Origin of the sequence: Acidovorax sp. Root217, assembly GCF_001428645.1 — a bacterium.
Lineage (GTDB): Bacteria > Pseudomonadota > Gammaproteobacteria > Burkholderiales > Burkholderiaceae_C > Acidovorax.
In genome coordinates this window covers 91,672-189,516 of record NZ_LMIH01000034.1, presented here as the reverse complement: position 1 = coordinate 189,516, position 97,845 = coordinate 91,672, and the positions used below count along the sequence as shown (strand labels likewise).

At 65.4% G+C, this 97,845-nt stretch carries 97 protein-coding genes and 1 tRNA gene (1 of these 98 only partly in view); 71 read left to right on the top strand and 27 right to left on the bottom strand.

Going from position 1 to position 97,845, the window contains the following annotated elements:
• The coding region (locus ASE31_RS26035) for a hypothetical protein (RefSeq protein WP_235514770.1) at positions 1-537 on the top strand (537 nt) is incomplete at its 5' end.
• Between the two features lie 136 nt (positions 538-673).
• On the opposite strand, the gene ASE31_RS26030 is transcribed toward ASE31_RS26035, so the two are convergent.
• From ASE31_RS26030 to ASE31_RS26000, 7 genes are all read right to left on the bottom strand, one after another.
• Positions 674-1,150, bottom strand: a complete 477-nt coding sequence (locus ASE31_RS26030) for a copper chaperone PCu(A)C (RefSeq protein ID WP_057205199.1) — start codon at positions 1,148-1,150, stop codon at positions 674-676.
• A gap of 28 nt (positions 1,151-1,178) precedes the next feature.
• On the bottom strand, positions 1,179-1,826 hold the full coding sequence (locus ASE31_RS26025) for an SCO family protein (protein WP_057205197.1): 648 nt from the start codon (positions 1,824-1,826) through the stop codon (positions 1,179-1,181).
• A 123-nt stretch (positions 1,827-1,949) separates the two neighbouring features.
• A complete protein-coding gene (locus ASE31_RS26020; RefSeq protein ID WP_057205194.1) occupies positions 1,950-2,312 on the bottom strand; it encodes a hypothetical protein in 363 nt (120 codons plus the stop codon).
• A 76-nt stretch (positions 2,313-2,388) separates the two neighbouring features.
• Positions 2,389-3,726, bottom strand: coding sequence for an MFS transporter (locus tag ASE31_RS26015; protein ID WP_057205193.1), 1,338 nt, complete (start codon positions 3,724-3,726; stop codon positions 2,389-2,391).
• A gap of 47 nt (positions 3,727-3,773) precedes the next feature.
• Positions 3,774-4,862 carry a hypothetical protein gene (locus tag ASE31_RS26010; RefSeq protein ID WP_057205191.1) on the bottom strand — a complete coding sequence of 363 codons (1,089 nt, stop codon included), beginning with the start codon at positions 4,860-4,862 and terminating at the stop codon, positions 3,774-3,776.
• A 9-nt stretch (positions 4,863-4,871) separates the two neighbouring features.
• The gene (locus ASE31_RS26005) at positions 4,872-5,657 is read right to left on the bottom strand and encodes an SDR family NAD(P)-dependent oxidoreductase (RefSeq protein ID WP_057205189.1); all 786 of its coding nucleotides are present in this window, start codon (positions 5,655-5,657) and stop codon (positions 4,872-4,874) included.
• Positions 5,654-6,178, bottom strand: coding sequence for an ester cyclase (locus ASE31_RS26000; protein ID WP_057205188.1), 525 nt, complete (start codon positions 6,176-6,178; stop codon positions 5,654-5,656). The genes ASE31_RS26005 and ASE31_RS26000 overlap by 4 nt, the downstream gene beginning before the upstream one ends.
• A 218-nt stretch (positions 6,179-6,396) precedes the next feature.
• On the opposite strand from ASE31_RS26000, the gene ASE31_RS25995 reads away from it, so the two are divergent.
• Positions 6,397-7,113, top strand: a complete 717-nt coding sequence (locus ASE31_RS25995) for a Crp/Fnr family transcriptional regulator (protein WP_057205186.1) — start codon at positions 6,397-6,399, stop codon at positions 7,111-7,113.
• A gap of 9 nt (positions 7,114-7,122) precedes the next feature.
• On the opposite strand, the gene ASE31_RS25990 is transcribed toward ASE31_RS25995, so the two are convergent.
• Entirely contained in the window at positions 7,123-7,860 is a 738-nt protein-coding gene (locus ASE31_RS25990) for a TetR/AcrR family transcriptional regulator (protein WP_057205185.1), read from the bottom strand.
• Between the two features lie 310 nt (positions 7,861-8,170).
• Between ASE31_RS25990 and ASE31_RS25985 the strand changes: the two genes are divergently transcribed.
• From ASE31_RS25985 to ASE31_RS25960, 6 genes are all read left to right on the top strand, one after another.
• A complete protein-coding gene (locus ASE31_RS25985; RefSeq protein WP_057205182.1) occupies positions 8,171-9,520 on the top strand; it encodes an NAD(P)-dependent oxidoreductase in 1,350 nt (449 codons plus the stop codon).
• A 45-nt stretch (positions 9,521-9,565) separates the two neighbouring features.
• The gene (gene preA, locus ASE31_RS25980) at positions 9,566-10,873 is read left to right on the top strand and encodes an NAD-dependent dihydropyrimidine dehydrogenase subunit PreA (RefSeq protein ID WP_057205180.1); all 1,308 of its coding nucleotides are present in this window, start codon (positions 9,566-9,568) and stop codon (positions 10,871-10,873) included.
• A 195-nt stretch (positions 10,874-11,068) separates the two neighbouring features.
• Complete coding sequence (locus ASE31_RS25975; RefSeq protein ID WP_057205178.1) at positions 11,069-12,526, top strand: NCS1 family nucleobase:cation symporter-1; 1,458 nt, start codon at positions 11,069-11,071, stop codon at positions 12,524-12,526.
• Positions 12,527-12,608: 82 nt separating this feature from the next.
• Positions 12,609-14,060 (top strand): dihydropyrimidinase, encoded by a 1,452-nt coding sequence (gene hydA, locus ASE31_RS25970; RefSeq protein ID WP_057205176.1) that lies wholly within the window; start codon positions 12,609-12,611, stop codon positions 14,058-14,060.
• A gap of 22 nt (positions 14,061-14,082) precedes the next feature.
• On the top strand, positions 14,083-15,339 hold the full coding sequence (locus ASE31_RS25965; RefSeq protein WP_057205173.1) for a Zn-dependent hydrolase: 1,257 nt from the start codon (positions 14,083-14,085) through the stop codon (positions 15,337-15,339).
• A 250-nt stretch (positions 15,340-15,589) separates the two neighbouring features.
• The gene (locus ASE31_RS25960; RefSeq protein ID WP_057205170.1) at positions 15,590-17,113 is read left to right on the top strand and encodes a methyl-accepting chemotaxis protein; all 1,524 of its coding nucleotides are present in this window, start codon (positions 15,590-15,592) and stop codon (positions 17,111-17,113) included.
• Between the two features lie 57 nt (positions 17,114-17,170).
• Here ASE31_RS25960 and ASE31_RS25955 read toward each other — a convergent pair whose 3' ends face one another.
• The 4 genes from ASE31_RS25955 to ASE31_RS25940 are packed head-to-tail and all read right to left on the bottom strand — an operon-like array spanning position 17,171 to position 22,005.
• Positions 17,171-18,217 (bottom strand): bifunctional nicotinamide-nucleotide adenylyltransferase/Nudix hydroxylase, encoded by a 1,047-nt coding sequence (locus ASE31_RS25955; RefSeq protein ID WP_057205167.1) that lies wholly within the window; start codon positions 18,215-18,217, stop codon positions 17,171-17,173.
• 13 nt (positions 18,218-18,230) lie between these two features.
• Positions 18,231-19,931 (bottom strand): NAD+ synthase, encoded by a 1,701-nt coding sequence (locus tag ASE31_RS25950; RefSeq protein WP_057205166.1) that lies wholly within the window; start codon positions 19,929-19,931, stop codon positions 18,231-18,233.
• Positions 19,932-19,949: 18 nt separating this feature from the next.
• Positions 19,950-21,140, bottom strand: coding sequence for a nicotinate phosphoribosyltransferase (pncB, locus tag ASE31_RS25945; protein ID WP_057205163.1), 1,191 nt, complete (start codon positions 21,138-21,140; stop codon positions 19,950-19,952).
• A gap of 10 nt (positions 21,141-21,150) precedes the next feature.
• Positions 21,151-22,005, bottom strand: a complete 855-nt coding sequence (locus tag ASE31_RS25940) for a hypothetical protein (protein ID WP_057205160.1) — start codon at positions 22,003-22,005, stop codon at positions 21,151-21,153.
• Positions 22,006-22,336: 331 nt separating this feature from the next.
• Between ASE31_RS25940 and ASE31_RS25935 the strand changes: the two genes are divergently transcribed.
• The gene (locus ASE31_RS25935; RefSeq protein ID WP_057205158.1) at positions 22,337-23,578 is read left to right on the top strand and encodes a diguanylate cyclase; all 1,242 of its coding nucleotides are present in this window, start codon (positions 22,337-22,339) and stop codon (positions 23,576-23,578) included.
• 28 nt (positions 23,579-23,606) lie between these two features.
• Here the strand turns inward: ASE31_RS25935 and ASE31_RS25930 are convergent, their stop codons facing one another.
• The 3 genes from ASE31_RS25930 to metK all read right to left on the bottom strand — a co-directional run bounded on the left by ASE31_RS25930 (position 23,607) and on the right by metK (position 25,923).
• Positions 23,607-24,062 carry a hemerythrin domain-containing protein gene (locus tag ASE31_RS25930; RefSeq protein ID WP_057205155.1) on the bottom strand — a complete coding sequence of 152 codons (456 nt, stop codon included), beginning with the start codon at positions 24,060-24,062 and terminating at the stop codon, positions 23,607-23,609.
• A gap of 37 nt (positions 24,063-24,099) precedes the next feature.
• Entirely contained in the window at positions 24,100-24,285 is a 186-nt protein-coding gene (locus ASE31_RS25925; RefSeq protein ID WP_057205152.1) for a DUF1328 domain-containing protein, read from the bottom strand.
• Between the two features lie 456 nt (positions 24,286-24,741).
• Positions 24,742-25,923 carry a methionine adenosyltransferase gene (gene metK / locus ASE31_RS25920; RefSeq protein ID WP_057205150.1) on the bottom strand — a complete coding sequence of 394 codons (1,182 nt, stop codon included), beginning with the start codon at positions 25,921-25,923 and terminating at the stop codon, positions 24,742-24,744.
• Positions 25,924-26,055: 132 nt separating this feature from the next.
• Here metK and ASE31_RS25915 point away from each other — a divergent pair, with 132 nt between their 5' ends.
• The gene (locus tag ASE31_RS25915) at positions 26,056-26,925 is read left to right on the top strand and encodes a lysophospholipid acyltransferase family protein (protein WP_057205147.1); all 870 of its coding nucleotides are present in this window, start codon (positions 26,056-26,058) and stop codon (positions 26,923-26,925) included.
• Positions 26,922-27,788 (top strand): lysophospholipid acyltransferase family protein, encoded by an 867-nt coding sequence (locus tag ASE31_RS25910; protein ID WP_057205145.1) that lies wholly within the window; start codon positions 26,922-26,924, stop codon positions 27,786-27,788. Before ASE31_RS25915 ends, ASE31_RS25910 begins: the two co-directional genes overlap by 4 nt.
• Positions 27,789-27,802: 14 nt before the next feature.
• On the opposite strand, the gene ASE31_RS25905 is transcribed toward ASE31_RS25910, so the two are convergent.
• Positions 27,803-28,708 carry an alpha/beta fold hydrolase gene (locus ASE31_RS25905; protein WP_057205143.1) on the bottom strand — a complete coding sequence of 302 codons (906 nt, stop codon included), beginning with the start codon at positions 28,706-28,708 and terminating at the stop codon, positions 27,803-27,805.
• A gap of 56 nt (positions 28,709-28,764) precedes the next feature.
• On the bottom strand, positions 28,765-29,514 hold the full coding sequence (gene yihA, locus ASE31_RS25900) for a ribosome biogenesis GTP-binding protein YihA/YsxC (protein WP_057205140.1): 750 nt from the start codon (positions 29,512-29,514) through the stop codon (positions 28,765-28,767).
• 73 nt (positions 29,515-29,587) lie between these two features.
• On the opposite strand from yihA, the gene ASE31_RS25895 reads away from it, so the two are divergent.
• From ASE31_RS25895 to ASE31_RS25875, 5 genes are all read left to right on the top strand, one after another.
• Complete coding sequence (locus ASE31_RS25895; RefSeq protein WP_057205138.1) at positions 29,588-30,229, top strand: cytochrome c; 642 nt, start codon at positions 29,588-29,590, stop codon at positions 30,227-30,229.
• A 162-nt stretch (positions 30,230-30,391) separates the two neighbouring features.
• Positions 30,392-32,545 carry a cytochrome c biogenesis protein ResB gene (locus ASE31_RS25890; RefSeq protein ID WP_057205136.1) on the top strand — a complete coding sequence of 718 codons (2,154 nt, stop codon included), beginning with the start codon at positions 30,392-30,394 and terminating at the stop codon, positions 32,543-32,545.
• Complete coding sequence (ccsB, locus tag ASE31_RS25885) at positions 32,542-33,882, top strand: c-type cytochrome biogenesis protein CcsB (protein WP_057205133.1); 1,341 nt, start codon at positions 32,542-32,544, stop codon at positions 33,880-33,882. Before ASE31_RS25890 ends, ccsB begins: the two co-directional genes overlap by 4 nt.
• Before the next feature lie 144 nt (positions 33,883-34,026).
• The gene (gene msrP / locus ASE31_RS25880) at positions 34,027-35,025 is read left to right on the top strand and encodes a protein-methionine-sulfoxide reductase catalytic subunit MsrP (RefSeq protein ID WP_057205132.1); all 999 of its coding nucleotides are present in this window, start codon (positions 34,027-34,029) and stop codon (positions 35,023-35,025) included.
• A gap of 29 nt (positions 35,026-35,054) precedes the next feature.
• Positions 35,055-35,711 (top strand): sulfite oxidase heme-binding subunit YedZ, encoded by a 657-nt coding sequence (locus tag ASE31_RS25875; protein WP_057205261.1) that lies wholly within the window; start codon positions 35,055-35,057, stop codon positions 35,709-35,711.
• Positions 35,712-35,718: 7 nt separating this feature from the next.
• Here the strand turns inward: ASE31_RS25875 and ASE31_RS25870 are convergent, their stop codons facing one another.
• Complete coding sequence (locus tag ASE31_RS25870; protein ID WP_057205129.1) at positions 35,719-36,543, bottom strand: MBL fold metallo-hydrolase; 825 nt, start codon at positions 36,541-36,543, stop codon at positions 35,719-35,721.
• Positions 36,544-36,665: 122 nt separating this feature from the next.
• Positions 36,666-36,875: a lipoprotein gene (locus tag ASE31_RS31265; RefSeq protein WP_082604374.1), complete on the bottom strand. Its 210-nt coding sequence runs from the start codon at positions 36,873-36,875 to the stop codon at positions 36,666-36,668.
• A gap of 12 nt (positions 36,876-36,887) precedes the next feature.
• Here ASE31_RS31265 and cyaY point away from each other — a divergent pair, with 12 nt between their 5' ends.
• Positions 36,888-37,217 carry an iron donor protein CyaY gene (gene cyaY, locus ASE31_RS25865; protein ID WP_057205126.1) on the top strand — a complete coding sequence of 110 codons (330 nt, stop codon included), beginning with the start codon at positions 36,888-36,890 and terminating at the stop codon, positions 37,215-37,217.
• A gap of 70 nt (positions 37,218-37,287) precedes the next feature.
• Here the strand turns inward: cyaY and ASE31_RS25860 are convergent, their stop codons facing one another.
• A complete protein-coding gene (locus tag ASE31_RS25860) occupies positions 37,288-39,699 on the bottom strand; it encodes a penicillin-binding protein 1A (protein WP_057205124.1) in 2,412 nt (803 codons plus the stop codon).
• A gap of 266 nt (positions 39,700-39,965) precedes the next feature.
• Here ASE31_RS25860 and ASE31_RS25855 point away from each other — a divergent pair, with 266 nt between their 5' ends.
• From ASE31_RS25855 to mlaD, 16 genes are all read left to right on the top strand, one after another.
• Complete coding sequence (locus tag ASE31_RS25855; protein WP_057205121.1) at positions 39,966-41,045, top strand: pilus assembly protein PilM; 1,080 nt, start codon at positions 39,966-39,968, stop codon at positions 41,043-41,045.
• Positions 41,042-41,650 carry a PilN domain-containing protein gene (locus tag ASE31_RS25850; protein ID WP_057205118.1) on the top strand — a complete coding sequence of 203 codons (609 nt, stop codon included), beginning with the start codon at positions 41,042-41,044 and terminating at the stop codon, positions 41,648-41,650. Before ASE31_RS25855 ends, ASE31_RS25850 begins: the two co-directional genes overlap by 4 nt.
• A 3-nt stretch (positions 41,651-41,653) precedes the next feature.
• A complete protein-coding gene (locus tag ASE31_RS25845; RefSeq protein ID WP_057205116.1) occupies positions 41,654-42,352 on the top strand; it encodes a type 4a pilus biogenesis protein PilO in 699 nt (232 codons plus the stop codon).
• Positions 42,349-42,894 (top strand): pilus assembly protein PilP, encoded by a 546-nt coding sequence (locus ASE31_RS25840; RefSeq protein ID WP_057205113.1) that lies wholly within the window; start codon positions 42,349-42,351, stop codon positions 42,892-42,894. Before ASE31_RS25845 ends, ASE31_RS25840 begins: the two co-directional genes overlap by 4 nt.
• Positions 42,891-45,029, top strand: coding sequence for a type IV pilus secretin PilQ (gene pilQ, locus ASE31_RS25835; RefSeq protein WP_157412664.1), 2,139 nt, complete (start codon positions 42,891-42,893; stop codon positions 45,027-45,029). Before ASE31_RS25840 ends, pilQ begins: the two co-directional genes overlap by 4 nt.
• A gap of 12 nt (positions 45,030-45,041) precedes the next feature.
• Complete coding sequence (locus tag ASE31_RS25830; RefSeq protein WP_235514769.1) at positions 45,042-46,553, top strand: Ig domain-containing protein; 1,512 nt, start codon at positions 45,042-45,044, stop codon at positions 46,551-46,553.
• A gap of 173 nt (positions 46,554-46,726) precedes the next feature.
• Positions 46,727-47,878 carry a 3-dehydroquinate synthase gene (gene aroB, locus ASE31_RS25825; protein WP_369819500.1) on the top strand — a complete coding sequence of 384 codons (1,152 nt, stop codon included), beginning with the start codon at positions 46,727-46,729 and terminating at the stop codon, positions 47,876-47,878.
• Positions 47,879-47,944: 66 nt separating this feature from the next.
• Positions 47,945-49,117 carry a deoxyguanosinetriphosphate triphosphohydrolase gene (locus ASE31_RS25820; RefSeq protein WP_157412663.1) on the top strand — a complete coding sequence of 391 codons (1,173 nt, stop codon included), beginning with the start codon at positions 47,945-47,947 and terminating at the stop codon, positions 49,115-49,117.
• 103 nt (positions 49,118-49,220) lie between these two features.
• Complete coding sequence (locus tag ASE31_RS25815; protein WP_057205101.1) at positions 49,221-49,853, top strand: DUF1415 domain-containing protein; 633 nt, start codon at positions 49,221-49,223, stop codon at positions 49,851-49,853.
• Positions 49,850-50,785, top strand: coding sequence for an SAM-dependent methyltransferase (locus ASE31_RS25810; protein WP_057205098.1), 936 nt, complete (start codon positions 49,850-49,852; stop codon positions 50,783-50,785). The genes ASE31_RS25815 and ASE31_RS25810 overlap by 4 nt, the downstream gene beginning before the upstream one ends.
• Before the next feature lie 127 nt (positions 50,786-50,912).
• Positions 50,913-51,614 carry a transposase gene (locus ASE31_RS25805; RefSeq protein ID WP_057205095.1) on the top strand — a complete coding sequence of 234 codons (702 nt, stop codon included), beginning with the start codon at positions 50,913-50,915 and terminating at the stop codon, positions 51,612-51,614.
• Between the two features lie 179 nt (positions 51,615-51,793).
• A complete protein-coding gene (locus tag ASE31_RS25800) occupies positions 51,794-56,530 on the top strand; it encodes a glutamate synthase-related protein (protein WP_057205092.1) in 4,737 nt (1,578 codons plus the stop codon).
• 53 nt (positions 56,531-56,583) lie between these two features.
• Positions 56,584-58,062 (top strand): glutamate synthase subunit beta, encoded by a 1,479-nt coding sequence (locus ASE31_RS25795; RefSeq protein WP_057205089.1) that lies wholly within the window; start codon positions 56,584-56,586, stop codon positions 58,060-58,062.
• Positions 58,063-58,369: 307 nt separating this feature from the next.
• Complete coding sequence (locus tag ASE31_RS25790; protein WP_057205258.1) at positions 58,370-59,188, top strand: ABC transporter ATP-binding protein; 819 nt, start codon at positions 58,370-58,372, stop codon at positions 59,186-59,188.
• Positions 59,185-59,967, top strand: a complete 783-nt coding sequence (mlaE, locus tag ASE31_RS25785) for a lipid asymmetry maintenance ABC transporter permease subunit MlaE (RefSeq protein ID WP_057205087.1) — start codon at positions 59,185-59,187, stop codon at positions 59,965-59,967. Before ASE31_RS25790 ends, mlaE begins: the two co-directional genes overlap by 4 nt.
• Before the next feature lie 39 nt (positions 59,968-60,006).
• The gene (gene mlaD / locus ASE31_RS25780; protein WP_057205084.1) at positions 60,007-60,495 is read left to right on the top strand and encodes an outer membrane lipid asymmetry maintenance protein MlaD; all 489 of its coding nucleotides are present in this window, start codon (positions 60,007-60,009) and stop codon (positions 60,493-60,495) included.
• Here mlaD and ASE31_RS33190 read toward each other — a convergent pair.
• Entirely contained in the window at positions 60,425-60,571 is a 147-nt protein-coding gene (locus tag ASE31_RS33190; protein ID WP_369819499.1) for an F-box protein, read from the bottom strand. The two genes, mlaD and ASE31_RS33190, sit on opposite strands and share 71 nt — an antisense overlap.
• On the opposite strand from ASE31_RS33190, the gene ASE31_RS25775 reads away from it, so the two are divergent.
• From ASE31_RS25775 to hisD, 9 genes are all read left to right on the top strand, one after another.
• Positions 60,558-61,325 carry a VacJ family lipoprotein gene (locus tag ASE31_RS25775; protein WP_057205255.1) on the top strand — a complete coding sequence of 256 codons (768 nt, stop codon included), beginning with the start codon at positions 60,558-60,560 and terminating at the stop codon, positions 61,323-61,325. The two genes, ASE31_RS33190 and ASE31_RS25775, sit on opposite strands and share 14 nt — an antisense overlap.
• 123 nt (positions 61,326-61,448) lie before the next feature.
• Entirely contained in the window at positions 61,449-62,096 is a 648-nt protein-coding gene (locus tag ASE31_RS25770) for a phospholipid-binding protein MlaC (protein ID WP_057205253.1), read from the top strand.
• A complete protein-coding gene (locus tag ASE31_RS25765) occupies positions 62,077-62,388 on the top strand; it encodes a lipid asymmetry maintenance protein MlaB (RefSeq protein WP_057205081.1) in 312 nt (103 codons plus the stop codon). Before ASE31_RS25770 ends, ASE31_RS25765 begins: the two co-directional genes overlap by 20 nt.
• Before the next feature lie 68 nt (positions 62,389-62,456).
• A complete protein-coding gene (locus tag ASE31_RS25760; protein WP_057205078.1) occupies positions 62,457-63,419 on the top strand; it encodes an ABC transporter ATP-binding protein in 963 nt (320 codons plus the stop codon).
• Positions 63,416-64,171 (top strand): ABC transporter permease, encoded by a 756-nt coding sequence (locus ASE31_RS25755; protein WP_057205075.1) that lies wholly within the window; start codon positions 63,416-63,418, stop codon positions 64,169-64,171. Before ASE31_RS25760 ends, ASE31_RS25755 begins: the two co-directional genes overlap by 4 nt.
• A gap of 76 nt (positions 64,172-64,247) precedes the next feature.
• A complete protein-coding gene (locus ASE31_RS25750) occupies positions 64,248-64,490 on the top strand; it encodes a BolA family protein (protein ID WP_057205251.1) in 243 nt (80 codons plus the stop codon).
• A gap of 47 nt (positions 64,491-64,537) precedes the next feature.
• Positions 64,538-65,830: a UDP-N-acetylglucosamine 1-carboxyvinyltransferase gene (gene murA / locus ASE31_RS25745; protein WP_057205250.1), complete on the top strand. Its 1,293-nt coding sequence runs from the start codon at positions 64,538-64,540 to the stop codon at positions 65,828-65,830.
• Between the two features lie 43 nt (positions 65,831-65,873).
• Entirely contained in the window at positions 65,874-66,518 is a 645-nt protein-coding gene (hisG, locus tag ASE31_RS25740; RefSeq protein ID WP_369819501.1) for an ATP phosphoribosyltransferase, read from the top strand.
• 41 nt (positions 66,519-66,559) lie between these two features.
• Positions 66,560-67,942, top strand: coding sequence for a histidinol dehydrogenase (hisD, locus tag ASE31_RS25735; protein ID WP_057205069.1), 1,383 nt, complete (start codon positions 66,560-66,562; stop codon positions 67,940-67,942).
• 10 nt (positions 67,943-67,952) lie between these two features.
• On the opposite strand, the gene ASE31_RS25730 is transcribed toward hisD, so the two are convergent.
• The gene (locus tag ASE31_RS25730; protein ID WP_235514768.1) at positions 67,953-68,306 is read right to left on the bottom strand and encodes a DUF2917 domain-containing protein; all 354 of its coding nucleotides are present in this window, start codon (positions 68,304-68,306) and stop codon (positions 67,953-67,955) included.
• A 183-nt stretch (positions 68,307-68,489) separates the two neighbouring features.
• Between ASE31_RS25730 and ASE31_RS25725 the strand changes: the two genes are divergently transcribed.
• The 9 genes from ASE31_RS25725 (at position 68,490) to ASE31_RS25685 (ending at position 75,354) form a co-directional block, all read left to right on the top strand.
• Entirely contained in the window at positions 68,490-69,941 is a 1,452-nt protein-coding gene (locus tag ASE31_RS25725) for a PLP-dependent aminotransferase family protein (RefSeq protein ID WP_057205063.1), read from the top strand.
• A 50-nt stretch (positions 69,942-69,991) separates the two neighbouring features.
• Positions 69,992-70,216: a hypothetical protein gene (locus ASE31_RS25720; protein ID WP_057205247.1), complete on the top strand. Its 225-nt coding sequence runs from the start codon at positions 69,992-69,994 to the stop codon at positions 70,214-70,216.
• Positions 70,213-70,668 (top strand): PIN domain-containing protein, encoded by a 456-nt coding sequence (locus ASE31_RS25715; RefSeq protein ID WP_057205060.1) that lies wholly within the window; start codon positions 70,213-70,215, stop codon positions 70,666-70,668. The genes ASE31_RS25720 and ASE31_RS25715 overlap by 4 nt, the downstream gene beginning before the upstream one ends.
• Positions 70,665-71,777 carry a histidinol-phosphate transaminase gene (gene hisC, locus ASE31_RS25710; protein ID WP_057205057.1) on the top strand — a complete coding sequence of 371 codons (1,113 nt, stop codon included), beginning with the start codon at positions 70,665-70,667 and terminating at the stop codon, positions 71,775-71,777. Before ASE31_RS25715 ends, hisC begins: the two co-directional genes overlap by 4 nt.
• Positions 71,774-72,409 (top strand): imidazoleglycerol-phosphate dehydratase HisB, encoded by a 636-nt coding sequence (gene hisB / locus ASE31_RS25705; protein ID WP_057205054.1) that lies wholly within the window; start codon positions 71,774-71,776, stop codon positions 72,407-72,409. Before hisC ends, hisB begins: the two co-directional genes overlap by 4 nt.
• Before the next feature lie 54 nt (positions 72,410-72,463).
• Positions 72,464-73,132: an imidazole glycerol phosphate synthase subunit HisH gene (hisH, locus tag ASE31_RS25700; protein ID WP_057205052.1), complete on the top strand. Its 669-nt coding sequence runs from the start codon at positions 72,464-72,466 to the stop codon at positions 73,130-73,132.
• 62 nt (positions 73,133-73,194) lie between these two features.
• Positions 73,195-73,935, top strand: coding sequence for a 1-(5-phosphoribosyl)-5-[(5-phosphoribosylamino)methylideneamino]imidazole-4-carboxamide isomerase (gene hisA, locus ASE31_RS25695; RefSeq protein WP_057205049.1), 741 nt, complete (start codon positions 73,195-73,197; stop codon positions 73,933-73,935).
• 37 nt (positions 73,936-73,972) lie between these two features.
• Positions 73,973-74,776, top strand: a complete 804-nt coding sequence (gene hisF / locus ASE31_RS25690) for an imidazole glycerol phosphate synthase subunit HisF (protein WP_057205046.1) — start codon at positions 73,973-73,975, stop codon at positions 74,774-74,776.
• Positions 74,773-75,354 carry a hypothetical protein gene (locus ASE31_RS25685; RefSeq protein WP_235514767.1) on the top strand — a complete coding sequence of 194 codons (582 nt, stop codon included), beginning with the start codon at positions 74,773-74,775 and terminating at the stop codon, positions 75,352-75,354. The genes hisF and ASE31_RS25685 overlap by 4 nt, the downstream gene beginning before the upstream one ends.
• 12 nt (positions 75,355-75,366) lie before the next feature.
• On the opposite strand, the gene ASE31_RS25680 is transcribed toward ASE31_RS25685, so the two are convergent.
• Together ASE31_RS25680 and ASE31_RS25675 are read right to left on the bottom strand one after the other, a co-directional pair.
• Positions 75,367-77,373 carry a sensor histidine kinase gene (locus tag ASE31_RS25680; RefSeq protein ID WP_157412661.1) on the bottom strand — a complete coding sequence of 669 codons (2,007 nt, stop codon included), beginning with the start codon at positions 77,371-77,373 and terminating at the stop codon, positions 75,367-75,369.
• A gap of 37 nt (positions 77,374-77,410) precedes the next feature.
• Positions 77,411-78,100 carry a response regulator transcription factor gene (locus tag ASE31_RS25675; protein WP_057205040.1) on the bottom strand — a complete coding sequence of 230 codons (690 nt, stop codon included), beginning with the start codon at positions 78,098-78,100 and terminating at the stop codon, positions 77,411-77,413.
• A gap of 162 nt (positions 78,101-78,262) precedes the next feature.
• Between ASE31_RS25675 and ASE31_RS25670 the strand changes: the two genes are divergently transcribed.
• The 9 genes from ASE31_RS25670 (at position 78,263) to tatC (ending at position 84,368) form a co-directional block, all read left to right on the top strand.
• A complete protein-coding gene (locus tag ASE31_RS25670; RefSeq protein ID WP_082604373.1) occupies positions 78,263-79,954 on the top strand; it encodes an RCC1 repeat-containing protein in 1,692 nt (563 codons plus the stop codon).
• Between the two features lie 120 nt (positions 79,955-80,074).
• Positions 80,075-80,473: a phosphoribosyl-AMP cyclohydrolase gene (hisI, locus tag ASE31_RS25665; protein ID WP_186457775.1), complete on the top strand. Its 399-nt coding sequence runs from the start codon at positions 80,075-80,077 to the stop codon at positions 80,471-80,473.
• 7 nt (positions 80,474-80,480) lie between these two features.
• A complete protein-coding gene (locus ASE31_RS25660; protein ID WP_057205036.1) occupies positions 80,481-80,858 on the top strand; it encodes a phosphoribosyl-ATP diphosphatase in 378 nt (125 codons plus the stop codon).
• Positions 80,855-81,241 carry a hypothetical protein gene (locus ASE31_RS25655; RefSeq protein WP_057205033.1) on the top strand — a complete coding sequence of 129 codons (387 nt, stop codon included), beginning with the start codon at positions 80,855-80,857 and terminating at the stop codon, positions 81,239-81,241. The genes ASE31_RS25660 and ASE31_RS25655 overlap by 4 nt, the downstream gene beginning before the upstream one ends.
• On the top strand, positions 81,234-82,274 hold the full coding sequence (locus tag ASE31_RS25650) for a patatin-like phospholipase family protein (protein WP_057205030.1): 1,041 nt from the start codon (positions 81,234-81,236) through the stop codon (positions 82,272-82,274). The genes ASE31_RS25655 and ASE31_RS25650 overlap by 8 nt, the downstream gene beginning before the upstream one ends.
• A 41-nt stretch (positions 82,275-82,315) precedes the next feature.
• Positions 82,316-82,672, top strand: coding sequence for a histidine triad nucleotide-binding protein (locus ASE31_RS25645; protein WP_057205242.1), 357 nt, complete (start codon positions 82,316-82,318; stop codon positions 82,670-82,672).
• Between the two features lie 106 nt (positions 82,673-82,778).
• Positions 82,779-83,021 (top strand): Sec-independent protein translocase subunit TatA, encoded by a 243-nt coding sequence (gene tatA / locus ASE31_RS25640; protein ID WP_057205028.1) that lies wholly within the window; start codon positions 82,779-82,781, stop codon positions 83,019-83,021.
• A gap of 22 nt (positions 83,022-83,043) precedes the next feature.
• On the top strand, positions 83,044-83,505 hold the full coding sequence (tatB, locus tag ASE31_RS25635) for a Sec-independent protein translocase protein TatB (protein ID WP_057205025.1): 462 nt from the start codon (positions 83,044-83,046) through the stop codon (positions 83,503-83,505).
• A gap of 62 nt (positions 83,506-83,567) precedes the next feature.
• On the top strand, positions 83,568-84,368 hold the full coding sequence (gene tatC / locus ASE31_RS25630; protein WP_057205022.1) for a twin-arginine translocase subunit TatC: 801 nt from the start codon (positions 83,568-83,570) through the stop codon (positions 84,366-84,368).
• Between the two features lie 167 nt (positions 84,369-84,535).
• On the opposite strand, the gene ASE31_RS25625 is transcribed toward tatC, so the two are convergent.
• Entirely contained in the window at positions 84,536-85,699 is a 1,164-nt protein-coding gene (locus tag ASE31_RS25625) for a Do family serine endopeptidase (protein WP_057205020.1), read from the bottom strand.
• A 314-nt stretch (positions 85,700-86,013) separates the two neighbouring features.
• Between ASE31_RS25625 and ASE31_RS25620 the strand changes: the two genes are divergently transcribed.
• Genes ASE31_RS25620 through pdxA form a run of 3 tightly spaced genes read left to right on the top strand, consistent with a single transcriptional unit; the run spans position 86,014 to position 89,169 of the window.
• Positions 86,014-87,342 (top strand): MFS transporter, encoded by a 1,329-nt coding sequence (locus ASE31_RS25620; protein ID WP_057205018.1) that lies wholly within the window; start codon positions 86,014-86,016, stop codon positions 87,340-87,342.
• Between the two features lie 40 nt (positions 87,343-87,382).
• Positions 87,383-88,141 carry a Nif3-like dinuclear metal center hexameric protein gene (locus ASE31_RS25615; protein WP_082604372.1) on the top strand — a complete coding sequence of 253 codons (759 nt, stop codon included), beginning with the start codon at positions 87,383-87,385 and terminating at the stop codon, positions 88,139-88,141.
• On the top strand, positions 88,138-89,169 hold the full coding sequence (pdxA, locus tag ASE31_RS25610; RefSeq protein WP_057205015.1) for a 4-hydroxythreonine-4-phosphate dehydrogenase PdxA: 1,032 nt from the start codon (positions 88,138-88,140) through the stop codon (positions 89,167-89,169). The genes ASE31_RS25615 and pdxA overlap by 4 nt, the downstream gene beginning before the upstream one ends.
• A gap of 12 nt (positions 89,170-89,181) precedes the next feature.
• Here the strand turns inward: pdxA and mscL are convergent, their stop codons facing one another.
• Positions 89,182-89,619: a large conductance mechanosensitive channel protein MscL gene (gene mscL, locus ASE31_RS25605; protein WP_057205012.1), complete on the bottom strand. Its 438-nt coding sequence runs from the start codon at positions 89,617-89,619 to the stop codon at positions 89,182-89,184.
• 145 nt (positions 89,620-89,764) lie between these two features.
• On the opposite strand from mscL, the gene petA reads away from it, so the two are divergent.
• The 6 genes from petA (at position 89,765) to ASE31_RS25575 (ending at position 93,995) form a co-directional block, all read left to right on the top strand.
• Positions 89,765-90,361 (top strand): ubiquinol-cytochrome c reductase iron-sulfur subunit, encoded by a 597-nt coding sequence (gene petA, locus ASE31_RS25600; protein WP_057205009.1) that lies wholly within the window; start codon positions 89,765-89,767, stop codon positions 90,359-90,361.
• Positions 90,362-90,373: 12 nt separating this feature from the next.
• Positions 90,374-91,789 carry a cytochrome bc complex cytochrome b subunit gene (locus tag ASE31_RS25595; protein ID WP_057205007.1) on the top strand — a complete coding sequence of 472 codons (1,416 nt, stop codon included), beginning with the start codon at positions 90,374-90,376 and terminating at the stop codon, positions 91,787-91,789.
• 16 nt (positions 91,790-91,805) lie between these two features.
• On the top strand, positions 91,806-92,561 hold the full coding sequence (locus ASE31_RS25590) for a cytochrome c1 (RefSeq protein WP_057205004.1): 756 nt from the start codon (positions 91,806-91,808) through the stop codon (positions 92,559-92,561).
• A 104-nt stretch (positions 92,562-92,665) separates the two neighbouring features.
• Positions 92,666-93,277, top strand: coding sequence for a glutathione S-transferase N-terminal domain-containing protein (locus tag ASE31_RS25585; protein WP_007854512.1), 612 nt, complete (start codon positions 92,666-92,668; stop codon positions 93,275-93,277).
• A gap of 41 nt (positions 93,278-93,318) precedes the next feature.
• Positions 93,319-93,858 (top strand): ClpXP protease specificity-enhancing factor, encoded by a 540-nt coding sequence (locus ASE31_RS25580; RefSeq protein WP_057205238.1) that lies wholly within the window; start codon positions 93,319-93,321, stop codon positions 93,856-93,858.
• 61 nt (positions 93,859-93,919) lie between these two features.
• A tRNA-Thr gene (locus tag ASE31_RS25575) sits at positions 93,920-93,995 on the top strand.
• A 56-nt stretch (positions 93,996-94,051) separates the two neighbouring features.
• Here ASE31_RS25575 and ASE31_RS25570 read toward each other — a convergent pair.
• Complete coding sequence (locus tag ASE31_RS25570; protein ID WP_057205002.1) at positions 94,052-94,351, bottom strand: hypothetical protein; 300 nt, start codon at positions 94,349-94,351, stop codon at positions 94,052-94,054.
• Between the two features lie 32 nt (positions 94,352-94,383).
• Between ASE31_RS25570 and ASE31_RS25565 the strand changes: the two genes are divergently transcribed.
• A complete protein-coding gene (locus ASE31_RS25565; RefSeq protein WP_057205000.1) occupies positions 94,384-95,364 on the top strand; it encodes a M23 family metallopeptidase in 981 nt (326 codons plus the stop codon).
• Positions 95,365-95,503: 139 nt separating this feature from the next.
• Positions 95,504-97,845, top strand: partial view of a preprotein translocase subunit SecA gene (gene secA / locus ASE31_RS25560; protein WP_057204998.1) — the 5' portion only. The gene runs 424 nt beyond the window's last position; only the first 2,342 of its 2,766 coding nucleotides appear in the window; the start codon lies at positions 95,504-95,506; its stop codon lies off the right edge, out of view.

The window sequence follows — 97,845 nt, the reverse complement described above, 5'->3', positions numbered from 1 at the left end:
GTGGTTGCAGCAGCGGCGGGGTCTGCGATCTCTGGCGTGATTGGAACGGACGGCAGCGTCTGGGTGTGGGGCAAGACCACCCACCTGGCCACAGGCGCCCCGGACAAATCCACGACTCCCGTGCGGGTGACGCTGGCGAATGGGGCACCATTCGATGCTGGCCGGGTGGGTGAAGCCCCCGGCACCTTTGCCGGAGGGCAGGATGGCCCCCTGAGCAACGTCACGGTGGACGTGGGCGCCCTGATATCGCCATTGCACCGCGGCAAGACGGGGCGGGTCTATGTGGCCGCACTCGCCGGATCGACGGCCCTCTTCCTGGGCCCGAACGGATGGGCGCCCTACACCGGAGGCGTCTTCCCGGCGGACGGACGTGGCCCGCTGCCCCGCACGGTGCCCGTGAACATTGCGTCCGGCCTGAACTTCAGCGGGCTGGAGGGTGTGCAGTTGGTGGTGGGGTACGGTGTGGGTGACGATGCCACGGCCGCAGCGGAGATGGTCCGTGCCGGCCGCTACAAGGTCGTCCACACGCTGAACTGAGCGGCACACCGTCGCTCGTTGGGTCGCCCTGCGGCGCTGTAGCAAGCGCCGTCAGCGGCTTTCCGTCGGATTGTTCGATTGGATGCAAATCCGTACCAGAGCGGCGGCGGACCCACTGTCCGCTTTGCCATGGCGTTCAGTGCTTGTGCGCACCCTGGGCCGCAGCTGGCGCTGCGGCGTTGAGCGGTCGCACGGGGGCCTTGACCTCCACCGATTCGCGCTTGCCGTCCTTGCCCTCGAAGACCAGGGTGATCGGCACCGTGTCGCCCTCTTTCACCTGCTGCTGGAGGTTCATCAGCATCACGTGGTAACCGCCGGGTTGGAGGTTCACTGCCTTGCCGGCGGGCAGCTCGACGGCGGGCACCTGGCGCATGCGCATGACGTTGTCCTGCATGGCCATCTCATGGACCTCGACGGCGCTCGTGAGCGGGGAACTGGCAGACACCAGTCTGCTGTCCTTGGCGGCCTGGATCTGCATGAAGGCGCCCGTGGCCTGCTGCTGGGGCACGGTGGCGCGCACCCACGCGTCCTTGACGGTGACCTGGGCGAAGGCCGGGATGGCGAGCGCGGCGAAGCAAGCGGCAGCCAGAATGGATCGTTGGATGGAATGCATGGGAATGGTCTCTGTGGATGGAAGGGGTTTAGGCGGAGTGCAGCAACTGGCGCAGGTCGTCGGCGCAGTCCTTGGCGCTTTGTTCGTGGCGCAGCACCAGGCGCGGCTTGCCTTGCGGGTCGAAGACATAGCTGAACGCGGAGTGGTCCATGGTGTAGGACGCGCCCGTGGGCACCTTCTTGTAATAGACCTTGAACTCCTTGGCTGCCGCGGCCGTCTGCTCCAGGTCGCCATACAGGCCGATGAAGCTCGGATCGAACACCTGCGTGTAGGCGCCCAGCACGGTCGGGTTGTCGCGCTCGGGGTCGATGGTGATGAAGACCACCTGCAGCCGATGGCCGTCGTCGCCGAGCAGGCGGCGGATCTCTGCCGCACGGGTGAGGGCCGTGGGGCACACGTCGGGGCACTGCGTGAAGCCGAAGAACAGAATCACCGCCTTGCCCCGGTAGTCGGCCAGTGTGCGCACCTGGCCCTGGGCATCCTTGAGCTGGAAATCCCGGGCGTACTCGGCGCCGGTGATGTCCATGCCCTTGTAGGCCACTGGCGCCTTCTTGCAGCCGGCGAGCGATGCCGCCAGCAGGGGCGCGAGCGCCAGGGCCAGCAGGCCGCGGCGGTGGTGGGAGGGGCCCGGCGCTGCGGCAGCGGCCAGGCGTGGTGGTGTCGATGGGGTGTTCATGGGGGTACGTATCGAGGATCGGACGGCGGGCTACCGCCGAGGCGCGCACCGGCGCCGCCAAGGCGCGGTGGTTACCGCTCAAAGCGCGCGCATGCCCTGGGTGGGCACGCAGCAGCGCAGGTGTCAGGCGAGGGAGGTCGGTGGCCCGCGGGCGGGCAGGGGGGCGCCAACGATGGCAGCGATGGTGGCAGCCACAGTGGGCGCGAGCATGTGCGCCAGGGGCCCATGGTGCTGTGCATGCTGCTGCACGGGTGGCGGCGGTGCGCTGGCGCCCAGGCACATGGCGCAATCGAGGGTGTGCTGCCCGAGCGCGGTGGCGCCGCCGTCATCGCCCACCACCACCAGCTTGACGGTGCTGCCCGTGGTGCAGACCATCTGCAGGGCCTGGGGGTGGACGATGGGCGACGCGATCGCCGCGCCCACGGTCAACACGAACCACGCCAGGATCAGGCGGGCCAGCAGTGACGAGGTGCGCAGCGCGTGCATGGCCGCATTATCGTCCCGGGCCCCTGCGCGCGGGTGGGGGTGGGGCAATTTGTCCCAGGCCCCGGGGTAGATGGGTTCAGCGCGCTGCCTGCCTGCCGCGCCCCACGGCCAGCACCATCAGCACCGCTGCCAGTACCAGGGCGCCACTCAGCAGGTACAGGCTGAGCGTGAAGCCGCCGGTCGCTGTCTTGATGGCGCCCACCATCACCGGCGCCACCACGCCGGCCGTGCCGCCAATGGTCGTGATGAGGGCGATGCCCATCGCCGCAGCGTTGCGGCTCAGCAGGCTGCCGGGCACGGCCCAGAGGATGGCGAAGGCGCTGGAGATGCCGACCGAGGCCAGCGACAGGCAGGCCACTGCGGCCACCGGGCTCTGCATGAACAGGGTGGTGAGCGACAGCCCGGCCGCGCCGATGCAGGCCGTCACCGCGAAATGCCAGCGCCGCTCCTGCCGTCGGTCGGAATGCCCGGCGATGAGCAGCGTGGCCACGATGCCCGTGACTGCCGGAACCACCGAGTACAGACCTATCTGCATCACCGACAGGCCCATGGACTGCAGCATGGTGGGCTGCCAGAACGACATGGCGTAGATGCCCAGGATCACCAGGAACGAAATGAAGCCCAAGAGCCACACTTGGCCGTTGCGCAAGGCGCTGCCAAAGCTGCTGCGCGCATCTGCGCCGTTGGCGGCCTGGTCGCGTGCCAGATCGTCCTGCACCTGGCGCTTTTGCGCGGGCGTGAGCCAGCGGGCGGCCTGTGGCCCGTCGTCGAGCAGCTTGTAGGCCAGCACCGCGAGCAGCACACTGGGAACGCCTTCCACGAGGAACAGCCATTGCCAGCCATGCAGCGACAGCACGCCGTCCAGGTAGGTCATGCTCGCGCCCGCCAGCGGCCCGGCGACGATGGGCGCCGCGCCATAGGCCATGAAGAACAGCGCCGTCACCTTGGCGCGCCGCTGCGAGGGGAACCACAGCGTGAGGTAGAACAGCACGCCCGGCGCGAAGCCCGCCTCAAACACCCCCACCAGGAAGCGCAGCACGTAGAACTGGGCCGGCGTGGTCACCCACAGCGTGGCGGCCGAGGCCAGGCCCCACAACCCCATGATGCGCAGCAGCGTCAGCCGAAAGCCTACGCGCGCCAGCAGCATGTTGCTCGGTATCTCGAACAGCGCATAGCCGATGAAGAAGATGCCCGCGCCCAGGCCGAACACCGCGTCGCTGAAGCCCAGGTCGCTCTTCATCTGCAGCTGGGCATAGCCGATGTTGGTGCGGTCCAGGTAATTGAACACATAGCAGGCGAACAGCACCGGAATCAGCCGCCAGGCGATCTGGCGGTAGGTGGCGTCGTCAGCCGCAGTGGCGGGCGCTTGCGAGGCACCCGCATCGGTGGGAAAGATGGCAGCGGGGGAGTTCATGGCGTTTGTCTCTTGTTGTCTGTTTTGTGGGGAGAAATCGAACCGGTTCAGGTGGGCCGCTGCAGCACGCCCGAGGCGGTGGCGCCCCACAGGTGGCTGGTAGGTGCCCCCGGAAACAGCCAGTGCGGCGAGCATTCGCTGGACGGCACCACGTTGCTGAAGCCATGCGTGGCCGAGGTGCCCGCGATGGTCTTCTCCAGCACCATCGACAGGTACTGGTCGACGCTGCCCTCCTGGGTGTTGCCGTTCAGGACCACCTCGGAGCCGGTGGCCTTCGCATAGCGGCGTATGCCGTTGTGGCGTGAGGCCTCGGGCGCCCAGCTGTCGGCGCTCACGCCGTTCTCGCTGCTCACGCGGATACCGTCGCCCGTGCGGTACACCAGCGAGTGGTTGCCCTCGGTATGGCCCGGCGTGTGCACCAGCGCGATGCCGCGCCCCAGTTGCACGCTGCCGTCGAAGGCCACGATGCGTTCGGGCGCCACGCCTTGCAACCCCTCGGGGCAGTACCAGTCGGCCTGCGTGGGCAGCAGGCCGGCCACGCTGGCCAGCTCCTGGCGGTGCACCAACAGGCGGGCGTTGGGCAGCAGGCCGCGCTCGCTGCCCGTGCCCAGCCAGCGGCGCAGGTTCTGGGTGTGCAGGTGGTCGTAGGTGATGAAATCGATCTGCTCCGGCGCCACGCCCACCGAGGCCAGGGCCTGCAGCACCGTGCCGTAGACCGGCGCGATCACGCCGTGCAAAAACTTCGGGGTCTGCTCGCTCAGGCGCTTGAAATAGGGTGTCTCTCTGCCCGTCTCGAAATCGGCGGGGGTGAACAGCAGGTTCCTCAGTTGGCCCTCGAAATCCTCGAACTGCACCAGCACCGTGCGTGCCAGCAGGTGCACCATGTGAGGCTTGAGCAACTGCTGCGAGTACACGCCGTTGAAGGCATACCAGGCCGGGTAGGGGATGCGCAGCAGGTCGAAGCTGCGCGCATAGCGCACGGCAGGTTCGCCGAGAAAGCGCTCGCGGAACTGCTCGCCCGCGCGGCGCAGCGCGCGCAGCCGGTCCTGCGGCGTGGGAGCGCTGCGTGCGCCGTCGAAGTCGGCCACGGGCTGCAGCAGGCTGGCCGGCGAGAGGGGTTCGGTCATCATGTTCATAAGGTCTCCTCAGTACAAAGAGCGGCCGCCCGAAATGTCGAAGACGGCGCCGGTGCTGAACGAGCAATCGGCAGACGCCAGCCAGGCCGCCATGGCGGCCACCTCGGCCGGTTCGACGAAGCGGGCCATGGGCACGCGCGACAGCAGGGCCTGGTGCAGCTGGGCGCGGTGTTCTTCGGGAACGCCGTCGAACACGCCGGTCTCGGCCGCCGACGGGGTGATGCAGTTCACCAGCACCCCGGTGGTGGCCAGCTCCTTGCCCAGCGACTTGGTCAGCGCGATCAGCCCGGCCTTGGAGGCCGAGTACGCAGCGTTCAGGCCATTGCCTTCCTTGCCCGCGACCGAGGCGATGTTGACCACGCGCCGCCCGACCGCGGGCGCGCGCTGACCGGCGATATCTGCCAGCATCTGCGGCACCAGCGCGCGGCAGCACAGGAAGGCGCCGGTGAGGTTGGTGTCCAGCACCGCACGCCACTGGGCCGCGCTGTGCTCCCAGGTGGGCACCAGCGGGCCGAGCACGCCGGCGTTGTTCACGAGCACGGTGGCCGGGCCCAGGGCTGTGGCGCTGGCCTGGGCGGCAGCCGTTACGGCGGCCTCGTCGCGCACGTCGGCGGCTGCGGTGAACATCCGACCCGGGGCGTCCAGCGCCTGCGCTGCGCCCTGCAACTGGCGGTCGCTGATGTCCCACAGCGAGACGCTGGCGCCCTCGTGCAGGAAGCGGCGTGCAATCGCCAGGCCAATGCCCTGGGCCCCGCCGGTCACCACCGCGTGGTGGCCCTGCAGGCGCCCGCTCATGCCGTGGCCTGCTCGGGTACCGATGTCTTGCCGGAGGTGGCTGCCTGGCCGCCGAGCAGCGAGCCGATGATGCCGGGCAGCGCGGCCGGTGGCACGCCCACCAGCAACTGGCGCAGCATGGTCAGCGTGTCGAAGTACACCCGCTCGCAGACCAGGTTCTCGGCCTCGTCGAAGATGAACAGCGCGATCATGCGGCAGCGGAAGGTGTTGCCTGTGGGGGGCAAGGCAGCGAGCGGGCCCTTGTGCGTGCCCAGCAGCCAGAACTCCACGATGACCGAGTCGCCGGCATGGCGCAGTTCGATGATTTCGTGCCGCTGGTCCGGGAAGGCCTGGCGCGTGGCGGTGTAGTAGCGGCGCACGTCCTCGTTGCCGTCGTGCACTTCGCCGGTGGGGATCAGTTCGTAGTGCGGGTGCGGAAAGGTGCCGAGCACGGCATCGAAATCCTGGCGGGTTTCGTCGGCGAAGTGGTCGAGCACGGTCTTCTCGCGGCGGGCATTGCGTTCGGTGGTGGGGGTGGTCATGGGGGCGTCCTTCAGGTCGATGGCGGTTCAAGGAGTGCGGCGACCCGAGGGGCCTGCCGCGCGCCGGTCCACTATCCGCAGGCCGCACTGGCGAGACTGTCCGGTGTTGGCAATTGGGGGGTGGTACAAACCCGGGGATGTCCGCTGCGCGTCGCCATGGCGACCTCCCTTGCCCACACAATGGCTGCCGCCAGCCATCTCGCCCCCAGGTGCACTCCATGCCTTCCCAGCCCGAACCGGCACCCGATACCGACCTTCCGGCCCACCTCGGGCACCGCGCCGACGAGCGATTGCGCTTGCCGCAGGAGGTGCAGGACGCCCTGCTGCAGGTGGCGCACCGCCGGCAACTGCAGCGTGGGGATTCGCTGTTCCTCAAGGGGTCGGCTCCCGACGCGCTGTTCGGCATGGTGCAGGGCGCGCTGCGCGTGAGCGTGGCCGCGCCGGACGGGCGCGAGGCCGTCATCGCCGTGCTGGAGCCGGGCCACTGGTTCGGCGAGGTCTCGCTGTTCGTGGGCCAGCAGCGCGTGTACGACACCTGCGCGGTGGAGCCGTCGGAGGTGGCCGTGGTCCAGGCGGCGGATTTCCACCACCTGATCGCCACGCAGCCGGCGCTGCACATGGCCTTCACGCGGCTGGTGTGCCTGCGGCTGCGCCAGGCCCTGGCCTGGATCGACGACGCCATCCTGCAGCCGCTGTCCGTGCGGCTGGCGCACCGGCTCGTGATGCTGGACAGCCGGCCCGCCAGCGCGGAATCCACCACGGTGGTGTTGGCCGTGTCGCAGGAGGATCTGGCCTTCATGCTCGGCGTCTCGCGCCAAAGCATCAACCGCCAGCTCAAGCAATGGGAAGAAGAGGGGATGCTGCGTGTGGGCTACCGCGTGGTCGAACTGCTCGACCGCGAACGCCTGGCCTGCTATGCCGCACAGCCCGCGTGATGCCGTCCGTCAGTCTGCCCCGGGCGGGTTGTCCCGCGCCGCGTCAGGTTCCAGTGCCTTGATCACCATGCGGCAGATCAGCTCCTCGGCCTTGCCGTAGTCGCGCTCGGTCAGCGCCGGCTTGCCCAGCAGCAAGGCGAACTGGGCTTCCTGCTCGGCATAGGCCTGGGTCACCGACCAGATGATGAACATCAGGTGCGTGAAGTTGACGCGCGCGATGCGGCCCTCGCGTGCCCAGCGCTCGAAGGTACGCACCTCGGCCTTTAGCAGCGGCCCCACCCGCGCGGCGATGGCCTTGCCATAGCGTGGTGCACCGGCAATCACCTCTTTGGTGAATACCTTTGCACCATTGGGGCGCTCGCGCGAGTAGCGCAGCTTGGCGCGGATGTAGCGGCGCAGTGCCTGCTGGGGGTCGTCGCTGTGCGACAGGTCTTCCATCCCCGCGAGCCATTGGGTCAGCACGTCGTCCAGCACGCGCTGGTACAGCGCTTCCTTGTTCGGGAAGTAGTACAGCAGGTTGTGCCGGCTGATGCCGATGGCCGCCGCGATGTTCTCCAGAGAGGCGCCCTCGAAGCCGAACTGCGCGAAATGGTTCTCCGCCTCGGTCAGGATGCCCTGCTCCTTGAGCAGGCGCGACGCGGTGGGCGCCTTGGCGGCGGTTTCCGCAGCGGGGGCGGTCGCCGGGGGGCTGGGGGCTTCCGGGCGCCGCCGGGCGGAGGCGGAGGGGGGCTGTCGGGCGTCGGTCATTGCACCATTGTGTGTCAATGTGGCTGGCAAAAGCCTGGCATGCGGCTTGCTGTAGGGATTTTACTAATTGGTAAATTTTTACTGGTTGGTAAATTCAACAGCCAGCAGGGCACCGGTGCAGCCAAAGCACCGGGCACCTGCAACCCCTAGCGAGGCCCACGATGAAACCTCCGGAATTTGCGGCTGCATGCCCTTGTGCATGCACTGTTTGCGCAGCCCCCTGCCGCCGTCCGTGCGGATCGGGCCACGCCGCTGCGTTGCCGGCGTGCAGCGCCCCTGCCCCCACCCTGACCCTGCCGGAGGAAATCTGATGGACACACCCGCAAGCCACGCCTGCGGCATTCATGCCGCACGCCTGAACCTGGCCGACTACGCCACCCGCTTCGGCGACGCCCACCCGCCGCTGACGCGCCCGCAGGCGCTGATCGAGGCCGAACGCTGCTACTACTGCCACGATGCGCCTTGCGCCACGGCCTGCCCCACGGGCATCGACATCCCCTCCTTCATCCACCGCATCGCGCAGGACAACAACCGGGGCGCCGCCCGCGCCATCCTGGAGGCCAACCCCCTGGGTGGCATGTGCGCCCGCGTCTGCCCCACCGAGGTGCTGTGCGAGCAGGCCTGCGTGCGCAACACCAATGAGGACAAGCCGGTCGAGATCGGCTCGCTGCAGCGCTACGCCACCGATGCCTTCTTCGCCAAGCCCGGTGCCCCGTTGTTCCAGCGTGCCGCATCCACCGGCAAGCGCATCGCCGTGGTCGGGGCCGGCCCCGCAGGCTTGGCCTGCGCCCACGGCCTGGCGGTGCGCGGCCACGACGTCGTGCTGTTCGACGCCCGCACCAAGCTCGGCGGCCTCAACGAATACGGGCTGGCCAGCTACAAGACCACCGGCAACTTCGCCCAGAAGGAAGTCGAGTGGCTGCTGTCGATTGGCGGCATCGAGGTGCGCACGCACCAGTTGCTGGGCCGCGACATGACCCTCGACAGCCTGCTGGCCAGCCACGACGCAGTGTTCCTCGGCCTGGGCCTGTCGGGCGTGAACGCCCTGGGCATCGCCGAGCCCACGGCCACCGGTGTGCGCAATGCCGTGGACTTCATTGCCGAGCTGCGCCAGACGGCTGACCTGTCAACCCTGCCCGTGGGGCGCAGCGTGGTCGTGATCGGCGGCGGCATGACGGCGGTGGATGCCGCCGTGCAGGCGCGCAAGCTCGGTGCCGAGGAGGTGACGATTGCCTACCGCCGCGGGGCCGAGAGCATGTCCGCCTCGCACGTCGAGCAGGAATGGGCGCAGACCAACGGCGTCACCATCCGCCACTTCGCTGCGCCCAAGGAGGTGCTCAGTGCCGATGGCGCTGTGACCGGGGTGCGCTTTGCCGCCACGGCACTGGAAGGCGGCCGGCTCATTGAAACCGGTGAGAACTTCGTGATCCCGGCCGACATGGTGCTCAAGGCCATTGGCCAGACCTATGTGCCCGAGCCCGTGGGCCAGGCCATCGCGCTCACCGGCGGGCGCATCGCTACCGACGCGGACGGCCGCACCAGCCTGGCCCGGGTGTGGGCCGGCGGCGACTGCCGGGCCGGGGGGCGCGACCTCACCGTGGAAGCCGTGGAGCACGGCAAGGTGGCCGCCATCTCGATCCACGCCGCACTGGCCGCCTGAGCGCCGTTCAGCCGCCATCACCGCACATCACCGGAGCACCACACCATGGCCGACATCCGCAGCAATTTTCTGGGCATCAGCAGCCCCAACCCCTTCTGGCTGGCCTCGGCGCCCCCCACCGACAAGGAAGTCAACGTCACCCGTGCCTTCGAGGCGGGCTGGGGCGGCGTGGTCTGGAAGACCCTGGGCGAGGACCCCTCGGTGGTCAACGTCAACGGCCCGCGCTACGCCACGCTGATGTCGCAGGACCGGCACGTGATCGGGCTGAACAACATCGAGCTGATCACCGACCGGCCGCTGCACACCAACCTCGAAGAGATCAAGCGCGTCAAGCGCAACTGGCCCGACCGGGCCATGATCGTCTCTCTCATGGTGCCCTGCGAGGAGCAGAGCTGGAAGAGCATCCTGCCCCTGGTCGAGGACACCGGGGCCGATGGCATCGAACTGAACTTCGGCTGCCCGCACGGCATGAGCGAGCGCGGCATGGGCGCCGCCGTGGGCCAGGTGCCCGAGTACATCCAGATGGTCACGGCCTGGTGCAAGCACTACAGCCGCCTGCCGGTGATCGTCAAGCTCACGCCCAACATCACCGACGTGCGCCACCCCGCGCGCGCGGCCAAGGCCGGTGGGGCCGATGCGGTGTCGCTGATCAACACCATCAACTCCATCATGGGCGTGGACCTGGACCGCATGACCATGAGCCCCAGCACCGACGGCTGGGGTTCGCACGGCGGCTACTGTGGCCCGGCCGTCAAGCCCATCGCCCTGAACATGGTGGCCGAGATCGCACGCGACGCGCAGACCGCCGGCCTGCCCATCAGCGGCATCGGCGGCATCACCACCTGGCGCGATGCGGCCGAGTACATCGCGCTGGGCTGCGGCACGGTGCAGGTGTGCACCGCGGCCATGGTGTACGGCTTCAAGATCGTGCAGGACATGTGCGACGGGCTGTCCAACTTCATGGACGAGCGCGGCTACAAGACCATTGAAGACTTTAAGGGCCAGGCCGTGCCCACCGTCAAGGACTGGAAGAACCTCAACCTCAACCACATCGACAAGGCCGTCATCAACCAGGACGCCTGCATCCAATGCGGCCGCTGCCACGTGGTCTGCGAGGACACCTCGCACCAGGCCATCACCTTCACCAAGGAGGGCGGCGTGCGCAAATTCGAGGTCAACGATGCCGAGTGCGTGGGCTGCAACCTGTGCGTCTCCATCTGCCCCGTGCCCGAGTGCATCACGCTGCGCAGCCTCGCGCCCGGCGAGGTGGATGCGCGCACGGGCAAGGTGGTCACAGGCGAGTACGCGAACTGGACGACCCACCCCAACAACCCCCAGCGGGTTGCTGCGTGATGCAGTGCCTGGCGGACAGCGCACCCCGGTGCTGCGCTGCATCTGGCGCAGTGCGCTGTGCGCCGGTAGCATCGCTCGCTTCCCCTGGAGCGTGAACTTGCTCCGTCCCGCCATCTGCCTCCCACCGGAACGCCGGATCCGGCAGCGGCTTGTGTGCAACCCCAAGAAGTAAATATTTCACAGAGGAGTAAAGGCATGAACCACAGTACCGGCAGCGCCGCCCATGGGGCGGGGCATCTGCCCGGCGCAGCGTCCAATCCGCTGGCCAACGAAGATCTGCTCCCCACCACGCAGGCGCAGCGCCACTGGGCGTGGAAGGACTATGCCGCCCTGTGGGTGGGCATGGTGGTCTGCGTGCCCACTTACACCATGGCCAGTTCCATGCTGGACCAGGGCTTCACCTGGCAGATGGCGGTGTGGCTGGTGTTTTTGGCCAATTGCATCGTGCTGATTCCCATGGTGCTCATCGGCCGCGTGGGGCCGCGCTACGGCGTGCCGTTCCCGGTGCTGGCGCGCGCCTCTTTCGGCGTCAAAGGCGCCAACCTGCCGGCCGTGCTGCGCGGGCTGGTGGCCTGCGGCTGGTTCTCCATCAACTGCTACTTCGGCGCGCTGGCGCTGCACGGCTTCCTGAACATCCTGGGCATGGGGCTCGCGGGGCCGGCCGACGGGCAGACCATCAGCACCTCGCAGTTCACGTGCTTCCTGGCGTTCTGGGCGGTGCACCTCTGGTTCATCTGGAAGGGGCCGGAATCCATCCGCTTGCTGGAGGTGATCGCCGCGCCGCTGATGGTGGGCGCCTCGTTGCTGCTGGTCGTGGTGCTGATGATGAAGGTGCCCGCTGGCCAACTGTTCAACCTGCCCGCCAAGGTGGTGGAGGGCGGGCCCAAGACCTGGGCGGCGCTGACCGGGCTGGTGGGCTTCTGGGCTACGCTGGCCCTGAACATCCCCGACTTCACGCGCTTTGCGCGTTCGCAGAAGGACCAGGTCATCGGCCAGGCCATCGGCCTGCCCATTCCCATGGCCCTCTTCTCCATGGTGGGCGTCATCGGCTTCTCGGCCTCGGCCATCCTCTACGGCAAGGCGCAGCTGTTCCCTGACGGCCTGCTCACGCAGATGGGCAGCGTGGCCGCCGGCATCGGCCTGCTGGTCATCCTGCTGGCCAACCTGACCACCAACGTGGCGGCCAACCTGGTCTCGCCCTCGTACGACTTCAGCCAGATCGCGCCATCGAAGATCAGCTTTCGCATGGGAGGCATGATCGCCGCGCTCATCGGCCTCTTGTTCATGCCCTGGAAGCTGCTGGCCACCTCGGGCGGCTACCTGTTCACCTGGCTCGGCGGCTACGGCACGCTGCTGGGTGCCATCGCCGGCATCCTGCTGGTGGACTACTACCTGGTGCGCAAGGGCGAGCTCAAGGTGGACGACCTGTACCGCCGTGGTGGCGAATACGAGTACAGCAATGGCTGGAACATCCATGCGCTGGTCGCGTTCTTCCTGGGCGTGCTGCCCTGCCTGCCCGGTTACCTGGCGGTGTCGGGCGTGCTCGACAAGGGCTCCGTCCCGGGCCTGCTGCAGTCGCTGTTCGACTTTGGCTGGTTCTTCAGCCTGGCTGTCGCCGGCACCTACTACTACCTGACCGCGAAGAAGAAATGACGTCCTGCCCTGCAGCGGCCTCACCCGGCCTGCTGCGGGCCTGCGGCCTCGGCCACCCCAGCAACCCCTGAAGGAGAACCCCATGAGCCAAGCCCTTGTGATCCGCGGTGGCACCGTGGTCAATGCAGACCGCGAGCAGCGCGCAGACGTGCTGTGTGTGGATGGCCGCATCGTGGCCGTCGGGGAGGGGGCGGCCGCGCAGGCGCCTGCGGGCGCGCAGGTGCTCGACGCCAGCGGCCAGTACGTGCTGCCCGGCGGCATCGATCCGCACACCCACATGCAGCTGCCGTTCATGGGCACCGTCACCATGGACGACTTCTTCACCGGCACGGCCGCGGCCCTGGCGGGTGGCACCACGAGCATCATCGACTTCGTGATCCCCGACCCGCAGGAGTCGATCATGGACGCCTACCGCAAGTGGCGCGGCTGGGCCGAAAAGTCGGCGGCCGACTACAGCTTCCACGTCGCCATCACCTGGTGGAGCGAGCAGGTGCGCGCCGACATGGGCACGCTGGTGCAGGAGGAGGGCGTGAACAGCTTCAAGCACTTCATGGCCTACAAGAACGCCATCATGTGCGACGACGAAACCCTGGTGAACAGCTTCAAGCGCGCGCTGGAGCTGGGCGCCATGCCCACGGTGCATGCCGAGAACGGCGAGCTCGTGTACCTGCTGCAGCAGGAGGTGGCCAAGATGGGCATCACCGGCCCTGAGGGCCATCCGCTGTCGCGCCCACCCATGGTCGAGGCCGAGGCCGCCAACCGCGCGATTGCGATTGCCGACGTGCTGGGGGTGCCCATTTACGTGGTGCATGTGAGCTGCATGGAATCGGCTGACGCCATTGCCCGTGCCCGCGCGCGCGGCCAGCGGGTGTATGGCGAAGTGCTGGCCGGCCATCTGTTGATCGACGACAGCGTGTACCGCGACCCCGACTTTGCCAAGGCCGCCGCCTATGTGATGAGCCCGCCGTTTCGCCCCAAAGGGCACCAGGAGGCGCTCTGGCGCGGTCTGCAGTCGGGCCAACTGCACACCACGGCGACGGACCACTGTACCTTTTGCGCCGCTCAGAAGGCCATGGGCAAGGAAAGCTTTGCCAAGATCCCCAACGGTACGGGCGGTGTGGAAGAGCGCATGGCCGCCATCTGGGATGGCGGCGTCAACACCGGGCGCTTGACGCCCAGCGAGTTCGTGGCCATCACCTCGGCCAACGCGGCCAAGCTGTTCAACATCTACCCGCGCAAGGGCTTCATCGGCGAGGGCGCCGACGCCGACCTGGTGCTGTGGGACCCCGAGGGCACCAAGACCTTCTCGGCCAAGACCCAGCACAGCAAGGGCGACTTCAACATCTTCGAGGGTCGCACCGTGCGCGGCATTCCGAGCCACACCGTGAGCCAGGGCCGCGTGGTGTACGCCAACGGCGACCTGCGCGCCGAGCAGGGCCAGGGCCGTTACCTCAAGCGCCCGGCCTTCGGCGCCAACTTCCAGGCCGTGCAAAAGCGCGCCCAGGACCTGGCACCCACTGCGGTGGCCCGCTGACAGAACCGATCCGGAGAACACCATGGACACCAAAGTCAAGACTGACATCGACAGCCTGCGCATCAACGGCGAGCGCCTGTGGGCCTCGCTCATGGAGCTGGCGCAGATCGGCGCCACGCCCAAGGGCGGCGTGTGCCGCCTGACGCTGACCGACTTGGACAAGCAGGGCCGCGACCTCGTCACGCGCTGGGCGCGCGAGGCCGGCATGGCGGTCACCATCGACCAGATCGGCAACGGCTTCATGCGCCGCCCGGGGCGCAACAACAGCCTGCCGCCCATCATGACCGGCAGCCACATCGACACCCAGCCCACGGGCGGCAAGTTCGATGGCAACTACGGCGTGCTGGCCGGCATCGAAGTGGTGCGTACTTTGAACGACCACGGCATCGAGACCGAGGCGCCGATCGAGGTGGCCTTCTGGACCAACGAAGAAGGCTCGCGCTTCGTGCCGGTGATGATGGGCTCGGGCGTGTTCGCCAAGGCCTTCACGCTGGAGCATGCCTACGCCGCCACCGATACCGAGGGCAAGACCGTCAAGGGCGAGCTCGAACGCATCGGCTACATCGGCGAGCAGGTACCAGGCGACCACCCCATCGGCGCCTACTTCGAGACCCATATCGAGCAGGGCCCGGTGCTGGAGGACCACGACAAGACCATCGGCGTGGTCACCGGCGTGCTCGGCATCCGCTGGTACGACTGCACCGTGACCGGCATGGAGGCCCATGCCGGCCCCACGCCCATGGCCCTGCGCAAGGATGCGCTGCAGGTCGCCACGCACCTGATGCAGGAGGTGGTGGCCTGCGCCCACCGCCACCCGCCGCACGGGCGCGGCACGGTGGGCATGGTGCATGTGCACCCCAACAGCCGCAACGTCATCCCGGGCCAGGTCAAGTTCAGCATCGACCTGCGCAATGCCACCGACGCGCTGTGCGAGAGCATGGACCAGGACATCCGCGCCGTGGCCGCCAAGCTCAGCGCCGACACCGGCCTGCCGATCGTGATCGAGCAGGTCTCGGCCTACCCGGCGCAGGTGTTCCACGCCGACTGCGTGGACGCCGTGGCGCGCGCTGCCGCCAAGCTGGGCTACTCCAACATGCCTGCCGTTTCGGGCGCGGGGCACGACGCCGTCTACATGGCGCGCCTGGCGCCCGCCGGCATGGTGTTCATTCCGTGCAAGGACGGCATCAGCCACAACGAGATCGAGGATGCCAAGCCGGAACACATCACGGCAGGGTGCAACGTGCTGCTGCATGCCATGCTCGAGCGCGCAGGCACCTGAGCATGCCCACCCTCGCCCGCGTTGTGGCTGCGCGACACGCCGGGCGGGTTTTACATTTGTCGTTGGAGCGGGCCCCGGTGGGAGGCTGCCTGGCCTCCTGCCCCGGTGCCAGCGGCTTGCGCAGGCAGAGGCGCCTGCCGTGCAAATGTGACAAAACCGTGACAAATCGAGGTTTTGATTAAAAATCGGGCAGCGCGGGTGTATCTTCTGGTTACGTCTTGTTCCGTATCCTGAGAGAGAAAGCCTGCCCATGAAATTGCGAACCCGAATCCTATGGCTGTGCGCGGCCACCCTGCTGGGCCTGGTCGTGCTCTCCGCCGTGGCCTTGACCACGCTGTACCAGTCGATGATGAAGGAGCGCACGGCGCAGCTGTCCAACCTGGTGGTGCTGGCCCATGCGGCGGCGCAAAATGCCCATGACCAGGAAAAGAGCGGGGCCCTTTCCAAGGAGGACGCGCAGAAGGAAGCCAAGCGCAACATCGGCAGCTTCGTCGACAAGGACAAGTACTTCTTCGTGCGGGGCTTCACCGACGACGTGAATTACGTGCACCCCAACCCCAAGCGCATCGGCATCGTCGATGAAAAGGGCGGCAAGGAAGCCGGCGTGCGCTACCGCGCCGCGTTGCAGGGCAAGACCATCGGTACGGTGATCGCCAAGGGCACGCGCCCCGGTGCCAAGGACGAGGTGGAAAAGCTCTACGCCATCATCAAGTTCGAGCCCTGGGACTGGACCATCGGCTTTGGCGACTACATCGACGACATCGACGAGGCCTTCTGGCGCAACACGGCCATCCTGCTGTCCATCGGCGCTGTGCTGATGCTCATCGTCGCGCTCATGGCCTGGCAGATGCTGCGCACGCTGGTGCACCAGCTCGGCGGCGAGCCGCAGTATGCGGCCGACGTGGTCACGCAGATCGCCGAGGGCAACCTGGCCGTGGAGGTCATCACCCAGCCAGGCGACCAGACCAGCATCCTGCACGCCATCCGCGCCATGCGCGACAACCTGGCCCACCTGGTGCGCCAGGTGCGCGACAGCACCGATTCGATCAACACCGCCTCGGCCGAGATCGCTGCCGGCAACGGCGACCTCTCGGGCCGCACCGAATCACAGGCGAGTGCCTTGCAGGAGACGGCGGCATCGATGGAGCAGCTGACCTCCACCGTGCAGCAGAACGCGGCCAACGCACGCCGCGCCGATGAGCTGGCGCGTGCTGCCTCCGACATGGCTGTGCGTGGTGGCGACGTGGTGCAGCAGGTGGTGGGCACCATGGGCTCCATCGACCAGTCCTCGCGCAAGATCGTGGACATCATCAGCGTCATTGACGGCATCGCCTTCCAGACCAACATCCTGGCGCTGAATGCCGCCGTGGAAGCGGCGCGCGCGGGTGAGCAGGGCCGTGGCTTTGCCGTGGTGGCCAGCGAAGTGCGCAGCCTGGCGCAGCGCAGTGCCGCCGCCGCCAAGGAGATCAAGGGCCTGATCGACGACTCCGTGGCCAAGGTCGGTGTGGGCACCCAGCTCGTGGAGCAGGCCGGCTCCACCATGCGCGAGGTGGTCGACGGTGTGAAGAACGTGACCACCATGGTGGCCGAGATCAGCGCTGCCAGCGCCGAGCAGAGCGCCGGCATCGCCCAGGTGAACCAGGCCATTTCGCAGATGGACCAGGGCACGCAGCAGAATGCCGCGCTGGTCGAGGAGGCCCTGGCGGCGGCCCAGTCGCTGAGCCAGCAGGCCGTGGCGTTGGCGCAGACCGTGGGGCAGTTCCGCGTGGCCTGATCCGGGGCAGGCCCTCACAAAGGCAGGGTTCGCCCTGCCTTTTTTCGTTTCCAGGTGCTATGCGGGCCGGGCGGAGCCGGTCAGCCCCAGAAAATGGTCCAGCATGTGGAAATGGTCCTCGAAGAACTCCTCTTCCATGCCCGCCAGTTCGGCAATCGGCGTCCACTGCACCTGCTGGGCGTCGTCATCGGCCTGCACGGTGGGGAACGGGGCCTGGCCCAGGTCGAAGTAGTGCGCATGCGTGAGCGTGCGCCCGCGCTGGCTGCGGTCGGGGTGGTCGAACACGGCCACGGATTGCAGCGCGGCGCGCATGGTGCCTTCGGGCAGCTTGCAGTGGGTCTCTTCCACCAGCTCGCGCAGGCACGACTGCCACACCGTCTCGCGCTGCTCGATGAAGCCGCCGGGCACGGCCAGTTGCCCCTTGCCTGGTGCATGGGCGCGGCGGATCAGCAGCACATGGTCCTGGCAGCGCAGCACGGCGTCCACGGTCACGAACACGGGCGGGTAGGGCGCTGCAGACCAGGCCTCGCGGTAGCGGCGCAGCATGCGCCATTCTTCCTGCAGCGCCTCGAAGTGTGGCGTCAGTGCAAAGCTTTCAAGAAAGTCCAGCGTGCTTGCAGGCATCTCACCCGCCAGATCGTCGAGCTCTGTGCGCACGGTGGTCGGCGTGGCGCCGAAGTAGGCGTCGCGGATGGCGGTGGCGTCGATGCGGCCCTGGCGCTCCATGTTGATCAATTCCCAACCTGGGAAGGCGCCCAGGTAGCTGCTGGTGGCGTCCTTGAAGTGGCCCACCAGGCCGATGCGGCCGGCCGCAGGCGCAATGCGGGCGACGCCCTCGCGCACAGCCTGCACCCACACGGCTTCGTTGTAGTAGTCGCGCACCGGCAGCACCTGCACACGGGCACGGTCGGCCTCGGGCAGGGCCTCGCGCAGCATCTGCTCGCGCTCGCCGGCAGTGAAGGGGTTCTTGGGCGAGCGGGCCTGCCAGGCCGAGCCCATGACCACGATGACCTGGCGCGCGCTGTCCAGCGCGTGCTGCAAAAGGGCCATGTGGCCCTGGTGGACGGGCTCGAAGCGGCCGATATAGAGGGCGGTGTCGTACATGGGGTGCATTGGATCAGACGTAGCGGGCAGCGATCGGCATCTGCCGCCCGCTGCCGAAGGCGCGCGCACGCACGCGCACGATGGGGGGCGCCTGGCGGCGCTTGTATTCGTTGCGGGCGACCATCATGCGCACGCGCTGCACTAGCGTGCGGCCGTCGTCACCCTGTTCGAGTTGCTGTACGAAGGCCAGGGCGGCATCGTACTCGGCAGGTGCCAGGCGGTCGCCCTCGATCAGCATCTTCAGGACCTCGTCGAGCACCGGGTAGGGCGGCAAGCTGTCCACGTCGCGCTGGTTGGGGGCCAGCTCGGCCGAGGGCTCCTTGTCGATGATGGCCTCGGGTATCAGCTCACGGCCCGCATGCGCGTTGATGTGGCGCGACAGGGCGAAGACCTCCGTCTTGTACAGGTCGCCAATCAGCCCCAGGCCACCGTTGGTGTCGCCGTACAGCGTGCAGTAGCCCACCGAGATCTCCGACTTGTTGCCCGTGGTGAGCAGCAGGTGGCCGAAGGCGTTGGAATACTCCATCAGCACCGTGCCGCGGATGCGCGCCTGCAGGTTCTCGAGCGGCAGGCCTTGCAGCACCTGACCAAAGCTGGCTTCGAACTGCTGCGCATAGACGGCCACCAGGTCGGCGATGGGGTGGGTAAGCAACTGCACGCCCAGGTTCTGGCACAGGGCCACCGAGTCGTCCACCGAGCCGCTGGATGAAAAGCGCGAGGGCATGGTGATGCCCACCACGTTCTCGGGGCCCAGCGCCTGGGCAGCGAGCGCCAGGGTGAGCGCGCTGTCGATGCCGCCCGAACTGCCCACCACCACCTGCTTGAAGCCGCAGCGCCGCGCATAGTCCGACAGGCCCAGCATGATCTGCTGGCGGTAGAACTCCATGGTGGGGAGGCCCTGCGCGGGCACGGGCTCGGGCGTCTCCCCTTCGGCGGTGAGGAAGCGCCCGTTGTCGAACTGCAGGGTGCGCACGTCCTCCACGAAACGCCGGGCCTCGAAGACGATGCCGGCCTCGGGCTCCACCGCGAACGATGCGCCGTCGAACACGATCTGGTCGTGCCCACCGATCTGGTTCACGTACAGGATGGGCAGGCCGTTGCGGCGCGAGGCGTCGCCAAAGATCTGGTGGCGCTGCTCGCGCTTGGCGATGTGGCTGGGGCTGGCGTTGATGCTCACCACCAGATCGGGCGCGGCATCGCGCATGCGGTCGAAGGGGTTGGTCGCGTAGTCGGCGCCACTGTCGTTCCAGCCGTCCTCGCAGATCAGCAGGCCCACCTGGGCATTGCCGATGCGCAGCACCTTGGCCACGTCGGGGCCCGGCTCGAAGTGGCGGCGTTCGTCGAAGATGTTGTAGGTGGGCAGCAGCTGCTTGGCATAGCGCAGGCGCACCTCGCCGGCTTGCAGCACCAGCAGGCTGTTGTGCAGGCGCTTGCCGGGCCCTTGCGCGGGCGTGGGCGCGCCCACCACCCAGTGCAGGCCGGGCAGCTCGGCCGATGCCTGCTGCAGCGCGGCCAGCCCGGCGGCCACGCGCTGCTGGAGGGCGCTTTCGTCGAGCATGTCGCCTGGGTAGTAGCCGCACAGCGCGAGTTCGGTGAAGACCACCAGATCGGCCCGCTCGCTGGCGGCCTGGCGCGCGGCGGCGACCATGCGCGTGACGTTGCCTTCGATGTCGCCGACGGTGAAGTTGAGTTGGGCAAGGGTGATGCGGAGCATGGAAATCCTCGGGATTGCTTACGCCTTCACATTGAAGACCTGGCGGAGATAGGCAAGGAAGGTGTCATCGTCGCACAGCGTCTTGCCGGGCGTGTCGGAGAGCTTGGCCACGGGCTGGCCGTTGGCGCGGGTGAGCTTCATCACGATGTTCAGCGGCGTCTGCCCCATGTCGTTGGTGAGGTTGGTGCCGATGCCGAAGCCCAGTTGCGTGCGGTCGCCGAAGTGCTGGTACAGCGCCAGGGCGCGCGGCAGGTCCAGCCCGTCGGAGAACACCAGGCGCTTGGTGTGTGCGTCGATGCGCAGGCGCGCATAGTGGGCCAGGGCCTTCTCGCCCCAGGCCACCGGGTCGCCTGAGTCGTGGCGCAGGCCATCGAACAGCTTGGCGAAGTACAGGTCGAAGTCGGCCAGGAAGGCGTCCATGCCCACGGTGTCGGTCAGCGCGATACCGAGGTCGCCCCGGTATTCCTGCACCCACTCTTCGAGGGCCGTGTTCTGGAAGTCGCGCAGCCGAACGCCCAGGGCCTGGTAGGTCTGCAGGTACTCGTGGGCCATGGTTCCGATGGGCACCAGGTTCAGGTCGCGCGCCAGCAGCACGTTGGATGTGCCCTTGAACCACTGCGGTGTTTCCTGGGCGAAGGTCTGCACCACCTCGCGCTGCCAGGCGCCGCTGTAGCGCCGGCGCAGGCCGAAGTCGAACAGCTCGAACGGGTGCTGCCGCGTGGCCTGCTGTGCCAGGTCCTTGAGTGTCTGCACCTTGGCGGCCAGGCGGCGGCGGCCTTCGGCGAGGGCCGCGTTGGGGTCAAAGCGGCGAAAGTACAGCTCGTTGACGATGGCCAGCACAAAGATCTCGAAGCCCATCACGTGCACCTGCGGGCCGCGTGCCACGATGTGCAACTGCCCGTCCTCGGCAGACGCCTCGATGAAATTGCGCTGGAACTGGAAGATGCGCAAAAAATCGATGAAGTCGCTCTTGATGTAGCGCAGCCCGCCCACGTAGGCCAGTTCGTCGGGCGCGAAACGCAGCGTGCACAGGTGGTCGAGTTCGGCGTTCACGTCGGCCAGCAGATCGGTGAGCGGGTAAGCGCTCTGGTTGCGGCAGACGAAGCGGTACTCGCTCTGCGTCTGCGGGTGGCCGTGCAGCAAGGCCTGCCACATGGTGAACTTGTAGAGGTCGGTATCGAGCAGGCTGTGGATGACGTGGTCGGACATGGTTGGATCCTCAGAAATGGTCGGTGCTATGCGCCAGCTGCACGCCCTGCGCGCGCATGGCGTCGAGAAAACCGGTGTGCTCGGCCTCGAAGCCGCCCACGGGGCTCATGCAGTCGGTCAGCAGGGTGATGCGCGCGGGCGTCCAGCCTGGCTGCAGCCGCGGCAGCTGCTGCACGATGTGTTCGGTGGTGGCGCGCACGCAGTGGCTGCTGGCCTCGCCGGCGATGAACACCCGGTCGGCAGTGCCCAGCGCTGCAAGCAGGCGGGTGTTCAGGGCGGTGTCCGGGTCGTCCGTATCGGGCACCTCGGCTTGGATGGCGCTGTAGTGCTCGGTGAAGGGATTGGTGCCCTTGAACACGTTGCGCACCGCGCGCTGGCGTTGCAGCTGCCACTCGCCGCAGGCAGCCAGCACTTCGGCGTGCACGCCGTGGCCCCAGCTGCCGATCTCGCAGTGCACGGGCCACACCATGTGGATATAGCGGCCTTGCTGTTCTAGCGCGTCCAGGTACTGCAGGGTGCGCGGCAGCAGAGCACCATTGCGGGGCGCGAAGGCGCCGGCGCGCACCTGGGCTGCCGTGATGGGCGTGAACGCCGCCACGGCCCGCCCATCCGTCTGCTGCCAGTACCCGGGGTGGGCGATGTCGAACTGCTGGTGTGAATCGAGGGTGATGGTGATGCCGTCGAGCAGTGCACCGCAGGCACGGACGAAGGCGGCCGTGCGCTGCATGTCGGCATGGGCCCCCGCGACCGGCAGCGAGGGGGCGCTGCGTATGCCGGTGACCGGGTGGGCGGGTTGCCAGGCAGCGGGCAGGTCGCAGAAATCGTTTTGCGGGTCGATCACCAGAAACTGGGTGGTGTGTGCCATGGTTCTTGTCCTTGTCTGTCGGTGGCGCCAGTGTAAATCAGTTAATTCAACTGTGCAACTAAGTTGCTTAAAGCCAATTCCGAATGCGTGGCCGGATGACCGGATCGCGCCCCAGGGTGGAGAGGGTGTTCCACCCAGCACGCCCCTGGGCGAATTTCATTGGACCGGGCGTGCAAAATCTGGCACAAACGAAAACTTTGTGTCTTGTTGCAATGGGCCTTTCGGTCCTGGGATGCGCACGACACCACCACGATGGGGTGCGCCGCGGGCTGCCAAGGCTTGCTTGCCATCCGTCATACATGCTGGCTACAGTCGGCTACGAGGGTTATCCATGTCATTGCGGCTCAAATTCAATCTGGTGCTGGCCTGCGTGCTGCTGGTGGCGGCGGCAGGCACGGGCCTGTACGTGCACCGCTTTCTGCAGAAGACGGCCATCGAGGAGGTGCAGCACAACTCACAGTTGATGATGCACGCAGCGATGGCCATCCGCGACTACACGACCGAACTGGTCAAGCCGCACCTCGATGTAACGCTGGCCGAGCAGTTCCTGCCGCAGACGGTGCCGGCCTTTGCCGCCACCGAAACGCTGCGCCGGCTGCAGAACCGCTTTCCGGGCTACGAGTACAAGGAGGCGGTGCTCAACCCCACCAATGTGCGCGACCGTGCCAACGAGTGGGAGGAGCGCATCGTCAAGGATTTCCGCGAAGGCCGTGCAGACCTCAAGAAGGAAGTGACCGGTGAGGTGGGCGAGGGCATGCACCGCACGCTGTACGTGGCGCGCCCCATCACGATCAAGCAGGCGCAGTGCCTGGCCTGCCACAGCACGCCCGCTGCTGCGCCCCCAACCATGCTCAAGATCTACGGCGACAAGAACGGCTTTGGCTGGCAGATGAATGAAACCATCGGCATCCAGGTGGTGCGGGTGCCCATGTTCTACCCGCTCGAGAAGGCGCGCACGACCTTCAACACCGTGATGACGGCGCTGGCGGGCAGCTTTTTGCTGCTGTTCGCGATACTGAACCTGTCGCTGTCGTCGCTGGTGATCGAGCCCATGGCACGCCTGAACCGCAAGCTCGAAGACCTGGCGACCAAGGACTTTCTGACCGACCTGGTGAACCGCCGCAAATTCTTCGAGCGGCTGGAGGCCGAGATGGCCGACACGCGCATCAAGAAGAGCAGCCTCTCGGTCGTGATGTTCGACATCGACTTCTTCAAGCGCATCAACGACACCTTCGGCCACGATTCGGGCGATGTGGTGCTCAAGGCCACGGCCTTGCGGGTGCGCGAGCTGCTGCGCTCGTCCGATTGCGCGGCGCGCTTCGGTGGCGAGGAGTTCATTTTGCTGCTCAAGGAAACGCCGGTTGACGCTGCCATGGCCATGGCCGAAGCCGTGCGCGCACGCATCGCCACCGTGCCTTTCGACGCGGTGGGCCATGTGAGTGCCAGCTTCGGTGTGGCCACCTGGAACCAGGTGGAAGATGCGCACGCGCTGATCAAGCGCGCCGACACGGCCCTGTATGTGGCCAAGTCCAGCGGCCGCAACTGCGTGGTGCAGGCCAAGGACGCGGTCTGAAACCAGGGCTCGCAGCGCCACGGCCAGATTAGGCCGTGGCTGCCTTGGCCTCGTCGTAGTCGGTCAGGTAGTCGCCAGCGAGCGAGGTCTTCTGCTTTTCGGTCAGCAGCTTGCCGGCCATCTGGAAGAAGCGGTGTTCCTCTTCCTTGAGATGGTGCTCCACCTTCTCGGCCAGTTTTTTCGCCAGAGGCAGCCAGGCAGGGGTGGCGGGGTCGGCTTTTTCCAGGGATTCCACCAGCTCATCGATCTGGTGGTGCTCCGAAATCGCGTGGCGCGACAGGTCCATGCCGGCGTCGAGCTGCATCAGCGGCGCATAGAAATTCCGGTCTTCGGCCAGCTCGTGGGCTGCCAGTTCGGTCTTGAGCTGCAGGAACAGTTCCTGCCGTTCGGGCGTATCGCCACTGGTTTCTGTCAGGCGGCGGTACAGGTTGCGCTGCAGCTCGTGGCTCTCGCGCAGGGCTTCAAAGATATTCTGTTGGCTCATGGGGATCCTTGGCAGTGAGGGGTGCAGGCAATGCGGCTTACTTGAGGGCCTTGTGGGCCGCACCGACACCGATGGCCGCCAGGACCACGAAAATCACGGCCAGCACCAGGAACAACACGAACAGGATCTTGGCAATGCCTGCCGTGCCCGCCGCCACGCCGGTGAAGCCCAGTGCACCGGCAACCAGCGAGATCAGGGCAAAAATGATGGCGTACTTGAGCATGTTGGTTCCTTGCAGTAGGGGCAGCATCTGCTGCGAATTAGATGTGACTGAAAGATACCGGAGTGGCCGTGCTGGGAGCGTCGGCAGGTGCGGAGTGTGGGTGTAGGAGAGCGCCGATCCGATGGAGCTCGGGCCCGGAAACGACAAAGCCGCAGCGCGGTGAGCGCTGCGGCTTTGTTTTACAGAAGTTTCCCGAAGAGGGGGAGCGCCGGGCATACAGCCCTGCTGCTGCACGCAGTGCAGCAGCCTTGTCCGTACTTTGGTCTGCGTTCACATCGCTTACGCGATATGAACTTCGCCCGAAGACCGAAAAACCGCGCTATTTGCGCGGCGGGCTTACAGCCCGGCTGCTGCGCGAAGCGCAGCAGCTTTGTCGGTCTTTTGGTCTGCGCTCACATCGCTGGCGCGATATGAGCTTCGCCCACGTGCGGAAAGCCGCGCTGGTGCGCGGAGGGCTTACAGCCCTGCTGCTGCACGCAGTGCAGCAGCCTTGTCCGTACGTTCCCAGGTGAACTCGGGTTCTTCGCGGCCGAAGTGGCCGTAGGCGGCGGTCTTTTCGTAGATCGGGCGCAGCAGGTCCAGCATCTGGATGATGCCCTTGGGGCGCAGGTCGAAATGCTCCTGCACCAGTGCGGCAATCTTGTCGTCGGGGATCACGCCCGTGCCTTCGGTGTAGACGGTCACGTTCATGGGGCGTGCCACGCCGATGGCGTAGGCCACCTGGATCTGGCACTGGCGCGCCAGGCCGGCGGCGACGATGTTCTTGGCCACGTAGCGTGCGGCGTAGGCGGCCGAGCGGTCCACCTTGGTTGGGTCCTTGCCGCTGAAGGCGCCGCCGCCGTGGGGGCAGGCACCGCCGTAGGTGTCGACGATGATCTTGCGGCCGGTCAGGCCGCAGTCGCCTTGCGGGCCGCCGATGACGAAGCGGCCGGTGGGGTTGATCAGGTACTTGGTGTCCTTGAGCCACTCGCTGGGCAGCACGGGCTTGATGATCTCTTCGATCACGGCCTCGATGAAGCTGGCCTTCATCGTCTTGGCGGTTTCGCTCTGGTCGGGGTGGTGCTGGGTGGAGAGCACCACGGTGTCGATGCTGTGTGGCTTGCCGTCCACATAGCGCATGGTCACCTGGCTCTTGGCATCGGGGCGCAGGAAGGGCAGGCGCCCGTCCTTGCGCAACTGGGCCTGGCGCTCCACAAGGCGGTGCGCATAGTAGATAGGCGCGGGCATCAGCTCGGGCGTTTCGTCGCAGGCGTAGCCGAACATCAGGCCCTGGTCGCCGGCACCGGTGTTCAGGTGGTCGTCGCTGGCCTGGTCCACGCCCTGGGCGATGTCGTTCGATTGCTTGTCGTAGGCCACGAGCACGGCACAGCCCTTGTAGTCGATGCCGTAGTCGGTGTTGTCGTAGCCGATGCGCTTGATGGTGTCGCGCGCGACCTGGATGTAATCCACGTGGGCGTTGGTGGTGATTTCACCCGCCAGCACCACGAGGCCGGTGTTGGTCAGCGTTTCGGCGGCGACGCGGCTGCGGGGGTCCTGCTTGAAGATCGCATCGAGGATCGCATCCGAGATCTGGTCGGCCACTTTGTCGGGGTGGCCTTCGGAGACGGATTCCGAGGTAAAAAGAAAGTCGTTCGCCATTTGAATAAACTCCTGTGTTCCGGCATTTGGGGCGTTGCCCTCACCCCGAAGGAGCTTTGGCGAACGCTTTAGCAGATTTATTTAACGTCGCCCTGCAAGTTGCTCATTTAACTCAGCGACCCCGTCATTTTAATGCCATCTTTGTTCCGTCTCTTTTCCGTGTTGCCACTGTGGCTGCTCCATGGCCTGGGCGCGGCCATGGGCTGGGTGGCATTTCTGGCCTCTCCCATCTACCGCAGGCGCTTTCGGGCCAATGCGTCGCAGGCCGGCTACCGCTTCGGTGATGTGAGCGCCGCCGTGGGCGATGCAGGCCGCATGGTGGCCGAGTTGCCGCGCCTGTGGCTGGGGGCCCCGCTGCCGTTTCGCATCGAGGGCGGGGCCTGCGTGGAGGCGGCCTATGCCCAGGGCCGTGGCATCCTGTACCTCACGCCCCACCTGGGCTGCTTCGAGTTCTCGGCCCAGGCGGCCGCCCTGCGCTGGAGTGCCGACCACGGCCCCATCACCGTGCTCTACCGCCCTGCGCGCCAGCCTTGGCTCGCCAAGGTGATGGAGACGGCCCGCAACCGGCCCGGAATGCAGGCCGTGCCCACCAACCTCTCTGGCGTGCGCCAGATGATCAAGGCGCTGCGCCGGGGCGAGGCCGTGGGCCTGCTGCCTGACCAGGTGCCGCCACAGGGCCAGGGCCAGTGGAGCCCTTTCTTCGGCAAGGACGCCTACACCATGACGCTGGCCGTGCGCCTTGCCCACCAGACGGGCGCGGTGGTCGTCCTGGCGCGCTGCGAGCGCCTGTCCTGGGGCCGTGGCTACGTGGTGCATTTCGAACCCCTGCCCGCCGCACCGCTGGCGCAGGACGCCGACGCAGCACTGCTGCAGATCAACCAGGCCATGGAACATCTGATACGACAATCCCCAGGCCAGTACCTCTGGGGCTATGGCCGCTACAAGCAGCCCCGTGTGGAAGCCGCTGCCGCTGCTGCAACGCCTGCCGGAGGTGCCGCATGACCGGGCGCCTGGGGGTGTTGTTCATGCGCCTGCTGGCCTTGCTGCCGCTGCGCGTGCTGCGGGGCATGGGCTGGTTCATCGGCCAGGCGCTGTACCTGGTGGCGGCGCCGCGGCGCAAGGTGGCGCTGCGCAATCTGGCGCTGTGCTTTCCCGATGCCACCGAGGCCCAGCGGCGCCAGTGGGCGCGCGAAAGCTTCGTCGGTTTCTGCCAGACCTGGCTGGACCGCAGCTGGCTGTGGTTCGCCCCGCGCGAGGTGGTGCTGGACCGTGTGAAGCTGCAAGGCGCGCTGGACGAGTTGCTGGGGGACACGCCGACCATCATCTTTGCGCCGCATTTCTACGGCATGGATGCCGGAGGCTCCGCGCTCACCTTGCACACCGACCGGGCCTTCACCTCCATCTTCACGCCCCAGCCCGATCCGGCGGTGGATGTCTGGATCCGCAACGGGCGCCAGCGCTTTGGCAATGTGCGCATGCTCAACCGGGGCGATGGCGTCAAGCCCATCCTGAGCGGGCTGCGCAAGGGCGGCCTGCTGTACCTGTTGCCCGACATGGATTTCGGACGCAACGATTCGCTGTTCGTGCCCTTTTACGGCGTGACAGCAGCCACGGTGCCGTCGCTGTCGCGCTTCGCCCGGCTGGGGCGTGCCAAGGTGATCTCCATGGTCACGCGCATCACGCCCGCGGGCTATGTGGCCGAGCTGTCGCCCGCCTGGCCCGGATACCCCACCGACGACGCCGAGGCCGACACGGCGCTGATGAACCAGTACCTGCAGTCGTACATCGACGTGACGCCGGGGCAGTACTACTGGGTACACAAGCGCTTCAAGACCCGGCCCGAGGGCGAGCCTTCGATCTATTGAAGCGAAGCGGGGGCTCAGCCTCCGCGCAGAAAGCCCGCGAGCGCGCTCGCTACCCGATCCGGCTGCTCATGCACCACCCAGTGCGATGCGCCTTCGATCTTGTCGATCTGCAGTTGGGGAATCCAGCCCGGCAGGCCATCGAGCAGTCCGGGCAGCAAAGCGGGGTCGTCCATCGCCCAGACCACCAGGGTGGGCACCGACACGGTGAGCATGCTGTCGGGCAGGGTGATGTTGGCGATGGTGTTGTCGTCGCCTCGCGGCGGTCGCAGGGGGCTGGCGCGGTAATAGTTGCAGGCGCCGGTCAGGCCCTGCTGCCACAGGGTGCGGTATTGCGCGCGCACCCCGTCGGTCAACCACTGCGGCGCCCGGCCTTCGGGATCGTCGAAAAACGCGAACAGGCGCGCGAAATCATTCTCGGCCAGCAGGGCTTCGGCGTCCGGCCGGCACAGGAAATGCATGTACTGGCTGCTGGCCTGTTGCGCGGCGTTGTGCTGCAGTTCGCGCAGGAAGGTGCCGGGATGGGGTGAGTTGACGATGGCCAAGCGCTTCATGCGCTGCGGCTGTTGGTTGGCCAGATTCCAGGCTACTGCCCCGCCCCAGTCGTGGGCCACCAGGCATTCGAGCGGCTGGCCGGGGCTCACGATCTCGATCAGTGCCGCAAGATCCTGCACCAGGTGCTTGGCCCGGTAGGCATCGACGGCTGCGGGGCTGCTCGATTCGCCAAACCCGCGCAGATACGGGGCCACGCAGTGGTAGCCGCCGTTTTCGGGCAGCGCGAAGTGCGACAGCATGGCATCCCAGATGAAGGCGCCTTCGGGAAAGCCGTGCAGGAACAGCAGCACGGGCCGCCCGGCGGCGCCGCTTTCGCGGCAGTGCAGGGTCGTGCCGTGGGACAGGGGAATGGTGCGGTTGCTGATCATGGCGCTATTGCTATCGTTTGTGTAGCTGCCAGCGCGCATGGGTCCAGCACTGGCGTTCAATCTTCCTCGGGTTCCTGGTCGTCGGCGCTGTCGGCGTCCGGCGCAGGTTCGTCGCCCTGCGCCAGCTCGGCACCAGGCACCGGGTGTGCCCACTGCCACAGCAGTTGGGCCACCTCGTCTACCCCCTGCTTTTTGAGGGCAGAGAACATCTTGACGTCGCCGCCGCCGGCGTGCAGTCGCGTGATCGACAGTATCTTGGCCTGCTCTGCACGGGTAAGCTTGTCGGCCTTGGTGAGCACGATGAGGAACTTGAGCCCTTCCTCGACCCGGGGGCGCACCACTTCGAGCAGGGCTTCGTCGAGTTCGGTGAGGCCCAGGCGGGGGTCGCACAGCAGCACGATGCCCGTGAGGCCCGGGCGGCTGACCAGGTAATTGACCATCACCTGCTGCCAGCGCACCTTGTCCGAGCGCGAGACGGCGGCATAGCCGTAGCCCGGCAGATCGGCGAGCACGGCGTCCATCACACCCTGTTTTCCCAGAGAGAACAGGTTGATGTGCTGGGTGCGGCCGGGCTTCTTGGAGGCGAATGCAAGCTGTTTTTGCTGCGTGAGCGTGTTGATGCAGGTGGATTTACCGGCATTGGAACGGCCCACGAACGCAATCTCGGGCACCGTGATGGGGGGCAGGTGGTGCAGTTGCGCCGCCGTGGTCAGGAACCTGGCCGTGTGCATCCAACCCATGGCGACTTTGGCGTCGGGTGCGGGCGGGAGAGAGCCAGCAACTGGCGCAGAAGGAGTGGTCGTCATGGGGGGTTGAGGTGCTTGCGGGGCCTCATTGTAGAATCGTGCGGTTTCGCGCACATAAACACAGACCCTCGATATGAAGTTGCTCGCCTCTATGCTGATGGCTGCCGTGCTGGCAGTGCCCGCTTTCCCGGCTTTTTCTGCGGGCGAGACTCCCGCTGCGCCACCCAAGGCCGCCAAGCCCGACCTTGTCAAAGGCGAGGCCAGCTTCACTGCGGTGTGCGCTGCCTGCCACGGCGCGGACGGCAACTCGGCCATCGCTGCCAATCCCAAGCTGTCGCAGCAGCACCCCGAGTACCTGGTCAAGCAACTGCAGGAATTCAAGTCCGGCAAGCGCAACGATCCCGTGATGAAGGGCTTTGCCTCGGCCCTGTCCGACGAGGACATGAAGAACATCGCCTACTGGGTGACGGCCAAGGCGGCCAAGCCGGGCTTCGCCAAGGACAAGGCCTTGGTCTCCATGGGCGAGCGCATTTACCGCGGCGGCATTGCCGACCGCCAGATCGCGGCCTGTGCCGGCTGCCACAGCCCCAATGGCTCCGGCATCCCGGCCCAGTACCCGCGCCTGTCCGGCCAGCATGCCGACTACACCGCCACGCAGCTCGTCGCCTTCCGCGACGGCAAGCGCGGCAACAGCCTGCAGATGACGCAGGTGGCAGCCAAGCTGAACGACCGCGAGATCAAGGCCGTGGCGGATTACATCGCCGGCCTGCGTTGATGGATCGACTGATCGACTGATCGACTGATCTTTCTCAAGCAAGGCCCACACAGCGCGGGCCGACCGGAACCAACCGCCAATAACAAACCCAAAAAGGGCGGGTCCATCGAGCAGATGGTCCCGTCCTTTTTCTTTGCCTGCCCCATCGCCCCTCTTTCCTCCATGTCTGACAACACCCAAGGCGTTCGCGTCCAGTACGGCTCCAAGGCCTTGCGCGCCGTGATCGAGATGCTGTCTTCGATGCGCTTCGCGATCTCGCTGCTGACGGTGATCTGCATCGCCTCGGTGATCGGCACCGTGCTCAAGCAGCACGAGCCGGCGGCGAACTATGTGAACCAGTTCGGCCCCTTCTGGGCAGCGCTGTTCAGCGCCATTCAACTCAATGCGGTGTACAGCGCCTGGTGGTTCCTGCTGATCCTGGCGTTTCTGGTGCTGAGCACCTCGCTGTGCATCGCCCGCAACACGCCCAAGATCCTGGTGGACATCCGGGTGTACAAGGAAAACATCCGCGAGCAGAGTCTCAAGGCCTTCCACCACAAAGCCGAGGCCGATCTGCCCGAGGGCCCCGAGGCCGAGGCCAAGCGCATCGGCGCCCTGCTGGCCGGTGGCGGCTGGAAGGTGCGCCTGCAGCAGCGCGATACGCCGGCTGGCGCTGGCACGGGCTGGATGGTGGCGGCCAAGGCCGGCGCGGCCAACAAGATCGGCTACATCGCTGCGCACAGCGCCATCGTGCTGGTGTGCGTGGGCGGGCTGCTCGATGGGGACCTGATCGTGCGTGCGCAGATGCTGCTGGGCGGCAAGACGCCCTATACCGGTGGCGGACTGATCGCGGACGTGAAGCCCGAGCACCGGCTGTCCGAGCGCAACCCGACCTTTCGTGGCAACCTGCTGGTGGCCGAGGGCACGCAATCGAGCACGGCCCTCCTGAACCAGTCCGATGGCGTGTTGCTGCAGGACCTGCCGTTCGCCATCGAGCTCAAGAAATTCATCGTCGAGCACTATTCCACGGGCATGCCCAAGCTGTTTGCCAGCGAGATCGTCATCCACGACAAGGCCACGGGCGAGAAGACGCCGGCGCGCGTGGAGGTGAACCACCCGGCCAGCTACAAGGGCGTGGAGATCTACCAGTCGAGCTTCGACGACGGCGGCTCACACCTGAAGCTGCGCGCCGTGCCCATGGCGCCGGGCGCCAAGGCCTTCGACGTCGAAGGGGTGGTGGGTGATTCGACCCAACTGACCAACAAGGGCGGCGCGGCGGGCAGCGACACCATGACGCTGGAGTTCACGGCGCTGCGCACCATCAACGTCGAGAACTTCGGCGGTGCCGGCCCGGGCGCCACGGGTGTGGACGTGCGCAAGGTCGACCTGCGCGAGGCCGTGGAGTCGCGCCTGGGCGCCGCCAACAAGACCGTGACCAAGAAGGAACTGCGCAACGTGGGCCCGAGCGTGAGCTACAAGCTGCGCGATGCGGCAGGCCAGGCGCGCGAGTTCCACAACTACATGCTGCCCGTGGACACAGGCGATGGCGTGCCGGTGTACCTGCTGGGTGTGCGCGACATGCCGGCAGACCCGTTTCGCTACCTGCGGGTGCCTGCCGATGACCAGGGCGGGATGGACGGATTCCTGCGCCTGCGCGTGGCGCTGGCCGACCCGGCGGCGCGCGAACAGGCGGTGCGCAGCTATGTGGCGCAGGCCATCGATCCATCGCGGCCCGACGTGGGCGAGCAATTGGCGCAATCGGCCTTGCGCGCGCTGGCGCTGTTTGCCGGCAATGGCATCGTGGACGGCAAGCCCACGGGCGGGTTGCAGGCGATTTCCGACTTCATGGAATCCAACGTGCCGGAGGCCGAGCGGGGCCGCGCAGGCGAGGTGCTGATCCGCATCCTGAACGGCACCTTGTTCGAGCTGGCGCAACTGTCGCGCAAGAATGCGGGCCTGCAGCCCCTGCCGCCGGACGACAAGACGCGCGGCTTCATGACGCAGGCCGTGCTGTCGCTGAGCGATGCGCAGATCTACCCGGCGGCCATTGCCTTCGAACTCAAGGACTTCACGCAGGTGCAGGCCAGCGTGTTCCAGGTGGCCCGCGCGCCCGGCAGGAACATCGTCTACCTGGGCTGTGCCTTGCTCATTCTGGGCGTTTTTGCCATGCTCTACATCCGCGAACGCCGCATCTGGGTCTGGGTGGCGCCGCAGGGTGATAAGGCGCATGCCATGATGGCGCTCTCGACGAATCGCAAGACCATGGACGGCGACCGGGAGTTTGTAGAGCTCGCAGAAAAACTGATCGGGGCACCGCCCCTGCAAGGCAACCCATGAACACGGCCACCCGCAACACCACGATCACCCTGAACGAAGGGTTCTTCTCCCGCCGCAACTGGCTGGACTGGGCCTTTGCGGCCATCGTCGCTGTGGGGGCGCTGTATGCGCTGCAGCGCTATGGCAGCTTCATGGATGTGTACGAAAAGGGGATCCTGCTCGGGGCCATTCCCTCGACCATCTGGCTGGGCTGGTTCTGGCGCCCGCTGCGCACGCTGATGCTGGTGGTGACTGCGGTGGCGTTGATGGCCATCGGCCTGTACCAGGTCGATGGGGCGGGCAGCCTGGCGCGCGCCGACACGGTGTTCGGGCTCAAGTACTTCCTGTCGAGCCAGTCGGCCATTCTGTGGATGAGCATGCTGTTCTTCATGAGCACGGCGTTCTACTGGATTGGCATGTTCGCGCGTGGCGAGGGCCACACCATGAACCTGATCGGCTCGCGCCTGGCCTGGGTGGCGGTGGGCATGGCGCTGATCGGTACCCTGGTGCGCTGGTACGAGAGCTACCTGATCGGGCCCGACATCGGTCACATCCCGGTCAGCAACCTGTACGAGGTGTTCGTGCTGTTCTGCTGGATGACGGCTGCTTTCTATCTGTACTACGAAGCCCAGTACAAGACGCGCGCCCTGGGCGGCTTCGTGATGCTGGTGGTAAGCGCGGCCGTGGGCTTTTTGCTGTGGTACACGGTGGTGCGCGAGGCGCACGAGATCCAGCCGCTGGTGCCTGCGCTCAAGAGCTGGTGGATGAAGCTGCACGTGCCAGCCAACTTCATCGGCTACGGCACGTTCGCGCTGTCGGCCATGGTGGCATTTGCCTACCTGATCAAGCAGCAGGCCACGGAGACGCGCTGGTACAAGCTGGCGCCGCTGTGGCTGCTGGGCGTGGTGCTGTGTTTCGAGCCCATCGTGTTCCGCCAGGGCGCGACGGAGAACGGCGGCAGCTACTGGATGGTGTACTTCGGCATCTCGGCGCTGATCGTGGCCGGCATCCTGCTGGGGCGCAAGCGCATCGCCGAGCGCCTGCCTTCGTTCGAGATCCTGGACGATGTGATGTACAAGGCCATCGCCGTGGGCTTTGCGTTCTTCACCATTGCCACGGTGCTGGGCGCGCTGTGGGCGGCCGAGGCCTGGGGCGGCTACTGGAGCTGGGACCCCAAGGAGACCTGGGCGCTGATCGTCTGGCTCAACTACGCCGCCTGGCTGCACATGCGCCTCATGAAGGGCCTGCGTGGCACGGTGTCGGCCTGGTGGGCTCTGGTGGGCCTGGCGGTCACGACCTTCGCCTTCCTCGGGGTCAACATGTTTCTGAGCGGGCTGCACAGCTACGGTACGCTGTAGGACGAGCACGCGAGGCGCAGGATACGGGGAGCGGGTCCTGCAAAGATTGCATCCACGGTGTAACCTGATCCGTATTTGGAACGAACTAGGGGTGGTATCGCTCTACCCGTAGACGATTCCATCACCGCCTGACCGGAGCCCCACATGCCATTTCACTCCCGCGACTCGGGTTTCAACCACCCGCATTCCTCCGACATCACGCCGCGCGCAGCCTACGAAGGGCGCCGCGACATACTGCGCCTGATGGCCGGTGGTGCAGCCGGTGCGGCAATGGCCGCCTGGGCCGGCCGCGAAGCCCTGGCGCAGGCCCCCGCCCGGCCCGGCAAGCTGACAGCGCTGGCGGGCAGCAAATCGTCCGTGGCGGGCGCGGTGTCGATGGAGAAGGTGACCGACTACAAGGACGCCAGCACCTACAACAATTTCTACGAGTTCGGTACCGACAAGGCCGACCCGGCGCGCAATGCGCACACCCTCAAGACCTCGCCCTGGACAGTGGAAGTGGAGGGGCTGGTGAAGAAGCCGGGCAAGTACGGCATCGAAGACCTGCTCAAGCTGAGTGCGCAGGAAGAGCGCATCTACCGCCTGCGTTGCGTGGAGGGCTGGTCGATGGTGATCCCGTGGGTGGGTTACTCGCTGGCCGAACTCATCAAGCGGGTGGAACCGCAGGGCAGCGCCAAGTACGTGGAGTTCGTGACCCTGGCGGACAAGGCCACCATGCCTTTCGTGGGCTCGCGCGTGCTCGATTGGCCGTACGTGGAAGGCTTGCGCATGGACGAGGCCATGCACCCCCTGACCCTGCTGGCCTTCGGCATGTACGGCGAAGTGCTGCCCAACCAGAACGGCGCGCCGGTGCGCCTGGTGGTGCCATGGAAGTACGGCTTCAAGAGCGCCAAGAGCATTGTCAAGATCCGCTTCACGGACAAGGAACCGGGTACGGCCTGGAACAAGGCGGCGCAGCAGGAGTACGGCTTCTATTCAAACGTGAACCCAACGGTAGACCACCCCCGATGGAGCCAGGCGACCGAGCGGCGCATTGGCGAGGATGGGTTGTTCGCCAAGAAGCGCAAGACGCTGATGTTCAACGGCTACGAGGCCCAGGTCGGCCAGTTGTACGCGGGCATGGACCTCAAGAAATTTTTCTGAACCCGCCTGTGACCGACCCCTTCGCCGCCATGCGAAAGTTCCTGCTCCACCCCTTGGCCAAGCCTGTGGTGTTCGTGCTGTGCCTGCTGCCGCTGGCGTGGCTGGTGTATGCCACGGTGGCCAACCAACTGGGTGCGAATCCGGCCGAGGCGCTGATCCGCGCCACGGGCGACTGGACCCTGCGTGCGCTGTGCCTGGTGCTGGCGGTGACGCCTGTCCGCGTCATGACGTCCACACCCCAATTGGCGCGCTTTCGGCGCATGCTGGGGGTGTTCGTGTTCTTCTATGCGCTGCTGCACCTGCTGAGCTACAGCTGGTTCGACATGGGCTTCGAGGTAAACGACATTGCCGTGGATATTGCCAAGCGGCCTTTCATCCTGGTGGGTTTCCTGGCGTTCGTGCTGCTCTCCCTGATGGCGGCCACCTCGTTCAACCGCGCCATCCGCGCGCTGGGTGCCAAGCGCTGGCAGGTGCTGCACCGCACGGTGTATGCCGTGGCGGGCCTGGCGATCCTGCACTTCTTCTGGATGCGCGCTGGCAAGAACAACTTCGGCGAGGTGGCGGTGTACGCGGCCATCCTGGCGGTGCTGCTGGGCTGGCGGGTGTGGCAGGCCTTGCGCAAGCGGGCAGCCAAGGCGGCTGCCGGCATCGCAGCAGCGCGGCAAGGTGCCGCTGCGCAGCGCTAGCGGCGTCTCAGCCGACGGCACGCAGCGCGGGCCGCATCTGCCGGGTGACGGGGTCGATGAAGGCCGTGGGGATCTGGTAGGCGCGGTCGTCGAAGAGGTCGATGCCGCACATCAGGTTCTCCACCCAGTCGAAGAAGTCGTTGATGGCCTTCTTGCCCAGGATGGGCGCGCCATGCTGCGGCACGAGCATGGCAATGTCCAACTGCCGCGCCATGCGCACCCACAGCCGCAGGATCTTGTTGGAGACCATGTAGCGGCGGTGGAAGCCCTCCATGCGCGGAATGTGCGCAGCCAGATCGGTGACGGGAATGCCGGCTTCCGCACCCGAGGTCATCGATACGGCCAGGTCGCCCGTGAACAGGATGCGGCTGATGGGGTCGTAGAAGTGGAAATTGCCTTCGGAGTGCAGGAAATGCGCGGGCAGCAGCATCAGCTCGCTGCGGCCCAGCGGCAGCCGGCCGCCGCTGTCGGGCACGCCGATCACCCGGTTCTCGGTCTTGCCGACCTTGGTGAAATGGGGCGCGAAGCGCTCCCAGACGCGCGAGATCACCAGCGAGGCCTTGGTGCTGGTCATCCAGCGGTCCAGCGAGGCGATGATGTCCGGGTCGGCGTGCGAGGCGATCAGGTAGGACAGCTTGTGCGGAGGGAAGTGCTGGGTCATGCCCATGAACAGCTCGTTGAATGCGAGGTTGCCGCCGGGGTCGATGATGGCCCCGGTGCCGTCGTCGACGATCAGGAACTGGTTGGCCTGTACCGCCTGGCCATCCTCCTCGATCAGATCGGTGAACATCAGGCAGGCGTGGTTCTTGTCTCGGTACAGTTCGATGGCCATGGCAATGCTGCAGTGCAGTGAAAAACCGACTGTAGGACGGCACATGGTCAGGCGGCTTGATGGAAATCAAGCCATTGGCAATCAAGGGCCGGTGGATGCCCGGTTCCCGAAGACGGACGGGGTCAGCGTGCCGTAGAAGCGGGGGGCTGGGGCGCTGATGTGGCCGTCGAGGGAGCGGCGCCAGGCGTGAGGGTTTCGGGCAAGGTGGCGCGCTGCGCGGCCGCAGGACCGGAGGGCAGGAACAGCGGGCCGCGCTGACCGCAACCCGTGATGGCCGCCGCACTGGAAGCAAGGACAAGCGTCCTGACTAGAATTTGGGATGCTTTCAACATGCGCGAATTGTAATGACTGACCTTGAATTCCAGGACCATGCCGAGAAACTGCTGGCGGCCGTTGAGCGCAGTTGCGATGAACTCAATGACACCACGGACGCCGACATCGACAACCAGCGCTCGGGCGGCATGATCACGCTGAGTTTCGCGAACCGCAGCCAGATCGTCATCAACCTGCAAAAACCGCTGCACGAGGTGTGGATGGCTGCGAAGTCGGGTGGCTACCATTACAAGTTCGATGGCTCGGCCTGGCAGGACACCAAGGGGGGCGGCGAGTTCTTTGCGCGGCTGACCGAGGATGCGCGCACCCAGTCGGGGATGCCGCTGGCCTTTTCCGCCTGACGCGCGCGAACCAGCCGCGCGCAATGGAAAAGGGCCGCACGCGGCGGCCCTTGATCTCAAGCGGTGGCGCTCAGTTGCGGAACAGGTCGAGTATGCGGTTGCGCTCTTCCGTCGGTGGCGGCGCATGCGGCGCCACATCAGGTCCGCCGGTGGTGCGCTGCTGTTCCTCCAGTCCGACGCTGGCAATGCCTGCGTTGCGCGCATATTCCTCGTAGAACCATTCTCCACCGACGTTGACCACGCCGGGTGGCACGACCGGCTCGCTCACGGGAACGCCCTTGAGCGCGCGTTCCATGAAGCTGATCCACACCGGAAGGCTCAGGCCGCCGCCGGTTTCGCGGCTGCCCAGGTTGCGCGGCGTGTCGTAGCCGATCCAGGTCACTGCGGCGATGGTCGATTGGTAACCGGCAAACCAGGCGTCCACCGAATCGTTGGTGGTGCCCGTCTTGCCGCCGATGTCCGGGCGCTTCAGGGTGCCCTGCGCGCGTGCGGCCGTGCCGGAGCGGGTGACCTCCTGCAGCAGGCTGTTCATCACGAAGGCGTTGCGTGCGTCGATGGCGCGCGGCAGTTCGGACACGGCCGGTGGCGTGACTTCGGAAATGACGCGACCCTTGTGGTCGGTGACCTTGGCGATCAGCCAGGGGTTCACGCGGTAGCCGCCGTTGGCGAACACCGAGTAGGCCGAAGCCATCTGCAGCGGTGTGACCGAGCCTGCGCCCAGGGCCATGGTCAGGTAGGCGGGGTGCTTCTCGGCATCGAATCCAAAGCGCGATACCCATTCCTGCGCGGTCTTGGGGCCCACGGCCTGCAGGATGCGGATGGAGATCATGTTCTTGGACTTCGCAAGGCCCGTGCGCATGGTCATGGGGCCGTCGTACTTGCCGTCGTAGTTCTTGGGTTCCCATGGCTGGCCGCCGGTGGTGCCCGCGTCGAAGAACAGCGGGGCGTCGTTGATCACCGTAGCCGGGGTGAAGCCCTTTTCCAGCGCCGCCGAGTAGATGAACGGCTTGAAGCTGGAGCCGGGCTGGCGCCAGGCCTGGGCCGCATGGTTGAACTTGTTCTTGTCGAAGTCGAAGCCACCCACCAGCGCGCGGATGGAGCCGTTGCGCGGGTCGAGCGCCACGAAGGCGCCCTCGACCTCGGGCAACTGGGTGATCTCCCAGGCGCCCTTGGGGGTCTTGACCACGCGGATCACGGCGCCGCGGCGGATCTTGATATTGGGAGGTGCCTTGTCGCTCAGGCCGGACTGGGCGGGCTTGAGGCCGTCACCCGTGATCTCCAGATTGTCGCCATTGGCCCGGGCGGCAACGATCTTGCGCGGCCCGGCTTCCAGAACCACGGCCGCCAGCACGTCACCGTTGTCGGGGTGGTTGGCCAGGGCATCGTCCACAGCATCTTCGACTTCCTGAGCGGTGGTGGGCAGTGCCACGAATTTTTCGGGGCCGCGGTACTGCTGGCGGCGCTCGTAGTCCATGATGCCTCGGCGCAGTGCGGTGTAGGCGGCTTCCTGCTCCCCCGCATTCAGGGTGGTGTACACGTTCAGGCCCCGGGTGTAGGCCTCGTTGCCATACTGCGTGAAAATGAGCTGGCGCGCCATTTCGGCCACGTACTCGGCATGGATGCGGGTGGCATCCGGGCCGCTGCGGATCTTGAGGTCTTCCTTCTTGGCGGCGATGGCTTCCTGCGCGGTGATGAAGCCGTTTTCTTCCATGCGCTCGATGATGTACAGCTGGCGCGAGCGGGCACGCTTGGGGTTGCTGATGGGGTTGTAGGCTGAAGGCGCCTTGGGCAGGCCGGCTAGCATGGCTGCTTCGGCAATCGAAATGGATTTAAGTGGTTTGCCGAAGTAAGCCTCTGCAGCCGCAGAAAATCCATAGGCGCGGTTGCCCAGGTAAATCTGGTTCATGTAAATCTCAAGGATCTGGTCCTTGGTCAACATATGCTCCAGCTTGAATGTCAGTAATATTTCGTAAATTTTGCGAGTAAATGTTTTTTCTGAGGACAGATAAACATTGCGCGCCACCTGCATTGTGATAGTCGAAGCCCCTTGGCTTTTGACGCGGCCCAGATTGGCCAGAGCGGCGCGAATCACACCCTTGTAGTCCACACCCCCATGCTGGAAGAAGCGCGAATCTTCAATGGCCAGCACCGCGTCCTTCATGACCTTGGGGATCTCCTGGATGGGCGTGAGGTTGCGTCGCTCTTCGCCGAATTCACCCAGCAACGCGCCCTCGGAGGAGTAGACCCGCAGAGGCAGTTTGGGGCGGTAGTCCGCCAGATCGGAGATGTCCGGCAGGTTGGGGTAGGCCACCGACAGCGCCACCGCAATGGTCAGCAGCAGCCCGAGCACGCCCGCGACGGCGAGACCCGTGGTCCACAGCACGAAGCGAATCAACCAGCGAAGCCAGGTGGGGCGGGAGGGCGCGGAAGCGGCAGTCGAAGGGTCGGTTGGCTTTTGCTGAGAAGAAGAGGGCGGCGGCATATCGCTCCGATTGGTGGAGCCTGCATTATAAAAATGTCGGAGCCTCTTTCAGTGCAAACGACCAAAAGGCCCCGACCAACGGTCATGGCGGCCGCTTTGCGGTCTTGCAATTGCGCAGAAGCCACTCAGGAGATCGTGTGGTTTTGGCAACGCTTCGAACAGATCAGATGGGGAAAATTCTTTGCCGGTGAACTATCTTACTGATAGCATTCATGTGAAGTGTTAAGTTTTGTTGCGTCATTTAGACAAGTTACAGGGGACCCATCTTGATCTCAACGGGATCTTTGTTCAGTCGCCAGGCTGCGCCTCTGCTGGGTATCGACATCAGCTCATCCAGCGTCAAGTTGGTCGAGTTGGGGCGGGACAAGGCGGGAGGCCTGGTCCTTGAGCGCTGCGCCATCGAGCCGCTGGAACGCGGCTGGATCACCGATGGCAATATCGAAAAATTCGACGAAGTGGCGGAAGCCCTGCGTCGCCTCGTCAAGAAAAGCGGCACCCGCACCAAAAATGTGGCGCTCGCTTTACCGCCCTCGGCCGTGATCACCAAAAAGATCACGCTGCCTGGCGGCATGACCGAGCAGGAACTGGAAGTGCAGGTGGAGTCTGAAGCAAATCAGTACATTCCTTTCTCTCTGGACGAGGTGAGTCTGGACTTTTGTGTCATAGGACCCAGCAAGAGTTCCCCGGGTGATGTGGAAGTGCTCATTGCCGCATCCCGCAAGGAAAAAGTGCAGGACCGGCAGGGGCTGGCAGAAGCCGCCGGGCTCAAGCCGGTGGTGGTGGACATTGAATCGAATGCCTCCCGCTTGGCGGCCAGCCGCCTGATCGAAGCCTTGCCCAACAAGGGTACGGACGCCCTGGTGGCATTGTTCGAGGTGGGCGCCGTGACCACCAGCATGCAGGTCATTCGCAATGACGAGGTGGTGTATGACCGCGACCAGGCATTCGGCGGCGCGCAACTGACCCAATTGATTGTCCGGCAGTATGGTTTTTCGGTCGAAGAGGCCGAGAACAAGAAGCGCAACGGCGATCTGCCCGAGGATTACCAGGCAGCGGTGTTGCGGCCCTTTGTGGACAACATGGCCCAGGAAATCGCCCGGGCATTGCAATTCTTTTTCACCAGCACGCCGCACAACCGCATCGATCACATCGTGTTGGCGGGCGGTTCTGCTCCGCTGCCCGGCTTGACGGAAGCGGTCACCCAGCAAACAGGTTTCGCCTGCAGTCTGGCCAATCCTTTTGATGGCATGGAAATCGGAAGCTCGGTACGGCTCAAGAAGATGGTGCGCGAGGCGCCGTCCTATCTGACGTCGTGCGGCCTTGCCATGCGGAGGTTCCTGCAGTGATATTGATTAACTTACTCCCCCACCGGGAAGCCGCCAGAAAGCGCCGCCGCGAAGGATTTCAGGCGACGATGGTGGCTTCTGCCATCGTCGGCTTGCTGATCGCCGGGCTGATTTACTGGGTTCTGCAAACGCTGATTGCGGACCAGCAGGCCAAAAATGGGGTTCTCAAGGCTGAAATTCAGGTGCTTGAGGGCCAGATCAAGGAAATCGCCACGATCGAAGAAGAAATCGCTGCGCTGCGCGCCCGCCAGAAAGCCGTGGAAGATCTGCAGGCGGACCGCAATCTGCCGGTTCACTTGTTGACGGAGCTGGTCAAGCAACTGCCTGACGGGGTGTATGTGACAAGTTTGAAGCAGACCAACCAGTCGATCGAAATCAAGGGCGTTGCGCAGTCCAACGAGCGCATCTCGGAAATGCTGCGCAATCTTTCCAACAACACGCCCTGGTTGTCCAAGCCTGAGCTGGTTGAGATCGTGGCTAGCAACGTGGCGTTGACTCCACGCGATACCCGTCGGGTGGCGTCATTCAATCTGCGCTTCCAATTGGTGAAATCCAGCGAAGCCCGCAAGGCGATGGAAACAGCGGCAAGCTCTGCTAAAGGCTGACCCATGGCAAAAAACAAAGTTCAAAAAGTCGACGTGTCTGAGCAGTTTGCAAATCTGCAGCGCCAGTTCACCAATCTGGACACAAAGGACCCTTCGCTGTGGCCGCCGCTTCCGCGGTTCCTCCTGTGTTTATTCATTGCTATAGCGGTTGCTGCTGCGCTCTGGTTCATCAAGCTGACGGACTACGAGACAGAATTGCAGACGGAAAAGGCGACCGAGTTGACACTGCGCGAGGATTACAAAAAGAAGCTCCAAAAGGCAGTAAGCCTGGATGCATTGAAGAAGCAGCGCGAGCAGGTCCAGCAATACGTTATCCAGTTAGAAAAACAACTGCCCAGCAAGGCGGAGATGGCCGCGCTTCTTTCTGATATCAACCAGTCTGGCTTGGGGCGTAGCTTGCAATTCGAGCTGTTTCGGCCAGGGCAGGTCGTTGTGCGCGAATATTATGCAGAGCTGCCTATCGCCGTTCGGGTCACAGGTAGATACCACGATATGGGAGCATTTGCTTCAGATATTGCTCATTTGTCGCGTATCGTCACTTTGAATGATGTGGCAATTAGTATGCCGCAGGGAAAAGATAAAGACCGAGACATGGCCAACGGTGTTTTGATCATGGACGCCACAGCGCGGACCTTCCGCTATCTGGATACTGAGGAAATTCAAGCCCAACGCAAGACGGCGGCGAAGGGACCTGCAAAATGAGAGCGCTTAAAAGCAGTTTGATTCTGGCCTGTATTGCGGTGCTGACGGGTTGCGTTGCGTCCGGTGAAGATGAAGTGCGGCAGTGGATCAGTGAAGAGCGCGCTCAGGCCAAGTCCCGCGTCACTCCGATCACAGAGCCCAAACAATTCAGGCCTGAGGCCTATACGGCAGATGCGCAGCTGGAGCCTTTCAATCCTCTGAAGCTGACACAGGCTTTGCGCAGGGATTCGTCGCAACTCGCCTCCAACGCGGCGTTGATTGCACCAGAGATGGCGCGCCGCAAAGAACCCTTGGAGGCGTATCCGCTGGACACCATCAAGATGGTTGGCAGTCTGCAAAAGAAAGGCCAACCAGCCGCCTTGGTCACGGCCGACAAGTTGCTGTACCAGGTCACGGTTGGGCAGTACCTTGGGCAGAGTTATGGACGAATCACGTCCATCAATGAAACAGCCATTCAACTGCGTGAGATCGTGCAGGATGCGACTGGGGACTGGATTGAACGTACGACGTCGCTTGAGTTGCAAGAAGGGGTGAAAAAATGAAGCAGAACAGTTTTGGTATGGTGCGATTTTTTAATCGAAGCGCACTTTTTGCGGCGTCTGTTGCAGTGTCTTCGCTGGCGTGGGCGCAAGGCTCCATTGAAAATATCTCGGGTGCGATGCAAGGCGGAGTCGAGATTGTCCGCATTGATTTTTCAGAGCCAGTGGCAGTATTGCCAACCGGCTTCGTGATTCAATCGCCTGCTCGCATTGCCTTGGATTTTCCTGACACGACCAGTGCCTTAGGTAAATCGACAGTGCAGATCAATCAGGGAAATATCCGTTCGGCCAATCTGGTGCAGGCCCCTGGACGGTCAAGGGTGGTGCTGAATTTGAAGCAGGCGTCTTCGTACCGTACGGAACTTCAAGGCAAGTCCGTGCTGGTTTATCTAGATACCACTGCGGCTCCAGCGGCCGCGACCACCTCGCAGCCAGTGAGTTTTGCAGAAAGCGCAAATGCTGAAGTAATGGCTATCAAGGATGTTGATTTTCGCCGTGGTGCGGATGGCTCAGGCAGGGTTGTCGTGACGCTGCCCAGCAACCAAGTTGGCGTGGATCTGCGGCCCGTTGGTAAGGGCTTGACGGTTGATTTCCTGAAGTCCTCCCTATCTGAAGGCTTGCGCAGGCGCCTGGATGTCACGGACTTTGGGACCCCCGTACAGATCATATCGACCACCCAGCAGGGTGAGCGAGTCCGCATGGTGATCGAACCGGTGGGCGAGTGGGAGCACAGTGCTTACCAAAGCGACAATCAGTTCGTGATCGAAGTGCGCCAGAAAAAGGTCGATTTGACCAAACTAACCCAGGGGCCTGGCTACAGTGGTGAAAAGCTGTCGCTCAATTTTCAGAACATTGAAGTCCGTTCATTGCTGCAGGTGATTGCCGATTTCACCAATTTCAATATCGTGACCTCTGACACCGTCACGGGTGCGCTGACGTTGCGACTCAAGGATGTTCCTTGGGATCAGGCTCTGCAGATCATCATGGACGCCAAGGGCCTTGGAATGAGAAAAAACGGCTCGGTGCTCTGGATCGCTCCCAAAGACGAAATCGATGACCGGACCAAGAAGGACTTCGAAGCCGCGTTGGCCATCCAGAAGCTGGAGCCTCTCAGAACCCAGGCATTCCAGATGAACTATGCAAAGGCGGTGGATATGGTGGTGCAACTTTCCACCACGGCTAGTGGTGGTGGTAGCACCTCCAATCGATTTCTGAGCGAGCGTGGGAGTGCAATTGCCGAACCCCGGACCAATCAACTGTTCGTGACGGATACGGCCAATAAGCTGGAAGAGGTGCGACAGCTTCTCTCCACCTTGGATGTGGCGGTCCGCCAGGTAATGATCGAAGCGCGTATTGTGGAGGCATCGGACACTTTCGGGCGCTCTCTTGGTGTGCGTCTCGGGGCTACAGACCTTCGCGCCGCTCGCGGTGGAGATGGCGGATACTCGTTGGGAACCAGCGGCAACCGGATTGGATTTGGCACCAATTACAGCAATGCAGTAGCCTCTACGTCCGCTGGTGGTGCTGTCAACACAAATGGTAACTTTGTCAATCTGCCTGCGACTGCCATTGGCGGCTACGATCCATCCAGTTTTGCTATATCTATTTTCAACTCGGCTGCCAATCGGTTTTTGAATCTTGAGATTTCTGCTTTGGAGGCAGATGGCAAAGGTAAGATCGTATCCAGCCCCCGGGTTGTGACTGCGGACCAGACCAAGGCATCCATTGAGCAAGGTACGGAGTTTCCTTATCCGGTAACTGCGCCCAACGGCGGTACTGTGATTGCGTTCAAGAAGGCTGTTCTTAAATTGGAAGTGCTCCCTCAGATCACTCCCGAAGGAAACATCATTCTTGATCTGGATGTCAACAAGGACAGCCCTGGTGAAGTGCTGAACAATGTCCGGGCAATCAACACCAAACACATCAAGACACAAGTGCTGGTGGAGAATGGTGGAACTGTTGTGATTGGTGGTATTTTTGAGTTGTTTGAGGACAATACGGAGACCAAGGTCCCACTGTTGGGCGATATTCCGGGTGTGGGGAATCTTTTCAAAACACGCACGAAATCAGCCAACAAGCAGGAAATGCTGATTTTCATCACGCCAAAAGTCATCACCGATCGCTCGGCATTCCGCTAAAGTTTTTTTGAAATGGGAAAGAAAATGAAAAAATTATGGAAGACCTTTCTCCTCTCTTCCGCTGCAGCCTTACTGGCGGCTTGTGGTGGCGGTGGGGGGAGCGGAGGAGAGTCCAATCTCCAATACCGCATCACTTTGAGCACTGCGAAGTCTCAACTCCCTATAAATATCGCTCATGTAAGGGCTAACACAGGCGCGTTTGCTCCTTACACCACCACCTTGTATGTGGATGCGCGCGTAGGTTCCAATGCGATTCCTGGTGGCGAAGATATCTTCGCCTGTAATATCGTACAGGGTTTGGATTCTGGTGCCTTGTATTATCTGGATGGTGATAGTGAGCATGAAGACGACGATGGAAATGCGTTGGCATATCGTGCAGTGGTTCTCGGCGCCAATGCTGGCGGTGCTTCCTTCCACTTCCACTCCAGCGACCAGGCGGGGACAGCGCGCGTGGTGTGCTCGGTGACTGATCCTCGTGATAAGCGGGTTTATAGCGCGAGCGTGGATATTGTGGTGGGTGCTGCGACAGGCAAGGTCTCCAGCGTCACAGGTATTGCTGAAGCGCCGGGCGTTCTGCTTTCGCGAGACAGCATTAGTCGGGCGCCCTATCGGAACAATATCGGTGTGCAGGCGTTTGTCATGGATGATGCGAACCAACCCATTCCCGCGCCTTCGGCTCCGAATCTTCAAGTAAGCATTCGTCCGATCGGTCAGGCTGCAGTGGGTGCGCGCTTGCTGCAGGGAAACCAGTCGGGTAGCGTATTGCAGGTGCGCACGATTGGTGGCGTGGGGCTATTCTCACTTGCAAGCGGCCCCAACAATGGCTCCATCGTGCTGGAATATGTCACCGACCGGTTTGACAATGACGTCACCAATGGTATCCAGGATCCGGTGACAGCGCTTCATGCGGTTCCTGTCGTGGACAACGTGGCCTTGGCGCCCTTGACCCTGCCCACGCCAACGGACCAAGACGCGGTCGTTGGCCTGCCTTTCGCCGCAGTGTTCCCTGTTCAAGGGGGGGTTGGTCCCTATACGTGGTCTGCCATTGCACTGCCAAGTGGTCTTTCCATCAGCAATGACGGTATCGTGAGTGGCGTGCCCCAGGGACCCGGCTCGTACACCGGTGTAATCACGGTGGTCGATTCTCTTGGTGCCAAGGCATCGGGCAATGTGAAGTTCACGGTAGCTGCTGGTGCTTCAGTGCCGAATCCCCTGACAGTGAACGGCTGTGTGAGCACGGGAACCACGGTGTGTTCGTTGCCTGCAGCGAATGTCGGTGAAGCCTACCTGTACAGCCTGTCGGTTTCCGGTGGAAATTCTACGGACCCTGTAGTTTGGACTTTCGCTCCTACTCCTTTGCCAGCAGGCTTGAGAGGTGGCAGCACGGGCAACAGCGGCGTGATCAGCGGCACCCCCACCGCATCGTGCAATGCCAGGTTCTTGGTGACGGCCACCCGCGGTACGGTCACCGTGACCCAGCAGGTGTCTGTGCAGATCGGTGCCAACACGGCAGCTTGCCCTTGACAGGGTCCAAGAGGGCGTTCGGCAGGATTCGAAGGTCTCGGATCTGCTGAGCGCCTCGCAGGAAAATTTAAAAGCCCCGTGGGTCCTGACCCACGGGGCTTTTTCCATGGGAAAGTGCCGCCCGTGCTGTCTCCTTGACGGGGGCGTTGGCATTCTGCGTAAACTAGGGGCTTATGTCTGAAACCGTCGATCTGACCCCCGCTTCTCGCCCCGCACCCACGGCAGGCATCGTCTCCCACATGGTCTCCATTGATCTGGGAGATCGCAGTTACAACATCGAAATCGGTGCAGGCCTCCTTGGCGGCCTGCAAGAAGGTCTCGAGCTGCCCAGCGGCACTTCGGCGCTGGTCGTCACCAACGAAACCGTAGGCCCTTTGTATGGGACCGCTGTGGTGCAGGCATTGCGCAAGCGCTACCCCGTTGTGCACACGGTGCAACTGCCGGATGGCGAGGAGTTCAAAGGGTGGGAGACCCTCCAGCGCATCTTCGATGCCTTGCTGACCCATGGCTGCGACCGCAAGGCCGTGCTGTTTGCGCTCGGTGGCGGTGTCATCGGCGACATGACCGGCTTTGCCGCCGCGACCTACATGCGGGGCGTTCCCTTCGTGCAGATCCCCACCACCTTGCTCGCGCAGGTGGACTCATCGGTGGGGGGCAAGACGGCCATCAACCACCCGCTGGGCAAGAACATGGTGGGTGCGTTCTACCAGCCCCGGCTGGTGGTTTGCGACCTGGCCACGCTCGACACCCTGAGCGCGCGCGAGATGAGCGCTGGGCTGGCTGAAGTGCTCAAGTACGGGCCCATTGCAGACATGGAGTTCATGCAGTGGCTGGAATCCTCTGTGGATGCGCTGCGCGCCCGTGACCGGGTCGCGCTGGCCCATGCCGTGCGCCGTAGCTGCGAGATCAAGGCCTGGGTGGTCAGCCAGGACGAACGCGAAGGAGGCCTGCGGGCCATTCTGAATTTCGGCCACACTTTTGGCCATGCCATCGAGGCGGGCATGGGCTATGGCGTGTGGCTGCATGGCGAAGGCGTGGGTGCCGGCATGGTGATGGCAGCCGAACTCTCCCTGCGGCTTGGCCTGGTTGACGATGCATTCGTGCAGCGGCTCGTCGCACTGATCGAGCGGGCGGGTCTGCCCACCAGGGGCCCGGTGCTCGATGCGGCGGACAATGCTGGCCGTTACCTGGAGCTCATGCGCATCGACAAAAAATCCGAGGCGGGTGAAATTCGCTTCGTGCTCATCGATGGTCCTGGCAAGGCGATTGTCCGCCCCGCTCCAGACAAGTTGGTCCGGGAGGTGATTGATGCGTGCTGCCGGTAACGGCGTGGCGGGCCTCTGTCCTGTCCGCGCAGCTGCACCATTACCTATCAAGTGGCAACAGGCACTTTGACCAGTACAGCCGGCCTTGCCGCCTATGCCAGCCTGTCGTCGCAGAGCAGGGGGCGGCGGTATCCTGAGGCGCCGGCACCGACCCGCACGGAGTACCAGCGCGACCGCGACCGCATCGTGCATTCCACGGCGTTTCGCCGGCTGGTCTACAAGACCCAGGTCTTCCTCAACCACGAAGGCGATCTGTTCCGCACGCGCCTGACACATTCGCTGGAAGTCGCTCAACTGGGCCGGTCGATTGCGCGCTCGCTGCGCATCGACGAAGACCTCGTCGAGGCCATCTCGCTGGCGCACGACCTGGGCCACACCCCATTCGGCCACGCCGGGCAGGATGCGCTACACACCTGCATGGCCGACCATGGTGGATTCGAGCACAACCTGCAAAGCCTGCGGGTCGTGGACAAGCTGGAGGAGCGCTACCCCCAGTTCGACGGCCTGAACCTCAGCTTCGAGACGCGCGAGGGCATCCTCAAACACTGTTCGCGTGCACACGCACAGCAGCTCGAAGACGCCGAACCCAGCGGGGTCGGTGGGCGCTTCCTGCGCCGCGAACAGCCCAGCCTGGAGGCCCAGCTGTGCAACCTCGCCGACGAGATCGCCTACAACGCCCATGACATTGATGATGGCGTGCGCTCGGGCCTCATCACCCTGGCGCAACTGCGCGAGGTGCCCCTGTTCGACCAGTACCGCCATGCGGCCCAGGCCGCGCACCCGCACCTGAACGATGCCGCCATGCACCGCCGCCTGCTGTTCGAGGCCATCCGTCTCATGCTCAGTGCCCAGGTGTACGACGTGATCGACGCCACCTCGGCGGCGCTCGTGCAGGCGGCGCCGGACAGCGCCGACGCGGTGCGGCAGTCTGCGCCGCTGGTGATGTTCAGCGATGCCATGCGGGAGCAATCCACGGTGCTCAAGCGCTTCCTGTTCAAGAACCTGTACCGCCACCCCCAGGTGATGGAGACCACCGGGCGTGCGCAGCAGATCGTGCGGGACCTCTTCGCCGCCTATGTGCAGGCGCCGCAAGAGATGAACCCCGCCTTTGCGCAGCAGGCCAGCACCAGTGATGGCACGGCCAAGGCGCGTGCGATTGCCGACTTCATCGCAGGCATGACGGACCGCTTCGCCGCGCGCGAGCACGAGCGCCTGACGGGGCAACGCCTGCTCGACTGACGGATGGGCGCCGGATCCGGCCAAAAAGGGTGGCAAAAGACCTGGTTGAGTCCCGCCCGTTAAAATCGCAAGCCACTCCCCCGCGCGCGCCCAGCGCCTTTGCATGAACACCCTTTCTTCTGCGGCCTCGCCATCGACCGAGGTCTCTTTGCCCCTTGCTGAGCACCCGGTCGTCCGCGACACGGTGCAATGGCTGGAGCGGGCCGTCATCGGACTGAACCTGTGTCCTTTTGCCAAGGGTGTGCACGCCAAAGGGCAGATCCACTATGTGGTGAGTGCCGCCGTCGATGCACAGCAGCTGCTGGCCGATCTGCGTGAAGAGCTGCTTGCTTTGGCGAGGATGGAGGCTGCCGTCCGGGACACGACCTTGCTGGTCGTGCCCACGCCGCTGTTGGCGGATTTCCTGGATTTCAACGATTTTCTCGGCGAGGCAGACGTTCTGCTCGAAGAACTCGAACTCGACGGCACGCTGCAGATCGCCAGTTTCCATCCACAGTTCCAGTTTGCCGGCACCAGCGTGGATGACGTGACCAACTGCACCAACCGATCCCCGTACCCCACACTGCATCTGCTGCGCGAAGAAAGCATCGACCGCGCGGTGGAAGTCTTTCCCGAGGCCGAGACCATCTACGAACGCAATATCGAAGTGCTTGAAAAACTGGGCATGCCGGGGTGGGGGGCTCTGCAGGTTGGTGCCGGCTGCGCCGCTGCCCCAGCGGTGGGAGGTGCCGCATGAACGCGCCCCGCAACAAGCAAAGTGCAAAGCCTGCGGGCAAGGGGGCCGCGTCGCCGCAAGCGGATCTGCTGTCCGAACTGCGTCCAGGCCAGTCGATCGAGCTGCTGCAGGAGCTACACATCCTCACGCGCGATGGGCGGCTCAACCAGGATTCGCGGCGCAAGCTCAAGCAGGTGTACCACCTGTTCAACTTCATCAAGCCCCTGCTCACCGAGTTGTCGGCCGAAGGGCACAGCCCCAGCCTGGCCGATCATGGCGCGGGCAAGTCCTACCTCGGCTTCATCCTCTACGATCTGTATTTCAAGGCGCTCTCGCGCGGCCATATCTATGGCATCGAAACGCGCAGCGAGCTGGTGGACAAGTCGCGCGTGCTGGCCCAGCGGCTGGGCTTCGGGCGCATGTCCTTTCTGAACCTGTCGGTCGCCGAATCCGCCGATGCCGCCGAATTGCCCGCCCAGGTCGACGTGGTCACCGCCCTGCACGCCTGCGATACCGCCACCGACGATGCCATCGCCTTCGGCCTGCAAAAGCGTGCTCGCGCCATGGTGCTGGTGCCTTGCTGCCAGGCCGAGATGGCCGCCTGCCTGCGCCAGGGCAAGGCGCTGCAACTGGCGCGCACGCCCCTGGCCGAGCTGTGGCGCCACCCCCTGCACACGCGCGAACTGGGCAGCCAGGTCACCAACGTGCTGCGCTGCCTGTACCTGGAGGCCAGTGGCTACCAGGTCACGGTGACCGAGCTCGTGGGCTGGGAGCACAGCATGAAGAACGAACTCATCATTGCGCGCTACACGGGCCAGAAGAAGCGCAGCGCGGCCGAGCGGCTGCGCGCCATCCTGCGCGAAATGGGGCTGGAGAAGGCGATGGCCGGGCGGTTCGGGCTGCAGCCCCTGGCCGAGGCACAGGTGGATAGCGCCGAAGCTGCTGCGCCTTAGCGCCTCGCCGGATGCCCGTGGAGCGCGGACATCGTCGGCCAGTTGGCGGCCCTCGCGGCATGGCGACGGAAATGGGGACAGGTATATCATGCCTATCCCGCACCATTCTTCCGACCATCTGCCTTCCATGGCCCGCCTGCCCCGACTGACGCTGCCCGACTTTCCCCACCATGTGATCCAGCGGGGCAACAACCGCCAGGCGATCTTCCTGGACCGCGCCGACTTCGAGGCCATGCTGGTGCTCCTGGATGAAAATGCGCGCAAGTTCCAGGTGGCCCTGCATGCCTACGTGCTCATGGACAACCACTTCCACCTGCTGGCCACGCCGTCCACCGACGACGGTCTGCCACAGATGATGCAGTCCATCGGCCGCAGCTACGTGCGCTATTTCAACCAGCGCCATGGCCGCACGGGCACCTTGTGGGAGGGGCGCTACCGCTCCACCGTCATCCAGTCGGAGCGCTACCTGCTGGCGTGCATGGTCTACATCGACCTCAACCCCGTGCGCGCCGGCATGGCTGCGCGCGCAGCGGACTACCCCTGGTCCAGCCATGGCCACTGGCTGGGGCTGCGCACCGACAAGCTGCTCACCACCCATGCCTTGTACTGGGCGCTGGGCAACACGCCTTTCGCGCGTGAAGCTGCCTACGCAGGGTTGGTGCAGTCGGGCCTGGGCGACAAGCAGATCCAGTCCATCACGCAATCTGCGCTGAGCGGCTGGGCCCTGGGCGAGCCCGACTTCGTGGCCGACCTGCAAAAGCTGACTCCCCGCAGGGTGGCCAAGGCCAAGCCGGGCCGACCCCCGATGCCAGCAGATTTGGAAGCCTGAGCCTGCCTGCCAAGGTGCCTACCGCCGTTCGACTTCTTTTATTTTGATATGTCCCCAATTAAATCCGACTTATTCAGTTAGTTAATTTAATTAGAATCTGACCCCAATTAATATGCTTGCATTGCATGTTGCAATGCACTAATCTTGCACTCCCTGCGAAAATTCATGAGGAGTGCGCCATGACCACGGCTGCCGAGATCCAGCATCTCCAACAAAACGGTTTGTATTCATCGTCCAACGAACACGACGCCTGCGGCCTCGGTTTCGTCGCCCACATCAAGGGCGTCAAGCGTCACGACATCGTGACGCAGGCCTTGAAGATCCTGGAGAACATCGACCACCGTGGCGCCGTGGGTGCCGACAAGCTCATGGGCGACGGCGCAGGCATCCTGATCCAGATCCCCGACGCGTTGTACCGCGAAGAGATGGCCAAGCTGGGCGTCACGCTGCCTGCGGCCGGCGAGTACGGCGTGGGTATGATCTTCCTGCCCAAGGAGCATGCCTCGCGCCTGGCCTGTGAGCAGGAGATGGAACGCGCCATCAAGGCCGAAGGCCAGGTGCTGCTCGGCTGGCGCGATGTGCCAGTGAACGTCGACATGCCCATGTCGCCCACCGTGCGCAAGAAGGAGCCCATCCTGCGCCAGGTCTTCATCGGCCGTGGCAACGACGTGATCGTGCAGGACGCGCTGGAGCGCAAGCTGTACGTGATCCGCAAGACCGCCAGCGCCGCCATCCAGAACCTCAAGCTCAAGCACAGCAAGGAATACTACGTTCCCAGCATGTCCAGCCGCACCGTGGTCTACAAGGGCCTGTTGCTGGCCGACCAGGTGGGCACCTACTACATGGACCTGCAGGACGAGCGCTGCGTCTCGGCCATCGGTCTGGTGCACCAGCGTTTTTCCACCAACACCTTCCCCGAATGGCCGCTGGCCCACCCGTACCGCTACGTGGCGCACAACGGTGAAATCAACACCGTCAAGGGCAACTACAACTGGATGAAGGCGCGCGAAGGCGTGATGGCCTCGCCCGTGCTCGCGGCCGACCTGCACAAGCTCTACCCCATCAGCTTCGCCGACCAGTCCGACACCGCCACGTTCGACAACTGCCTCGAGTTGCTGACCATGGCCGGCTACCCCATCAGCCAGGCCGTGATGATGATGATCCCCGAGCCCTGGGAGCAGCACACCACCATGGACGAGCGCCGCCGCGCCTTCTATGAATACCATGCCGCGATGATGGAGCCCTGGGATGGCCCGGCCTCCATCGTCTTCACCGATGGCCGCCAGATCGGCGCCACGCTGGACCGCAACGGCCTGCGCCCCTCGCGCTACTGCATCACCGACGACGACCTGGTCATCATGGCCTCGGAATCGGGCGTGCTGCCCATCCCCGAGAACAAGATCGTGCGCAAGTGGCGCCTGCAGCCCGGCAAGATGTTCCTGATCGACCTGGAGCAGGGCCGCATGATCGACGACGAGGAGCTCAAGGCCAACGTCGTCAACACCAAGCCCTACAAGCAGTGGATCGAAAACCTGCGCATCAAGCTCGACAGCATCGACGCCGCAGCCGACGCGCCTGCGCCCGAAGCCGCCACGCTGCCACTGCTTGACCGCCAGCAGGCCTTCGGCTACACGCAGGAGGACATCAAGTTCCTGATGGCCCCCATGGCCCGCAATGGCGAGGAGGGCATCGGCTCCATGGGCAACGACAGCCCGCTGGCCGTGCTCTCGGGCAAGAACAAGCCGCTGTTCAACTACTTCAAGCAGCTGTTCGCCCAGGTGACCAACCCGCCGATCGACCCGATCCGCGAAGCCATCGTGATGTCGCTCAACAGCTTCATCGGCCCCAAGCCCAACCTGCTGGACATCAACCAGGTCAACCCGCCCATGCGGCTCGAAGTGAGCCAGCCCGTGCTCGACTTCGCCGACATGGCCAAGCTGCGCGACATCGAAAAGTACACGCAGGGCAAGTTCAAGAGCGCCACCATCGACATCACCTACCCGCTGGACTGGGGCCGTGAGGGCGTGGAAGCCAAGCTCGCCTCGCTGTGCGCGCAGGCCGTGGACGCCATCAAGGGCGGCGCCAACATCCTGATCGTCAGCGACCGCGCCGTGAGTGCTACCCAGGTGGCCATCCCCGCACTGCTGGCCCTGTCGGCCATCCACCAGCACCTGGTGGGCGCTGGCCTGCGCACCACGGCCGGCCTGGTGGTCGAGACCGGTACTGCGCGCGAAGTGCACCACTTTGCCGTGCTGGGCGGCTACGGCGCCGAAGCCGTGCACCCCTACCTCGCGATGGAAACCCTGGCCGAGATGCACAAGAACATGCCCGGCGACCTGTCGCCGGACAAGGCCATCTACAACTATGTCAAGGCCATCGGCAAGGGCCTGTCCAAGATCATGTCCAAGATGGGCGTGAGCACTTACATGAGCTACTGCGGCGCTCAGCTGTTCGAGGCCATCGGCCTGAACACCGACACCGTGGGCAAGTACTTCACGGGCACCGCCAGCCGCGTTGAAGGCATCGGCGTGTTCGAGATCGCCGAGGAAGCCATCCGCATGCACAAGGCCGCCTTCGGCGACGACCCGGTGCTCGAAACCATGCTCGACGCCGGCGGCGAATACGCCTGGCGCGCGCGTGGCGAAGAGCACATGTGGAGCCCCGACGCCATTGCCAAGCTGCAGCACTCCACGCGTGCAAACAACTGGAATACGTACAAGGAATACGCGCAGATCATCAACGACCAGAGCAAGCGCCACATGACGCTGCGCGGCCTGTTCGAGTTCAAGATCGACCCTGCCAAGGCCATCCCCGTGGACGAGGTCGAGTCCGCCAAGGAAATCGTCAAGCGCTTCGCCACTGGCGCCATGTCGCTGGGCTCCATATCCACCGAGGCGCATGCCACCCTGGCCGTGGCCATGAACCGCATCGGCGGCAAGAGCAACACCGGCGAAGGCGGCGAGGACGCCGCGCGCTACCGCAACGAACTCAAGGGTATCCCGATCAAGCTCGGCGACACCTTGAAGAGCGTCATCGGCGCCGAGAACGTCGAAGTCGACCTGCCCCTGCAGGACGGCGACTCCCTGCGCAGCCGCATCAAGCAGGTGGCCTCGGGCCGCTTCGGCGTCACGGCCGAGTACCTGTCCTCGGCCGACCAGATCCAGATCAAGATGGCCCAGGGTGCCAAGCCCGGCGAAGGTGGCCAGCTGCCCGGCGGCAAGGTCTCCAACTACATCGGCAAGCTGCGCCACAGCGTGCCCGGCGTGGGCCTGATCTCGCCCCCGCCGCACCATGACATCTACTCCATCGAAGACCTGGCGCAGCTCATCCACGACCTGAAGAACGTGGCACCGCACGCCAGCATCAGCACCAAGCTGGTGTCCGAAGTCGGTGTGGGCACGATTGCTGCAGGCGTCACCAAGTGCAAGAGTGACCACATCGTGATCGCCGGGCACGACGGCGGCACGGGTGCATCGCCCTGGTCGTCCATCAAGCACGCAGGCGGCCCCTGGGAAATCGGCCTGGCCGAAACCCAGCAGACCCTGGTGCTCAACCGCCTGCGCGGCCGCGTGCGCGTGCAGGCCGACGGCCAGATGAAGACCGGCCGCGACGTCGCCATCGGCGCGCTGCTCGGAGCCGACGAATTCGGCTTTGCCACGGCGCCTCTGGTTGTCGAGGGCTGCATCATGATGCGCAAGTGCCACCTGAACACCTGCCCGGTGGGCGTGGCCACGCAGGACCCCGCGCTGCGCGCCAAGTTCTCGGGCAAGCCCGAGCACGTGGTCAACTACTTCTTCTTCATCGCCGAAGAAGTGCGCCAGATCATGGCCCAACTCGGCATCCGCAAGTTCGACGACCTGATCGGCCGCGCCGACCTGCTGGACACGCGCTCCGGCATCGCCCACTGGAAGGCCCGCGGCCTCGACTTCGGCCGCCTTTTCGCCCAGCCCAACGTGCCCGCCGACGTGCCGCGTTTCCACGTGGACGTGCAGGACCACAACATCGAGAACACGCTCGACCGCAAGCTCATCGAGCGCAGCCGCCCGGCCATCGACAAGGGTGAGCGCGTGCAGTTCATCGAGGTGGCGCGCAACGTCAACCGCTCCGTGGGCGCCATGCTCTCGGGGGCCGTGACGCGTGCCCACCCCGAAGGCCTGCCGGACGACACCATCCGCATCCAGCTCGAAGGCACGGGCGGCCAGTCGTTCGGCGCCTTCCTCACGCGCGGCATCACGCTGTACCTGATCGGCGACGCCAACGATTACACCGGCAAGGGCCTGTCGGGCGGCCGCGTCGTCGTGCGCCCCAGCATCGACTTCCGGGGCGATTCGGTGCGCAACACCATCGTGGGCAACACGGTGATGTACGGCGCCACCACGGGTGAAGCCTTCTTCAGCGGCGTGGCCGGCGAACGCTTTGCCGTGCGCCTTTCGGGTGCCACGGCGGTCGTCGAAGGCACGGGCGACCATGGCTGCGAATACATGACCGGCGGCACCGTGATGGTGCTGGGCAAGACCGGCCGCAACTTCGCGGCTGGCATGAGCGGCGGCGTGGCCTACGTCTACGACGAAGACGGCCAGTTCGACACGCGTTGCAACATGTCCATGGTCACGCTCGAACGCATCCTGCCCTCGTCCGAGCAGGAATCCACCGTGCCGCGCGCCATCTGGCACAACGGCCAGACCGACGAAGCCCAGCTCAAGAAGCTGCTGGAAGACCACAACCGCTGGACGGGCAGCAAGCGCGCGCGCGAACTGCTCGACAACTGGGCGGCATCGCGCAGCAAGTTCGTCAAGGTCTTCCCGACCGAGTACAAGCGCGCGCTGGCCGAGATTTATGAACGCAAGGTGCTCGAGGAGCCTGCCACCCCCGCGGTGGCCCCGGCCTCCAAGAACGTGGCCGTGCCCGCCAAGTAAGGCGCTGCCCGACCGAACACCTGCACAGCATTCATAGACAAGGACACGCAATCATGGGAAAGACCACCGGCTTCATGGAGTACGAGCGCATCGAAGAGGGCTATAAGCCCGTCGGCGAGCGCCTGAAGCATTACAAGGAATTCGTCATCGGCCTGGATGAATCCCAGGCCAAGGTGCAGGGCGCGCGCTGCATGGACTGCGGCACGCCGTTCTGCAACAGCGGCTGCCCGGTGAACAACATCATTCCGGACTTCAACGACCTGGTCTACCAGGCCGACTGGAAGAGCGCCATCGCCGTGCTGCACAGCACGAACAACTTCCCCGAGTTCACCGGCCGCATCTGCCCCGCACCCTGCGAGGCAGCCTGCGTGCTCAACGTGAACGACGACGCCGTGGGCATCAAGTCCATCGAGCACGCCATCATCGACCGCGCCTGGGAAGAGGGCTGGGTCAAGCCCCTGCCGCCCAAGCACAAGACCGGCAAGAAGGTTGCCGTGATCGGCGCCGGCCCGGCCGGCATGGCTGCGGCCCAGCAGCTGGCGCGCGTCGGCCACGACGTGACCCTGTTCGAGAAGAACGACCGCATCGGCGGGCTGCTGCGTTACGGCATCCCCGACTTCAAGATGGAGAAGACGCACATCGACCGCCGTGCCGATCAGCTCAAGGCCGAAGGCGTAACCATCCGCACCAGCGTCTTCGTCGGTGCCGCCAAAGACGGTCTGGGCAAGGGCTCCAAGGTCACCAACTGGGCCAAGGAAACCATCACCCCCGAGCAACTGCAGGCCGAGTTCGACGCCGTGCTGCTCACCGGCGGCGCCGAGCAGAGCCGCGATCTGCCTGTGCCCGGCCGCGACCTTGATGGCATCCACTTCGCCATGGAGTTCCTGCCCCAGCAGAACAAGGTCAACGCCGGCGACAAGCTCAAGAACCAGCTGCGCGCCGACGGCAAGCACGTCATCGTGATCGGTGGCGGCGACACCGGCAGCGACTGCGTGGGCACGAGCAACCGCCATGGTGCCGTCAGCGTCACGCAGTTCGAACTCATGCCCCAGCCGCCCGAGGTCGAGAACCGCCCCATGACCTGGCCTTACTGGCCGATCAAGCTGCGCACCAGCTCCAGCCATGAAGAAGGCTGCGAGCGCGAATTCGCCATCTCCACCAAGGAGTTCATCGGCGAGAAGGGCAAGGTCACCGGCCTCAAGACCGTGCGCGTGGAGTGGAAGGACGGCAAGATGGTCGAGGTCGCCGGCTCCGAGCAGATCCTCAAGGCCGACCTGGTGCTGCTGGCCATGGGCTTCGTGAGCCCCGTGGCGGCCGTGCTCGAAGCTTTCGGTGTCGACAAGGACGCCCGTGGCAACGCCCGCGCCACCACCGAGTTCGATGGCGGCTACGCCACCAGCGCCCCCAAGGTGTTTGCCGCAGGCGACATCCGCCGTGGCCAGTCCCTGGTGGTCTGGGCCATCCGCGAAGGCCGCCAGGCCGCGCGTTCGGTCGATGAGTTCCTCATGGGCTACTCGGATCTGCCGCGCTGATTGCTGGCAAGGCAACGGCTGAGAGCGGCGCCCTGGTGGCGCCGTTTTTCATGGTGTGCCGCAGGGTGCCCATCCAGGAAAGACCGTTGCGCACGCGCGACGCTGGATATAGGCACAATTGGAAGCAATGTCTCTCCGGGAATACCAGACACTGGTGTCCTGGGCAGGTTCGCACAACCCGTATCGGGCAAGTGCAAACATACATGTATGTATGTTTGTGGATTCGGCTACCATCGCTGCTGTGTTGCGCGCAGGGTTTGCCGTGTGCGCGGACCATCGTTTCTGCATACCACCCTTTTTCTTCTGCATGCCTGAGCCTTCGCCTTTTGCCGAATTGCGCAACGTCACCTTCTCCTACGGTGACCGCGCCATCCTGCGCGACGTGTCGCTGACCGTGCCGCGCGGCAAGGTCACGGCGCTCATGGGGGCCTCGGGTGGGGGCAAGACCACGGTTCTGCGCCTCATCGGCGGACAGCAGCAAGCCCAGCAGGGCGAGGTGCTGTTCGATGGCCAGAATGTGGGGAAGATGGACGCGGCTGGCCTTTACACTGCGCGGCGGCGCATGGGCATGCTGTTCCAGTTCGGCGCCCTGTTCACCGACCTCGATGTGTTCGAGAACGTCGCCTTTCCGCTGCGCGAGCACACCGACCTGCCCGAGGCGCTGGTGCGCGATGTGGTGCTCATGAAGCTCAATGCCGTGGGCCTGCGCGGTGCGCGCGACCTCATGCCCAGCGAGATTTCGGGCGGCATGGCCCGGCGCGTGGCGCTGGCCCGTGCCATCGCGCTCGACCCTGAACTCGTCATGTACGACGAGCCCTTTGCCGGGCTCGACCCCATTTCCCTGGGCACCGCTGCCCAACTGATCCGCCAGCTCAACGATGCCATGGGGCTGACCAGCATCGTAGTCTCGCACGACCTGGAGGAAACCTTCCGCCTGGCCGACCACGTGATCATCCTCGGCGAAGGCGTGGTCGCCGCGCAGGGCACGCCCGATGAGGTGCGTGCCAGCAAGGACCCGCTGGTGCACCAGTTCGTGCACGCGCTGCCTACCGGGCCGGTGCCCTTCCACTACCCGGGGCCCACGGCGGAGCAGGACTTCGGCCCTGCCGGGGGGATAGGCCTGTGAGCTGGTACCAACCTTCCGACGTGGGCCTGGCCGTGCGCCAGCAACTGGCCGACATCGGCGCCGCGGCGCACCTGTTCGTGCGCCTGGTGCGACTGTTCGGTGCCACCTTCATGCGGCCGTCGCTGGTGCGCGACCAGGTGCACTTCCTGGGCAACTATTCGCTGGCCATCATCGCCGTCTCGGGCCTGTTCGTGGGCTTCGTGCTCGGCCTGCAGGGCTACTACACGCTGCAGCGCTACGGTTCGTCCGAGGCGCTGGGCATGCTGGTGGCGCTGTCGCTGGTGCGCGAGCTCGGTCCCGTGGTCACGGCGCTGCTGTTCGCCGGCCGGGCAGGCACCTCGCTCACGGCCGAGATCGGCCTCATGCGCGCGGGCGAGCAGCTCAGCGCCATGGAGATGATGGCCGTGGACCCCGTGCGCCGCATCCTGGCGCCGCGTTTCTGGGCCGGCGTCATCACCATGCCCCTGTTGGCCGCCGTGTTCAGCGCCGTCGGTGTGATCGGCGGCTGGGTGGTCGGCGTGGTGTTGATCGGAATCGACCCCGGGGCCTTCTGGAGCCAGATGCAGGGCGGGGTCGATGTCTGGAAGGATGTCGGCAATGGCGTTCTCAAGAGCGTGGTGTTCGGTGTCACTGTCACCTTCGTGGCGCTGCTCCAGGGCTATGCCGCCAAGCCCACGCCCGAGGGCGTGTCCCGCGCGACCACGCGCACGGTGGTGATGGCCTCGCTGGCGGTGCTGGCGCTGGATTTCCTCCTCACCGCCCTGATGTTCAGCATCTGACGCCGGGCCGCCGGTGGACCAAGAAAAGAGACCTTAACGATGCAACGCTCCAAAAATGATGTCTGGGTAGGCCTGTTCGTGATGCTGGGCATCGCGGCGCTGGTGTTCCTGGCCCTGCAGTCGGCCAACCTCCTGACCCTCAATTTCCAGCGCGGCTACCAGCTCACCGCGCGCTTCGACAACATCGGCGGCCTGAAGCCCCAGGCGGCCGTGCGCAGCGCCGGCGTGGTCGTGGGCCGGGTGGAGTCCATCGCCTTCGATGACAAGGCCTACCAGGCGCGCGTCACGCTGGCCATGCAGGACCGCTATGCGTTTCCCAAGGACAGCTCGCTCAAGATCCTCACCAGCGGCCTGCTGGGCGAGCAGTACATCGGCATCGAGGCTGGCGGTGACGAGAAGAACCTCGCGGCGGGCGACATGATCACCGCCACGCAGTCCGCCGTGGTGCTAGAAAACCTCATTGGACAATTTCTTTACAGCAAAGCCGAAGACGGCAGTAAGCCCGCAGGGGCAGGTAGCAAAAAATGATGAACAGGACGCAAGCGGGCACGGCCCGCGACGATGAAAACCACCCCGCAAACGGCGCTGCAATGCTGCGGCGCACCGGCCGGGCCTTGGTGGCCGTGCTGGGGCTCGCCTTGCTGGTCGGCTGCGCGAGCGGCCCCCGCAACGACCCGCGCGACCCGCTGGAGCCCTACAACCGCGGGGTCACCAAGTTCAACGAACAGGTCGATGCCCTGGTGCTCAAGCCTGTGGCCACGGCCTACAAGGAAGTCACGCCCGCTCCGGTGCGCACCGGGGTGAGCAACTTCTTCGCCAACCTGACCGACGTCTGGTCCTTCGTGAACAACGTGCTGCAGTTCCGGCTCGAAGGTGCTGCTTCCAGCTTCATGCGCGTGAACGTGAACACCTTCCTCGGCCTGGGCGGCGTGCTGGATGTCGCCAGCGAGCTGGGCATTGACCGTTACCGCCAGGACTTCGGCCTGACGCTGGGCCGCTGGGGCGTGGACACCGGTCCCTATGTGGTGCTGCCCATTCTTGGTCCCTCCACGGTGCGCGATACCTTTGCCCTGCCGGTCGACATGATGGGCAACCCCGTGCGCTACGTGGACCCGACCTCGGCCCGCAATTCGCTGTACGCCTTGCGCGCGGTGGATGTGCGTGCCAACCTGCTGCGTGCGGGCTCCGTGCTCGACAGTGCTGCGCTCGACAAGTACAGCTTCACGCGCGACGTGTTCCTGCAGGTGCGCAGCCAGGCCGGCGAGGCGCCGTACGACAAGGACAAGGATGATGGCGCCCAGGACTCCAAGGACGGCATGCTGCCCGAGGAGCCCCCTGCGGACTCCAAGAAGCGTTGATTTTTCCGCCGGTTGGGTGTTGCACTTGCTTGCAACCCGCAACCTGGCCGAAGCACATGGATGGCCCCTCGGGCCCACAATGAAATCAAGGGTGCCTTGCACGCCCCAATGAAAGCAGATGACATGATGATGAATCGACGACTCGTGGGCCATATCGCCCTGACCCTGGCGGCCACCGCAACGCTGGGCCTGCCCCTGTCTGCCCTGGCCGCGGATGAAGCCCCCGACGCCTTGATCAAGCGCCTGTCCACCGACGTGCTGAACACCGTCAAGGCTGACAAGGCCATCCAGGGCGGAGACCTGTCCAAGGTGATCGCGCTGGTGGACAAGACGGTCATGCCCAACGTGAACTTCCGCCGCATGACCGCCGCCGCCGTAGGCCCGGGCTGGCGCCAGGCCACGCCTGAGCAGCAAAAGCGCCTGCAGGACGAATTCAAGATCCTGCTGGTGCGCACCTATGCGGGTGCTCTGGCCCAGGTGAATGACCAGACCATCCAGGTCAAGCCCCTGCGCGGCGATCCCGCCGACAAGGACGTGGTGGTGCGCACCGAGATCGTGGGCCGCGGCGACCCGATCCAGCTCGACTACCGTCTGGAAAAGACCCCGGGCGATGGCGCCGGCTGGAAGATCTACAACCTCAACGTGCTCGGCGTGTGGCTGGTGGAAACCTACAAGGGCCAGTTCGCGCAGGAAATCAACGCCAAGGGCGTGGATGGCCTGATTGCCTCGCTGGAAGCGCGCAACAGGTCCAATGCCGGCACCAAGGGCTGACACAGGGCCTTCCACTGTGCCTGTCCTGGTCCTTCCGCAGGAACTGACGCACCGCCAGGCACCGGCGTGCCTGCGCATGCTGCTGCAGGGCCTGAAGGTGCACAAGGAGCCGGGCGTGGTGGTGGATGCCCAGGCGCTGTCCGTGTTCGACACCTCCGCGCTGGCAGTGCTGCTCGAATGCCGGCGCGAGGCGCTCTCGGACCGCAAGACCTTTGCCGTACAGGGACTGCCCGCAGCGCTGACCAGTATGGCCGGGCTGTACGGCGTTGCAGATCTGCTGCCTGCAGCCTGACCCGTCTGGCAGGGGCTACCGGGGCCGGCGCAGCAGGTTTGTGCACCAGGCCTTAAAATCAGCGGCTCATGCCCGCAGTCTCATTCCAAGCCGTTTCCAAGACCTTTGATACGCCCAAAGGCCCTTTCCAGGCACTCAACCAGGTCAGCCTGGACATCGAGGAAGGGGAGTTCTTCGGACTCCTCGGCCCCAATGGTGCCGGCAAGACCACCCTGATCAGCATCCTCGCCGGCCTGGCCCGGCCCAGCAACGGCCGTGTGCTGGTGCAGGGCAGCGACGTGCAGGCGCAGTTCGCCGAGGCCCGGCGCAAGCTCGGCGTGGTGCCGCAGGAGCTGGTGTTCGACCCCTTCTTCAACGTGCGCGAGGCGCTGCGCATCCAGTCAGGCTACTTCGGTGTGAAGAACAACGACGCCTGGATCGACGAGTTGCTGCACCACCTGGGCCTCACGGACAAGGCCAACGCCAACATGCGCCAGCTTTCGGGTGGCATGAAGCGGCGCGTGCTCGTGGCCCAGGCCCTGGTGCACAAGCCGCCCATCATCGTGCTTGACGAGCCCACCGCCGGGGTCGACGTGGAGCTGCGCCAGACCCTGTGGCAATTCATCGCCCGCCTGAACAAGGAAGGGCACACCGTGCTGCTCACCACGCACTACCTTGAGGAGGCCGAGGCCCTGTGCAACCGCATTGCCATGCTCAAGACCGGGCAGGTGGTGGCCCTGGCCGATACCAGCGAACTGCTCAAGGCCGCTTCGGGCAATGTGCTGCAGTTCAAGGCCGACGTGAAGCTGCCGCCCGCACTGGCGCGCCTGGCGCGCGTCACCGGCCGCATCGTGCAGATGCCGGCGCACGACGCGCGCGAGATCGAGGAGCACCTGGCCGCGCTGCGCGTGGCGGGTGTGGAGGTGCATGACATGGAGATCCGCCGCCCCGACCTGGAGGATGTGTTCCTGCAGGTGATGGCCGGCACATCGGCGTCGCACCCGCCGCCTGCGGCCTCTGCCGCTCCCGCAGCCCTGGGAGCCCACGCATGACCGGCTGGCAAACCCTGTTCTACAAGGAACTGCTGCGCTTCTGGAAGGTGGGCTTTCAGACCGTGGCCGCGCCGGTGCTCACCGCCGTGCTGTACCTGCTGATCTTTGGCCACGTGCTCGAAGACCATGTGAAGGTCTATGACCGCATCAGCTATACGGCCTTCCTGGTGCCCGGCCTGGTGATGATGAGTGTGCTGCAGAACGCCTTCGCCAACAGCTCGTCGAGCCTGATCCAGAGCAAGATCATGGGCAGCCTGGTGTTCGTGCTGCTCACGCCCCTGTCGCACTGGGCCTGGTTCGTGGCCTATGTGGGCTCCTCCATCGTGCGCGGGCTGGCCGTGGGGCTGGGGGTGTTCATCGTCACCGTCGCCTTCGCGCGACCGGAGTTCGCAGCGCCGTTGTGGATCATTGCATTTGCCGTTCTGGGGGCGGGCCTTCTGGCCACGCTGGGCCTCATCGCCGGGCTGTGGGCCGACAAGTTCGACCAGATGGCCGCGTTCCAGAACTTCGTGATCGTGCCGATGACCTTCCTGTCCGGCGTGTTCTACTCCATCCAGTCGCTGCCGCCGTTCTGGCAGACCGTGAGCCACCTGAACCCGTTCTTCTACATGATCGACGGTTTCCGCTACGGTTTCTTCGGCCAGAGCGACACCTCGCCCTGGCTCAGCCTCGGTATCGTGGGCGTGGCCTGGCTCGCGGTCAGCTGGCTGGCCGTGCATCTGCTGCGCACCGGCTACAAGATCCGCCATTGACCGATATTGAACCGCCCGGGAGCGGTTCGCGGTAACCTTGCCGCCCGCCCCGGATGCAGACAACCACGCCCCACCCATGACCGCCGACCAACTCCAAGACCTCATCGCCGCCGGCCTGGCCTGCGAGCACATCGACCTGCAGGGCGATGGCCGCCACTGGTATGCCACCATCGTCTCGGCCGAGTTCGAGGGCAAGCGCCTCATCCAGCGCCACCAGCGCGTGTACGCCACGCTGGGCTCGCGCATGCAGACGGACGAGGTGCATGCCCTGTCCATGAAGACCTTCACGCCCGCCGAATGGGCAGCGCAGCCGCGCTGAGCCGCTGCCACCCTGGCACCTCCCACTACTTTTTCACTGGTTTCGTGATGGACAAACTCCTCATCCGTGGTGGCCGCACCCTGCAGGGCGAGGTGCTGGTCTCCGGCGCCAAGAATGCCGCACTGCCCGAACTGTGCGCCGCGCTGCTCACGGCCGAGCCGGTCACCCTGCTCAACGTGCCCCAGTTGCAGGACGTGAGCACCATGCTGACCCTGATCCGCAACATGGGCGTGGCGGCCGAGCGCGCACCCGACGGCACCTTGCGCATCGACGCGAGCGGCCTGAACACGCCCGAGGCCCCGTACGAGCTGGTCAAGACCATGCGCGCCTCGGTGCTGGCCCTGGGGCCGCTGCTGGCACGCTTCGGTGAGGCTACCGTGTCCCTGCCCGGCGGCTGCGCCATCGGCTCGCGCCCGGTGGACCAGCACATCAAGGGCCTGGCCACCATGGGTGCAGAAATCGTGGTCGAGCATGGCTACATGATCGCCAAGCTGCCTGTGGGCGCCACGCGACTGAAGGGCGCGCGCATCACCACCGACATGGTCACGGTGACCGGCACCGAGAACTTCCTCATGGCCGCGGCGCTGGCCGAGGGTGAGACGGTGCTGGAAAACGCCGCGCAGGAGCCCGAGATCATCGACCTGGCCGAGATGCTGATCGCCATGGGCGCGAAGATCGAAGGCCACGGCAGCAGCCGCATCCGCATCCAGGGCGTGGAGCGTCTGAACGGCTGCACCCACCGTGTGGTGGCCGACCGCATCGAGGCCGGCACCTTCCTGTGCGCGGTGGCGGCCACCGGCGGCGACGTGGTGCTGCGCCATGGGCGCGCCGACCACCTCGATGCCGTGATCGACAAGCTGCGCGAGGCCGGCGTGCAGGTGCAGGCTGTGGATGGCGGTATCCGGGTGCAGAGCCCCGGTGCCGGCAAGCTGCGTGCCCAGGGCTTTCGCACCACCGAATACCCCGGGTTCCCCACCGACATGCAGGCCCAGTTCATGGCACTCAACTGCGTGGCGCAGGGCACCTCCACGGTGACGGAGACCATCTTCGAGAACCGCTTCATGCATGTGGACGAGCTGGTGCGCCTGGGTGCCCGCATCCAGACCGATGGCAAGGTGGCCGTGATCGAGGGCCTGGGCAACGCCGAGGCCGTGAATCCACCCCTGTCGGGCGCCACCGTGATGGCCACCGACCTGCGCGCCTCGGCCAGCCTGGTGATTGCCGGCCTGGTGGCCGACGGCGAGACCGTGGTGGACCGCATCTACCATCTGGACCGTGGCTACGATTGCATGGAAGCCAAGCTGCGCGGCATCGGAGCGGACATCGAGCGGATGTCCTGACCGCCACACCGCCCGCGCCCCTTTTCAGAGAACCCGTATGACCATGATCACCCTCGCCCTGTCCAAGGGCCGCATCTTCGACGAGACCCTGCCGCTGCTGGCCGCCGCCGGCATCGAGGTGCTCGAAGACCCAGAGAAGTCGCGCAAGCTCATCCTGCCCACCAACCAGCCTGATGTGCGCGTGGTGCTGGTGCGTGCCACCGACGTGCCCACCTACGTGGAGTACGGCGGCGCCGACATCGGCGTGACCGGCAAGGACACCCTCATCGAGCATGGCGGCCAGGGCCTGTACCAGCCACTGGACCTGCAGATCGCCAAATGCCGCGTGAGCGTCGCCGTGCGCAACGACTTCGACTACGAGCGCGCCGTCAAGCAGGGCTCGCGCCTGAAGGTGGCCACCAAGTACACCTCCATCGCGCGCGACTTCTTCGCCACCAAGGGGGTGCACGTGGACATGGTCAAGCTCTATGGCAGCATGGAGCTGGCGCCGCTGATCGGCCTGTCCGACGCCATCGTCGACCTGGTGTCCACCGGCAACACCCTGCGCGCCAACCACCTGGTGGAAGTCGAGCGCATCATGGACATCAGCTCCTACCTGGTCGTCAACCAGGCCGCGCTCAAGCTCAAGCAGGCTCCGCTGCGCCGCATCATCGATGCGTTTGCCGCAGCCACCGCGGCGCGCGCCTGAACGAATCACCGATTTCCCACAGCGACAGAGACCCGAAAGCCATGCAAGCCAAGCCCGTACGCCTGAGCACCGACAGCGCTGATTTCGAAGCCGCCTTCCGCGATCGCCTGCATTGGTCCGCCGACACGGATGCGGCCATCGAGCAGCGCGTGGCCGACATCCTGGCCGATGTGCGGGCGCGTGGCGATGCCGCCGTGCTCGACTACACGGCGCGTTTCGACGGCCTGGCGGCTGATTCCATGGCCGGGCTCGAACTCACGCAGGCCGATTTCAAGGCCGCGTTCGACGCCATTCCCGCGGCCCAGCGCGATGCCCTGCAGGCCGCCGCCAGGCGCGTACGCAGCTACCACGAGGCGCAGAAGAAGGCCTCGGGCGAGAGCTGGAGCTACCGCGACGAGGACGGCACCCTGCTGGGCCAGAAGGTCACCCCGCTCGACCGCGTGGGCATCTACGTGCCCGGCGGCAAGGCGGCCTATCCGTCGAGCCTGCTCATGAACGCCATCCCCGCCCACGTGGCCGGCGTGCAGGAGATCATCATGGTGGTGCCCACGCCCGTTCGCGGCAGCGTCGCCACCGGCGGCTCGGGCGCGCAGCTGGCATCCACCAAGGGCGAACGCAACGAGCTGGTGCTGGCGGCGGCCTACGTGGCTGGCGTCACGCGCGCCTTCACCATCGGCGGGGCGCAGGCCGTGGCCGCGCTGGCCTATGGCACCGACACCGTGCCCAAGGTCGACAAGATCACCGGCCCGGGCAACGCCTACGTGGCCAGCGCCAAGAAGCGCGTGTTTGGTACCGTGGGCATCGACATGATCGCCGGCCCCAGCGAAATCCTGGTGCTGGCCGACGGCAGCACCCCGGCCGACTGGGTGGCGATGGATCTGTTCTCCCAGGCCGAGCACGACGAGCTGGCGCAGAGCATTCTGCTGTGCCCCGACGCGGCCTACATCGACGCCGTGCAGGAGGCCATCGACCGCCTGCTGCCCACCGTGCCCCGCGCCGAGATCATCGCCAAGAGCCTGAACGGCCGGGGCGCCCTGATCCACACGCGCAGCATGGAAGAGGCCTGCGCCATCAGCAACCGCATCGCCCCCGAGCACCTGGAGGTGAGCAGCAACGAACCGCACCGCTGGGAGCCCCTGCTGCGCCACGCGGGCGCCATCTTCCTCGGGGCCTATACCAGCGAAAGCCTGGGCGACTACTGCGCAGGCCCCAACCATGTGCTGCCCACCAGCGGCACGGCACGCTTCAGTTCGCCACTGGGCGTCTACGACTTCCAGAAGCGCAGCAGCCTCATCGAGGTGAGCGAGGCCGGCGCTCAGGCCTTGGGCACCATCGCGGCCGAACTGGCCTATGGCGAGGGCCTGCAGGCCCATGCCCGCGCCGCCGAGCTGCGGCTCAAGCCCGTGCCGCCAGCCCGGGGCTGATAGCCTTTTTTCAGGCCGCCTGCAGGCGGATGGACGCGCCCGGCGCGGGCACATCGGCCGCCGCTGAACGGTCCAATACATCCGAATTCCGGTGCCGCGCCCAGCTCAGGCGCGCCGGCGGGCCACCCTCGGCGCTCACGCGCAGCCGCACCGGCCCGGCGAACGACAGGCGCTGGCCTGCATCGAGGAAATAGTCTTCCAGCAGGCCATCGCAGGTGACCCAGACACGGCCCTGCTCGACTTCGAGCAGGCCGGTTTCGCCCGTGCGGAATTCGAGCGCCTGCACGGCCTGCAGAGGCGGCAAGGGTTGGCTGTTCCACTGCAGCGCCAGGGCCTGTGGCCGCAGCGGTGGGACAGTGGGCAAAGCGGGGGAGGGGGTGTGCAGTGAGTTCATGCCTTGCACTGTGCGCGCCCGCGCCCTGGGTCACCAGCCACAGCACGGCGCGAGCTGGTGCAGTACAGATCCCCCGCTGCGGGGCTCTGTGTCGTATTGACTGGGGTCAATCTGTACTGGCCATCGCTGGCCCTGCCAGTACAGAATGAAGCCATGGACGCCGTGGAAACTACCCCCCTCTACCTGCAGATCGCGGCCCAACTGGCCGAACTGGTGCGCAACGGCACCCTGGCGCGCGGCGAGAAGATGCCCTCGGTGCGCGAACTGGCGCGCCAGCGCGGCGTGGCCCAGAGCACCGTGGTGCAGGCCTACCACTGGCTCGAAGACGCGCGGCTGATCACTGCCCGCCCGCGCTCGGGCTTCTTCGTGGCGGCGCGCCCGGTCAACCTGCCCGAACCCACCACCCCACGCCCGCTGCGCCGCCCGCGCGAGGTGTCGGTGGACTGGCTGGGCCAGCGCATCATGGGCCGTGCCCAGCCGGTGGACATGCTCTCGTTCAGCAGCGGTACGCCGGGGCCCGACATGCTCAACCCCGACCGCGTGCGCCGCGCCGTGGTGCGCTCCGTGCAGCGCAATCGCCAGTTGCTGTGCACCTACCCCTCGTCGGCCGGGCAGGAGGAGGCGCGGCGCGCCCTGGCGCGCTATGCCGTGGGCCTGGGTTGCAGCCTGGACCCCGAGAACATCGTGATCACCGGCGGCTGCATGGACAGCATCGCCCTGTGCCTGCGCGCCGTCACCCAGCCGGGCGACGTGGTGGCGCTGGAGTCGCCCACGCACTTTTCCTTCCTCGAAGTGCTGCAGGGCCTGCACCTCAAGGCGCTGGAGATCCCCACGCACCCGCGCCACGGCATCTCGCTCGATGCGCTGCAGCTTGCGCTCGATACGCAGCCCGTGAAGGCCCTGATGGTGGTGCCCACGCTGAGCAACCCGCTGGGCAGCTGCATGCCCCAGCCCGAGCGCCGGCGGCTGGCGCAGATGGCCTCGCGCCACGGCATGGCGGTGATCGAGGACGCGATCTACGCCGACCTGGCCGAGTCCGACGAGATGCGCCGCACCGTCAAGTCCTACGACACCACGGGCCACGTGATGCTCTGCGACTCGTTCTCCAAGACCCTGGCACCGGGCCTGCGCCTGGGCTGGGTCGAGGCCGGGCGCTGGACGGAGCAGCTGCGCAGCATCAAGGACATGCAGGCCGGTGGCCAGTCGGCCGTGCTGGAGCTGGCGCTGGCCGACCTGATCAACCAGAGCGGGCATGCGGCCGCCATGCGCCAGCTGCGCGCGGCGGCTGCGGCCCGGCTCGACGAGGTGCGCCACACCATCGGCGCGTATTTTCCGCCGGGCACGCGGGTCAGCGACCCGCCCGGCGGCATGCTGCTGTGGGTGGAGCTGCCGCGCGCGCTCGACTCGGTGCAACTGCATGAAGCCTGCCTGGCCGAGCACATCCTGATCGCCCCCGGCACCGTGTTCAGCGCCAGCGGGCGCTTTCGCAACTGCCTGCGCATCGGCGTGGGGGGCGACTGGACCCCGGAACACCTGGTGGCCCTGCGCAAGGTGGGTGACATGGCCTGTCGCGTGCTCCAGGCCATCACCCGAAAAGCGGCCTGAATTTTTCACACGAACTTCGTGAAGCACGAACTTCGTGTAATATGGATCCCATGAAAAACGTCACTATCACCATGGACGACGCCGCCGCCGAATGGGTGCGCATCGAAGCCGCCAAGCGCGGCAGCAGCGTGTCGCGCCTGGTGGGCGAGTGGCTGGCCGAAAAGATGCGCCAGGAAGACGCCTACGCCCAGGCCATGCGCGAGGCGCTGGGCTTCGAGAGCTGGGGCGCTTCCAGCGGCCCCTATGTGCCGCGCGAAATCCTGTTCCAGCGATGAGCAGCACCGTGCCCTTGTTCGTCGACACCGAGCTGCTGCTGGCCAGCGTGGACGACCGCGACCCAGTGCGCCAGGCGCGGGCCCGCGAGTGGCTGGGCTTTTGCTGGCAGACGCGCAGCGGGCGCATCAGCTCCCAGGTGCTCAACGAGCTGTACAACCAGGCCATCCAGCGCTTCGAGGGCCCGCGCACCGTGCCCCTGGTGCGCGCCCAGGTGCGGCGCCTGCGCGTGTGGCTGCCGCCGCACCTCGACGCCTACACCGTGGACGGCGCCTGGGACCTGCAGGACCGCTATGGTCTGGGCTACTGGGACGCGCTCATCGTCTCCTCGGCCCACCAGCAGGGCTGCCGCTACCTGCTCACCGAAGCACTGCCGCACGACCAGGTGTTCGATGCCGTGCGCGCCGTCAACCCTTTTCTTGTCGCCCCCCACGAACTGGACACCGCCGAATGACCACCACTGCCCCGCCTCTGGCCGCCCTGAACCGCATCCGTGCCGACGTGCGCGCCATGCATGCCTATGCCGTGCAGCCGTCCACCGGCATGCTCAAGATGGACGCGATGGAAAACCCGTTTCGCCTGCCCGCCCACCTGCAGGCCGCGCTGGGCCAGCGCCTGGGCGCGCTGGCGCTCAACCGCTACCCGGGCGAGCGCCTGAACGACCTGAAGGCCGCGTTGGCGAAGTACGCCGGCATGCCCGAGGGTCACGGCATCGTGCTGGGCAATGGGTCCGACGAACTCATCACCCTGCTGGCCCTGGCCTGCGCCCAGCCCGGCGAGCGTGCCACCATGCTGGCGCCCATGCCCGGCTTCGTGATGTACCCGCTGAGCGCGCAACTGCAGGGCCTGGATTTCGTGGGCGTGCCGCTCACTGCCGATTTCGAGCTCGACGAGCCGGCCATGCTGGCCGCCATCGCCCAGCACCGCCCGGCCATCACCTACATCGCCTACCCCAACAACCCCACGGCCACGCTGTGGGATGAGGGCGCGGTGCAGCGCATCATCGACGCGGTGGGCGCACAGGGCGGCTTCGTGGTGATGGACGAGGCCTACCAGCCATTCGCCAGCCGCACCTGGATCGACCGCATGCGCGCCGAACCGGCGCGCAACGGCCATGTGCTGCTCATGCGCACGCTCAGCAAGTTCGGCCTGGCCGGGGTGCGCCTGGGCTACCTCATCGCGCCAGCGGCCGTGACCACCGAGATCGACAAGGTGCGCCCGCCCTACAACGTGAGCGTGCTCAACTGCGAGGCAGCGCTGTTCGCGCTGGAGCATGCCGACGTGTTCGCCGACCAGGCCGCCGAGCTGCGCGCCCAGCGCACACTGCTGGTGCAGGCCCTCAGGGCCCTGCCAGGCATCGAAAAGTGCTGGGACAGCGAGGCCAACATGGTGCTGGTGCGTGTGGCCGATTCCGCCACAACCTGCGAGGGCATGAAAAAGCGCAAGGTCCTCGTCAAGAACGTTTCTACAATGCACCCCATGCTGGTGAACTGCCTGCGCCTCACGGTGGGCAACGCCGACGACAACGCGCAGATGCTTGCTGCGCTCCAAGCCTCCCTATGACTTCTTCTGCACTCGTTCCCTCCGCCTCGACCGATCCCCAGGCCGACCGCACCGCCGAGGTCAGCCGCAACACCGCCGAGACGCACATCACCGTGCGCATCAACCTCGACGGCACCGGCCAGGCCAAGCTGCACACCGGCATCGGCTTTTTCGACCATATGCTCGAACAGATCGCCCGCCACGGGCTGATCGACCTGGAGGTCGACTGCGACGGCGACCTGCACATCGACGGCCACCACACGGTGGAAGACGTGGGCATCACCCTCGGCCAGGCCTTCGCGCGCGCCGTGGGCGACAAGAAGGGCATCACCCGCTACGGCCATGCCTATGTGCCGCTGGACGAGGCGCTGAGCCGCGTGGTGGTCGATTTCTCGGGCCGCCCCGGGCTGCACCTGCACATCCCGTTCACGGCGGGCAGCATCGGCGGCTTCGACACGCAGCTCACCTACGAATTCTTCCAGGGCTTCGTGAACCACGCGGGCGTGACGCTGCACATCGACAACCTCAAGGGCATCAACGCGCACCACCAGTGCGAAACAGTGTTCAAGGCCTTTGCCCGCGCGCTGCGCTCGGCCCTCACGCGCGACCCGCGCGCCGCCGGCACCATTCCGTCCACCAAGGGCAGTCTCTGATTCCCACACGCTGAAAAAAGGCCGCTACCGATTTTTCGCCAAGCGCCGATAGCTATGAATATGGAAGCAAAAACCGTCGCCGTGGTTGATTACGGCATGGGCAACCTGCGCTCGGTGTCGCAGGCCGTGCAGGCTGCGGCCGAAGGCTCGGGCTGGACCGTGGTCGTCACCTCGCGCCCTGAAGAGGTGCGCGCCGCGCAGCGCATCGTGCTGCCGGGGCAAGGTGCCATGCCCGACTGCATGCGCGAGCTGCGCGACTCGGGCCTCTCGGAGTCCGTGCTCGAAGCTGCGGCCAGCAAACCGATGTTCGGAGTGTGCGTGGGCATGCAGATGCTGCTGGACCACAGCGCCGAGGGCGACACGCCCGGCCTGTCGCTGATCCCTGGCGAGGTGCGCAAGTTCGATCTCGCCGGCCGCACCCAGCCCGATGGCAGCCGTTTCAAGGTGCCGCAGATGGGCTGGAACCAGGTGCGCCAGATGGCGCACCGCGGTGCGGCACATCCGGTATGGACCGGTGTGCCCGACGGCAGCTACTTCTATTTTGTGCACAGTTTCTATGCCCGGCCGCAGAATGCAGCGCACTGCGCGGGCGAGGCCGACTACGGCGGTGTGTTCGCCGCGGCGATTGCACGCGATAATATTTTTGCCACGCAGTTCCACCCCGAGAAAAGTGCGGAGCACGGCCTGGCGCTGTACCGCAATTTCCTGCACTGGAACCCCTGAGTTTTCATTTCCAACCCTGTTCGGGCCGAGCCCGGCCTCGCCCTTTTTCACCCGAACCCACCATGCTGCTCATTCCCGCCATCGACCTCAAGGACGGCCACTGCGTACGCCTCAAGCAAGGCGACATGGACCAATCCACCACCTTCGGTGAAGACCCTGCCGCCATGGCGCGCAAGTGGCTGGAGGCGGGCGCACGCCGCCTGCACCTGGTGGACCTGAACGGCGCCTTTGCCGGCGTGCCCAAGAACTTCAGCGCGATCAAGTCCATCCTGCAGGAAGTGGGCGAGGACATTCCGGTGCAGCTCGGTGGCGGCATCCGCGACCTGGACACCATCGAGAAATACATCGACGGCGGCCTGCGCTACGTTATCATTGGCACGGCGGCGGTGAAGAACCCCGGCTTCCTCAAGGACGCCTGCAGTGCCTTCGGCGGCCACATCATCGTCGGCCTCGATGCCAAGGACGGCAAAGTTGCCACCGATGGCTGGAGCAAGCTCACCGGCCACGAAGTGGTGGACCTGGCCAAGAAGTTCGAGGACTGGGGCGTCGAGTCCATCATCTACACCGACATCGGCCGCGACGGCATGCTCTCGGGCATCAACATCGAAGCCACCGTCAAGCTCGCACAGTCGCTGAGCATTCCGGTGATCGCCTCGGGTGGCCTGTCGAACATGGCCGACATCGAGAAGCTCTGCGCCGTCGAAGGCGAGGGCGTGGAAGGCGTGATCTGCGGGCGCGCCATCTACAGTGGGGACCTCGATTTCGCGGCAGCGCAGGCGCGTGCCGATGAACTCAATGGCTGACGCGTAAAGCGCGCCCCAACGACTACCTTTGACTGCCATGCTTGCCAAACGCATCATCCCCTGCCTGGACGTGACCGGAGGCCGCGTGGTCAAGGGCGTCAATTTCGTCGAGCTGCGCGATGCGGGCGACCCCGTCGAGATCGCCGCGCGCTACAACGCGCAGGGCGCCGACGAGCTGACCTTTCTCGACATCACCGCCACCAGCGATGGGCGCGACCTGATCCTGCCCATCATCGAAGCGGTGGCCAGCCAGGTGTTCATTCCGCTCACCGTCGGCGGAGGCGTGCGCACGGTGGCCGATGTGCGCCGCCTGCTCAATGCGGGCGCGGACAAGACCAGCTTCAACTCGGCCGCGATTGCCGACCCCGGCGTGATCAATGCGGCATCGGACAGGTACGGTGCGCAGTGCATCGTGGTGGCCATCGATGCCAAGCGCCGCTCTGAAGAGGATGCGCAGCGCACCGGGGCCGACGGCAAGGCCGTGGGCCCGGGTTGGGATGTGTACAGCCATGGTGGGCGCAAGAACACCGGCCTGGACGCCGTGGCCTGGGCCACCGAGATGGCGCGCCGCGGCGCGGGCGAGATCCTGCTCACCAGCATGGACCGCGACGGCACCAAGGCCGGCTTCGACCTGGCGCTGACGCGTGCGGTGAGTGATGCGGTGAGCGTGCCCGTGATCGCCTCGGGCGGCGTGGGCAACCTCGACCACCTGGCCGACGGCATCCAGATCGGCGGCGCCGACGCGGTGCTGGCCGCCAGCATCTTCCACTATGGTGAGTACACCGTGGGCCAGTCCAAGCAGCACATGGCGGGGCGGGGCATCCCGGTGCGGCTGTTATGAGGGGCTCCTTGCGGGCCCTGGCCGCTGCCATGGCCCTGTGCGCCGGTTTTGCCGCCATGCCAGCCGCAGCACAGCAGGTGCCGGCGCCGTCCTATGCGCGCGGCTATTTCGACCGCATTCCCTGCGTGGACCGCATCGGTCGTTGCTTTGACGCGACCATCGGCGGCAAGGCGGTGCAGGTGATTGCCGACAAGGCCGAGTACGAAAAGCTCAAGGCCCTCCTGGCCGAGCTCAACGACAACGTGCGCGAGGTCTACTGGATCGTGCGCGAACCGGTGGACGGCAAGGTGGCGCTCGACGTGCTCACACGCCCCAACGCCATGGGCCTGGCCCATGTGGGCGAAGAAAAGGAAGAGCCCGACGTCACGGTCTACGGGCTCGATGGCCAGGATCTGGAGAGCGAGACTGAAATGGTGGCGCAACAGAGCGTGCGCGTGAACGGCCAGCCGGTCGTCACGCAGCAAGAGACGCTGACGCAGGACTTTCTGCCTCCCGGCCGCTACGTGATCGCCATCAAGTACCTGGGCCGCAAGAACTGGGACCGCAAGCGGGTCTTCCTCACGGTGGCAAAGCCCTGAGGGGCTGAGTGGCTAGGGTGCAGGCCAGCGTGAGTGCCTGAATCCATCGGTGGCAGGGGGCGGCGGGCCTTCTAGCGGCAGCCACAGCTGCACCACCGTGCCGCCCAGGTGACCCGGAAGTATCCGCGCATGGCCACCCAACTGGCGCGCACGTTCGTCAATGTGGTTCAGCCCCCGCCCCGGGGTGTTGCCTGCCAGGGAGGGCAGCCCGCGGCCATCGTCCTCGATCTGAACGCAGACCCCCGGCCCCGTGTCCACAGTGGCCGATAGCGTGACATTGGCCGCCCCGGAGTGCTTGACCACGTTGGCCAGCGCCTCCTGCACGATGCGCAGCACGTGCAGCGCCGCAGGCGCATCCAGCCAGGGCAGCGGCGGAAGGTCGTCCATGTGCCAGTGCAGGGTGATGCCGCCCTGTGCCAGCCGGTGGCCTACGCGCTGGCGCAGGGTTGCCAGCAGGGTGGTCAGGTCCTGGTCGATGGGCTCCATCGAATCGATGGTCAGGCGCAAGTCTTCCAGGCAGTCGCGCAGCACCTGGGCCACATCGCCCTGCGACAGGCGTCCTTGTTCCATCTGTCCCAGCGACGACACCAGCATGGCACCCAGGCCATCGTGCATGTCGCGCGTGAGCCGCTGGCGCTCCGTCAGCCGCACGCGCTCGTTTTCCACCTCGGCCAGCAGGGCGAAATTGCCCTGCAGCGCGCGCTGCTGCTCCGAGAGCTTGTCCTGCAGCACCTGGGCCGCGCCTTCCGCGTGCTCCAGCGCGCTGATGTAGCGGCGGTTCACGGCGTACAGGAAAGCGCCCAGCACCAGCACCATGGCGTAAGGCATGAGGTACAGGCTCTCGGGCGATATGCGCAGCTGCAGCAGCGCCAGGTCGTGCACGCCCAGGCCCAGGCAGATGCACAGCGCCAGCGCCAGCACCCGCAACTCGCGGCTGCCCCGCCAGGCCGACCCGGCGATGAGCAGGGTCACGCCCATGGCGACCAGCGTATTGGCGGCATGCAGCAGCAGCGGCGTATCCAGAGCCCAGGGCAGGAACGGCATGGACATGGCCGATACCAGGACCGCAAAGCCCAGCAGCAGGCGCTCTACCCACGGAAAGCGACGCGTGGCAAAACGCAGCGAAAACAGGTAGACCAGCAGCATGACCCAGGTCATCGAGGCATCGGTGGCCCACCAGAACCAGCGCAGGGCGTCGAGGTTCTGTGGCAGCTCGATGCCGTAGTGCAGGTTGCGCAGCCACCAGGCCAGCGATGCCAGGCCGAAGTACAGGTAGGCCGTGTCCTTGCGGCGGCGCCACCAGAACGCCAGCGAGAACAGCCCGAGCATGACGAGCGTGGTGCTGGCCGCCAGGGGCACGGTGACGACCCAGCGCTGGCGTGCCGACCACAGGCTCTGCAGTTCAGTCTCCGCTCCCAGCCACAGACGGCTCAGTGCATAGCTGCCGTCGGCGCGCGGTGGCAGCGCGAGGAACAGCAGGCAACTGCCGTGGGGCTGGGCGGCGGCGCTGGGCAGCCGCAGCAGGATGGGCTGGTTCCACTGCGAGGGCCAGGCCGGGCTGTTGTCCAGCAACTGGCGCGTGGCCTGTGCATTGCGCAGCCATACCTGCAGGGGGCCGCCGTTCACGCGGGGCAGGTACAGGGCCAGCGTCTCCTGGGCTGCCGGCACAGGGCATGCCGTGCGGTACCAGACCGTGGGCAGGGGCAGATTGACGGCTGCCCGTGTGGTGGCCTTGCGCTGTATGGCCTGGGGCAGCTCGACAGGGTGCCACTGCCCCTGCGCTCCCTCCCCCGGCGGGCCGATGGAGGGCTCGGACCCCGGCACGGGCTCCCAGCGCTCCACGCGCGAAACCATGGCATTGGTGATGTCGGTGGCCGGTTCCAGCAGGCTTGCATGCGCCAGCGATGGGGCCCAATCCAGCAAGTGCGCCAGGGCCAGGTAGGCAGATGCCATCCAGCGCCAACCCTGTCGGCCTGGGGCTGGCGTGCCGGGCTGCAGGGTGCGGGAGGGGCGGGCCACGGAAATGCCGGTGCAGTGCTGGGCTGGGCTGGGGCCGTCAGTCGCCCATCAGCCCGCGCTTGCGGGCTTCGTAGACCGCCTCGGAGCGGGAGTGCACCTGCAGCTTGCGGTAGCTGCGCTTGACGTAGGTGAGCACGGTCTGCTGGGTCACGCCCATCATCTGTGCGATCTCGCGGTAGCTGTAGCCCTTGGCGGCCAGGCCAAGCATCTCGCATTCGCGGTCGCTGAGCAGGCCCGCGTCGGCCTCGCTGGCGACGGTATCCGGCGGGCTGGCCTGCGGGCGCTGGCGCGAGCTGCCCGCAGGGGCCAGCCGGGTCAGCAGGCGCCGGGCGATCACGGGGCTGATGGGGCTGCCGCCTGCGTGCACGGCGCGCACCATCTCGGCCAGGTCCAGGGCCGGTGTGTCCTTGAGCACGTAGCCCGTGGCGCCGGCTGCCAGTGCCTGCATGACATGGGCCTCGTCGCCGAACACGGTGACCACCACCACCTCGCAGTGGGGCGCAATGCCCGCGCTGCGCGCGATCACCTCGATGCCGTTGAGGTCGGGCAGGCCCAGGTCCAGCAGCAGCACCTGGGGCTGGTGCCGGGCCAGCAGGGCCAGGCCCGAGGCCGCGTCACCGGCGGCACCCACCAGGCGCAGGTCGGGCGCGGCGGCAATGCTGTCGCACAGGCGCTGCCTGAACGGGGGGTCGTCCTCGATCACGAGCACGGAGAGCAAAGCGGACATGGGGGGCGGGCCTTGGAAGCTCGGCGGTGGATTTCATGATACGCGCGGCCTGCTGTCACAGCTGCTTGCATATGAACCGTTTTGTCCCTTGTTCGAGGGACAGACGCGCGCGGCGCGTGGCGGAAGAATCCATGCACCTTCACTGCTAGCAGGAGTTGCTCCATGTCTGATTCCTTGAACAGGTTCTTGCGCCGGGCCCTCGTGCTGGCAGGCGTCCTTGCCGGGCTGGCCTGTCCGGCGCTGGCCGCCATTCCGCATGTCGTCATCGGCGACTACCACATGCTGTTGCTCAACGCGGACGGCAGCGTCACCTCCTGGGGGCGCGGGGACTCGGGGCAATTGGGCCGTGGCCAGGCCGACCGCAGCAACCCCGCGCCCGCGAAGATCGCATCGCTGGGCACGGAGGTGGTGGCCCTGACCGCCGGGGGACAACTGTCCGCAGCCGTGAAGCGCGACGGCAGCGTCTGGGTCTGGGGCAATGTCTCCGACGGGCTGATCGGCTCCAACACCTCGGGCGGGCAGTTCCGCTACGAGCCCGTCCAGGTGCCTGGCCTGTCGGGCATCGTCTCGGTGCTCGCCGCCACCAACGGCTATTCGCTCTATGCCACGGACAGCAATGGCCAGATCTGGGCCTGGGGTTACGACAATGGCTACGGCAACCTGGGCCTGGGCCCCGGTGGGCCGCAGCAGCGGGGCCAGCCGCAGCCCGTTGCCGGCGCCACCGGCATCGTGCAGCTGGCGGTGACAGGCACGCAAATGATCGGCCGCCGCCAGGACGGCAGCCTGATCGGCTGGGGCAGCAACGCCGTGCGCGACAACCCCATCCAGGCGGTGGCGGCCGCCACGGATCCCCTGGGCGTGACGGCGCTCAAGCCCACGGGTCTGGCCTTCATTGACGCGACGGCCACGGGCAACGCGGCCGGTCTGTACTACGGCATCAAGAACGGCCAGGCGCTGGCCTGGGGCGACACCAACAGCGGCATGCTGACCTGCGGCCAGGAGAACGCGCAGACGGCGGCCCAGCCCTACACCATCAAGAACCTGGCCAACCTGCGCCAGATCGCTGCAGGCGGGGGCTCCGCGCTGTTCGTCGACGGGGCCGGCAGCGTGTTTGCCTGCGGCCAGGGCAGCAATGGCCTGCTGGGCGACGGCACGACGGCCTCCACCAAGTGGGATTCGGTGCCGGCCAACGCCAAGGCGGGCCCGGTGCGGGTGCAGGGCCTGCCCGGCCCGGTGTCGTACGTCTTCACGGGCGCCTTCGCTGCGGCGGCGCTCATGCCCGATGGCGCGGTCTACACCTGGGGCCGCACCGACGGAGGTGTGCTGGGCAACGGGGTCACCACCTCCAACGGCGTCGTGAGCACGCCCACGCGCATCGCGCTCAACGCCGGGGTGGACAACAGCAGCAACCCTGGCAACACCGGCAATCCAGGGACTCCGGGAACCGGTGGCCCTGGCACCGGCACGCCCGCGCCGGGCACCGAGCCCGCCTTCAGCACCGCCCAGAGCGGCCCGCTGAACAACCTGACGGCCCGGGCCGGCGTGACCCTGCCTGCGGCGCACGCGGGCCAGCCGGGCGCGATCTTCGTGGTTCTGGCGCTGGCGGATGGCCGCGTGCTCATGCTGGACGGGGCGCAGTCGACCTTCGTGCCCTACAACCCCTTCGCGACCGCTGCGCTGTACGTGGGGGCGCTGCCGGTGTCGGCGCCCATCCTCAACATCAACGGCATGGACCTGAGTGCGCTGGTCGGCAGCAGCATCTTCCTGGGCTATGGCCTCGGGGTGAATTCCCAGGCCGCCGTGAACGAGATGCTGCGCGCGGGGCGCTTCTCCAACGTGCTGACACTGCGCTGAGCGGTCCTGCCTCCACGCGGTCCACGCCTTCGCCCGCATCCGTGCGGGCGGGCGTGGACCGCTTGCGTCGGGAGGCCCGTGCAATGCCCTGCCTGGGGTCGGTCATTCAAATCGCCGACAATCCGGGCCATGAACTGGCTCAACGAAGTGAAATGGGATGCGCAGGGCCTGGTGCCCGTGATCGCGCAGGAGCAGGGCACGGGCGACGTGCTGATGTTTGCGTGGATGAACCGCGAGGCGCTGGAAAAGACCGCAGAACTCGGCCGCGCCGTGTATTTCAGCCGCTCGCGCGGCAAGCTGTGGTTCAAGGGCGAGGAGTCGGGCCACGTGCAGACGGTGCACGAGATCCGCCTGGACTGCGACAACGACGTGGTGCTGCTCAAGGTGACCCAGTTGGGCCACGAGCCCGGCATCGCCTGCCACACGGGCCGACACAGCTGTTTCTTCAGCGTGCTCAGGGACGGTGCATGGAAAGCCGTCGATCCGGTCTTGAAAGACCCCGAATCCATCTACAAGTAACAAGACCATGAGTTCCAATGACTCCCTGGCGCGCCTGGCCGCCGTCATCGAAAGCCGCAAGCCCGCCAACGGCGGCGACCCCGAGAAGAGCTACGTCTCGCGCCTGCTGTACAAGGGGCCCGATGCCTTTCTCAAGAAGATCGGCGAAGAGGCCACCGAGGTGGTCATGGCCGCCAAGGACGTGGACCATGGGGCCGATGCCAGCAAGCTGGTCTACGAGGTGGCCGACCTGTGGTTCCACTCCATGATCGCGCTGGCCCACTATGGCCTGACGCCCGCCGACGTGGTCGCCGAGCTGGAGCGCCGCGAGGGCACCAGCGGCATCGAGGAGAAAGCCCTGCGCAAGGCCGTTGCGCGTGCAGCCCACGAAGAAGGATCCCCATGAGCGACATCATCGACGTGCGAACCAATGACCAGAAGGCCGAAAGCCTCAAGAACATCGGCTGGATCAGCTATGCGCTGCACCTGATCGTGGCCCTGGGCGCCGTGTTGCCGGGCACGCAGGCCAGCGCGTTGCTGCTGGTGATCGCCCTGGTGCTCGACCTGGTCAAGCGCGGCGATGCCCAGGGCACCTGGCAGGAGAACCATTTTTCCTGGCGCATCCGCTCCGTCCTCTGGGCCGGCGCGCTGTACGCGGTGACTGCGCCGCTGTGGCTGCTGTTCCTGCTGCCCGGCTGGATCGCCTGGGGCATCATCTCGCTGTGGTTCCTGTACCGCATCGTGCGCGGCATGCTGGCCATGAGCAAGAACCAGGCGGTGGATGGCTGAACCGCCTGCGCTGCGGCGCCTGAACCTGGCGTTGCAGGGCGGGGGCTCGCACGGCGCGCTGACCTGGGGCGTGCTCGATGCCTTGCTGGAAGACGGGCGTTGGCAGATCGACGGCATCAGCGGCACCAGCGCCGGCGCGATGAACGCCGTGGCCCTGGCCCATGGCTTTGCCCAGGCGGCGCAGGCCCACAAGGACCCCGAGGAAGCGCGCCTTGCTGGCTGCGCCATGGCACGCGCGTCGCTCACCCGGCTGTGGGAGGGCGTGGGGTCTCTGGGCAGCCTGACATGGGGCACGCCGCTGTCGGCAGCCAACCCGCTGGTGGGCATGATGGCCCAGTGGCTATCGCCCTACCAGACCAACCCGCTCGGGTTCAATCCCTTGCGCCAATTACTGGAGCGCGAGGTGGATTTTGGCCTGCTGTGCTCGGCCCGTTCCAGCATCGAGAGCGTGGTGCCGCAGGTGTTCGTGTGCGCGACCAACGTGCGCACGGGGCGCGGTGAGATCTTCTCGGGCCCGCGGCTGAGTGCCGACGCCGTGATGGCCTCGGCCTGCTTGCCCATGGTGTTCAAGGCGGTGGAGATCGATGGCGAGCACTACTGGGACGGTGGCTATTCGGGCAACCCGGCGCTGCACCCGCTGATCTACCAGACCCAAACCTCGGACATCCTGCTGGTGCAGATCAACCCGATCGAGCACCTGTCCGTACCCGACAGCGCGCATGAAATCGTGGAGCGCATGAATGAGGTCACCTTCAACGCCAGCCTGCTGGCCGAGTTGCGCGCCATCGAATTCGTGCGCCGCCTGCTGGCCGAAGGCAAGCTCGACGCGCGCCGCTATAAGAACGTGCTGATGCACCGCATCGACGGGGGTGCGGTGCTCGCGCCCTTGGGTGCGGACAGCAAGGCACGTGCCGACACCGCCTTCGTGCGCCAACTGTTCGAGCTGGGGCGCCAGGCGGGTAAAAGCTGGATGAAGGCCCACCGCAAGGACGTGGGCGTGCGCCCGAGCATCAAGATCGCTGACAATGCGTGAATGTGCCGTCTGGCAACGACAACACCGCCTTTTTTCTCACCATGCACGATCCGAACTGCCTTTTCTGCAAAATCATCGCGGGCCAGATTCCATCGAAGAAGGTCCATGAGGACGATGACATGTTCGTCTTCCATGACATCCATCCGTGGGCCCCAGTGCACTTCCTGATGGTGCCCAAGGTGCATATCCCTTCCATGGCCCAGGTCACCGAGGCGGATGCCGGGGTGCTGGGGCGCATGATGGCGCTGGCGCCGAAGCTGGCCCAGGAGCAGGGCTGCAACCCCTACCCGGAAGGCGGCTTTCGCATCGTGGTAAACACGGGGCTTGAAGGCGGCCAGGAAATCCACCACCTGCACATCCACGTGATGGGCGGTCCCCGCCCTTGGCTCAAAGGCTGACCCTGGCTGACGTCCGGGGCCGATAGACCCCTGGTTCGCGACAGGGGGTGTGAACTTCGGTCACGGCCGGGGTCTAAAATGATTGCAATTCGTTAGGAGATATTCCATGGGCTCTTTTTCCATCTGGCACTGGCTGATCGTGCTGCTGATCGTCGTCATGGTGTTCGGCACCAAGAAGCTCAAGAACATGGGCTCCGACCTCGGAGGCGCCGTCAAGGGCTTCAAGGACGGCATGAAGGACGGTTCCACGGCCGACAGCGGTGCTGTCAATCCCCCCGCTGGCCAGGTGACCAGCAGCCAAGCGGCCGACAAGACCACCATCGATGTCGAAGCCAAGCAAAAGAGCTGACCGCTGAGCGGACACCTGCTTCATGATTGATATTGGCCTGTCCAAGATGGCGCTGATCGGCGCCGTGGCGCTGATCGTCATCGGCCCCGAAAAGCTGCCGCGCGTGGCCCGCACGGTGGGCACCTTGCTGGGCAAGGCACAGCGCTACGTGGCCGACGTCAAGTCCGAGGTCAACCGGTCCATGGAGCTCGACGAGCTGCGCAAGATGAAGGACACGGTGGAAGGCGCCGCACGCGACGTGCAGCAGTCCATCCAGACCGGTGCCAGCGAGTTCGAAAAGGACTGGGCTGCAGCGACGGACATGAGCACCCCCGAGCCCTTCGAGACTTCGGTGGTGGTGCCCGCCTACAAGAATCCCGGCAAGAACTGGCGCCTCAAGCGTGGCGCCACGCCCCAGTGGTACAAGTCGCGCAGCGGGGTGCGCACCAAGGCGCAGTCCGGCGCGGCGCGCGTCGCCCGGTACCGGCCCCAGAAATTCCATTGACGATGCCGCGCAGCCTTTGGTGCGCGCTGCATGGGCGGCCCCCACGCCCCTGAAAATCCAACATGTCCGAAACTCCCCCCAAAGAAGACGAGCTGGCCGGTACCGAGCAGCCGTTTGTGCAGCACCTGATGGAGCTGCGCGACCGGCTGGTCAAGGCCATCATTGCCATCGCTATCGCGGCGGCAATCCTGTTCTTCTTTCCCGGCCCTGGCGCGCTCTATGACTTCCTGGCGGCGCCCCTGGTGGCCCACCTGCCCAAGGGCGCCACGCTGATCGCCACCTCGGTGATCTCGCCCTTCATGGTGCCGCTCAAGATATTGTTGATGTCGGCCTTCCTGCTGGCGCTGCCCGTCGTGCTGTGGCAGGTCTGGGCCTTCGTGGCGCCGGGCCTGTACTCGCACGAGAAGAAGCTGGTGCTGCCGCTGGTGGTGTCCAGCACGCTGCTGTTCTTCATCGGCGTGGCGTTCTGCTACTACTTCGTGTTCGGGCAGGTGTTTGCCTTCATCCAGAGCTTTGCGCCCAAGAGCATCACGGCCGCGCCTGACATCGAGGCCTACCTGAGCTTCGTGCTCTCGATGTTCCTGGCCTTCGGCATGGCATTCGAGGTGCCTATCGCGGTGGTGGTGCTGGCCCGCATGAACATCGTCAGCGTGGAAAAGCTCAAAAGCTTTCGCGGCTACTTCGTAGTGGGGGCCTTTGTCGTGGCGGCCATCGTGACGCCACCGGACGTGGTCTCGCAGCTCGCGCTGGCCGTGCCCATGTGCATCCTGTACGAGGTGGGCATCTGGGCCGCGCAGATCTTCATCAAGCACACCAAGGCGCCGGAAGATGCCGATGAAGCTGCGTCCTCGTCGTCTTCCTGATCAGAAAACCGACCTGCAGCCTCAGGGCGAAAAAAGCAACTGCCGCTCGAAGCGCCAGTTGCTTTTTTCATGGGGCCGCCAGCGAAAGGCGCCTTCAGAAAACGGCATTCAGGATTTGCCAGGCCAGGGGGTTGCGGCCCCCTGGGCGCACGAAGCGCCTCAGGGGCTTATCTCTTCACGTTGCGCTGCGGCCGGGGGCGCACGCCCGGGGTGATGTTCAGTTCCACCAGGGCATCGGCGCGCTTCACGTTGAAGGGGGCGGCCGCTCCGGGCTTGAGGGCCGCCACGGCGGTGAGCAGTTCGGAGACATTGCCCACGTTCTTGCCATCCACCTTCACGATCACGTCGCCAGGGCGCATGCCGGCCTGGGCGGCGGGGCCGTCCTGCAGCACGCCGGTGATGATGACGCCCTCGGAGGCCTTCACTCCAAAGGTTTCTGCCAGCTCGGGCGAGAGCTCGTTGGGCTCCACGCCGATCCAGCCGCGCGTGACCTGGCCGTCCTTGACGATGCCGTCCAGCACCAGGCGCGCGGTGGAGACCGGGATGGCAAAGCCGATGCCCATGCTGCCGCCCGAGCGGGAGTAGATGGCAGTGTTGATGCCCATGAGGTTGCCATTGACGTCCACCAGGGCCCCGCCGGAGTTGCCGGGGTTGATGGCCGCGTCGGTCTGGATGAAGTTCTCGAAGGTGTTGATCCCGAGCTGGGTGCGACCCAAGGCGCTGACGATGCCGCTGGTCACCGTCTGGCCCACGCCGAAGGGGTTGCCGATGGCCAGCACCTGGTCGCCCACGTCCAGGGCGTCCGAGTTGCCCAGCACGATCACGGGCAGCTTGTCGAGCTCGATCCTGAGGATGGCCAGGTCGGTGTCGGGGTCGGTGCCGATCACGCGTGCGCGGGCGCGCCGGCTGTCGGTGAGGGTGACCTCGATCTCGTCGGCGCCTTCCACCACATGGTTGTTGGTGAGGATGTAGCCATCGGGGCTGACGATCACGCCGCTGCCCAGGCCCGCCTGCTGTTGCTGGCTGTTGTTGCCTTGGTCGCCGAAGAAGAACTGGAACCACGGGTCATTGCTGCGCGGGTGGCGCACGGCCTTGCTGGTGTTGATGCTCACCACGGCCGGCGCGGCCTTGCGCGCGGCGCCGCTGAAGCTGCCGGCGGCCGGCTGCTGGCCGGCGGAGGGTGTATTGGCGGGCGCTTCGATCAGCGCGATGCCCGCGCCCGAGCGCACGTTGCCGCGCCCCAGCCAGCCGGGCTGCAGGGTGGCCACGACGAAGTACGCCGCGACGAGCACCGTCACGGTCTGGGAAAACAGCAGCCAGATGCGTTTCATGGAGTGGGAGTCAAGGGGTCAGCAAAGACCGCCATTGTGCGTCATCGCCTGCGAGGCGCCGCCGCGCAGGCCACTCGGCGCCTGGATTTGCGGGCAGGGGAATCGCGGAGCACGCTGACGAAATCATAGGGAAAACCCTATAATTGTGCACGACTGCCCCTGCTGCCTGTGTTCTCTTGTGGCCCGCTACCCGCCTGGCCACCCGCGACAATCTCCCCTATCCGGAAACTGCCGACGAACGATGGCCTGCGGCACGCCACCGCTGCCGCCGCACCCCGCAGTCCTGTGCACGCATCTTCTGGAGCTCTCCCCTCATGACCTCGATCACCGCGGCGGACGGCGCGTCCGCGTCCGCCAGTCCCTCCCATCGTCCCCTGAACCGCAGCGATTACAAGACCCTCGGTCTGTCCGCGCTGGGCGGGACGCTGGAGTTCTACGACTTCGTCGTTTTCGTCTTCTTCGCCAACGTCATCGGCTCGCTGTTCTTTCCGGCCGACATGCCGGAATGGATGCGCCAGCTGCAGACCCTGGGCATCTTCGCCGCCGGCTATCTGGCGCGCCCGCTGGGCGGCATCGTGATCGCCCACTATGGCGACAAGCTGGGCCGCAAGAAGATGTTCACGCTGTCCATCTTCCTGATGTCGGTGCCCACCCTGGTCATCGGCATTCTGCCCACCTACGCCACCATCGGCATCACTGCGCCGCTGCTGTTGTTGGCCATGCGCGTGCTGCAGGGCGCGGCCATCGGCGGCGAGATGCCCGGCGCCTGGGTGTTCGTGGCCGAACACGCGCCAGCCAGGAACTACGGCTTTGCCATCGGCACGCTGACCTCGGGCATCACCGGCGGTATCTTCCTGGGCTCCATCATGGGCGTGTGGCTCAACACGACCTACAGCCAGGCCGAGGTGCATGACTGGGCCTGGCGCATTCCCTTCATCCTGGGCGGCGTGTTCGGCCTGGTGTCGGTGTACCTGCGCAAATTCCTTGAGGAGACCCCCATCTTCCGCGAGATGCAGGCCCGCAAGGCCGCAGACCGTGAGATGCCGCTCAAGACCATCCTGCGCGACCACCGTGAAGCCTGTGTGCTCGTGGCCCTGATGACCTGGGTGTTGTCCACGGCCGTGGTGGTGGTGGTGCTGTTCACGCCCTCTTACCTGCAGAAGGTGTTCCACATCGTGCCCGCAGCCGCCATGAAGGCCAATGCCGTGGCCACGGTGACGTTGACCATCGGCTGTGTGTTCTGGGGCTGGCTGTCCGACAAGGCCGGCACGCGCACGGCCATGGTGCTGGGGTGGGGTGGCATGACCGCCACTGCCTATCTGTTCTACATGGGCCTGCCGGGCACCGAAGCCTCGCTGGTCGGGTCCTACGCCCTGGTGGGCTTTTTCGTCGGCAGTATCTCGTTGCTGCCCGTGGTGGGCGTGCGCGCCTTCCCTGCGCCCGTGCGCTTCACCGGCCTTTCCTTTGCCTACAACATGGCCTATGCCGTGTTCGGCGGTCTCACACCCATGCTGGTCGCCACCTGGCAGCAGGCGGATGTGCTGGCACCGGCCCACTACGTGGCCGCCATGGGGGTGCTGGGCGCGGCCATCGGCCTGTTCTGGCCCCTGGCTGCCAAGGGGTGGCAGCCCGCCAAGGCCTGAAGGCCTGACACGCGGCGCTGCCCTTGGGCACAATCGGGGCATGAGCATTCAGCGACAAGAACTCCTGGCCCTTCTGGATGGGCTGCTGCAGCCCGCGCGCTTCAAGGACTATGGTCCCAATGGCCTGCAGGTCGAGGGCAAGGAAACCATCACCCGCATCGTGAGCGGCGTGACGGCCAGCCGGGCCCTGATCGAGGCGGCCATCGACGCGCGCGCGGACGCGATCTTCGTGCACCACGGCCTGTTCTGGCGTGGGCAGGACGGCCGCGTGGTCGGCTGGATGAAGCAGCGTCTGCAGCTGCTGCTGGCGCACGATATCAACCTCTTTGCGTACCACTTGCCGCTCGATGCCCACCCCGAGCTGGGCAACAACGCGCAACTGGGCCGAGTGCTGGGCCTGGCGGCCGATGCGCGCTTTGGCGAGCAGGAGCTGGGCTGTGTGGCCAGCGCGCAGTTTGCCGATGGCCAGGCCCTGGCCGACCATGTGGCCGGCGCCCTGGGCCGTGCCGTGACCCTGGTGCAGCCTGAAGGAGTCCTGCGGCGGCCCATCCGCCGCGTGGCCTGGTGCACGGGCGGGGCGCAGGGCTATTTCGAGCCGGCCATTGCCGCCGGGGCCGATGCCTTCATCACGGGCGAGATCTCCGAACCCCAGGCCCATCTGGCGCGTGAGACGGGTGTCTGTTTCATTGCGGCGGGGCACCATGCGACGGAGCGCTACGGCGCCCCGGCGGTGGCCGCGCATGTGGCGCAGCAGGCGGGTGTGGAGCATGTCTTCATCGAGGTGGACAACCCCGCATGAGCACCGCCATCGCCATTACCCAGGGCGATCCCTCCGGAATCGGCCCCGAAATCATTGCCAAGGCGTTTCGCGATGCGCCGCACGACCTGTGCGGCTGCTTCGTAGTGGGTGACGTGGCCACGCTGCGCCGCGCTGCGCAATGCATCGAGCGCCCTGGCATGCCGTCCCTGCCGGTGGCGGTAATCGATACACCGGCGCAGGCCCTGCAGGCGCTGGCGCGTTGTGTGCCGGTGTTGCCGTTGCCAGGCCTGCCGGGGCCGCAGCCCTGGGGGCAGATAGGCGCCGAGGCCGGTCGCGCCGCGGCGGACTGCGTGGTGTGGGCGGCGCGTGCTGCGCTGCGCGGCGAAGTGGCGGCGCTGGTGACGGCCCCCCTGCACAAGGAGGCGATGTCGGCCGCCGGTGTGGACTACCCCGGCCATACCGAACTGTTGCAGGCCGAGTCCGCCCGGCACCAGGGCGTGCCTTTGGCTGCCATGCCGGTGCGCATGATGCTGGCCAGCGACGAACTGCGTACGGTGCTGGTCAGCATTCACGTTTCGCTGCGCGATGCGATCGAGGCCGTGACACCTGCCAACGTGGCGCAGACGCTGCAGATCACCCATGCGGCCCTGCGGCGCACCCTGGGCCGTGCGCCGCGCATCGGCGTGGCGGGGCTCAACCCGCACGCGGGGGAGGGTGGCCTGTTCGGCCGCGAGGAGATGGACACCATCGCCCCGGCGATTGCCGCAGCCAGGGCGCAGGGCATGGATGTGCATGGCCCCTTCGCGCCCGATACGGTGTTCATGCGCGCGCGCCACGCCCCTGGCCACCCGGGCGAATTCGATGTGGTGGTGGCCATGTACCACGACCAAGGCCTGATCCCCGTGAAGTACCTGGGCGTGGACAAGGGCGTGAACGTGACCCTGGGCCTGCCGCTGGTGCGCACCAGCCCTGACCACGGCACAGCCTTCGACATCGCCGGCCAGGGCATCGCGGATGCCTCCAGTCTGGTGGAGGCCGTGCGCATGGCGCGGCAGCTGGCGCGGTAGCGCCAGGGCCGGTCAGGGCTGCCGGTTTTTCAGGCTGTCGCGGATTTCGCGCAGCAGTGCGATGTCTTCGGGCGGTGCGGCGGGCGCAGCGGGTGCGGCCGGGGTTTCGCGCTTCAAGCGGTTGATCTGCTTGATCATCATGAAGATGATGAACGCGAGGATGATGAAGTTCACCGCCACGGTGATGAAGTTGCCGTAGGCGAACACCGGCACCCCGGCCTTTTTCAGGGCGTCGAGCGTCATGGCCGTGCCGGCTGGCACGTTGCCTAGCACGATGAACAGGTTGGAGAAATCGAGCTTGCCAAACACCAGCCCCACCACGGGCAGGATCAGGTCGGACACGACTGAATCCACGATCTTGCCGAAGGCGCCGCCGATGATGACCCCCACGGCAAGGTCGATCACGTTGCCCTTGACCGCAAATTCCCGGAACTCTTGTGCAATGCCCATGGATAACCCCTCTTGATAATAGACAAGAAGCCGAGTATTGCCCAGGTCTGTGCCCTGTCAAGGCGGACTGTCCGCCTGCAATGACCCTTTTCACTCCGCTACAATTCGCGGTTGACCCCAATAGCGATGTACATCGAGGATCCCCATGAGTGACACCCCAATCGACTCCAGCAAGCGGACGTGGCTGATTGCGTCCGGCTGTGCTGGTGCGGTGGGCGGCGTGGCAACCGCCGTTCCTTTCGTGAGTACCTTCCAGCCTTCCGAGCGGGCCAAGGCTGCAGGTGCGGCCGTCGAGGTGGACATCTCCGCGCTCAAGCCCGGAGAAAAAGTCACCGTGGAGTGGCGTGGCAAGCCTGTCTGGATCGTCAAGCGCACGCCGGAGCAGCTCGCCGAACTGCCCAAGCTCGATGGCCAACTGGCGGATCCCAAGTCCGAGCGCAAGCCCTCAGAGCTGACGCCCGAATATGCCCGCAACGAAGGCCGTTCCATCAAGCCCGAAATCCTGGTGGCTGTGGGCATCTGCTCGCACCTGGGGTGCTCGCCGTCGGACAAGTTCCAGACCGGTGCACAGGCCTCGCTGCCCGACGACTGGAAGGGCGGTTTCCTGTGCCCCTGCCACGGCTCCACGTTCGACATGGCGGGCCGTGTCTTCAAGAACAAGCCGGCTCCCGATAACCTGGAAGTGCCTCCCCACATGTACCTGTCGGAGACCCGCCTCCTGATCGGTGAAGACAAGGCTTGAGGGAAATAAAAAATGGCCCACGAATTCAAGGAACTCTCTCCCAACGCCTCGGCAGGCGCGAAGGTCACCAACTGGTTCGAGAACCGGTTTCCGACCGCGTTTGATGCCTACCGCGTGCACATGTCGGAGTACTACGCTCCGAAGAACTTCAACTTCTGGTACATCTTCGGCTCGCTGTCGCTCTTGGTGCTGGTGATCCAGATCGTCACCGGGATCTTCCTGGTGATGCATTACAAGCCCGATGCGGCAAAGGCCTTCGAGTCGGTCGAGTACATCATGCGCGATGTGCCCTGGGGCTGGCTGATCCGCTACATGCACTCCACAGGGGCCTCGGCCTTCTTCGTGGTGGTCTATCTCCACATGTTCCGCGGGCTCATCTACGGCAGCTACCGCAAGCCGCGTGAGCTGGTGTGGGTGTTCGGCTGTGCGATCTTCCTGTGCCTGATGGCCGAGGCCTTCATGGGATACCTGCTGCCATGGGGCCAGATGTCGTACTGGGGCGCCCAGGTGATCGTGAACCTGTTCGCCGCGATTCCTTTTGTCGGCCCCGACCTGGCGCTGCTGATCCGTGGCGACTACGTGGTGGGCGATGCCACGCTGAACCGCTTCTTCAGCTTCCACGTGATCGCGGTGCCGCTGGTGCTGCTGGGCCTGGTGGTCGCCCACTTGCTGGCGCTGCACGATGTGGGCTCGAACAACCCCGACGGCGTGGAGATCAAGGGCCCCAAGGCGCCCAAGGATGCCAATGGCAAGCCGCTGGATGGCGTGCCCTTCCACCCTTACTACACGGTGCATGACATCTTCGGTGTCTGCGTGTTCCTGATGGCCTTCACGGCGGTGATCTTTTTCGCCCCCGAGTTCGGCGGCTACTTCCTCGAATACAACAACTTCATCCCGGCAGATCCGCTGAAGACGCCTGCGCATATTGCCCCGGTCTGGTACTTCACGCCGTTCTACTCGATGCTGCGTGCCATCACCAGCGAGATGATGTATGCGCTGATCCTGTGCGTGGTGGGCGGTGCCGTGCTGGCTTCGGTCAAGCTCAAGCTGCCAAGCTTCATCAAGGCCGGTGCCGTGGTGGCCTCCCTGGTGGTCGCCGCGCTGATGCTGGCCATCGACGCCAAGTTCTGGGGTGTGGTGGTGATGGGCGGTGCCGTGATCATCCTGTTCTTCCTGCCATGGCTGGACTACAGCCCGGTCAAGTCGATCCGCTACCGTCCCGACTGGCACAAGTACCTGTACGGCATCTTCGTGATCAACTTCCTGATCCTGGGTTACCTGGGCGTGCAGCCGCCATCGGCCATCGGTGAGCGCGTGTCGCAGGTCGGTACGCTGTTCTACTTCGGCTTCTTCATCCTGATGCCCGTGTGGAGCCGCCTGGGTACGCCCAAGCCGGTGCCTGACCGTGTGACCTTTGCCGCGCACTGAGCGGGAGACAAGAACAATGAAGAAACTCATCCTCACGCTGATCGCAGCCCTGGGCATTGTTTCGGGTGCGCAGGCCGCAGAAGGCGGCATTGCATGGGACAAGGCGCCCAACAAGACCAATGACCTTGCATCGCTGCAAAACGGTGCCAAGATCTTCGTCAACTACTGCCTGAGCTGCCATTCGGCGGCGTTCATGCGCTACAACCGCCTGCGCGACATCGGCCTGACCGAGCAGGAGATCAAGGACAACCTGCTGTTCGCGACCGACAAGGTCGGCGAGACCATGAAGGCGTCCATCGATCCCAAGCAGGCCAAGGAGTGGTTCGGCGCCAATCCGCCCGACCTGACCGTGATCGCGCGTTCGCGTGCCGGCCATGGCGGCACCGGTGCCGATTACCTGTACACCTTCCTGCGCACTTTCTACCGCGACGAGACCAAGGCCACGGGTTGGAACAACCTGGCTTTCCCGAGCGTCGGCATGCCCCACGTGCTGTGGGAAATGCAGGGCGACCGCCGCCCGGTCTTCGAGGAGCACGAAAGCCATGGCCACAAGACCCAGGTCTTCAAGGGCTGGCAGCAGGTGACCCCTGGAACGGTGACGCCTTTGCAGTTCGAACAGAATATCGGCGATCTCGTGAACTACCTGCAATGGATGGGTGAGCCCGCGCAGAACACACGCATCCGTGTCGGTGTCTGGGTGCTGCTCTTCCTGGGTGTGTTCACGGTCATTGCCTGGAGACTGAACGCGTCGTTCTGGAAAGACGTCAAATAACACGCCAGATCCATATGCCCCACCCCTTTGCCGGGATGGGGCGGGGTCTTTACAGAGTGGGTGCTTTTAGCCCCCACTCTTTTGATTTTTAGGAGCCTCCCACCATGATGGTGCTTTACTCGGGAACGACCTGTCCCTTCTCCCACCGCTGCCGCTTTGTCCTGTTCGAAAAGGGCATGGACTTCGAAATCCGCGATGTGGACCTGTACAACAAGCCCGAAGACATCAGCGTGATGAACCCCTACGGCCAGGTGCCCATCCTGGTCGAGCGCGACCTGATCCTGTACGAGTCGAACATCATCAACGAGTACATCGACGAGCGCTTCCCGCACCCGCAGCTGATGCCCGGCGACCCGGTGGACCGTGCCCGCGTGCGCCTGTTCCTGCTCAACTTCGAGAAGGAACTGTTCGTGCACGTGAACATCCTGGAGTCGCGTGCGACCAAGGGCAACGAGAAGGCGCTGGAAAAGGCGCGGGCCCACATCCGCGACCGCCTGACGCAGCTGGCCCCCGTGTTCCTCAAGAACAAGTACATGCTGGGCGACAACTTCTCCATGCTGGACGTGGCCATTGCCCCGCTGCTGTGGCGCCTGGACTACTATGGCATCGACCTGAGCAAGAATGCCGCCCCGCTGCTCAAGTACGCTGAGCGCATCTTCTCGCGCCCTGCCTATATCGAAGCGCTGACGCCCTCCGAAAAGGTCATGCGCAAGTAATGCGCGTGCGTCCCTAGCCTGTCTCTGATCGCCATTTGCCCATGAATGCCACGGAATCCACGTCCACACGCCCCTACCTGATCCGCGCCCTCTATGAGTGGTGCACGGACAACGGGCTCACGCCCTACGTGGCGGTGCGCGTGGACGATTCCGTGCAGGTGCCGCGCGAGTATGTGAACGATGGCGAGATCGTGCTGAACATCAGTTACGACGCCACCAGCTCGCTGCAACTGGGCAATGACTTCATCGAGTTCAAGGCCCGTTTTGGCGGCAAGCCGCGCGAGATCCTGGTGCCTGTAGGCCGGGTGATCGCGATCTACGCCCGCGAGAACGGGCAGGGCATGGCGTTTCCCCCGCCGGTGGACAACCTGGCGGGCGGTGCCCAGCCACAGATCCTGCCGTCCTCGGCTCCCGCCGAGTTGTCCCAGGTGCCGATGGCCGTGCCGTCGGCGTCGCCTGCGGACGACCGGGTGGTGCATCTGGTGCCAGGGGAGTCCCCAGCCGCCGATGGTGGAGACGGCAACCCGCCGCGTCCTTCGCCCGCTGGCGGTGGCCGCCCCGCGCTCAAGCGGGTGAAATAAGCCAGCGCACACCTTCCCGGTTCATTTTCGGGTTGTTTTTGCAGGATAAAATCCAGCCTTCGCCGGTTTAGCTCAGTTGGTAGAGCACCCGCCTTGTAAGCGGTAGGTCATCAGTTCGATTCCGATAACCGGCACCATCTTTCGCCTCTTTTTTCGTCCATTCGCTGCACCTGTCAGGCCTATCGCCTGTTTTTCAGGTTTGAACTTTCAGCCGAATGGAGTTAACCTCCCACCCCCGGCTGCGCAAGTGCGCCTGCAATGCAGGCAGCAGTTGCCGGATCTTGGCCGCGGCGGCATTGCTCTTGACCAGCAGGCACCAGGTGGACCCATCGATGGGCCCGGCCTGGACGGACTGGCGCAGGCCGGCAGGTATCAACAATTCAATGGCCTTGAGCCGTTCGCTGGAGTCGCGTGTCAATGCGGTGAGCATGTGCAGCGTGGGAGATTCCGCGCTGGCTTGCTGCAGGGTGACGGCGTGGTGGCGGCGGGTCATGGGGATGCGCCGGTGGGCGTGGAGATGTCGTAGTGCACCTGATTATCACGGACGCCCGTTTGGCGCGCAGCCGCGCCATTCACCTTTCCGGGGTTCGCCTTCTGCTGGCGGGCCTGGTTCTTTCCCTCGGACTCATGGTCACGGCCGCCAGCCTGTACCACTGGGTCTTCCTCAAGGGCGCGCGCGAGGGCTGGCCGGTGTTCGGCGCCCTGGTGCGCCTGGTGGTGAAGGATGAATTCGCCGAGCGCGACCGCTTCATGCGCGCCAACCTGGATGCCATGGCGCGGCGGGTCGGCGAAATGCAGGCGCGCATGGTGCAACTGGAGTCCCTGGGTGAGCGCGTGCTGGGCCTGGCAGGCATGCCGGCCACCGAGTTGCGCAGCGACGGGCGTGGCGGTGCGCTGGTGAGCGCCCACAACCTGAGCATGGAAGAGCTGCAGGCCACGCTCGATGACCTGGAGCGCCTGACCAACCAGCGCGTGGACCTGATGACGGTGATGGAATCGCGCCTGTTCGACCAGCACATCCGCAAGAAGATGGTTCCCACGCATGCGCCTGTGGCCGGCAAAGCGCCGGGGTCGTCCTTTGGCTGGCGCATCGACCCCATTACCGGGCAGTCGGCACTGCACACGGGGCTGGACTTCCAGGCCGATACGGGGACGGCCATCCTGGCCGCTGCCGGGGGTGTGGTCGTGACGCAGGAATACCATCCGGCCTACGGCAACATGATCGAGGTGGACCATGGCAACCAGTTGGTGACGCGCTATGCCCACGCCTCGCGTACCCTGGTGAAACAAGGGGACATCGTGCGGCGTGGCCAGAAGATTGCCGAGGTGGGCACCACCGGGCGTTCCACGGGCCCGCACCTGCACTTTGAAGTGCTGGTGCAAGGGGTTTTCCAGGACCCGCAGAAGTTTCTCAGTGCCGGCAGCGCAGTCGCGGGAGGCCAGGTTGCCACGGCGCAAAGGCCGGGCCTGGTGGCTGCTTCCGGCAGCCCTGCGGCAGGCAGGTAAAATCGCGGGTCCGGCGTTCGCAGCCCACGGTAGTGCAGTCCTTGCAATACCCGGCGGCGGACCCACCTGATCACAATTCATCTTAGGGGTTTCGGTCGCTTTGCGCGCTGATTGCAGCGGGTGAGGCGGTCCTGTTCGCATGGCCACCAACTTCCTTACCAAAATATTCGGCAGCCGCAATGACCGGCTTCTCAAGCAATACCGCAAGACGGTGACTCACATCAATGCGATGGAGCCCGACTACGAGAAGCTGACGGACGAGCAGCTCCGCGCCAAAACGCAGGAGTTCAAGGACCGGGTGGCCAAGGGCGAGTCGCTGGACGACATCCTGCCCGAGGCGTTTGCGGTGGTGCGCGAAGGCTCCAAGCGCATCATGAAGATGCGCCACTTCGACGTGCAACTGCTGGGCGGCATGGCGCTGCACTTCGGCAAGATCGCCGAAATGCGCACCGGTGAAGGCAAGACCCTGACCGCCACGCTGCCGGTGTACCTGAACGCGCTGTCCGACAAGGGCGTTCACGTGGTGACCGTGAACGACTACCTGGCCAACCGCGATGCGCAGTGGATGGGCCGTCTGTACAACTTCCTGGGCCTGTCGGTGGGTATCAACCTGCCCAACATGCCCCGTGAGGAAAAGCAGGCTGCCTACCGCTCGGACATCACCTACGGCACGAACAACGAATACGGCTTCGACTACCTGCGCGACAACATGGTCTACGAGGCCGCAGACCGCGTGCAGCAGGGCCTGAATTTCGCCATCGTCGACGAGGTGGACTCGATCCTGATCGACGAGGCGCGCACGCCCCTGATCATCAGCGGCCAGGCCGAGGACCACACGGCCATGTACATCGCCATGAACAAGGTGGTGCCGCTGCTGATCCGCCAGGAAGGCGAAGCCGATGCCCGCACCGGCGAGGGCGTGACCAAGCCAGGCGACTTCACGCTCGACGAGAAGACCCACCAGGTGTTCCTGACCGAGCAGGGCCACGAGAGCGCCGAGCGCATCCTGGCCAGCCATGGCCTGATTGCCGAAGGCGCCTCGGTGTACGACCCGGCCAACATCACGCTGATGCACCACCTGTACGCAGCACTGCGTGCCAACCACCTGTACCACCGCGACCAGCACTATGTGGTGCAAAACGGTGAGATCGTGATCGTGGACGAGTTCACCGGCCGCCTGATGTCGGGCCGCCGCTGGAGCGAAGGCCTGCACCAGGCCGTGGAAGCCAAGGAAGGCGTGAACATCCAGGCCGAGAACCAGACGCTGGCCTCGATCACCTTCCAGAACTACTTCCGCCTGTACAACAAGCTCGCGGGCATGACCGGTACGGCCGACACCGAAGCCTACGAGTTCCAGGAAATCTACGGCCTGGAAACCACGGTGATCCCGCCGAACCGCCCGAGCCGCCGCGACGATCAGCTCGACCGTGTGTACAAGACCACGCGCGAAAAGTACGAAGCCGCCATCAAGGACATCCGCGAGTGCCATGAGCGCGGCCAGCCGGTGCTGGTGGGCACGACGTCGATCGAGAACTCCGAAATCATCGACCAGTTGCTCAACAAGGAAGGCCTGCCGCACCAGGTGCTCAACGCCAAGCAGCATGCCCGTGAGGCCGACATCGTGGCCCAGGCCGGGCGTGCCGGCATGATCACCATCGCCACCAACATGGCAGGGCGCGGTACCGATATCGTGCTGGGCGGCAACATCGAAAAGCTGATCGCCGAGGTCGAAGCCGACGAGTCGCTGGACGCAGCCGGGCGCGAAGCCCGGATCGCCCAGGTGCGCGCCGACTGGTCCGTGGACCACGAGAAGATCAAGGCCCTGGGCGGCCTGCGCATCATCGCCACCGAGCGCCACGAGTCTCGCCGCATCGACAACCAGCTGCGTGGCCGTTCGGGCCGCCAGGGTGACCCAGGTTCCTCGCGCTTTTACCTGAGCCTGGACGATTCGCTGATGCGCATCTTCGCAGGCGACCGCGTCAAGGCCATCATGGACCGACTGAAGATGCCCGATGGCGAGGCCATCGAGGCGGGCATCGTGACCCGCAGCATCGAGTCGGCCCAGCGCAAGGTGGAGGCCCGCAACTTCGACATCCGCAAGCAATTGCTGGAATACGACGATGTGGCCAACGACCAGCGCAAGGTGATCTACCAGCAGCGCAACGACATCCTCGATGCTTCGGAGCTGTCGGACGTGATTGCCGCCATGCGCGACGATTGCATGACCGACCTGGTGCGCCAGTACGTGCCGGCCGAATCCGTGGAAGAGCAGTGGGACCTCCCCACGCTGCAGAAGGTGCTGGCCGACGAGTGGCAGGTCGATATCGACCTCAAGGCACTGGTGGAAGGCTCGAGCGCAATCACCGACGACGAGATCCTGGAAAAGGTCGTGCAGGCTGCCCAGGCCGCGTTCGACGCCAAGGTGGAGCAGGTCGGCCGCGAGAACTTCACGCAGTTCGAACGCGTGGTGCTGCTGCAGAA

Coding starts and splice junctions, on each gene's coding strand:
- ASE31_RS25725 (WP_057205063.1), top strand. CDS start 68,490: ATGGACGCCGTGGAAACTACCCCCCTCTACCTGCAGATCGCGGCCCAA.
- ASE31_RS26015 (WP_057205193.1), bottom strand. CDS start 3,726: ATGAACTCCCCCGCTGCCATCTTTCCCACCGATGCGGGTGCCTCGCAA.
- metK (WP_057205150.1), bottom strand. CDS start 25,923: ATGGCGAACGACTTTCTTTTTACCTCGGAATCCGTCTCCGAAGGCCAC.
- ASE31_RS25800 (WP_057205092.1), top strand. CDS start 51,794: ATGACCACGGCTGCCGAGATCCAGCATCTCCAACAAAACGGTTTGTAT.
- ASE31_RS25765 (WP_057205081.1), top strand. CDS start 62,077: ATGCCGGCACCAAGGGCTGACACAGGGCCTTCCACTGTGCCTGTCCTG.
- ASE31_RS26025 (WP_057205197.1), bottom strand. CDS start 1,826: ATGAACACCCCATCGACACCACCACGCCTGGCCGCTGCCGCAGCGCCG.
- mlaD (WP_057205084.1), top strand. CDS start 60,007: ATGCAACGCTCCAAAAATGATGTCTGGGTAGGCCTGTTCGTGATGCTG.
- ASE31_RS25895 (WP_057205138.1), top strand. CDS start 29,588: ATGAAGTTGCTCGCCTCTATGCTGATGGCTGCCGTGCTGGCAGTGCCC.
- ASE31_RS25660 (WP_057205036.1), top strand. CDS start 80,481: ATGAGTTCCAATGACTCCCTGGCGCGCCTGGCCGCCGTCATCGAAAGC.
- ASE31_RS25795 (WP_057205089.1), top strand. CDS start 56,584: ATGGGAAAGACCACCGGCTTCATGGAGTACGAGCGCATCGAAGAGGGC.
- ASE31_RS25720 (WP_057205247.1), top strand. CDS start 69,992: ATGAAAAACGTCACTATCACCATGGACGACGCCGCCGCCGAATGGGTG.
- hisF (WP_057205046.1), top strand. CDS start 73,973: ATGCTTGCCAAACGCATCATCCCCTGCCTGGACGTGACCGGAGGCCGC.
- ASE31_RS25760 (WP_057205078.1), top strand. CDS start 62,457: ATGCCCGCAGTCTCATTCCAAGCCGTTTCCAAGACCTTTGATACGCCC.
- tatB (WP_057205025.1), top strand. CDS start 83,044: ATGATTGATATTGGCCTGTCCAAGATGGCGCTGATCGGCGCCGTGGCG.
- ASE31_RS25995 (WP_057205186.1), top strand. CDS start 6,397: ATGCCTTCCCAGCCCGAACCGGCACCCGATACCGACCTTCCGGCCCAC.
- ASE31_RS25965 (WP_057205173.1), top strand. CDS start 14,083: ATGGACACCAAAGTCAAGACTGACATCGACAGCCTGCGCATCAACGGC.
- ASE31_RS25580 (WP_057205238.1), top strand. CDS start 93,319: ATGAATGCCACGGAATCCACGTCCACACGCCCCTACCTGATCCGCGCC.
- petA (WP_057205009.1), top strand. CDS start 89,765: ATGAGTGACACCCCAATCGACTCCAGCAAGCGGACGTGGCTGATTGCG.
- ASE31_RS25810 (WP_057205098.1), top strand. CDS start 49,850: ATGAACGCGCCCCGCAACAAGCAAAGTGCAAAGCCTGCGGGCAAGGGG.
- ASE31_RS25830 (WP_235514769.1), top strand. CDS start 45,042: ATGGGAAAGAAAATGAAAAAATTATGGAAGACCTTTCTCCTCTCTTCC.
- ASE31_RS25625 (WP_057205020.1), bottom strand. CDS start 85,699: ATGAAACGCATCTGGCTGCTGTTTTCCCAGACCGTGACGGTGCTCGTC.
- ASE31_RS25570 (WP_057205002.1), bottom strand. CDS start 94,351: ATGACCCGCCGCCACCACGCCGTCACCCTGCAGCAAGCCAGCGCGGAA.
- hisD (WP_057205069.1), top strand. CDS start 66,560: ATGCAAGCCAAGCCCGTACGCCTGAGCACCGACAGCGCTGATTTCGAA.
- pncB (WP_057205163.1), bottom strand. CDS start 21,140: ATGTCCGACCACGTCATCCACAGCCTGCTCGATACCGACCTCTACAAG.
- ASE31_RS25775 (WP_057205255.1), top strand. CDS start 60,558: ATGCTGCGGCGCACCGGCCGGGCCTTGGTGGCCGTGCTGGGGCTCGCC.
- ASE31_RS25940 (WP_057205160.1), bottom strand. CDS start 22,005: ATGGCACACACCACCCAGTTTCTGGTGATCGACCCGCAAAACGATTTC.
- hisG (WP_369819501.1), top strand. CDS start 65,874: ATGATCACCCTCGCCCTGTCCAAGGGCCGCATCTTCGACGAGACCCTG.
- ASE31_RS26030 (WP_057205199.1), bottom strand. CDS start 1,150: ATGCATTCCATCCAACGATCCATTCTGGCTGCCGCTTGCTTCGCCGCG.
- ASE31_RS25840 (WP_057205113.1), top strand. CDS start 42,349: ATGAGAGCGCTTAAAAGCAGTTTGATTCTGGCCTGTATTGCGGTGCTG.
- aroB (WP_369819500.1), top strand. CDS start 46,727: ATGTCTGAAACCGTCGATCTGACCCCCGCTTCTCGCCCCGCACCCACG.
- ASE31_RS25910 (WP_057205145.1), top strand. CDS start 26,922: ATGACCGGGCGCCTGGGGGTGTTGTTCATGCGCCTGCTGGCCTTGCTG.
- ASE31_RS25890 (WP_057205136.1), top strand. CDS start 30,392: ATGTCTGACAACACCCAAGGCGTTCGCGTCCAGTACGGCTCCAAGGCC.
- ASE31_RS25935 (WP_057205158.1), top strand. CDS start 22,337: ATGTCATTGCGGCTCAAATTCAATCTGGTGCTGGCCTGCGTGCTGCTG.
- ASE31_RS31265 (WP_082604374.1), bottom strand. CDS start 36,875: ATGTTGAAAGCATCCCAAATTCTAGTCAGGACGCTTGTCCTTGCTTCC.
- ASE31_RS25585 (WP_007854512.1), top strand. CDS start 92,666: ATGATGGTGCTTTACTCGGGAACGACCTGTCCCTTCTCCCACCGCTGC.
- ASE31_RS26020 (WP_057205194.1), bottom strand. CDS start 2,312: ATGCACGCGCTGCGCACCTCGTCACTGCTGGCCCGCCTGATCCTGGCG.
- ASE31_RS25930 (WP_057205155.1), bottom strand. CDS start 24,062: ATGAGCCAACAGAATATCTTTGAAGCCCTGCGCGAGAGCCACGAGCTG.
- ASE31_RS25750 (WP_057205251.1), top strand. CDS start 64,248: ATGACCGCCGACCAACTCCAAGACCTCATCGCCGCCGGCCTGGCCTGC.
- ASE31_RS25955 (WP_057205167.1), bottom strand. CDS start 18,217: ATGTACGACACCGCCCTCTATATCGGCCGCTTCGAGCCCGTCCACCAG.
- hisA (WP_057205049.1), top strand. CDS start 73,195: ATGCTGCTCATTCCCGCCATCGACCTCAAGGACGGCCACTGCGTACGC.
- yihA (WP_057205140.1), bottom strand. CDS start 29,514: ATGACGACCACTCCTTCTGCGCCAGTTGCTGGCTCTCTCCCGCCCGCA.
- ASE31_RS25925 (WP_057205152.1), bottom strand. CDS start 24,285: ATGCTCAAGTACGCCATCATTTTTGCCCTGATCTCGCTGGTTGCCGGT.
- ASE31_RS25950 (WP_057205166.1), bottom strand. CDS start 19,931: ATGCTCCGCATCACCCTTGCCCAACTCAACTTCACCGTCGGCGACATC.
- ASE31_RS25755 (WP_057205075.1), top strand. CDS start 63,416: ATGACCGGCTGGCAAACCCTGTTCTACAAGGAACTGCTGCGCTTCTGG.
- mscL (WP_057205012.1), bottom strand. CDS start 89,619: ATGGGCATTGCACAAGAGTTCCGGGAATTTGCGGTCAAGGGCAACGTG.
- ASE31_RS25845 (WP_057205116.1), top strand. CDS start 41,654: ATGGCAAAAAACAAAGTTCAAAAAGTCGACGTGTCTGAGCAGTTTGCA.
- msrP (WP_057205132.1), top strand. CDS start 34,027: ATGCCATTTCACTCCCGCGACTCGGGTTTCAACCACCCGCATTCCTCC.
- hisH (WP_057205052.1), top strand. CDS start 72,464: ATGAATATGGAAGCAAAAACCGTCGCCGTGGTTGATTACGGCATGGGC.
- ASE31_RS25875 (WP_057205261.1), top strand. CDS start 35,055: ATGCGAAAGTTCCTGCTCCACCCCTTGGCCAAGCCTGTGGTGTTCGTG.
- ASE31_RS25870 (WP_057205129.1), bottom strand. CDS start 36,543: ATGGCCATCGAACTGTACCGAGACAAGAACCACGCCTGCCTGATGTTC.
- ASE31_RS25670 (WP_082604373.1), top strand. CDS start 78,263: ATGTCTGATTCCTTGAACAGGTTCTTGCGCCGGGCCCTCGTGCTGGCA.
- ASE31_RS25960 (WP_057205170.1), top strand. CDS start 15,590: ATGAAATTGCGAACCCGAATCCTATGGCTGTGCGCGGCCACCCTGCTG.
- pilQ (WP_157412664.1), top strand. CDS start 42,891: ATGAAGCAGAACAGTTTTGGTATGGTGCGATTTTTTAATCGAAGCGCA.
- ASE31_RS25595 (WP_057205007.1), top strand. CDS start 90,374: ATGGCCCACGAATTCAAGGAACTCTCTCCCAACGCCTCGGCAGGCGCG.
- ASE31_RS25615 (WP_082604372.1), top strand. CDS start 87,383: ATGAGCATTCAGCGACAAGAACTCCTGGCCCTTCTGGATGGGCTGCTG.
- ccsB (WP_057205133.1), top strand. CDS start 32,542: ATGAACACGGCCACCCGCAACACCACGATCACCCTGAACGAAGGGTTC.
- ASE31_RS26005 (WP_057205189.1), bottom strand. CDS start 5,657: ATGAGCGGGCGCCTGCAGGGCCACCACGCGGTGGTGACCGGCGGGGCC.
- preA (WP_057205180.1), top strand. CDS start 9,566: ATGGCCGACATCCGCAGCAATTTTCTGGGCATCAGCAGCCCCAACCCC.
- ASE31_RS25790 (WP_057205258.1), top strand. CDS start 58,370: ATGCCTGAGCCTTCGCCTTTTGCCGAATTGCGCAACGTCACCTTCTCC.
- ASE31_RS26000 (WP_057205188.1), bottom strand. CDS start 6,178: ATGACCACCCCCACCACCGAACGCAATGCCCGCCGCGAGAAGACCGTG.
- ASE31_RS25770 (WP_057205253.1), top strand. CDS start 61,449: ATGATGATGAATCGACGACTCGTGGGCCATATCGCCCTGACCCTGGCG.
- ASE31_RS25815 (WP_057205101.1), top strand. CDS start 49,221: ATGAACACCCTTTCTTCTGCGGCCTCGCCATCGACCGAGGTCTCTTTG.
- ASE31_RS25685 (WP_235514767.1), top strand. CDS start 74,773: ATGAGGGGCTCCTTGCGGGCCCTGGCCGCTGCCATGGCCCTGTGCGCC.
- ASE31_RS25975 (WP_057205178.1), top strand. CDS start 11,069: ATGAACCACAGTACCGGCAGCGCCGCCCATGGGGCGGGGCATCTGCCC.
- ASE31_RS25860 (WP_057205124.1), bottom strand. CDS start 39,699: ATGCCGCCGCCCTCTTCTTCTCAGCAAAAGCCAACCGACCCTTCGACT.
- pdxA (WP_057205015.1), top strand. CDS start 88,138: ATGAGCACCGCCATCGCCATTACCCAGGGCGATCCCTCCGGAATCGGC.
- ASE31_RS25675 (WP_057205040.1), bottom strand. CDS start 78,100: ATGTCCGCTTTGCTCTCCGTGCTCGTGATCGAGGACGACCCCCCGTTC.
- ASE31_RS26010 (WP_057205191.1), bottom strand. CDS start 4,862: ATGAACATGATGACCGAACCCCTCTCGCCGGCCAGCCTGCTGCAGCCC.
- cyaY (WP_057205126.1), top strand. CDS start 36,888: ATGACTGACCTTGAATTCCAGGACCATGCCGAGAAACTGCTGGCGGCC.
- ASE31_RS25645 (WP_057205242.1), top strand. CDS start 82,316: ATGCACGATCCGAACTGCCTTTTCTGCAAAATCATCGCGGGCCAGATT.
- ASE31_RS25805 (WP_057205095.1), top strand. CDS start 50,913: ATGGCCCGCCTGCCCCGACTGACGCTGCCCGACTTTCCCCACCATGTG.
- ASE31_RS25915 (WP_057205147.1), top strand. CDS start 26,056: ATGCCATCTTTGTTCCGTCTCTTTTCCGTGTTGCCACTGTGGCTGCTC.
- ASE31_RS25650 (WP_057205030.1), top strand. CDS start 81,234: ATGGCTGAACCGCCTGCGCTGCGGCGCCTGAACCTGGCGTTGCAGGGC.
- tatA (WP_057205028.1), top strand. CDS start 82,779: ATGGGCTCTTTTTCCATCTGGCACTGGCTGATCGTGCTGCTGATCGTC.
- hisB (WP_057205054.1), top strand. CDS start 71,774: ATGACTTCTTCTGCACTCGTTCCCTCCGCCTCGACCGATCCCCAGGCC.
- ASE31_RS25905 (WP_057205143.1), bottom strand. CDS start 28,708: ATGATCAGCAACCGCACCATTCCCCTGTCCCACGGCACGACCCTGCAC.
- ASE31_RS25990 (WP_057205185.1), bottom strand. CDS start 7,860: ATGACCGACGCCCGACAGCCCCCCTCCGCCTCCGCCCGGCGGCGCCCG.
- hydA (WP_057205176.1), top strand. CDS start 12,609: ATGAGCCAAGCCCTTGTGATCCGCGGTGGCACCGTGGTCAATGCAGAC.
- ASE31_RS25655 (WP_057205033.1), top strand. CDS start 80,855: ATGAGCGACATCATCGACGTGCGAACCAATGACCAGAAGGCCGAAAGC.
- ASE31_RS25715 (WP_057205060.1), top strand. CDS start 70,213: ATGAGCAGCACCGTGCCCTTGTTCGTCGACACCGAGCTGCTGCTGGCC.
- tatC (WP_057205022.1), top strand. CDS start 83,568: ATGTCCGAAACTCCCCCCAAAGAAGACGAGCTGGCCGGTACCGAGCAG.
- murA (WP_057205250.1), top strand. CDS start 64,538: ATGGACAAACTCCTCATCCGTGGTGGCCGCACCCTGCAGGGCGAGGTG.
- ASE31_RS25620 (WP_057205018.1), top strand. CDS start 86,014: ATGACCTCGATCACCGCGGCGGACGGCGCGTCCGCGTCCGCCAGTCCC.
- hisC (WP_057205057.1), top strand. CDS start 70,665: ATGACCACCACTGCCCCGCCTCTGGCCGCCCTGAACCGCATCCGTGCC.
- ASE31_RS25985 (WP_057205182.1), top strand. CDS start 8,171: ATGGACACACCCGCAAGCCACGCCTGCGGCATTCATGCCGCACGCCTG.
- ASE31_RS25590 (WP_057205004.1), top strand. CDS start 91,806: ATGAAGAAACTCATCCTCACGCTGATCGCAGCCCTGGGCATTGTTTCG.